Raw genomic sequence first — 112987 nt, forward strand, 5'->3', positions numbered from 1 at the left:
GCGAGGCCGGCATGCCCGACCTGCACGTGCACGACCTGCGCCACACCGTGGGCATGCGCTTGCGGGAAGCGGGGGTGCCGGAGAGCACGGTGGCCGACATCCTCTGGCACAGCAACGCGTCGATGACGCGCCACTACAGCGTGGCGCAGATCGTCGAGTTGCACGCGGCGCTGGAGAAGATCAAGGAAGACACAGGCCGCTGGAACAAGAGCCTGGCGACTTTGCGGCGCGAGCATGAAGAGGCGAAGCGGGTGGCGTTGGAGGGCGAAAGTCACCCAAAGTCACCCAAAAGTCACCCAGCAAAGAAAAACGGGTTAGCCCTTGCGGAGCTAACCCGTTGATCTAGAACGATGTTCTGGTGCGGCTGGCAGGATTCGAACCCACGACCCCTTGGTTCGTAGCCAAGTACTCTATCCAACTGAGCTACAGCCGCGCGAGCCGCTCAGTATAGCAGCCTTCCGAAGCCGCTCCGTCAGTCCAGCGCGGCAGCGGATTCGTAGCAGCGCGCCGCCCGTTCGGTGTCACCTTCCTCGAGCGCGATGCGTGCCAGGCTGCGCCAGGCTCGCCGGCGGGCCGCGGCGGCGAGCGCGGCGTCGGCCGCGGCGTCCTCAAGCAGGCGGCGGGCCTTGCCCCACAGCTGGCGCTCGGCCAGGGCCATGCCGACGGCGTAGCTCAGCGCGGCCTCGCGCGGATAGGCCTGCGCCGCCGCCTCCAGGCGCGGCAGCCACTCCGGCCCGACGCCCGGCAGCACGCCGGCCAGCGCCAGCGCCACGGCAGCCCTTTCGTCCGCCGTGAGTTCGTCCAGCCGCTCCCAGAACGGGCGCAGCCAGCCGCGCGCCTCGTCGCCGGCGCCCAGCGCACCGGCCTGCGCGGCGGCCCGTGCCGCCACGAACGGGTCGCGCCGGTCCAGCGGGTCGAGCGCCTGCCAGACGCGGCGCAGCTGCTCGGCGTCACGCGCCCCGTCGAGCGATTCGAAGGCCAGCGAGCGCAGCAGGCCCTGCGCGGCGCCCTTCGAGAAACCCTGGTGCTTGGCCAGCAGGCGCGCGGTGCGCAACGCGTCCTGCGGCTGCCGGCCCAGGCGCGCGGCCTGCAGCTTCAGGCGCAGGGCATGCGTGCGCCGCGCCACGCCGGTGGGCAGTTCGCCGAGCAGCTCGAGCGCGCGCGGCGCATCGCGGTCGTCCAGCGCCCATTCGGCCGCCAGCAGGCGCGCGCCCTCGTCGGCCGGGCGCGTGCCGGTGCCGCGCCGGGCCAGCTCGAGTGCCCGCTCGAGCGCCTTGTCGCGCCCGCTGCGATCCTGCAGCCGGTGTGCGCTGCCGGCCGCGAGCAGGTGGCCAAGCACGGTGAACTCGTTGTCCTGCGACAGCTCGGGGGTGTCGGCCTGGATCGCCAGGGCCCGCTGCGCCGCCTTCTGCGCCCGGCTGTAGCGGCCTCCGAAGTACTGTGCCAGCGCCTCGCGCAGCGCGGCCTGCGCGGTACGGTCGCGCCGTGCCACGCGCCACTCGCGCGCGCGCCGCGGCAGGCCGACCAGCGCATGCAGGCCGTTGAACACCGTCACCAGCACCACGCAGGCGAGCGCCATCAGCAGCAGGAACAGGTTGAGCGACAGGTCGATGCGCCGGCCCGACCAGTAGAGGCTCACCAGGCCGTCGTTGCCGCCCAGCGTCGTGGCGGCCACCACCGCGACGGCGAAGAGCAGCACGAACCAGACGATGGAGCGCATGTCGGCGGTCAGCGGTCAGCGTCCGGCGGCGGCGGTGGTCAGCGCGGCGAGGGTGTCGTCCGGCCGCGGCAGCGTCACCTGGCGCGCCTGATGGCTCACCTGGCGCAGCAGCTCGCCGATGGAGGCGCTGCGGCGGGCGCTGCGGTCGAAGTAGCGGTCCACCATGGTCTGGGCCACGGCGAGGTCGGCCTGCACCGTGGCGTACTGGCGCGACAGCAGTGCGAGCCGTGCGTTGAGCAGGCGCAGCTTGAGGTTCTCGCGCAGGAAGAAGGCCTGCTCGGGAGCCAGCAGCACGGCATCCGGATGGTCGATGCGGGTCACGCGCACCAGCGAGCGCACCTCGTCCCAGAAGCGCTCGGCGAACCCGCTCCACGCCTCGGCCCAGCCCGGCGGCAGCGGCCAGGCCGGTGTCGCCGCCGAGGCCGCGGCACTGGCCGCCTTGGCCGCCGCCGGCGCCATGCGCGCGTCGCGGCGCTGCTCGGCATTGGCCAGCAGCGGCAGCTCGTCGACCAGGCGGATCGCCTCGTCGAGACGGATCGTCAGGGTCGAGATGTCGGTCGTGCCGACCGCCTTGACGCGGTCCAGGTCGCGCGCGATGGCGCGGCGCACGCCGTCCAGGCGCGGCTGGTTGTAGCGCGCCAGGCGTTCGTCGCTCTGGCGCAGCACCAGCACCAGCGGTTCGGCGCTGCCGGTGATCGCGCCCTGCTGCAGGGCCATGCGGATCGCCGCCTCGATGTCGACCAGCAGGTTCTCGTCGCGCGAGCGCGAGAGCGACTGGATCAGGTCTTCCAGCTGGGTGCGCTGCACGGCCACCTCGGCCACCCGGGCCTCGAGCAGCGCCACCTTGGCGGTGCTCGCGGCCACCGACTCCTGCGCTTGCCGCGCGAGCGTGCGCGCCTCGGTGGCCTGCGTGGCGCTGTCCTGCTGGCGCCGCACCAGTTCCTGCTCGAGGCTGGCCACGCGCTGCTCGGCGCGCCAGGCCATCACCGCGGCCGTGCCGGCTGCCAGCACGGCGATGCTGGCCAGCAGCGCCGGCCAGCGCGGCGCGCCGGAAGGCGCCGCCGGTGGTGCGGGGCGCGGCTGGTCGCGGGCGTCGGGGGCTGGCAGTTCGGCGGTCACGGCGGAAGCGAGGACGAACGTCGCTCGGAGGGGTCGATCGATTGTATGCAGGCCACCACCGCGTCCTGCTCGGGGCGGCAGGCGTGCACCGCGCCGAAGCCGCCCGCGCGCGCCCGCTCGGCGATGCGCGGGTGCGTGGCCACCGCGCAGGCGGTCGCGGCGCCGGCGCCGGGCGCGAGCGCCAGCAGCCGGTCGATGGCCTCGGAGCTGCTGAACAGCCACACATGGCGGGGCGGGTCGTGCAGCGCCGCGTCCAGGCGGGCGCGCTGTGCCGCATCGAGCAGGGGTGCAGCGCGCCGGTAGGCGGTGACGAAGCCGACCACCGCCCCGTGGGCCCGCAAGGTGTCGGCCAACCAGTCGCGCCCGCTTTCGCCGCGCACGATCAGCACCGCGGCGTCGCGCCAAGGGTGCTGCGCGAGCCGGGCCCAGAGCGCCTCGGAGTCGAACTGCGCCGCGTCACCGGCCGGCTCGACGATGGCCGCCGGCGGCACGCCCAGGCGCTTCAGCACCCGCGTCGTGCCCGGACCGGGCGAGCCGGCCAGCGTGCCGGCCGGCCAGGCCAGGCCCTCGGGGCGCAGCGCGAAGAACTGCTCCACCGCGTTCGGGCTGACGAACACCACCAGGCGCTGCGCGGCCAGCGCGCGCCACGCGGCGCGCACCGGCGCGGCATCCTCGGGGGGATCGATGCCGATCAGCGGCAGCGCCGCGGCGTCGATGCCGCGCGCACGCAGGGCCTGCACCCAGTCGTCCGCCTGGGCGGCCGGGCGGGTGACCAGCACGCGCATCGCGCCACTCAGGAAACGAGGTAGCCGGACACAGCCGGATCGGCCCGCAGCGCGGCGGCGGCCTCCGCGCCGAGGGCACGGGCGCTGTCGTCGTCGGCCACCGCGGCCTCGACGCGGCTGACGAGCAGCGGCGCGAGAGGCTGCTGCGGATGGCCCAGTCGGGCCTGCAGCACGAGCCGCTCGCCCTGCGGGCCGTCGTACCACTGCGCATGCACCGCCAGCGGCATGCTGCAGCTGCCGCCCAGTGCGCGCGAGACGGCGCGCTCGGCCTGCACGGCCAGCCAGGTCGGGCGGTGCGTCAGCGTGGCGAGCGCGGCGCGCAGCTCGTGCGCGTCGCTGCGCACCTCGATGCCGAGCGCACCCTGCCCGGCGCAGGGCAACATCGCCTCCGGTTCGAACAGGCTGCGGATGCGCTGCGCCAGGCCAAGCCGCTTCAGGCCCGCTGCCGCCAGCACGATGGCGTCGTACTGGCCTTCGTCGAGCTTGCGCAGCCGCGTGTCGAGGTTGCCGCGCAGCGGCTCGACCACCAGGTCGGGGCGGCGTGCACCGAGTTGCACCAGCCGCCGCAGGCTGGAGGTGCCCACCCTGGCGCCCTGCGGCAGCTGCTCGAGGCCCGCGTAGCGCGGCGAGACGAAGGCATCGCGCGGGTCCTCGCGCTCCAGCACGGTGGCCAGCTCGAAACCGGCCGGCAGGTCCATCGGCACGTCCTTGAGCGAATGCACCGCGAGGTGGGCGCGGCCGTCCTCCAACGCGGTCTCGAGCTCCTTGACGAACAGTCCCTTGCCGCCGACCTTGGAGAGCGCGCGGTCGAGGATCTGGTCGCCGCGGGTGGTCATGCCCAGCAGCTCGACACGCCAGCCGAAGCGCGCGGCCAGCAGGTCGCGCACATGCTCTGCCTGCCAGAGGGCGAGGCGGCTTTCGCGGGTGGCAATGATCACGGGCTGCTGCATCGCGCGATGCTAACAGGCGCATCTCTTGCAGAGCCTCGACAACGATTTGGGAACCGCTTCGTAACCACATGCCCGCGCAGCACCCCGATTTCACGAGGTGCCGCTGCTAGGATGCCGCTCCAGGTAACCGAGTTACATCGCCGAGGGACAACGATGCCAACCGTGTCGCGCCAGCGCGCCAACGACGCCGCCGAGAAGAACCGCCCGTTGATGGAGGACATCCGCCTGCTCGGGCGCATCCTCGGCGACACGATCCGCGAGCAGGAAGGCAAGGACGCCTACGAGCTGGTCGAGCGCGTGCGCAAGCTCTCGGTGGCCTACCGCCTGAAGAGCGACGCGCAGGCCGGCCGTGCGCTCGACCGGCTGCTCAAGAGCCTGTCGTCGGACCAGATGGTCAGCGTGATCCGCGCCTTCAGCTACTTCTCGCACCTGGCCAACATCGCGGAGGACCGCCACCACGTGCGCCGCCGCGAGGTGCACGAGAGCCGCGGCGACCTGCAGGAAGGCTCGCTCGGGATGGCCTTCGAGCGCCTCGCGCAGGCCGACATCCGCGCCAGCGAGATCGCACGCATGCTGCAGCACGCCTACATCAGCCCGGTGCTGACGGCCCACCCGACCGAGGTGCAGCGCAAGAGCATCCTGGACGCCGAGCGCGCGATCGCCGAGCTGGTGGAGCAGCGCGACGACCTGCGCACCGAGCGCGACCGCGCCGAGAACGAGGCGCTGATCCGCGCCCGTGTCACGCAGCTGTGGCAGACGCGCATGCTGCGCACCGCCAAGCTGACGGTGGCCGACGAGATCGAGAACGCGCTCTCCTACTACCAGAGCACCTTCCTGCGCCAGATCCCGAAGCTCTACCGCGAGGTCGAGCAGCTGCTGCACGGCCACGAGGTGGGCAACTTCTTCCGCATGGGCAACTGGATCGGCGGCGACCGCGACGGCAACCCCTTCGTCACCGAGGCCACGCTGCAGATGGCGCTGCGCCGCCAGGCCGAGACCGTGCTGCGCTTCTACCTGACCGAGGTGCACCTGCTGGGCAGCGAGCTGTCGATGTCGGCGCTGCTGGCGCCGGTCACGCCGGCCATGCAGGCGCTGGCCGAACGTTCGCCCGACACCAACGAGCACCGCCTCGACGAACCCTACCGGCGCGCGCTGACCGGCATCTATGCGCGCCTGGCCGCCACGCTGCACGACCTGACCGGCACCGAGGCGCTGCGCCACGCCGTCGCGCCGCAGGACCCGTACCTGGCCCCGGCCGAGTTCCTGGCCGACCTGCGCGTGATCGAGGCCTCGCTGCGCTCGCACCACGCGCACGCGCTGATCGGCCCGCGCCTGGCGCCGCTGATCCGTGCGGTGCAGGTGTTCGGCTTCCACCTCGCGACCGTCGACCTGCGCCAGAGCTCGGACAAGCACGAGGCCGTGGTGGCCGAACTGCTGAAGGTGGCCAAGATCGAGAAGGACTACGCCGCGCTGGCCGAGGACGACAAGCGCGCGCTGCTGGTGCGGCTGCTCAACGACGCGCGGCCGCTGCGCGTGCGCGCGGCGCAGTACAGCGAGCATGCGCAGGGCGAGCTGGCCATCTTCGAGACCGCGGGCCGCATGCTGCAGCGCTTCGGCCGCGATGCACTGCGCCACTACATCATCTCGCACACCGAGGACGTGTCGGACCTGCTCGAGGTGCTGGTGCTGATGAAGGAGACCGGGCTGGTGCGCGGCGAGCTGCATGAACATGCCGTGACCGACCTGATCGTCGTGCCGCTGTTCGAGACCATCGGCGACCTGCGCAATGCGGCGCCGATCATGCGCGCCTACTACGCGCTGCCCGGTGTCGCCGCGATGATGAAGGCCTCGGGCGCAGAGCAGGACATCATGCTCGGCTACAGCGACAGCAACAAGGACGGCGGCAGCTTCACGAGCAACTGGGAGCTCTACCGCGCGGAGATCGCGCTGGTCGAGCTGTTCGGCGAGCTCGGCCGCGAGCACGGCCTGACGCTGCGCCTGTTCCACGGCCGCGGCGGCACGGTGGGCCGCGGCGGCGGCCCCAGCTACCAGGCCATCCTGGCGCAGCCGCCGGGCACGGTGAACGGCCAGATCCGCCTGACCGAGCAGGGCGAGGTGATCGCCTCGAAGTACGCCCACCCCGAGATCGGCCGGCGCAACCTCGAGACGCTGGTGGCCGCCACGCTCGAGGCCACGCTGCTGCACCCGACCAAGAGCGCCCCGAAGGCCTTCATCGAGGCGGCCGACGCGATCAGCGAGGCCAGCTTCGCCGCCTACCGCAAGCTCGTGTACGAGACCCCGGGCTTCACCGACTTCTTCTTCAGCGCCACGCCGATCCGCGAGATCGCCGAGCTGAACATCGGCTCACGCCCGGCCTCGCGCAAGGCCACGCGCGCGATCGAGGACCTGCGAGCCATCCCCTGGAGCTTCAGCTGGGGCCAGTGCCGTGTCGCGCTGCCGGGCTGGTGCGGCTTCGGCTCGGCGATCGAGGCCTTCCTCGGCAAGGAGGCGAAGCAGCGCAAGGAGCGCCTCGCCCTGCTGCAGAAGATGCACAGGCAGTGGCCGTTCTTCCGCACGCTGCTGTCCAACCTCGACATGGTGCTGGCCAAGAGCGACCTGGGCATCGCCTCGCGCTACCTCGAGCTGGTCGAGGACAGGAAGCTGGGCCAGCGCATCTTCAAGCTGATCCAGGCCGAATGGCAGCGCGCCTACGACGCGGTGTCGCTTATCACCGGCGAGAAGACGCGCCTGGCATCGAATCCGACGCTGGCGCGCTCGATCGAGCACCGCTTCCCCTACCTCGACCCGCTGAACCACCTGCAGGTCGAGCTGATGCGCCGCTACCGTGCGAGCCGTGACGGCGACCCGGGCGTGGAGCGCGTCAAGCGCGGCATCCACATCTCGATCAACGGGGTGGCGGCGGGGTTGCGCAACACGGGTTGAGGCCGCCTCAGCGCAGCGGCGCGAACAGCACCACCACCGAGCGTGCCTCGACTCGGTGGTGCAGGCCGATCGCGCCTTCGGCCTGCGCCATGTCGACCAGGTCGTCGGGCGCCGGACGGGCGCTGTCGATGATGCGCAGCCAGCCGCTGCGGGCACGCGGCGGCAGGGTCGGCAGCTCGAAGTCCAGCGGCTCCCACCAGGCGTTCAGCGCGAAGTGCATCAGCAGGTCGCCCGACAGGCTGGAGGCGGTGACCGCCAGGCTGTGCGAATCGTGGCTGGTGTCCGGCGCGCCCAGCGTCACGCCGTGCAGCTGCACGTTGACACGCGCCACCAGCTCCGAGAGCGTCAGCCGATGGTCGTGCCGTACCGACTCGCGCAGGTTGCGGATGCGGATCAGCCCGCGCACGAATCGGTGCAGCTCGGCATGCCGCTCGAGCAGCGACCAGTCCAGCCACGACAGCTCGTTGTCCTGGCAGTAGGCGTTGTTGTTGCCCCGCTGCGAGCGCCCCATCTCGTCGCCCATCAGCAGCATCGGCGTGCCCAGCGAGAGCAGCGCGATGGCCAGCAGGTTCTTGGTCTGACGCCGCCGCAGCGCGTTCACGGCCGGGTCGTCGGTCGGGCCCTCGGTGCCGCAGTTCCAGCTGCGGTTGTCGTCGCTGCCGTCGCGGTTGCCCTCCCGGTTGGCCTCGTTGTGCTTGGTGTCGTAGCTCACCAGGTCGGCCAGCGTGAAGCCGTCGTGGCTGGTCACGAAGTTGATGCTCTGCGCCGGCTCGCGCGGGCGCGCGCCGTACAGGTCGGGGCTGCCGAGCAGGCGGTCGGCCAGCGCCGTCACGGTACCGGCGTCGCCGCGCACGAACGAACGCACGTCGTCGCGGAAACGCCCGTTCCACTCCTTCCAGCGCTCGCCGAAGAAGCGGCCCACCTGGTACAGCCCGGCGGCGTCCCAGGCCTCGGCGATCAGCTTGGTGCCGGCCAGCACCGGGTCGCTCTCGATGTCCCACAGCACCGGCGGGTTGGCCACCGGCTGGCCGTGCTCGTCGCGCGAGAGGATGGCCGCGAGGTCGAAGCGGAAGCCGTCGACGTGCATCACCTGCACCCAGTAGCGCAGGCTGTCCAGGATCAGCCGGCGCACCACCGCGTGGTTGCCGTTCAGCGTGTTGCCGCAACCGGAGTGGTTGGCATAGCGGCCGGCGCCTTCGAGCAGGTAGTAGCTGGCGTTGTCCAGGCCGCGCAGGCCGAAGGTCGGGCCGTGCTCGTCGCCCTCGGCGGTGTGGTTGAACACCACGTCGAGGATCACCTCCAGCCCGGCGCGGTGCAGTGCCTTGACCATGGCGCGGAACTCGTCGCGCGCCGCCTGCGCGCCCGGCTGCGAGGCGTAGCCCGCGTGCGGCGCGAAGAACGAGATCGGCGCGTAGCCCCAGTAGTTGCTGAGGCCCGGGGGCGCATCCTGCGGGTCGAACTGGAACACCGGCATCAGCTCGACCGCGGTGACGCCGAGGTCGCGCAGGTAGGGGATCTTGTCGATCAGGCCGGCATAGGTCCCGCGCCGCGACTCGGGCACGCCGGAGCTCGGGTGGCGCGTGAAGCCGCGCAGGTGCGTCTCGTAGATCACGGTCTGCGCGAACGGGCGGCGCAGCGGCAGGTCGCCCTCCCAGTCGAAGTCGTGGTCGTCGCAGACCACGCTCTTGCAGGCCTGCGCGTCGTTGCGCCCCGGCACGCAGGCGGCGGCGCGGCGCCAGTCGGCCGGCGTCGCCACGCCGCGCCCGTAGGGATCGAGCAGCACCTTGCCGGCGTCGAAGCGCAGCCCGCGCGCCGGGTCGAAGTCGCCATGCGCGCGGTAGGCGTAGAGCTGGCCGGGGCCGACGCCGCGCACGTAGGCATGCCAGTAGTCGCCGGTGCGGTGGCGCGGCGGCTCGAGGTCGATCACGCGCGCCGGCCGCGCCGCGTCGACGTCGTCGTACAGCAGCAGCTCGATGCGGCGTGCGGCACGCGAGTAGACGCTGAACTGCGTGCCCCCGGCATACGGGCGCGCGCCCAGCGGATGCGGGCGGCCGGGCAGCAGGTCGGCGCGGTGCAGCATGGGCCGATTGTCGGCCGCCTGCCGGCGCCCGGCCAGTACCCGGCAGGGTTCAGCGCGCCGAGCGCTGCATCGCCTGGCGCAGCGCGGCCAGCTGGCCGAGCCGGCCGACCTCGGCATAGAAGGCGTTCAGGCGCGCCAGCTCGCCGCAGTTGGCCAGCTCGGAGGCGTCGGCGCGGCGGCGCTCGAAGGCGAGCAGCGCGTCGGCCTCGTCGCGCAGCGCCTCCAGCCGATCCTCCGGCCAGCCAACGCGCTGGCCGATGTCGCGCGCCTGCAGCAGGTCCGGCACGGACTGGCCCTGGGTCGCCAGCATGTCGGCGATCGCATCGCACAGGCCGCTGCGCTCGGGGTCGGCCAGGGCGCTCGCGCTGCAGTGCAGGCGCAGCGGTTCGGTGACCAGCCAGTCGCCGCGCAGCGCCGCCACCAGGCGCGCCATCGCGAGCCGGTCCAGCTCGCCGGTGCCGGCCGGCGCCGCCGCCTGCACCAGGCCCTGCAGCGCCGCGCCGTGGGTCTCGAAGCGGCGCGCACGCGCCGCCTGGCGCAGCGCATCGAGCTGCACGGCCGGCTCCAGCCGCGTGTCACCCGACAGCGCCAGCCAGGCCGCGCCGTTGTCAGCCTCGATCTGCACCCAGGCCTGCGGCGTCAGCGACTGGCAGGCGCTGCTGGCCGGGCCCGCGCCGCGGCAGGCGCGCAGCGCATAGGCCTGCACCTGCGCATCGCGCGAGCTGGTGGCGAGCGTGGCGAGGCGGTCGCGCTGGGCGGCGGCATCGCCCCCCTGCGCGAGCAACCAGCCGGCGGCGCGCGTGCGCTCGTCACCGCTGGCCTGCATCGCGGCCAGCCAGCGCGCGCCGCTGTCGCGGCTGCGGCGCTGCAGCGCGGTCTCGCTGACGTCCTCGGGCGTGATGTCCTCGTCGGGCGCGGCCCGGGCGGCACACACCTCGGCACGCGCTGGCGCCACCGGGCGGGCCGGCGCCGGCAGCGCGGAGGCGGCCGGCGCGACATAGGCCACGCGGCGCGGCGCCGAGGCGGGCGTGGCCGAGGCCGCCAGGCGCGGCGCCACCGCCACCACCACCTCCTGGGCCGACCACAGCTCGCGCTGCCAGCTGATCAGCAGCGCGACCAGCACCGTGGCGACGGCGACCACCCCCAGCACCAGGCGCCACTGCACGCCCGGCGTGTCGAACCAGATGCGCCCCGGCCGCACGCGCTCAGGCCCCCGCGGCGACGAGCGCCTCGCGCACCGCGCTGACCTGGCGGCGCGAGACGGCGAGCCATTCGTCGACCGGCGCCACGCGCACGGCCCAGACCTCGCCGCCCTCCTCCTCGCCCTCGCCGGCCATCGCGCGGCGCTCGAGCGCACGCACCGCGCCGCGGGCCACCAGCGCGTTGCGGTGCACACGCAGGAACCGATCGCCCAGGCGGCCTTCGAGCTCGGCGAGCGATTCGTCGAGCACATGGTGGTGTTGCGCGGTGCGCAGCGTCACGTACTTCAGCTCGGCCTTCAGGTACAGCACCTCGGCCACCGGGATGCGCAGCACGCGCCCGCGGTCGCTGACCACCAGCACCGGCCCCTCGTCGGCCGGCGCCGGCGGCGGCCGCAGGGTGCGCCGCTGGGCGACCTTCTGCAGCGCGATCTGCAGCCGGTCGCGCTTGACCGGCTTGGTGAGGTAGTCGACCGCATCGAGGTCGAAGGCGCGCAGCGCATGCTCGGCGTGCGCGGTGACGAACACCACCGCGGGCGCCTCGGGCTGGCGGCGCAGCCGCGCGGCCAGCTGCATGCCGTCCAGCCCCGGCATGTGGATGTCCAGCAGCAGCAGGTCGCAGGGCTGGCGGGCCAGGAACTCGAGCGTCCGCTCGGCGTTGTCGGCCTCGCCGACCACCTGCGCCTTCGGGTCGGCGCAGTCGTTCACGAGGCCGCGCAGACGCAGCCGGGCGAGTTCCTCGTCGTCGACGATCAGGACCTGCAGCGTCATAGCGGGACGACGAGCTGGACGCGGAACACGCCGTCCTCCTGGCGCGTCTCGAGCTGGCCGGCCACGTCGTGCATCAGGCGCAGCCGCTCGCGCACGTTCTTCAGCGCCAGGCCACTGCCCGGGCGCGAGGGCGCCGGGCCGACGCTGTTGGCGATGGTCACCAGCACGCGGCCGAGCTTGACGCGTGTGCGCACACGGATCGTGCCGCCGCGGTCGCTCGGCTCCACGCCGTGGCGCACCGCGTTCTCCACCAGCGGCTGCAGGATCAGCGGCGGCACGCGTGCCGCGCCCGCCTCGGGGTCGAGCTCCCAGCTCACCTGCAGGCGCGTGCCGAAGCGGATCTGCTCGATCGCGAGGTAACGCTGTGCGAGCGCGACCTCCTCGTCGAGCGTGACCGCCTCGCCGATGTCGGTCAGCGCCACGCGGAACAGCTCGGCCAGGTCCTCCAGCACCTCCTCGGCACGCGCCGGGTCGACCCGCACCAGCGCCAGCGCGGTGTTCAGCGTGTTGAACAGGAAATGCGGACGGATGCGCGACTGCAGCTCCGCCAGCCGCGCCGCGGTGTCGGCCGGCAGCGCAGCGCGGGCACGCAGGTGCAGCCAGGCGTGCATGGCGCAGGCCAGCGCGGCGCCGGCCAGCGCCGGGGCGAGCAGCGGATTGGGGCCGAGCAGGTCGAGCCCGAGCGGCAGCACGAGCGCCGCCGGTGCCAGCGCCGCAGCGGCCCCGAGCGCGCCGGTGGCGATCCATTGCCAGGCCGGCGCGAGCCCGGCCAGCTGGCGCTTGAGCAGGCAGGTGGCGGCCAGCCACAGCAGCACACCGGGCAGCGCCACCGCCGAGACGGCCGCGGCCCGCGCCAGCCAGGCGAGCGGGTCGGCCGCGCTGAACAGCAGCACCAGGCCGCAGGTGCCCTCGACGAACAGCAGCGCCCGCAGCACCACGCCGACATGGCACACGTCGAAGGCCGACGGAGGCGGCGCCGGCGCCCCGGCGGCGGCCATGCCGTCCAGCAAGGTCGTGCCGAAGCCGGTGCTGCGCGGCTCGGGCAGGGCGCCGGGGGAGACGGTCATGACGGGGGTCGGTCGATAGAATGGCCGGTTACGCCGCGCATTCTCCCTTCTTCCGCACGCCCATGTCCTCGAACCAACTCGACAAGAAGTCACAGGCCTGGTCGGCGCTCTTCTCCGAGCCGATGAGCGAGCTGGTGCAGCGCTACACCGCGAGCGTCGGCTTCGACCGCCGCCTGTGGCGCGCGGACATCGCCGGCAGCCTGGCGCACGCCGAGATGCTGGCCGCCCAGGGCATCATCTCCGCGGCCGACCACGCGGACATCCGGCGCGGCATGGCGCAGATCACGCAGGAGATCGAGTCCGGCGCCTTCGAGTGGAAGCTCGCGCTGGAAGACGTGCACCTGAACATCGAGGCGCGCCTGACGCAGCTGGTGGGCGACGCCGGCAAGCGCCTGCACACCGGCCGTTCTCGCAACGACCAGGTGGCCACCGACGTGCGGCTGTGGCTGCGCGACGAGATCGACGGCCTGGCCGCGCTGCTCGGCGAACTGCAGCGTGCGCTGGTGGACCTGGCCGAGAAGAACGCCGAGGTCATCCTGCCCGGCTTCACGCACCTGCAGGTGGCGCAGCCGGTGAGCTTCGGCCACCACCTGCTGGCCTACGTGGAGATGTTCGCGCGCGACGCCGAGCGCCTGGCCGACGTGCGCCGGCGCACCAACCGCCTGCCGCTGGGCGCCGCCGCGCTGGCCGGCACCAGCTACCCGCTGGACCGCGAGCGCGTCGCGAAGACACTCGGGATGGAGGGCGTCTGTCAGAACAGCCTCGATGCGGTGAGCGACCGCGACTTCGCGATCGAGTTCACCGCCGCCGCGTCGCTGTGCATGGTGCACGTGAGCCGCTTCAGCGAGGAGCTGGTACTGTGGATGAGCCAGAACTTCGGCTTCGTCGACCTGGCCGACCGCTTCTGCACCGGCTCGTCGATCATGCCGCAGAAGAAGAACCCGGACGTGCCGGAGCTGGCGCGCGGCAAGACCGGCCGCGTGGTCGGCCACCTGATGGGGCTGCTGACGCTGATGAAGGGCCAGCCGCTGGCCTACAACAAGGACAACCAGGAAGACAAGGAACCGCTGTTCGACACGGTCGACACGCTGCGCGACACGCTGCGCATCTTCGCCGAGCTGGTGGGCGGCATCGTCGTCAAGCCCGAGGCGATGGAACGCGCCGCGCGGCGCGGCTACGCCACCGCCACCGACCTGGCGGACTACCTGGTCAAGAAGGGCCTGCCGTTCCGCGATGCGCACGAGGTGGTGGCGCACGCGGTCAAGTCGGCGCTGGCGCGCGGCGTCGACCTGGCGGAGCTGAGCCTGGCCGAGCTGCAGGGCTTCCATGCCTCGATCGAGGCCGACGTGGCGCAGGCGCTCACGCTGCGCGGCTCGCTGAACGCGCGCAGCGGGGTGGGCGGCACCGCGCCGGCCCAGGTGCGCGCGCAGGTCGCGCGGCACCGGGCGCGGCTCGGCGCCTGAGCGCCGCCGCGACCTAGCGGATCCGGATCCGCGTCGCCAGCAGCCGCGTGCCGTCGGCCGACAGCACGCCGCGCGCCTCGACCTCGCGGCCGACGCTCAGGTCGGCGGCGCTGCCGTCCTGGAACTCGGTGTTGACACCGTAGGTCACGCGCACGCCGCGCAACACGAAGGTCTGCAGCGCCGGGAAGCTGGCTTCGATCGTGCCGCGCAGCTCGCCGACCTCGGCCCCGCCGTCGTCGACCTTGACGCGCGTCGCGCGCAGCACGCCGCCGCTGGCCGCGCCTTCGGCCTCGACGCGCGCGCCCAGGGCGATGCCGGACTCGTTCTCCAGCGTCGCCGTGCTCGCATCGACCGGCTGGCCGTTGATGCTGAAGCTGCGCGTCGTGGCGAACGCGGTGATCGTGCCGCGCAGCCGCGCATCGCCGCGGTCGGGCAGGCGGCGCACGCCGTCCTCGAAGGTCAGCACCTTCCAGCGCCCGCCCACCGCCGTGGTGGCGATGGTCACGCGCACGATCAGCCCGTCGCGCAGGCCGGTGGGTGGCACGACGCCGTCGTAGTCGAGCGTCAGCGCGCCGAGCCGGAAGGTGCGCGCGCCGAGGTCCAGCCCGCTCACCGCGCCGCGCAGCTTGAACGCGGCCAGCGTGCCGCCGCGCGGCTCGATGCGCGTGGCGATCAGCCGGCCGTTGAGCCCGTAGAAGCCGTAGACCTCGACGTTGCCGCCCAGCGCCACGCTGGCCAGGCCCTCCGTGTAGCTGGCGTCGAAGGCGGTGCGGCCGCTGGCGACCAGCACCGTCTGGCCCAGCACCGTCAGGCTGGAGCCGGCCAGATCCACCGACTGGACCGGCCCGACCAGCTCGCTGGCGAAGCGGATGCGCGTGGCGGTCGCGGTGGGCGCGCTGCTGGTGCCGCCGATCGGCCCGCTCTCCACCTCGACCAGCATGCCCAGGCGCAGCGCGTCGCGCGAACGGCTGGCGCCGCTTTCGTCCTCGACCTGCGCATTGCGGTCCTCGAACTCGATGCCGTTGACGAAGATCGAGCCGAAGCCGGTGACGGGACCGGACGCATAGGCGCCGGTGCCGCCGACGCCCACGCCGCCGCCGCAGCCGGCCACCACGGCCGCCCAGGCCGCGACGCTGGCGGCCGCCCAGCGGCACAGGCGCGCGCGCCACGAAAGTTGCAGGGTGTCGGGACTCATGTCTTTCCTCCGTCGCGGCGCCGCCGCGGGGCGGCTGCCGGCTGCTGGTCCTGGGTCGGCGCGGTGGCCGGGGCGGCGTCCACCGGCGCCTGGTAGCTGAACAGGCCGATGCGCACACGCTGCTCCTGCGCGACGCCGGCCTTCGCGTCCGTGTCGATCAGGCGCTCGAGCATCGGCACCAGCACATCGGTCAACGCACGCCACTGCTCGGCGATGACAGGGCGCAGCGCCTGCAAGGACTGTTCCGACAAGCCGTCGGCGAACAGCGCCTGCTCGAAATGCTGGCGCCCGTCGCCCAGCACGTTGGCCACCGCGGCGCTGAGGTGGTCGCCGACGTTGGCGCCGAGGAACTGGTCCATGCGCGCCCGGTCGCCGCGCGGCACGGCCGACTCGATCTGCAGCGCCACGTGGTCGTCGTCCTCGTCGTGGTGGGCGTAGCCCAGGCGGCGCATCTCCTCGAGCAGCGAGCGCGGGTGCATGTCGCGGGTCACCGCCTGCGCCAGCGACTCGAAGCTCGGCGCCGGCCCGAGCCGCGGCAGGCGCAGCGGGCGGCCCTGCCCGTCGCGGTACAGCGGGTCGCTGATCCAGTGCGCGAACACCTCGCTCGGGTAGGAGCGCACCCGCGGCGTGGCACGCTGCTGTGCGGCCACCAGGCGCGTGACCTCGCGCCGGTTGATGCCGGTGGCCGCGCTGACGCGGCTGACGCGGCGGTGCTCCGGCAGCGTCGGGTGCGCCGCATGGGCCGCCGCGACGAAGGCCGCGCGCACCATCTCGTCCACCGCCGCGTAGCTCAAGCCGCGCGCCACCGCCAGCTGCGCCAGCGGCACCAGCAGCGCGCGCACCGCCTCCAGCAGCGCGGGCTGCTCGCCGGGGCTCGCAGGGATGTCGCCAGGCTCGGTCACGATGGGGGGCGATGGTAGCGGGCGCTGCATGCACGAAGGGCGGAGCGCCTCGCGGCGCCCCGCCCCGTCACGCACCGGTTGTGCTCAGTCCTCGAACTCGATCAGCACCGCGGTCAGCGTGCTGCGGTCGGTCGACAGCCGGCCCTTGACCTCGACCTGCACGCCGTCGGCCAGGTCGGCCTCGGCGCCGTCCTTGAAGATCAGCGTGCCGGAGTAGTCGACCGTCACGCCGCGCAGCACGAAGGTCTTCGCCTCGGTGTTCAGGTCGCCGACCGTGCCGTGCAGCTCGATGCCGCGGATCGCGTCGTCGTCCTCGTCGAGCACCTTCACGCGGGTGGCGATCACGGTGCCGTCCTTGGCGGTGCCACGCACCTCGACCCGCGCGCCGGCCGTCACCGGGCCGTCGTCGATGCGCGCCGCGCTGGCGTTCACCGGCACGCCGTTGACCTCGAAGTGCGTCTCGTCGGTCAGGTCGGTCACCGTGCCGCGCAGGCGGGCCACGTCGTGGTCCTCGACCTTGCGCACGCCGCTGCGGATGCTCACCGCGACCCACTTGCCCTCGACCTGCGTGGTCTGCAGGCGCACGCGCACCCGCAGGCCGTCGTCGAACAGCGCCGGCAGATCGGTCACGCCGGCGTAGGAGATCAGCGCGTCGCCGATCTTGAAGGTCTGGGCCGTGGTGTCGAGTTCGGCGACCACGCCGCGCAACTTGAACAGCAGCGCGTTGTCCTTGTCCTCGATGCGGGTGGCCACGTAATGGCCGGTGCTCGCGTCCATCAGCGCATGCACCTCGACCACCAGGCCGGCCCAGGCCTGCGGATCGGCGGGCAGCGAATCGTCGACCACCGTCTCGGGCCGCAGCTCCACGGTCTGGCCCAGCACGACGAGGCTGGTGCTGTCGCTGGCGACGCTGGCCACCGGGCCGACGATCTCGCTGCCGAAGCGGATGCGCAGCGCCTTGGCGCGGCCGGTGCTGTCGTCGATCGCCCCGCCCTCGATCTCGACCATGGTGCCGAGTTGCAGGTCGTCGCTGCCACCGCGCTCGCCGTCCTCGTTCTCGATCTCGGCGCCGCTGTCGTCGAAGCGCACGCCGTCGACGATGATCGATCCGAAGCCGCTGATCGGCCCGGAGGCGAAGGTGGTCGCGGTGGTGCCGTCGCTGCTGCTGCTCCCGCCACCGCCGCAGGCCGCCATCAGCGCGGCAGCCAGCACCGCCACCACGCCGCCCAGGCCCCAGCGACGGGCCTTGATCCAGGGTTGATTCATCGCTACTCCTTGTCCGGTTGATGCATCCCGGCGCCGGCGGCGCCATGGCATGGGTCGGACTATAAATGTGCGTTACGCACATTTCAACACCCGAACGCACGAAGGCGTAACCGGCCGTGTGGCCGGGTCGTCATCGGTGGGAGGGGTTCAGCGCGCCGCGACCGGGCCGCTGCGCCAGGGCGCCAGGCTCACGCTGCAGTCGGGGCTGCGGTAGCAGATGGTCGCGCGGGCGAGTTGCTCGACGAAGGCCGTCTCGCTCGGCGGGCTTCCGAGTTCCACCACCCAGCGGCGCCGCGGATCGAGCGGGAAGGCGGTGCCGTGCACCACGGCGCGCACCGCCGGCGCCGGCGCCGGCGCCGGCTCGGCCGCGGCGGTCGGCCCGGCTTCGGCCAGGCACACCAGGCGCAGCGCGTCCTCCGACAGGCCGCACAGCCAGTGGGTCTCGGCCTGGGCAGCCGGCGCGGACAGGGCGGCCGCAGCGGCGGCCAGGGCGGCAACGAGGTGGCGATGCATGGCGTCTCCCGACGCCTTTGTTTCGGCCGCGCCGGGCAACGCTTGAGCCCGGCGCGCGTGAGCCCCGCCACACCGGGCAGGCGCCCGCGTTCAGACGATGCGCAGATCCCGCTGCACCGCCTCGTCGACGAAGGTCAGCCGCTGCGCCAGCCGGCCGTGCGCCCGGGCCCGCCCGTCGGCGCCGACCACCAGCACCTGGTCGAGCCCGAGCCGGGCGGCCAGCGCCTGCCAGCGCGCCGGCCCGGCCACGAGCAGCGCGGTGGCGGCGGCGTCGGCCCAGGCAGCCGAGGCATGGACCACGGTGACGCTGGCCAGCGCCTGGGCCGGCTGCGCCGCCGCCGGATCGAGCACATGGGTGGCGAGCCGGCCGTCGGGCAGGCGGCGCCAGCGCTCGTAGGTGCCCGAGGTCACCACCGCCTCGCGGCCGTGGGTCTGCAGCGTGGCCAGCAGGCCGGCGCCGAAGGGGTTGCGCAGGCCGATGCGCCAGGGCCCGTCCGCGCCCTGACCGAACGCGGCCAGGTTGCCGCCCAGGTCGAGCAGCGCGTCGCGCACGCCCTGGCGCTGCAGCGTGTCGAGCGCCTCGTCGAGCGCCCAGCCCTTGGCGATGCCGCCCAGGTCGAGCTGCAGCGCGGGGTGTGTGCTGCGCACCCGGCCGGCGCGCCACTCGAGCAGCGCGAGCGACGGCGGCGCCGCGCGCCAGCGCTGCAGCCAGGCGGCCGCCGGCGCGGGCCGTTCGTCGAGCCGGTCGGCGTGGAAGCCCCAGGCCCCGACCAGCGCCCCGAGCCCGGCGTTGAACAGCCCGGCACTGTCGCGCTCGGCCCGTTGCGCCAGGCGCAGCAGCGCCGCCAGATCGGCCGGCGGTTCGGCCCAGCGGCCGGCGCGCAGGGCATCGTTGACACGCCCCAGCGTGCCGGGCTTCCAGGCGTTCCACTGCGCGTTCAGTTCGCCCAGGCGCGCCCAGCAGGACAGCGCGCCGGCGACCGGCCGCGGTGCGAGCAGCTGGCACGGCGAGCCGAACAGCTCGCGTGTCTCGCGCACCAGGCCTTCGGCCTGCACCCGCCAGGGCGCGGCCAGCGCGGCAGCGAGCAGGCTCCGGCGCGAGGGGCCGCCCATCGTGTGCTCAGCTGCGCGGGCGCAGCGCCAGCAAGGCCGCCTGCACCCGCTCGCGCTCGCGCCCGATCTGGCCGACCAGCGCCGGCACACCGTCCAGCCGCCCCTGCCGCGCCAGGCCCTCGACCTCGACGCACAGCGCCGAGAGCCGGCGCGCGCCGATGTTCTCGCTGACCGACAGGTAGCGGTGCGCCAGCGCCCGCACCCGCGCCGCATCGGCGGCGTCGATCGCCTGCGCGAGCGCGGCCTGGTGACCGGGCGAATCGGCCACGAACAGGTCGATCAGCTCGCGCACCAGGCTCGGCTGTGCGTCGTCCTGCATCGCGCGCAACTGCTCGAGGCGGGCCGGGTCGACCACCAGGTCGGCATCGGCGGCCGCACTCGGCGCCGGTGCGGCGATCTGCAGCAGCGCCGCGGCGAGTTCGTGAAGCTCGATCGGCTTGGCCACGTAGCCGTCCATGCCGGCCGCGAGGTAGGCCTCGCGGTCGCCCGGCATCGCGTTGGCGGTCATCGCGATCAGGCGCGGCCGGCCGTCGGCTCCGCGCCGCGGCGCGATCCAGCGCGCCGCCTGCAGGCCGTCCATCTCGGGCATCTGGATGTCCATCAGCACCACGTCGTAGGCCTGGCGCTCGACCGCCTCGATCACCTCCAGCCCGTTGGCGGCCAGGTCGGCACGGTAGCCGAGCCGCTGCAGCAGGCGCAGCGCGACCCGCTGGTTGATGACATGGTCCTCGGCCACCAGCACGCGCAGCGGCAGCCGGCGCGCCAGCGCACCGGGCAGCACCGACGGCGCGGCGGCCGGCGCGGCCGGCGCGCCGGACACACGACGCGGCCCCTGCAGCACCGCGACGAGCGTGGCGAACAGCTGCCCGGCCTTGATCGGCTTGGCCAGCACGCCGGACAGCTGCGCCGCCTCGTGCGGCGGCAGCGCGGCGCGCTGGCCGAGCGAGGTCAGCAGCACGATCGGCAGCTCCTCGGCGCTGCGCCGGCGCCGGATGTCGATCGCCAGCGACAGACCGTCGGTGGCAGGCATGCTCATGTCCAGCAGCGCCAGGTCGTAGGGCTCGCCGTGGCGGATGCGGTCCAGTGCCTCGAGCGCCGAGGGCAGCGTCGAGGGCAGCATGCCCCAGCGCAGCGCCAGGCGCGTCAGGATGCGCCGGTTGGTCAGGTTGTCGTCGACGATCAGCACGCGCCGGCCGGCCAGCGCCGGCACGTCGCGCTGCAGGTACTCGGGCGGCACCGCCGCGGGCGCGACCCCGGCCACCACGCTGGCGCGGAACACCGAGCCCACGCCCGGCTCGCTCTGCACGCTGACCGTGCCGCCCATCAGCTCGGCCAGGCGCCGGCTGATCGCCAGGCCCAGCCCGGTGCCGCCGAACTTGCGCGTGGTCGACGCGTCGACCTGGCTGAAGGACTGGAACAGGCGCGGCAGGTGCTCGGCGGCGATGCCGATGCCCGAGTCCTTCACCGCCAGGTGGATGCGCACCCGGCCGTCGCCGACCGGCTCGCTGTCCACCGCCACGAACACCTCGCCCTGGTGCGTGAACTTGACCGCGTTGGACAGCAGGTTCACGAGCACCTGGCGCAGCCGCGTCGCGTCGCCCACCAGCGCCTCGGGCGTGCCGTCCTCGATCAGGTAGGCCAGGTTGAGCTGCTTCTCCTGCGCACGCGGGGTGACCAGGTCGAGCGCCTCCTCGACGCAGCGGCGCAGGTCGAAGGCGTGCTGCTCGATCTCGAGCTTGCCGACGTCGGCCTTCGAGTAGTCGAGGATGTCGTTGATGATCTCCAGCAGCGATTCGCCGCTGGTGCGGATGGTCTGCGTGAAGTCGCGCTGGTCCTCCGACATCGGCGTGTCCAGCAGCAGCGTGGTCATGCCGATCACCGCGTTCAGCGGCGTGCGGATCTCGTGGCTCATGTTGGCCAGGAACAGGCTCTTGGCGCGCGCCGCCGCCTCCGCCTCGGCACGTGCCTGCTCGAGCGCACGCGCCTGGCGCTGGATGTCGCTGATGTCGCGCAGGATCGCGGTGAAGTACACCTCGCCCTCGAGCTCGACATGCGCGATCGAGGCCTCGGCGTCGAACAGGCTGCCGTCGGCGCGCAGGCCGTGCACCTGGCCGCGCTCGCCCATGCGTCGCGCCGGGCGCGCCGAGTCGGCGAAGCGGCGCAGGTGCTCGGCGTGGCGGGCACGCGCGGCCTCGGGCAGCAGCCGGTCGAGCGGCTGGCCGAGCACCTCGGCCGCGCGGTGGCCGAAGATGCGCTCCGCGCCCTCGTTGAACAGCACGATGCGCTGGGCGCGGTCGGCCACGATCACCGCGTCGTCGGCGATCGCCAGCAGGCGCGCCAGCAGCGCGCCGAGGTCCTTCGGTTCGAGGTCGCGCAGCAGCGAGGAGGTGCCCATGTCGACGCGGGTGCGGCACTCACGACGGCCGCAGCCGCGCCACGCCGCCGAAGCTGCCGACCCAGCGCGTGCCGTCGCGCGCGGTGGCCAGCGAGAACACCGCGTTGTCGAACAGCCCGTCGTGCGTGGTCAGCACCTCGAAGCGGCCGCCGGTGAGCCTGGCCAGGCCGTTGTTGGTGCCGATCCAGAGCTGGCCCTGCGGGTCGACGTGCAGCGCGAACACATGGTTGCCGGGCAGCCCTTCGGCCACCGTGTACTGGGTCCAGGTCGTGCCGTCGAAACGCGACAGCCCGCCGCCCCAGGTGCCGGCCCACACCACGCCCTCCCGGTCCACCGCCAGCGAGACGATGTAGTTCGGGTTGTAGGCCACGTCCACCTCGGACAGCCCCATCTCCTGCTTCTGCTTCGCGTGGTGCTCGCTGACCTTGGCCGGGTCGTTCCTGAACGCGATCTGGTCCTTCACCTTGGCGTAGGGCGCCCCCAGGCCGTCGGCGTGTTTCCAGTGCTGCCAGCGGCCCTCGAAGAAGCGCGCCAGGCCGCCCTCGGTGGCCAGCCAGACCTCGCCGCGCGGGCCTTCGGCCAGGCCGTAGACCCAGTCGTTGGGCAGCCCGCCGCGCGTGCTGTCGACGGTGTGCAGCTCCCACTTCGAGCGCTCGTCGAGCGCACCGCCCCTGACGCGGTTCACGCCCGACCAGGTGGCGATCCAGACATCGCCGTCGCGGGTCTTCAGCAGGTCGTAGACGAAGGCGTCACCCAGGCCGTCGGGGATGTTGTAGGTGCGCAGCTTCTGCGTGGCCGGGTCGAGCAGCGCGAGGCCGCCGCCGTAGGTGCCCAGCGCGATGCGATCGCCCAGCCGGCCGACGTAGAACACGCCGTTGGACAGCAGCCCGGCGCCGGTGTCGTAGAGCTTGTACTCGTCGCTGCGGGTGTCGTAGCGCACCGCGCCGCCGGAGGTGCCGACCCAGACCACGTCGCCGTCGACGAAGATGCGCTTGACGTTCTTGTTGCCGACGCGGAAGTGGGTGAACTTCTGCGCCGTGTCGGCCCCGACCTTGCCTTCGCGCTGCGGGCCGGCGGGCGCGCTGGCGGCGACCTGCGGCGCGGGCACCGGCGCGGCACTGCCGCCCTGCTGCCGGCCGAGCTGGTAGGCGCCGGCCAGCGCCGCGCCGAGTGCGATCAGCGCGAGGCCGGCGAGCTTGAACGGGAAGGCCATGGACAGTCCTCGCATGGGGTCAACGAGCGATGCGCACCACGCCGCGGCGTGTGCCCACCCAGACGCTGCCGCCGGGCGCGACGGCGAGCGCGTAGACGTTGCGGTCGAGCAGGCCCTCCTTCGGGCCGAAGCTCTGCCAGGTCTTGCCGTCCCAGCGCGAGACGCCCTGGTTGGTGCCGAACCAGAGCGCGCCCTCGTCGTCCTGCGCCAGGCTGTAGACGATGTTGCCGGCCAGGCCGTCGGCCGCGGTGAGGTTGCTCCAGCCCTTGCCGTCCCAGCGCGAGGCGCCGCCGCCCCAGGTGCCGGCCCAGATGCCGCCGTCGCGCGCGGCCAGCATCGCGAACACGTAGTTCGGGTTGTAGCTGCCGGGTCCGTCGGCGCCGACCGTGAGGTCGTGGCGCGACCGGGTGCCGAGGCCGGTGTTGGTGGAGATCGGCAGCTTGTCGCCGTTGGGCGCGCCGAGGCCGTCCTGGTGGGTCCACGAGGTCCAGCGCCGGCCGTCGAACATCGTCACGCCGCCTTCGGTGCCGAACCAGACCCGGTCGCGCGCATCCACCGCGATGCCGTAGACCCACTCGTTGACCAGTTCCTTCACGTAGGTGCGGAACTTGCCCGTGCGGGCCTCGACCTTGTTGACGCCGGCCCAGGTGCCGATCCAGAAGTCGCCGTTCCTCTGCTGCGCGAAGGCGTAGATCCAGTAGTCGGCCAGGCCGTGCATCGGGAAGAAGGTCTTCCACTGGCCGTCCTTGTAGCGCGAGGCGCCGCCGGCGTTGGTGCCGAACCACTTGTTTCCCCGCCGGTCCAGCCCGATCGCGAACACGTACTCGTTGGCCAGGCCCTCCTTGCGCGTGAAGGTCTGGCGCAGCTTGCCGTCGGCCAGCGCCACCTCGTGCACGCCGGCCGAGGTGCCGACCCACAGCGCGCCACGTGCCGGCTCGACCGTCAGCGCCCGCACGTACACGGCCGGGCCGACCTCGAAGCTCTCTTGCACGCGCCAGGCGCGCTGGGCCTGGGCGAGCGGGGCCGCGAGCAGCAGCATCAGCGCGAACAGGAGGCGGCTCATCGCATCGTCCTCAGGTGCGAGACGATGTCGAGGATCTCGCGGTCGCGCAGCACGCCCTGGTAGGCCGGCATGGCGCCGCGGCCGCTGCGGATGGCCTCGAGCAGCACCGGGTCGGGCTTGAACAGCACGCCGGGCCGTGCGAAGTCCGGCGCGGTGGGCATCACCGGTCGGCCGCTGCCGCCATGGCAGTTCGCGCAATGGCGCTGGTAGAGGTCGGCGCCGCGCAGCACGTCGGCAGCCTGGGCGCTGCCGAGCCCGGCCAGCAGCGCGGCGGCCAGCACGAACCTCACGGCCGGGCCCCCGAGGCAGCCGGCCCGAGCTGCCGCAGCGCCTGCGCCGCGCCGGCATGGCCGAGCGCCGCCGCTTTCGAGAAATGCTCGCGCGCGGCCTTCTCATCTTTGGCAATGCCCCGGCCGGTCTGCAGCAGGTTTGCCAGCCCGGCGTGGCCTTCGGCGTCGCCCTGCTCGGCGGCCTGGCGGTACAGCCGCGCGGCCTCCTCTGGGAAATCGCCGCGGTCGAGGATGAAGGCGAGCAGCACCTGCGAGGGCGCATGGCCGGCCTGCGCCGCCGGGCGCAGCGCGGCCATCGCCGCGACCACGTCGCCGCGCCGGTAGGCGGCCACGCCACGCTCGTGGTCATCGGCCGGCGCCGCGGCGGCCCAGGCCGCCGCGCACCACATCGCCGCGCTCAACCAGGTCGCTCCGACTGCCCTGCGCATCCGCCCTCCTTCGCTGTGTACGCGGGGGCCGTACTGCCAATTCCGTGCCACGCGACACGCTTCTCTCGCGCCGTCTCAGCCCCCCGGCGCGGCCGGCGGCGGCAGTTCGCCGGGGTACTCCTCGAGCTTGCGGTACAGGCTGGACAGCCCGATGCCCAGGCGCTGCGCGGCGCTGCGCCGGTCGCCGCCGGCGTCCTCGATCGCACGCAGGATCAGCGAGAGCTCGAAGCGCCGCACCCGCTCGCGCAGGCTCGGCTCGCCGCCGCCGGCCTCGCCCGCGGGCAGCGGCAGCGGCGCGGCACGCGTCACCTCGGGCGGCAGGTCGACCGCGCGGATCACGCCGCCGTCGGCCAGGATGGCGGCGCGGTGCAGCACGTTCTCGAGCTGCCGCACGTTGCCCGGCCAGGCGTAGGAAACCAGCATGTCCTCGGCCTCCGGGTCGAGCGCCAGGCTGCGCCCGCCCGAGGGCTGCACGCGCTGCGCGATCAGGTGGCGCAGCAGCGCCGGGATGTCGGCGCGGCGCTCGCGCAGCGGCGGCATCGGGATGTGGAACACGCTCAGGCGGAAGTACAGGTCCTCGCGGAAGCGGCCCTGCGCCACCATCGCCGGCAGGTCGCGGTTGGTGGCCGCGACGATGCGCACGTCGATGCGCCGGGCCTGCTCCGAGCCGAGCGGCCGCACCTCGCGCGCCTCCAGCACGTGCAGCAGCTTGGTCTGCAGCGGCAGCGGCAGCTCGCCGATCTCGTCGAGGAAGATGGTGCCGTGGTCGGCCTGCGCGAACAGGCCCTTGCGTGCCCGGTCGGCGCCGGTGAAGGCGCCCTTGGTGTGGCCGAACAGCTCGCTCTCGATCAGGTTCTCGGGGATGGCGCCGCAGTTCACCGGCACGAACGGGCCGTCGCGGCGCGCCGAGAGCTCGTGCAGGCGCCGCGCGGTGACGCCTTTGCCGGTGCCGCTCTCGCCGCTGATCAGCACCGTGCTGTCGGTCGGCGCGACGCGGCTGACCAGGCGCTCGACCGCCTGCATCGCCGGCGAACCGAAGGCGAACGGCGCCGCCGCCGGGCCCATCACCAGCTTGCGCAGCGCGCGGTTCTCCTCGCGCAGGCCGCGCAGCGCGTCGATCTGCTCGAGCCGGTGCAGGATCTCCTCGTGGCGGACCGGCTTGGTGATGTAGTCCCAGGCGCCGGCCTTGATCGCCTCGATGGCCGAGTCGACCGACGCGAACGCCGTCACCATGATGAAGGTAGCCGCATGGCCGCGCGCACGTGCCTGCTTGAGCAGCTCGATGCCGTCGGTGACCGGCATGAACACGTCGGACAGCACCACGTCGACGTTGCCGGCGTCGAGCCTGGCCAGCGCCTCGGCGGCCGAGGCGGCGCTGTCGACGGCGTAGCCGGCCTTGCCGATGGCCGCGCTCAGCACCTGCCGGATGGCCGGCTCGTCGTCGACGACCAGCACGTTCAGGTCCGGCATCGGGTTCAATCCTTCCGACCGGTTCCGTCGATCGGCAAGGTCAATTGGATGCGCAGCACCGGCCCGGCGTCTTGAGCAAGCACAAGCCGGCCGCCGAGCGGCGCCAGAAGCGCACGGGTGAGCTGCGCGTCGCGCTGGTGGGCGCTGTCCCAGGGCTCGCCGGCCACCGGGAACAGCATCAGCACCTCGGCCATCCGGCCCGCGCCGCGCGTGCGCACCTGCGCCGCGGCGCGCCGGCCCTCGCGCTGCAGGGCGTCGCAGCCGCTGGCCAGCCAGAGCATCAGCACCTGCTGCAGCGCGTCGGCCGAGCTGTGCACGGCCGGCAGCGCCGCATCGGGCTCGAACTCGACGCGCACGCCGCGCCAGCGCTTGTCGTAGCCGTTGAGCTGCACCACGCGCTGCACCAGCGCGTTCAGGTCGAGCCAGTCGCTGGCCGCCGGGTTCGGCGCCGCGGCCTCGGCCAGCGCCCGCGCGGCCTGCCCGGCACGCTGCGCCTGCTCGAGGATGATCTCGGCACCGGCCTCGATCTCCACCGGGTCGGTCTGGCTGCGCAGCACCTGCGCCGTGCCGCTGATCACCGCCAGCGGGTTGTTGACCTCGTGCGCCACGCCGGCGGCCAGCGCGGCCACGGAGCGCATCTTCTCGGCATGCGAGCGGCGCTCGCCGTCCAGCTCGATCTGGCGCTCGCGTTCGTCCAGGTCCTCGGCCATGCGGTTGACGGCGTGCATCAGCCGGCCGAGCTCGTCGGCACGGCCCACCGGCAGCGCCACGCCGCGTTCGCCGCGCACGATGCGCCGCGCATGCGCCTCGAGCGCGCGGATGTCGCGCGCCAGGCGGCCGAAGGTCCAGGCCGCGAGCGAGCCGAACAGCAGGAAGCCGACCACCGCCAGCACCCAGGATTCGAGCGTGACACGTTCGTACTGGCGCTGGTAGCCGCGCGTCAGCGCGTCGATCTGCAGCGCCAGGCTGCCGCGCCGGCCCTCCAGCGCCTCGGCCGTACGGTGCAGCGTCTCGCGCATGTCGATCCAGTTTGCGCGCACCGGCGCCGCGCGCAGGCCCTCGTAGCTGCGCACCACCGCCTTCTGCAGCAGCGCGTAGGCCGGGTCGAAGGCGTCCAGCGCGGCGAACAGCCTGTTGCAGTTCTCCATGTACAGCACGATCTCCTGCGGCAGCGGCGGATCCTCGCCGGCGGCGGCGCTGCTGATCTCGGCCACGTCGATCACCGCGGCGCCGACCGCCGCCTCGGCCAGCGCGAGCGCCTTGTCGTGGCGCTGCAGCTGCTCGAGCGCGGCCACGCTGTCGAGCACGCGCGTGCGCTCGTGCGACAGGTAGGCCGCCGAGCCGAGCAGGTAGGCCAGCAGTGCGACGGCGGCGAGCCAGCCGCGCGCCTTCAGCGAGCGCCAGACGGGAACGGGGCTTGCATCGGAGGCCGCTGCCTCCGGGAGATCGTCCATGCGCCGTCGTCGCCTCATGCCGCTCATGCTGGGTTCGTTGCTGTGGCCCGTATTCTCGGCGCAGGCGGACCCCTTGCAGGACGGCATCGCTGCCGTGCAGCGCAAGGACTACCCGGAGGCGGTGCGCCTGCTCGAACCGCTCGCGCGCGCCGGCAACGCCTCGGCCCAGCTGCGCCTCGGACTGCTCTACTACCACGGCCACGGCGTGCGCGAGAGCGACGCGCAGGCGCTGCAGTGGTTCGAGCGCGCCGCGCGCCAGGGGCTGGCCGACGCGCAGTTCCACCTAGGCAACATGTATGCCTACGGCCTGGTGGCGCTGACCGGCGAATCCGACCCGGCGCGCGTGGCGGCGCAGTGGTACTTCGAGGCCGCGCGCCAGGGCCATGCGGACGCGCAGTACAGCCTGGGCATCCTGTTCCTGACCGGCAGCGGCGTGCTGCGCGACGAGGCCGAGGCACGCCGCTGGATCGAGCGCGCCGCGGCTCAGGGGCATGCCGACGCGGCGGCCTACCTGAAGGGCAAAGGCTGACTACAGCGGCTTCTTGAACGTCACCGCGCCACGCACACGGCCGAGCGCCAGGCCGGTGGCCTTGTCGTGCGGGTAGTCGTGCGCCAGCTGCTGGCGGATCGGCTCGCTGATCTGCTCGACCGGGCCGTGGCAGTGCATGCAGGGTGACTGCATCGGCAGCGCCTTCATGTAGCGCAGGTAGCGGCCGGCCGGCTCGACCACGACCTCGGCATGCTCCAGCGCCTCGGCCTTCTCGCCGCGCGCGACACGCTCGTCGAAGTCCATCAGCACCTTCTGCTCCCAGGCGTCGCCCCAGCCCAGCGAAGGATTGCGCGGCGTCAGGCTGACCCGGGTGACGCGCGCGCCGTACTTGCGCGACAGCGCCGAGGCGATCTCGGGCACGGTGTACTTGCACACCACGATCGCGCGCAGCGGGCCGCTCGCGTCGATCGCCTTCAGCAGCTCGCTGCGCACGCCGGTCACGAGTTCGGACGAGGCCTTGCGGGCCTCCTCGAGCGCGGCCTCGGGCACCTTCTCGGCCGCGGCCAGCGGGCCGGCGGCGCAGGCCGACAGCAGCAGCGTGCGGGCGAGACGCGGGGTCATGGCCGTGCATTCTGCGCGTTCTCGAGCTGCTGCAGTTCCTGCAGGCTCCCCGCGACCGAGCGGGCCAGCGGCGCGCCTGGCGGCAGCGCCTCGAGCGCGCGCTGCCAGTAGCCGCGGGCGCTGGCCAGCTCGCGTGCCTCGAATGCGGCGCTGCCGGCCAGCGCCAGCGCCTTCGGGTGGCGCGGATCGAGCTCGAGCGCGCGCTGCACCAGGCGCAGCGGCGCACCGGCCAGGCGCCGGCCCTGCGCCGCGGCCCACACGTCGGCCTGGTCGGCCAGCACGCCGGCGTTGCCCGGCAGCAGCTCGGCCGCGCGGCCGTAGGCCGTGGCCGCGTCGCGGTAGCGCCCGAGCGCGGTGTAGGAACGCGCCAGCATCAGCCAGCCCGGCGCATCGTGCGGCTCGCGCTGCAGCCGCTCCACCAGGCCCTGCGCGAGCCGCGCCACGCGCTCGGGCGTCACGCCGCCGCGCATCATCTCGGCGGCGTCCGGGCGCAGCGGCGGCCCGAGCAGCTCCGGATGGCCGAGCCTCGCCCAGCCGGCCGCGGCCAGCGCCGGCAGGCCGAGCGCGATGACCAGGCTCAGGCGCCAGGGCCGCGGGCCGTCCGGCGCGGCGGCCTGCCACAGCGGCGGCAGCAGCAGCAGCAGTGCGCCGCCGAGCACCAGCAGCGCCACCGCGGCGAACACCAGCAGGTCCGGGTTCACCGCCGCGCCTCCCGATCGCGGGAATCGGTTCCCGACTCCGGGAACGTGCGCGCACGGCTGTCCCACTCCCACAGCGCGGCACGGGCGCGGCGCAGGTGGGCCGGGTCGCCGTCCTTGGCGCGGTGCAGGTAGGTGCGCATCGCGCCGATGGCCTGCGGCAGGTCGCCGCGCTGCTCGTGCGCCAGCGCCAGGCCGTGGTAGGCGTTGGCCTGCTCGGGGCGCAGCGCGGTCGCGGCTTCGAAGAAGTCGCGCGCTGCCTCGGCCCGGCCGAGCCCGAGCAGTGCGTAGCCCATGTTGACATGCGCCTCGGGCAGGCGCGGCGCGAGTTCCAGCACGCGGTGCAGCGCGGTGACCGCATGCTCGTACTGCTTCGCGTGCAGCATCAGCACGGCCTGGTCGAAGCGCTCGCGCACCTCGTCGCGTGGCGGCGCCCGTGGCGCCTCGTGCACCGGCGCGCCGGCCTGGATCCACGCACCGCCGGCCAGCACCAGCGCGAGCGTGAGCAGCGCGCCGAGGCGGCGATGGTCGCGCCGCACGGTCTTCACAGGGCCCCCTGGTGCGGCGCAGTCGAGACGAACGGCACGCCGAAGAAGGTCAGGAAGGCGAGCGCGAAGCAGCCGGCCAGCGCCAGCGCCTGCCCGCGCGGCGCGGGCCGCAGCATGGCGCGTGCGTGCAGCGTGGCGGCCAGCGCGAGCCAGCTGACGAAGGCCCAGCTCTCGAGCGGATCCCAGGCCCAGAAGCGGCCCCAGGCGTCCTGCGCCCAGACCGCGCCGACGATCAGCATCAGCGAATCGGCGACGAAGGCGAACGCGGCGAAGCGGTGCGCCAGTTCGTCGCAGCGCGCCGCATCGGCCTGCCGCCACGCGTGCAGTGCCAGCGCCACGGCCACCAGCAGCAGCCCGAGGTAGAGCTTGCCGACCAGCGCGTGCAGGTAGAGCAGCGGCGTCGCATAGGTGGCCGGCAGGTGGCCGGGCGCGGCATCGGCGAGCAGCAGCCAGGCCGCCAGCAGGCCCAGCACCGGCAGCGCGGCCGGCAGCGCGGCACGCACCTCGCGCGAGACGGCCGCGGCGCACGCGGCCACCAGCGCGAGGCTCCACAGGCTGCTCGACAGGATCTCGTGCATGGTGGTGAACGGCCCGTGGCCGAGCACGGCCCAGCGCCAGCCGAGCGCGCCGGTGTGCAGCAGCAGGCCGAGCGCGACCAGCGGCAGCGTGGCCACCGCGAGGCGACGCCACGCCGCCAGCCCGGCCGAACCGTAGGCCGCGAGCGCGAGCCCGAGCAGTGCCGCCTCAGGCATGGCCGGGCCTCGCGAGCGCCGCGGCCGCCACGGGCCGGCGCGGCGCGAACTTCAGCGTGTAGTGCAGCCCGAGCGCGAGCGCGGCCAGCAGCGCGGCCGCGAGCAGCCAGGGCAGCGTCGGGTCGTGGTGCACGCGGTAGCCCATCCAGCTGTGCAGGCCTTCGTAGACCAGCGTGCCGCCGGGCAGCGCCAGCGCGTCGCCCGGACGCAGCTCGGCACGCACGGCATCCACGCGCAGCACCAGGTGGTGGCGCTGCGGCAGGCGCCAGTGCGCCGGCCCGGCCGGGTCGATCAGCGCTTCGTCGATCTCCAGCTGCACCCAGGCCGTGCGGCCGTCGGGCAGCGGCCACTCGCGGTGCTGGCGCAGCTCGTGGGCCGGGTAGCTCGGCAGGTGCACGGTGCCGCGCTGCGGCTCGCCGCGTTCGGGCACCCAGCGCAGCAGCGGCGCGAAGCCCTTGTTCGGGCTGGTGTAGACGCGGTAGCCGGCGATGCGCAGCGGCCGGTGGTCACCGATCACCGCGCGCTGCAGCCGACCCTGCGCGTCGACCCAGGCCACCGGGTTGCGCGTCGCCCCGCGCTTGCGGCCGGCCGCGTAGTCGATCTCGAAGCCGTCGTGGCGGAAGCGCAGCGCCTGCAAGGCATCGTGGTGCCAGGCACCGCGGCGCGCGTCGAGCAGCGTGCCGTCGAACTCGACGCCGTCGCTGAGCTCGAAACGGCCGTCCAGCGACACCAGGCGCGACAGCCCGGCCAGCGCCACCAGCGCGAGCAGCGCGAGGTGCGCCACCAGCAGCGGCAGCTGGCGCCGCAGCGCCGGGTGCACGGCGAGTGCGGCCAGCAGGTTGAGCGCCAGCGCGGCGAGCACCGCACCGAGCGCATAGGCCCAGCCCGCCTGGACCACGCGGCCGGCCAGCACCACCAGCGCGAGCAGCGCCAGCCACGCCAGCGTCGCGCGCAGCGATCCGAGGTGGGCGAGCAGGCGGCGCGGCGTCATGGCGGGTTGCTGCAGACGTCGCGCATCCAGTCGCGGCCGGTCTGCGTGCTGTTGCCGTTGGTGCCGAAGGTGGTGCCGCTGCCGGCCGAGCCGCAGTTGGTGTCGACCCAGTTGCCGCTGGTGGCGAAGCTGCGTACCTTCAGCTTGGCGTTCAGGTAGTAGGGCTCCTGGTTGAAGGCCTGGGCCGAGGCGTTCATGCGCCACTCCTCGTTGCCGGCGCGCCCGGCCTCGGGACCGACGTCGTTCAGGTTCACCAGCAGCGCCTTGTTCTTCCAGCCGTGCGGCACCGCCACGTGGCACCAGTTGCAGCGGATGCGCTCGATCTTGTCGGTGTGGAAGGCGTGCAGGTTGCCGCGGTCGGTGTTGAAGAAGCCGGTCTGGCCGGAGCCGTTGCGATTGGCGTAGGTGGCCGGGTTGTGGCACTTGAAGCACAGGCCGTTCGGGTTCGGGCCGTTGTCGCCGCGGTTGTCGGCGCCGACACCGGTGTTCCACAGCCCCTTGAGCAGGAAGTTGTTCTGCGAGCCGTGCGGGCCCCAGGGCGCACCGTTCTCGCCGCCGGCCGGCACCACGCTGTTGTCGGCGGTGTTGGAGCCGTGGCAGTCGCTGCAGTACATGGTCTGCGTACCGACCGCGTTGCCCCAGGGTGCGCGGAACGCGCTCGCGCCGGCGCCGTTGCGGCCGGTCGGCCCCATCACCGGGTGCCAGCCGCGGTGGTTGTTGGTGAGGAAGTTCGAGCCCGCGCCGGAGTTCGGCCTCGTGCCCTCGCCCTGGTGCGTGGCCGGCGCCTGGAACTCCCTGGCCTGGTTGGTGTAGACGGTCAGGTTGTTGGTGCCGGGCGGCGTGCCGCCGAGCCGGCCGAGGGCGGGCCGGTTGCCGGCCGGGTAGAGGTTGTTGTCGGCGTAGCCGTAGTCGGAGTGGCACTTCAGGCAGACCTGGTACTCGCGCGTCACATAGGGCGCGGCCACCGAGGTGTCGGCGCTCGCGCCGGGGTCGCCGCGCTTGACGGTGTAGCCGCCCGGCAGGCTGTGGAACGAGGTCGAGCCGTAGACCGGCTCCACGCCCCAGGCACCGCGCAGCACGCCCGAGGCGAGGTTGGTGTGGGTGTAGCCCGTGGTCTCGTCGTGGCGGTGCGTGCCGGCCGCATCGGGCGCGCCGGCGAGCCCGCCCGCGCCGCCGGCGAAGCTGCGGAACTTCACCACGCGGTGCGGGTTGTGGCAGTCGGTGCATTCGGCGTGGCGCTGCGCCAGCGTGGCGCGCGGCTCGAGGCCGTCGGCGCCGCAGCGGTTGCTCGGGCCGCTGCAGTCCAGCCCCGGGTCGCTGAAGCTCGACGACGGGTCGTGCACCTCCTCGGTCGTGCCGCCCTGCTCGGCCGTCGTGATCGGCATGCGGATCGCGAGGTTGAAGTCGGTCTCGATGTTGGGCACCTGCGCGGTGGCGGCGAGCACGGACTGGGCCAGCGTGGTGTGGCACTGGTAGCAGGTCTTCTCCAGCGCCGGGTTGCCGCCTTGCTTGGCGGCCAGCGGGTTGCCGGGCGGCAGCGGCGCGTCGGTGCCCTCGCGCGTGAGCCGGCGCGCGCCCTGCACGGTGTGGGTGTCGTGGCAGTTCAGGCAGGCGGCGCGCCACACCGGCAGCGCGGCGGGAAACTCGCGCAGCGACGCCGCGCCGGCGAGGTAGGTCTCGTCGGCCACCTCGGGCCGTGCATGGGCCGAATAGGCCCACACGCCGAAGCCGCCGTTCTTGTCGTGGCAGGCCACGCAGACGATGTCGGTCTGAGGGTTGTGCACGGCCGTCGGCGCGGCCTGCTGGAAACGCGGCGCGCGCAGGAACTTGGCGTTGCCCTGGCTCGCGTCGAGTTCGCGCAGGTGCGGGTCGTGGCAGGTGGCGCACTGCACCTGGCCGGCCCCGTTGGCGCCCGTGGGCTCGAGCGGCAGCAGCGGCTTGACGCCGGGTGCGCGCAGCCCGATCACGCTGCCGCTGCCGGCCGGGTGGCGCTGCGCGCCGTCGAGCGTGCGCAGCTCGCCGTCGCGCGTGGCGAGCGCGCTGTCGTAGGTGAGCGAGATCGGGTGGTCGTTGCGCAGGTCGGTGCCGAGGTAGCGCGTGAAGCCGCTCGTCGTGCCCTCGCCCGCCGGCATGGTGCCGCCCGGGCCGGTGCCGGCCATCGGGATGCTCACGTTCTGCCGGCCGTTCAGCACGTTGACATTGCCGATCGCCAGCGTGCCGTCGTGGCACGACAGGCACAGTTTCGAGCTGCCGCCGGGCTGCGCGTTCAGGGCGTCGGTGATGCTCTGCGCGTCCAGCGTGCTCGAGGTGTAGGGCGTGTAGGTGGCCCCGGCCGGGATGCGCCGGTTCCACAGCGGCGCGCGCAGCGACGCGCCGCCCTGGTCCTGCGCGCTCGCGCCGTGCGGCGTGTGGCAGAACACGCAGACCTCGCTGGTGCCGCCCGCCGCGGCCTTCACCGTGCCGGGCCCGTCGATCGACAGGTTGTGCTTCGTGCCGCGCACGTCGGACACCCGCTGCGCCCCGGCGACACGCACGACCAGCGTGCCGGCGAGCACGGCGACCAGCGCCAGCAGCAATGCAAAGCCGCGCATCAGCTGCCCCCCAGGAACTGGAACAGCACGATGCGGCCGTTGAACATGTCGGCCACGTGCACGCGGTTGGCCGCATCGACCCACACGCCCGCGGGCAGGTAGAAGCGGCCGGTGGCGGTGCCGGTGCCGCCGATCGGCATCAGGAACTCGCCCTGCGGCGAGAACACCAGCAGGCTGTCGTAGTAGGACTCGACCACGTAGACATGGCCCTCGGCGTCGAGCGCCACGCCCTTGGGCCGCACCAGGTCGCCCACGAACAGGCCGCGCCGGCCGATCACCTGCCAGGCGCCGTCGGCCCCGCGCAGCTGCACACGCTGGTTCAGCGTGTCGGCCACCACCAGCCGGCCGGCGGCGAACGCGAGGTGGGTCGGGAAGTTGAACTCGCCCGGCGCCTCGCCGCGCCGGCCCAGCGTCTCGATCAGCGTGCCGGCCTCGTCGAACACCTTGATGTCGTGCGCCGCGGTGTCGGCCACGTAGAGCCGGCCGGCGGCCGCGTCGCGCGCCAGGCCGGTGGGTCGCCGCAGCGCGCCGCGGCCGATCACCGCGCGCGCCTGCCCGGTGGCGTCGAGCCGCGCGACGAAGCCCAGCTCCGCGTCGGCCACGTACACGCCGCCACCCGGCGCGCTCGCGAGGCCGCCGGGGGCGACGAAACGCAGCACGCCGTCGGCCTGCTCCCAGACCTGCAGCTCGCCGCGCGCCGCATCGAACACGAACACCGCCTGGCGGCTGGTGTCGCTGACGTACAGCCGGCCCTGCTCGTCGCCCGTCACCGCCGCGGGCCGCTGCAGCACCACCGGCGCCCGGCCGCGGCCGTCGAGCCCGACCAGCCAGCGGCCGAAGGCCTCGAGCCGGCCGGTCGTGGGCTCGTCGGGCCGGAAGTTGGGCTCGCCGGTCAGCGTGCCGGTGTAGGCGAAACGCGGCACCTCGGGCGGTTGCGGCCAGAGCAGCCGCTCGCCCTCGGGCGCGTCGGCCAGGCCGTAGTGCAGGCGCCCGCGCACGATGCCGTCGCTGGCGCAGCCGGCCAGCGCCAGGGCCAGCGACACGAGCCGCAGCGCGGCCTTCATCGCGCCGCCTCCGCCCGCAGCGTGAACAGCTGCACCTGGCCGAGCAGGCGATCGGCCAGCGCCAGCGTGCGCTCGTCCACCGCCAGTGCGCCGATCTGCTGCACACGCAACGCCTCGGCCGCGACGCTTTCCGGCCGTGCGGTGTTCAGCACGTGCAGGGCCGGGCCCTGCGCGTCGGCGACGAACACACGTTCGGCACGATCCACCGCCAGCGCCACCGGCTGCTGCAGCACACCCTCGCCCAGGCTCGCCAGCACGCGGCCGTCGCGCGCCACGCGGTGCACGCGCCCCGCCGCGCGGTCCAGCAGGTAGACCGACTCTCGCCCGGCGGCGATCGCGTCGCTGCCGGTGATGCGGCGCTCGCCGGCGCGCGGCAGCACGGTGGTCGCGAGCGCGCCCACCGGACGCAGCTCGCTCCATTGCGCCAGCCCGGCGTCGGCCACCAGCAGGCTCGCGCCGCCGTCGGCGAGCGCGAAGCCGGACGGGCTGGCCGGCCCGGTGCGCAGCGTCTGCAGCAGCCGGCCGTCGCGTGCGAAGCGCAGCAGCTGGCGCGCCGGCACGTCGAGCACCCAGGCCGACAGGTCGGGCCCGAGCGCGAGTGCCGTGCCGGGGCCGACCGGCGCACCGGCGATCGCGCTGATCGTCTGTGCGCCGAGGTCGGCGCGCCAGAGCCGGCCGCTGGCCAGGTCGGCCACCAGCAGGTCCATGCCGCGCAGCGCGATCGCGCCGGGTGCGATCCACTTGACGAACGCGCCGCTGCCGGGCTTCGCGGGCAGCCCGAAGGCCGGCGCGGGCGGGGCGAGGAAGCCGCCGATCACGTTGCGCCAGGGCGTGAGCAGCGGCTCGTCGCCGCGCGGTGCGGCCGGGCGCAGCGGCTCGTCGGCGCAGCCCGCCGCGGCCAGCCCGAGGCCGGCGAGCAGGCGGCGGCGCACGTGGCTCACCATCGGCCCGGCCCCGAGGTCTGCGCCCCGCCGACGATGCCCGAGGGCCGGCCCGGCAGCCCGGTGTGGCACAACTCGCAGCGGTCCGGGCCCCAGGCGATCTGGCCGTTGTGGCACATGCCGCAGAAGCGGCCGTCGAGGATGTCGCTCATCAGCACGTCGTTGGCGCCGGCGCGCATCCTGAAGCCGAGCTCGGCGTGGCAGACCTTGCAGCGGTAGCGGATGCGATGGAACCAGTGCGGGAACACCACCGGCCGCACGCCATGGGCCTCGGAGCGCTTGTTCAGCACCACGTCGCCGTACTCGGCCAGCGGCGCGGCGACCGGCAGCAGCGCGAGCAGCAGTGCGACGCCAAGCTGCTTCACTTCGCCGCCTCGCGCTTGAGCGCCTCGTTCGAGACGCTGTGGCAGCGGTTGCACTCGGTCAGCGGGAAGGCCACCGCGCCGTGGCACAGCCCGCACTGCTCGCCGTTCAGGATGGCGACCATGCTGAGCTTGTTCGCGCCGGCCTTGTCCGCGAAGGGGAACGGGTGGCAGTTGCTGCAGTCCAGCCAATGCGTGTGCTGGCGGTGCGGGAACTTCACCGCCGGCATGGAGCGGAACCGGGAGACGATGATGTCCTGGTCGAGCACACGCACCGGCGTGTGGCCGAGCAGCGTGCTGCGCGGCGCGATCGCGCCCGACTCGAGCGCCTGCACCCAGCGCACCAGGTTGCCGGCGCTGTCGCGCGGCAGCGGCGCGAGCGCCTCGGCCGGCTGCTGCAGGAACGCGAGGCCGGGGGCGGCCGGGTCGTGCACGCCGTCGGCCGCCAGCGGCAGCCAGGGCAGCGGCGCGGCGCTCGCCGCGGCGGCCAGCATGGCGACGTACACGGCGGGGCGGCGCAGCCATCGCACGCCACTCAACCTGGAATGTAGAGCCCGCCGGCGCGGATCGCCCGCACCAGCTCGCGGGTCGAGTCCTCGAGCAGCCGGATCGCCGCGGCATGGTCGCCGCGCCGCGCCTGCGCCTCGGCGTCGGCACGCAGTGCGGCGGCCTGGTCGACCGCGGCCTGCATCGGCGCCGGCATCGTCGCCTCCTTGCGCTCGGCCATCAGCACCCGGATCAGCATGCGGTGCGTGTCGTTGCGGTCGATCTCGTAGTCGTATTCCTCGCGCGGGCTGGCGAAGCTCAGCGAGCGCACCAGCGTGTCGCCGCGGCGCATCGACTCGATCGAGACCCGCGCGGTCAGGTAGGCCCGGTCGAGCACCGGGCGCGCGTCGTCGAGCCGGTCCTGGGCGGCCAGCGCCTGCGCCTGGGCGATCTGCTGCTCGATCGCGCGCGTGGCCTGCTGCGCCTCGCGACCGGCGGACTTCTCCTGCGTGATGCGCTGCTGCGCGGCCAGCAGCGCGCGGGCGCTGTCCAGGCGCGCGGCGAAATCGCGCTTCGCCTTCTCGGCGGCCACCTGCTCGGGCTTGGCCAGGCGCACGCCGGCCATCATCTCGCGCGCCGCCGCATCGAGCAGCTGGTTCGCAGCGGCCGCATCGCCGCGCGCCAGCGCCGCGCCGGCCTCGCGGTGGATCAGCCGCGCCGCATCGCGCCGCTCGCGTGCGGCGGCCTCGCCGCTGCTGTCGATCTGCCTGGCGGCCGAGGACGATTCGATCAGCGTGCCGACCGACTGCAGGCGCCGCTCGACCTGGTCCGGCGCGGGCGCGGCCATGCCGGCGAGCGCGACGAGGAGGGACGCGCCGGCGGCGAGCCGGGCGAGGCGCAGTGTCATGGCGGATTCCCGTTGGGCGGCGGCACGACCAGGCCGGCCGCCTGCAGCGCACGCTGCAGGTACAGCGTCGCGCTGCGGATGTGGACCAGCGCCTCCTCGGTGGCGCCCTGTTCGAAGCGCTGCAGCGCCTGGCTGCGCAGCGTCTGGCTGGTCTCGCTGTAGCGCTCGACCAGCGTCACCGCCTCGGGGCGCGGCCTCAGGTCGCGCAGCGCCAGCGGCAGCAGCTCGGCGAAGCCGCGCTGGCGCGCCAGCTCCTGCCGGAACTCCTCGGCCGGCGTGGACGGCCGCAGCGTGTAGTCGAGCGTGGTCGAGCCGAGCGTGCGCGACAGGCCCTCGAGCAGCAGCCGCTCGGCCTGCGCGAGGCGTTGCTGGGCTTCGTCCCAGCGCTGCTCCTGCGCCGCGGCACGCGCCTGGCCGAGCAGGCCGGCGAGGTCGGTGAGCGACTGGCCGTCGCCGCCGCGCGCGCGCCAGGCGTCGACCAGGCGCTCGACGCTGGCGAGCTGCTGCTCGTGGCGGGCGCGCGCGGCCGCGAGCCTGAGCGTGCCGTCGGGCACCAGGCGGCGCGCCATGCCGAGGTTGCGCAGCGCCTCGTCGGCCGCCTGGCGCGCGCCGGCGTAGTCGCCGCGCGCCAGCAGGTCCTCGGCGTGCGACTGGTGCACCCGGCCTTCGTCCAGGTGCGCCAGCGCCTGCACGTGGCCGCTGGCGGCGATGCGCTGCGCGGTGGCCCGGTCGCCCACGAGAGTCGCCGACAGGCGGATCTTCTGCTCGACCTGCGTGCGCAGGCCCTCGTCGTGCCCCTGGGCCGCGCCGGCGAGCAGTGCCGCCAGCAGCGCCCCGGCGGCCGGCACCGCGCTCCTAAGGCAACCTCCGCGCTCATTGCGCTCCGGTGTGAGCGCTTTGGAGCGGCCATGCGCGCTCATAAGGCAACCTCCGCGCTCATCGCGCTCCGGTGTGAGCGCTTTGGAGCGGCCATGCGCGCTCACGGCTTCGCCTCCGTCGCGGCGGTGGCGAGCGACTTCTTCTTCGAGTGGCACAAGCGGCACTCCGACACCGGGAAGGCCACCTTGCCGTGGCACACGCCGCACTTCTGGCCGAGCAGGATGGAGGCCATGCTGATCTGGTTGGCACCCTTCTGCGGCACGAAGATCGCCGGGTGGCAGTTCGAGCAGTCCAGCCACTCGGTGTGCTGCTTGTGCGGGTAGACCACGTCGGGCATCGAGCCCTTCACCTCGCGCACGATGTTCAGGTCCATCACCACGGCGGCGGCGGCCGGGTCGTTGCGGTCCCAGCGCGGCGCGATCGCCTTGCCGTCCAGCGCCTTGACCCAGTCGACATGGTTGCCGGCGTTGCTGCGCGGCAGCGCGGCAAACGCCGTGGCCGGCGGCTGCAGTTGCAAGGTCATGTCGTTGGCCGGGTCGTGGATGCCCGACTCGACGGCCGGCCGGTTGACCCGGCCGAGCGGCTTGAGCAGGCGGTTGAAGGCGTTCACCTCGGCGCTCGGCGCCGGTGTCGGCGCGGCGCGGGCCGGCGTCATCACCGGCGGCGGTGTCGGCGCGGCAGCAACGGCGGTCGCGGCGGGTGCCGAGGCCGCGGCCGGCGCGGGCTTGGCGGCGGCGACCGCCGGCCTGGCCGGGGCCGCGGCGGCGGGCGCGGGGGCCGGCCCGGCCGCGGCGAGCATGTACTGCACGGCGGCGCGGATCTGCGCGTCGCTCAGGTCGGCGCGGCCGCCCTTGGGCGGCATGCCCTTGGCGGTGCCGGCGATCGCGTTCTTCACCAGCGCGTCCAGACCGGCCTTGGCACGCGGCGCCCATTGCGCCGCGTCGCCGAACTTCGGCGCGCCGGCGATGCCGGTGCCGTGGCAGCCCACGCAGGTGGCCTCGTAGACCGCCTTGCCGGCAGCCGGGTTCTGGGCGAAGGCGTCGGCCGCTGCCCACCACAAGGCGGCGGCGGTGGCGGCGGCAAGCAACAGGCGTCGCATCGTCGGACTCCTACTTCTTCGCCGTGGCCGGGGCCGAGGCGCCCGCTGCGGGCGGCGGCGGCGCGAGCTTCTGCAGCGTGCTCTCGTGCACCTGCGTCGTCGTGCCCGGCAGCGCCGAGTGGCACAGGTTGCAGTTCTCGGCCGACCAGGCGATCTCGCCGTTGTGGCAGGCGCCGCAGAACTGGCCGTCGATGATCTTCAGCATGTTGATCTGGTTGCCGCCGGCCTTGAACTGGAAGCCCAGGTCGGCATGGCAGACCTTGCAGCGGAAGCGCACGCGGTGGAACCAGTGCGGGAACACCACCGGCCGCATGCCGGCGGCGTCGGAGTAGTTGTTGATGACGACGTCGCCGTACTCGGCCTGCGCCGGGCCCGGCCACAGGCCGGCGCCGGCCAGCGCCACGAGCAGCGCGACGATCAATCGGGTCAGGGACTTCACGGGGTTCTCCAGGGGGATTCAGAAGCGCCGCTGCACGCGCAGGAACAGCGCCGCGACGCCACGGCCCTCGACCCGCGCGACGCGTGCCGACAGCCGCGCGTCGAGGCGGCCGATCGTGTAGTCGAGCCGGTTCTCGAGCGACTCGGTGACACGCTCGCGCGGCGCGTCGATGTCGCCCAGCGCGCGGCGCTCGAACTGCACGCTGTTGACCGCCAGCAGCGCCGAGAAGCGCAGCCGCGGCACGCCGAAGGCGCGCTGGTGCTCGTAGCTCAGCGTGCCGCTGCCGTAGTGCTGCCAGCTCGACTCGGGCGTGCCGCGCAGGCCGGTCAGCGCGTCGACCTGCTCGCTGTCGCTGCAGGTGGCCTGCAGCGTCAGGTCGCCCGACCAGCTGGCGTGCCGGTCGATCTGCGTGCGCCGGCTGAACTGCAGGTTGACGAGGCGGAAGCGCCCGTCGGCGTCGGCCCGCGTGCGCGATTCGCTCAGCGTCAGGCCGGCGTAGCTCTGGGTGCTGCCGCCGGCGGCCGACTGCCAGTACAGGCTCGCCGAATGCGCCAGCGTGCGCGAGGCCGCGGGCGTCTGCGAATCGCTCAGCACGCCGAGCGCCTGCGTGACGTTCAGCGCCAGGCTCTCGCCCTCGCCCAGCAGCACGGCGCGCACCACGCCGTGGCTGGCCTGCGCGGCCACGGTCTCGCGCAGCGGCGTGCCGGTGGCACGCGTGGCGCCGACGGTGAGCGCGGCATTGCGCTGCCAGCTCCAGGCGCCGATCGGCAGCGCGTCGCCGCTCCACTGCGCGCCGAGGTTGCCGGTGAGCGCGGCCGTGCGCGGCGCGCTGCCGTTCTCGACCACGGTGCCCGAGCCGGCCGCGAACACGCGCCACTGGCGCGACAGCTCCTGCGTCAGCCCGAGTGCGCCGTTCATCGTGCGGGCGCGCTGCGTGCCCTCGCCGGTGTCGACGCCCGCGTCCATCCAGCGCGCGCTGGCGGTCACGTACAGCGGGCGCCCGGCACGGTAGAGCGCGTCGCCCTCGCGCGGCCGCCAGGTGGCGAAGCTCGAGAGCTGGCGGATGTCGGTCGAGAACGCCGGGAAGCCGGCGCCGCGCAGCTGCACGTCGTTCCAGCTCGCCAGCGTGTCGACCTGCAGCGCGGCCGCGTCCTGGAAGCTGTGGCGCAGGTTCAGGCTGTCGATGCGGCTCTCGTCGCCGGTGTCGCTGCGGGTGTTGCGCGTCAGGGCGAGCCCACCGTCGACGCTGTGTGCGCCGCGCTGCCACAGCGCGGTGGCGCGCAGCGCGTCGACGGTGTCGTCGGCACCGTCGGCGGTGGTGAGCCGGCTGCGTTCGGCGACGAACTGCAGCTGCGTGTTGCCGGTCTCCGGCCGCCAGGACTGCGTCAGGCTCAGGCGCTGCGCGCGGTAGTCGCCGCCGAGCGACTCGCCCTGCGCGCGGCTGTCGGTCACGTCGGCGCGCAGCTCGAACGGGAAGCGGCTCTGCGGGAACACCGAGACCGCCAGCCGGCCGGTGGCGGCGCCGCTGGTCGAGCGGTCGGCCTGGCTGCCGGCGCCCTCGCTGCGGTCGCTCGCGACCAGGCCGCCGATGCCGGCACGCACCTGCACGAACCAGGGCTGCCACAGCCAGCTGGCGAAGTCGACCTCGGTCACCAGGGCGACGTGGCGGGTTCGCAGGCCGTCCTCCAGGCGCAGCCAGCGGCCGTCCAGCGCGACCAGGCCGCCGATCTGCCAGGGGGCGAACTCGAAGCGGAAGCCCTCACCGTGCTTGAGCGGCTCGGCCGCCGCGGCGCTGGTGGTGTCGCCGGTGGGCGGGTCGGGCTCGGCCGGGCCGGGCAGGAAGGCCGCGGCCTGCACGCCGCCGGCGCGCGCCAGCAGCAGCGCGGCGGCGACCGGCGCGATCACCGGCACGAGGTGGCGCGCGCGGCGGCGCCAGGAGGACGTCGGGCCGCGCACGCCGCGAACTCCGGGGGTCTGCGCCGGCCGCCGGGGCGGCTCAGCCGGCGCGCGCCTTCTCGGCCGGGGCGCGCAGCGGCGCATAGTGGCTTTCGTCGATGCGGATGGTCGTGCCGCGGCGCAGCGTCGCGATCAGCGCCTTCCAGCGCGCCTCGCCCTCGTCGCGCTGCCACAGGTCGGCGGCGCGCTGGCGCACCTCGTCGAAGCGGCGCTGCTGCGCCGGCTTGCGGCCGTCCAGGCGCAGGATCGCGATGCCTTCGAGCAGCTGCACCGGCGCGGCCAGCTGGCCCGGCTGCAGCGCATCGACCACGCCATGCACCGCCTCCGGCAGCATGCCGCGGTGCGTGTAGTCCATCGCGCCGCCGCTGGCGGCCGAGCGGTCGCCCGAGTGCAGCTTCGCGAGGCCCGCGAAATCGGCCCCGGCCACGAGACGGCCGTGCAGCACGCGCGCCTCGGCCCAGGCCGCATCCCACTTCGCCTGCGGCGAGCTCGGGTCCACCTTTAGCAGGATTACGCCGAGCTTGACCTGCTCGGGCTCAACGAACAGGTCGCGGTGCTGCTCGTAGTAGGCACGCGCCTGCGCCTCGGCGGGCTCGGGCACGGCCTTCACCTGCTGCTGCAGCCGCTCGAGCAGGCTCTGCGCCTCGAGCTGCGGCACGACGTTGGCGAGCATCTTCTCGCGGCTCGCGGCCCAGGTGGCGCTGCCGCCGTACTGCCGGTCGTAGCCGGCCACCGCGGCGTCGATCTGCGCGCGGTCGGGCTGCAGGCCGCGGCGCTTCGCCTCGGCCAGCAGCAGCACGCGGTTGACGAGTTCGTCGCCGACCTCGCGCTGGAACTGCGCCAGCTCGCCCTCGGGCGGCTTGGCGTGGTAGTACTTCTTGCGCATCGCGACCGCCAGCGCACGCTGGTAGTCGACGGCGGCGATCACCGTGTCGCCGACGGTCGCGAAGGGCTTCGCGGGCGCAGGCGCCGGCTCGGCCGCCACGCCGACGCGCAGCGCCGCCGCGGCGAACAGAACGAACAGCGCCACCCGCTTCATCGTGCGCCTCCGGCTACTTCACGTGGCAGGCGGTGCACACCGCGCTGGACGCATTCGAGATGCGCAGGAAGGTCTCGCCCGCGACGCGCCCGGTGCCCGTGGGCCCGGCCTGGCCGGTGGACACGTGCGGGTCGTGGCAGCTCGCGCACTCGACCATCGGCCCGAGCCCGCCGGTGGCGCGCACGTACAGCGGCAGGTCGGTGCGCTGCTTGCCGGCGCCGCCGGTGTCGACCCAGAACACCTGGTTGCTGTTGATGGTCTGGGTCAGCGGCTGCACGAAGTCGCCGTCGTTGCAGGTGCCCGAGACCACCGCGCCGGAGCCGGTGAGGCCGCCGCCGCAGTACTGGATGCCGATCGGGTGGTCGTTCGACAGGTCGGTGCCGATCAGCGCCGCGCCGCCGGATATGCGCCCGGCGGCGTTGACCGTGCTGCCGGTCCAGGTGAAGGCGCGGCCGTCGTTGCCGCCGCCGTCGGCGACGACGCCGCCGGAGCCCGGCGCGTTGATGATGTTGTCCATCGCCTGCGTGCCGTCGTGGCACGAGAGGCAGGCCATCGAGATCGAGCCGACCGCGGCCACCGTGCCGTCCAGCGAGGGCGTCTGCAGCGTGTCGTAGGTGGTGTAGCTGCCGCCGCCGGGTGGCGCGCCCGCGGCGCCCAGGCGCTTGTTCCACAGCGGTGCCGGCGCGTTCACGTCGCCGCCGTGCGGCGTGTGGCAGAACACGCAGATCTCCGCCGTGTCGCTGGTCTGGTTGCGCCCCGCCGGGCCGGGCCCGGAACCGAGGTTGTGCTTGGTGTCGGCGATCCCCGCCGACGCGCCGCCGCAGACGGCCAGCAGCAGCGCCGCGATCCATGCGGACCACGTCGTGCCGCGCCGCAGCGGGCGACCGTGCCATGTGAGTTGCATCTCGTCCCTCTCTTCCTTCGCTTGGTTGAACAGCCGAACGCTCGTCAGGCCCGGCACTCCCCAATGCCCCGCATGACGAACCCTGTTCTGCACCTTCTGTGCCATTGGCCACGGACGGCCATGGCCTTGATTTGCCGTGCGCACACGGCGCGGCGCTCCTGCTTCCGGGAAGCGCGATTCCCGGCTTCGGGAAATCAGCGCGGCGCCGCGCGGCGCGCGAAGTGGCCGGCGCCCGCGGCCAGCGCCGCGGGGCGGTAGACGTCGATGCGGCGGTACCACTGGTCGACGACGTAGACGCGGCCGTCCTCGTCGACCGCGATGCCCGAGGGCAGCATGTACTTGGCCGGGCCGTCGCGCTCGGAGCGGTCGCCGACGAACAGCAGCAGCTCGCCGTCGGGGCTGAAGATCTGGAAGTTGCCGAACGCGCTGTCGACCACGTAGACGTTGCCCTCGCGGTCGACCGCGATCTCCTTGGGCCGCGCGAACTGGCCGTACTGCTTGCCCACGCTGCCGAAGCTGTGCAGGTAGCGGCCGTCGCGGTCGAACACGACGACGCGGAAGTTGCCGCCGTCGACCACGTAGAGCCGGCCGTCGCGGCCGATCGCCAGGTCGCGCGGCAGGTTGAACTCGCCCGGGCCGCTGCCGCGCTTGCCGATGTCCATCAGGTGCGCGCCGCTGACGGCATCGAACACGCGCACCTGGTGGCTCTCGGAGCTCACACCGCCGATGTCGACGGCGTACAGGCGCTGCCCGGCCGGATCGACCGTCACGCTCGACAGGCGCGAGAACCACTGCTCGCCGCCGATGCGGCGCAGGAAGCTCCGGTCCGGCCCGTAGACGAACACCGCCTTGGCACCGATGTCGGCCACGTAGAGCCGGCCGGCGGCATCGACGTCCAGGCCGATCGGCTTGATCAGCTGGCCCGGGCCTTCGTCCTCGCCGATGCGGTACTGGCGCCCGGCCGGCACGTCGAACACGCGCACGAAGCGCGCCACGGTGTCGGAGACGAACAGGCGCCCCTGCCACACCGCCACCGCATAGGGCTTGGACAGCAGCTCGCCGCTGGCCTGCTCCCCGGTGACGAGGCGGCGCAGCTCGCTGGCCGCCTCGGCAGGCAGGATGTCGGCGCTGCCGCGGATGCTGCGCTCGAACACGAAGCGCGGCTCGTCCGGCGGCGCGGGGAAGACCAGCGGCCGCGCCGGGCCCTCGGGCGCTGACGGCGACTGCGCGCAGGCGGCCAGCAGGGCGGCGAGCAGCGCCCCGCACAGCGCGGCCACGGCGGCGCGCAGCGGCATGGTCCTCACCCCGGCATCACTTGGCGGCCGCCGTCATGTAGTCGATCGCCGCCTTCAGGTCGTCGTCCTTCAGGTCGGCGGCGCCGGCCTTGGGCGGCATCGCGCCCTTGCCGTTGAGCACCGACTTCAGCAGCGCGTCCTTGCCGGTGGCGATGCGCGGCGCCCAGGCGGCCTTGTCGCCGAACTTCGGCGCGTTGGCCACCCCGCTGGCATGGCAGACCGAGCAGGTCTTGTCGTAGACGGCCTTGCCGTCGGCCGCGAACACGGCGGGCGCGGCGGCGATGCCGAAAGCGAGAACGAGCGTTCCCGGAATGGCGAACGGTTTCATGCGGAGATCCTCTCGGAGGCGGCGGCGCCCGGCCCCGTGCCGCGCGCATCGACGGGCTCCGGCTGCAATCCATGTGCCATCGCGATGGCAGAGAACTTGCAGCACGGCGCAGCACGATGAACATGCTGCTGCGATGCCTTGCTGGCCTGGCCTGGGCGCTGCTCGCCGCCTTCGCCACGCTGGCGCAGGCCGCCGAGGACCGCGGCGCGGTGCTCTATCACAACTACTGTTCGGTCTGCCACGGCGACCGCGGCGACGGGCGCAGCCGCGCCTCCGGCTCGTTGTCGACACCGCCGCGCGACTTCACCTCCGAGGCGAGCCGGCGCGAGCTGACGCGCGAGCGCATCGTGCTGGCCATCACCCACGGCCGGCCCGGCACGGCGATGGTGGGCTGGCAGTCGCAGCTCGGCACGGCCGACATCGCCGTGCTGGCCGACCATGTGCTCGAGCGCTTCGTGCGCGGCAGCGCCGCGCCGGCCGATCCGCACCGCGCGGCGCTGCCGGCGCCGGGCATCTCCGGCACGCGCGCCCATGGCGGCCGCGCGGCCGACGCCGCTTCCACTCCCGCCACCGTCGACATGACGGCCGGCCTCCCCAACGGCCTGACGGGAGACGCGCAGCGCGGGGGTGTCTTTTACAAGGCCAACTGCAGCGCCTGCCACGGCCTTGCGGGCGACGGCAACGGGCCGCGCGCCTACTTCATCCGCCCGCGCCCGCGCGACTTCACCGCCACGGCGAGCCGCGCGCGCTTCAACCGGCTCGCGCTCTATGCCGCGGTCTCGGAAGGGCGGCTCGGCACCGAGATGCCGGCCTGGCGCCAGGTGGCCACGCCGCAGCAGATGGCCGACGTCAGCGAGTACGTGTTCCAGGCCTTCATCCGGCGATGAAGCGCGTTGCCGCGCTGCTGCTGGCCGCCGCCGCGTCGCTCGCGCACGCGGGCGACGCGCACGAGCTCGGCCGGCGCGTCTACAACGCTCGCTGCTACTTCTGCCACGGCTACTCGGGCGACGCGAAGACGGTGGCCGCGGCCATGCTGAACCCGGCGCCCCGCGACTTCACCGCGGCGCGCGGGCTGGACGAGGCGCGCATCGTGGCCGCGCTGCGCAGCGGCCGGCCCGGCAGCGCGATGGCCTCGTTCGAAGGGCTGCTGAGCGAGGCCGAGATGCACGCGGTGGCCGGCTTCGTGCGGCGCGAGTTCGTGCTCGCGCGGCGGCCGAACACGGCCTACCACACGCCCGAGAACGGCTGGCCCGGCCATGCGCGCCACGCCGCCGCGTTCCCGTTCGCCCGCGGCGAGATCGCGCTGGACGTGCCGGCCGAGACGTTGTCCCCGGCCCAGCAGCGCGGCCGGCGCCTGTTCCTCACGGCCTGCATCAGCTGCCACGACCGCAGCCGCGCCACCGACCCCGGCCCGGCCTGGGCGGCGCGGCCGGTGTCGTACCCGCGCCTGGGCTTCGTGCCCGGCCAGGCGAGCGCGCCGCCCGTGGACGCGGTGTCGAGCGCGAGCGTGTACGCGATGCACGAGGTCGCGCCCCGCTTCGCCGGCCTGACGCGCCAGCAGCGCCGCGGCGAGGCGCTGTTCCAGGCCAACTGCGCCTTCTGCCATGCGGCCGACGGCAGCGGGCGCAACTGGATCGGCCAGTTCATGGAGCCGAAGGCGCGCGACCTGACGCAGTACAGCGCCGCGACGATGCCGCGCGCGCGGCTCGTGCAGACCATCCTCGACGGCCTGCCCGGCACCTCGATGCCGGCCTGGCGCGCGGTGCTGACGCGCGCCGAGGCGGAGGCGGTGGCGGCCTATGCGGAGCGGGCGTTCTTCCGGCACTGAGGGTGCGGCGCGCGCCACGTGCACGGCGGCGCGGCACTCCCGCCCGCGCCTGCACTATGCTGCGGGCTCGCCTGGGAGGGCCCGAGAATGGGTGGGTTGGGAAGCGTCTGCGAGTGGCGCCGGATCGTGCTCGTGCTGGTCACGGGCCTGATGACGGCCTGCGGTGGTGGTGGCGGTGGTGGCGGCGGGCAGGACGACACGACCCCGGTGTCGATGACCTTCGAGCCGCAGACGCTGTCGGTCACCTCGATCGAGGGCTTCGAGGCGGAGGCCAGGTTCGTCGCCAGCTTCGATCCGGGCGGCCGGTCGTCGCTCTTCCTCGGGGTGGCGGAGCCGGAACGGCTGGTGGTCGACGGCGAGGTCAGCGTCGGCGGCAATTCGCTGTATGCCACCTTGCGCCTGTCGTCCGATCTCAAGCCGGGCGTGCACACCAGCGATGTGTACGTGATGGCCTGCGCCGACGTGCAGTGCACGAGCGAGCTGCCCGGCAGCCCGTTCCTGCTGCCGCTGCGCTACGAGGTGCTCGAGCAGATCAAGGTGCAGCCGCCGCAGCCGATGCACCGGGTCGGACGCGACCCGGCGCCGGTGCAGTCGCTGGCGGCGGTCCTGCCGGCCCGGGCCGGCACCGTCAGCGTCGACGTGCAAGGCCATCGGGACGCGTTCGCGGTCGAGATCCAGGGCGACCGGCTCGTCGTGCAGACGCGCCAGTTGCCCGCGGGCGTCTACACCGCGCGGGTGGAACTGGCCGGCAGCGCCGACGAGCGGTACCGGGCCGGCGTCGACCTGCACTACGAGGTGGCGCCGCCGCCCGGGGGCGAACAGCCGCTGCAGGTGGTGCCGAGCCAGTTCGACCTGCGCCTGGCGCAGGGCACGCAGGCGACCTACCGGTTCAAGGTCGAACGCCCCACCTGGACCGACGCGCTGGATCCGGTGCAGCTCGTCAGAGCCGACGCTGGCGTGGTGCGCGACCTGCGCAGCCTCGGCAACGACGAATACGAGTTCACGGTGGACACCGCCAACCTCGCGCCGGGTGCGCCGCCGAACTCGGGGCAAAGCGGCTACTTCGCCGGCTACCTCGTGAGCGCGGGCGACCACGGCGGCGCGGCCGGCGTGTCGATCAGCGTGTACGTCGATGCGCCGCTGAGGCTGGGCAGCCCCGACCTGAGCCTGCTCGTCAGCGCCACCACCACCGCGGCCGGTCTCGAGCGCAGCACGATGGTCGACGCCATCGACGGCACGGCGGTGCGCTGGACCGCGCGTTCCGACCAGCCCTGGCTGCAGGTGCTGCGCGACGCCGGCACCACCGGCATCGACGCCCTGAGCTACCGCATCGATGCGTCGGTGCTGGCGCGCGAGGGCGTCGATCACGAAGCGCGGCTGACACTCGCGCTGGAGCGCCCGGGCACCCTGCCGGTCGAGGTGCCGGTCGTGGTCCGCAACTTCGTCCCGCGCTTCGACATGGCCTCGCCGGGTGTGCTCGTCGGCGGCCGCGCCAAGGTCTACCTGCACGGCCAGGTGCGCCGCGAGAGCGAGCTGCTTCGTGCCGGCGTGCTCTCCGTCAGCGGGGCAACGCTGCAGTCGGCGGCGATCGAGGAGGATTCGCGCTTCATCGGATCGGTGCCGCTGCTGGCCGTGACGCTGGGCGACATCGTTCCCGGCCAGGCGGTCACGATCGGCACCGCGTCGACGCTGCGGCCCACCTCCGTCACGCTGCCCTCGGTGGGCGCGCTGCGCGTGCCCCTCGGCCATGCGGTGCTTCCGCTCGGGACGTATCGCCCCCCGAGCTTCGCGCCGAACGGCCGCGCGCTGGTGTTCGCCGGAAACGACGCCGTGTGGCGCTGGCCGCTCGGCAATGGCGCCTGGGGCGCACCGGAGCGGCAGGACGTTGCCGGGGTGATCGATGCCGCCTTTGCGCCGGACGAGTCCGGCGTGTTCGCCACCGTCCCGGGTGCGGTGCTCGCCCTCGACCCGGTGACGCTGGCCACGCGGCGGCGCGGTCCCTTGCCGGCCGACTCGATCGAGGCGTTCGACACGACCGCGTCGCCGTTCGCAGGCGCCTTCGCCTACGCGGCGGACGGACGGGCCCTGGCCAGCGTGGTGCCGGCCCGCAACTTCACGGGGCACGGCGTCGCCTGGCTGGCCGGATGCCCCGGGACCGGCGAGTTCGCCGCCGATGTGAGCCGCGGGCCGTGTTTCGGCGACCCCGGTTCGCCGTACCTGCAGGACAGCTCGGTCGCGCCGAACGGCGCCTCGATCGCGCGCAGCGAGAGCGGCGCGACGCTGGCCCTGTCGCACCCCGGTGGGTTGACGCTGGCCTATCGCGGCATCGTGGCGCAGCGTCAGGAACTCGCCCGGCTGCCTGCCGGCCGCTCTATCGTCGGCCTGGACAACAGCGGCAAGGTGCTGGTGCGCGACGACGGCCTGCTGCTGCGCTCCGGCACGTCGGTGGCGCGTCTCCCGACGCTGCTGCCGCCGGGCCTGGTGGCCGGCGGCTATGCGGTCACCGGCGGCGGCGAGAGGGTCGCCGTGTACGCCTACCGCATCGCCGACGAGGCGACGGGGCCGCGCGCCCGCGACGCACAGGTGCTGCTGTTCAGCGTGCCCGCCGCCTTGAACGCCCGCCCTGCGCTGCTGGCGACGATCGCGCTGCCCGACGCGGTGGGCTGCACGGCGCCCCTGGCCGCCTCCGAGACCTGCGAGCACCCTGCGGCCCTGCGCGTTGCGGCCGGCAACGCCAGCCTGTTCGTCGTCGGACCGCGCGGCGTCGCGGCGGTCCCCCTGCCCGCGCCCGGCGCCGCGCAGGCGCCGGCGCCGGTGCCGTCCACCTTCCGGCAGGTCGTGCCCGCGGCGGGGCCGGTCGAACGATGAGCGCGCCTGCGAGAACGGGGCCGGTCTGAGGCCTATGCGGGCAGTCTGCGCAGCAGCGCCTCCACCAGCGGCGTGATGCACGAAGGCGGGAACGGCGACACGCTGCTCACGTTGATCTCGCACAGCACGTGGCGCTCGGGCCCGGCGCCGCTCGGCTCGCCGGGCATGAAGTCGCAGTCCCACAGCAGCGGCAGGTGCTGCTCGGCCAGCCCGACCCGTTCGCGCAGCTGCGTGATCCAGCCCGATTCCAGCTGCTCGCGCAGGCCCTGGAAGGCCGCCAGAGCGGGGCCGTGGTAGAGGCGCGGGCCGGGTTGAGGCTCGGCGGGATGCAGGGCATTGACGGCCTGGTGGCCGAAGCCGGCGACGCGGTCGCCGACCAGGTAGGCCCGGACCATGCCCTCGGCCAGCCGCGGCTGCCAGGCCTGATCGATCATGTGCCCGCCGGCCTCGGCGGCGAAGTACGGCGCCAGCGTGGCCCGCAGTTCGGGCCAGCCCATGGTCTGTTCGACGCTGCCGCGCTGCGCATGCCGGACGCGCAGCCTGTCGCTGCCGGAGGCCTCGATGCGCCACACGCCGATGCCGCTGTGGCCCCGGTACTGCTTCAGCACCCGCGCACCGGAGCGCAGGCGCCGAGGCAGTTCCGCCTCGAGCTGGCCGAGGCTCTCGACGCGGTGCACGTCGCTGCCGAACGGCAGATCGCGCGTCTCGAAGAGCACGTCCTTGGTACCCAGCCGCAGCACCGCCTCCGGGTGCGCGCTGACGCAGAGGCCCTGCGCGGCGAGCATGCGCAGCACCGCGTCGAGCCGATCGCGCCGGCGTCCGTCCTCGATCGGGTTGCACCACACCAGCACGGCCTGCACCCGTTGCAGCTGGGCCGCCACCTCGTCGGCGAAGTCGTCGTGCCAGACGGCGGGCTCGGCCGCCACCCCGGCCGCTTCCAAGGCGTCGAACAGCGCGGCAAACCGGCTCGCGGCCCGATCGGCGCGATCGCGTGCCGATCGGTCGCCGGGGTAGACCAGTGCCACGCGCCGCGTCGCCGCCATGGCGCATTGAAGCAGGTCCCGCGCCGCTTGGCGAGCGCCGGCGGCGCGCGGAAGGTCAGCGGCCCATCCGCAGCGGCGCCAGCGTGGCCCGCAGCTTCGCGCGCGCATCGGCCGATTCGGCGGCCGAGTGGTCGAGCGCGTCCTCGACGTTGCCGATGTGGTCGAGCATCAGCGCGGCGGCGTGCTCCAGCTGGCCGCGTTCGATCGCCTCGACGATGCGCTCGTGGTCGGCGCAGGAGGCGCGCGCGTCGTGGGTCGACTGGTACAGCGTGGCGACCAGCGTGGTGCGCGCGGTCAGGTCGCGCAGCATGTCCGACAGCAGCTTGTGGCCGAGGCACTCGGCCAGGCAGACGTGGAAGTCGGCCAGCAGGAAGGCACGCGTGGCCGCATCGGCACCGTCGATCGCGGCCTGTTCCTCCTGGATGTGCTGGCGCAGCCGGCGTACCACCGCCTGCAGCGGCTTGCCCTCCAGCTCGCCGCCGGCCTGGCGCAGCAGGCCGGACTCCACCGCGCGGCGGGCCGCGAAGGCGTCGCGCGCCTCCTCGACCGAGGGCTCGACCACGTACCAGCCCTTGCGCGTGCGCACCTCGACGAAGCCACGTGCCTGCAGCTGCATCAGCGCCTCGCGCACCAGCGTGCGGCTCACGCCGAACAGGTCGGCCAGCTCCTGCTCGCCCAGCCGCTCGCCCGGCGCGAGCTTCTGCGCCAGGATGGATTCGACGACACGCTGGGCGATCTCGGTCTGGGTGGCCATGGCGCGCGACTGTAGCGCCCGCTCAGGCCCGGGCCGGCACGGCGATCGGCGCCTCGGCCACGTCGGCGTCGTCCTCGGTGGGCGGCACCGGCTCGCCGTTGAGCACCGCATGGGCGCGCTGGCGGTCGATGTCGCCTTCCCAGGCCGCCACCGCGACGGTGGCCACGCAGTTGCCGATCAGGTTGCCGAGCGCGCGGGCGATGCCCATGAACCAGTCGACCGACAGCACCAGCACCAGGCCGATCGCGGGGATCGCGGGGATGGCCTGCAGCGTGGCGGCCAGCACCACGATTGCCGAGCCCGGCACGCCGTGCGCACCCTTGCTCGTGACCAGCGAGATCGCCAGGATGGTGAGCAGGTCGGTCATCGTGATCGGCGTGTTGGTCGCCTGCGCGATGAACACGGCCGCCAGCGTGATGTAGATCGAGAACGCGTCGAGGTTGAACGAGTAGCCGGTCGGGATGACGAGGCCGACGGTGCTGTCGCGGATGCCCATGCGCTTGAGCTTGGACATGATCTGCGGCAGCACGCTGTCGCTCGAGGTGGTGGCGAACACGACCGTCAGTTCCTCGCGCAGGTACTTCAGCAGCTTGAGGATCGAGAAGCCCGACAGCCGCATGATCGCGCCGAGCACCACGAACACGAACACGATCACCGAGGCGTAGAACAGCACCACGAGCATGCCGAGTTGCTTGAGCGAGCCGATGCCGTACTTGCCGACCGTGAAGGCGATCGCCCCGAGCACGCCCAGCGGGGCGAACTTGATGATGATGCCCATGGTCTTGAACAGCACGTGCGAGAGGGTGTCGATGAAGCTCGCCACCGGCGCGCCGCGCTCGCCCAGCATCGCCAGCGCGATGCCGAACAGGATGGCGAACAGCAGCACCTGCAGCACGTCGCCGGTGGCGAAGGCGTTGACCACCGTGCTCGGGATCAGCTTCATCAGGAACTCGACCGTGCCGCCGCCGGTGAGCTTGCTGGCGTTCTCCGCGTAGGCGCTCATCGCCTTGGCGTCCAGCGCCTTCGGGTCGACGTTCATGCCCACGCCAGGCTGGAACACGAAGGCCAGCACCAGGCCGAGCGCCAGCGCGATCGTCGTCACCACCTCGAAGTAGATCAGCGCCTTGACGCCGACCCGGCCGACGCGCTTCAGGTCGCCCGCGCCGGCGATGCCGTGCACGACGACGCAGAACACGAGCACCGGGATGATCATCTTGATCAGCTTGATGAAGGCGTCGCCGAGCGGCTTGAGCTTGACGGCGAACTCGGGCGCGGCCAGGCCGACGGCAACGCCGACGATCAGGGCCAGCACGACCTGGCCGAACAGGGAGCGCAGGAACTTGGGCATGGGGTTCTCCAGCGGGGTGGTGCCGGCCTGTGTTGCTCACAAGCTTGCATACAAGCAATGTAGGCAAATATCCGTCAATCGCGCCTGGGGAAAACCCGTGGCGGATACGCGACTTGGGGCGTGCCTCGTCGTCGTCGCCGATCAGCGTCCCGCGCTTGCGGGTGTTCCTGCAAACGCGGGAGTGCCGGCCGCGCCCGACGGGCGTTCATTGGCGACATGGACCTGCGCCTCGTTCTCACGCGCATCCCGGCCGCCGCGGACCGGGTGCAGTCGCGCGCCGAGGAATGGGCCAACACGCTCAGCCACGGCCTGGGCATCGGGCTCGCGCTGCTGGCCTGGCCGATGCTGGCCGAGGCGGCCCAGCGCCAGTCGGGCACACCCGGCATGATCGGCGTGGCGCTGTTCTGCGCCACGATGCTGCTGCAGTACCTGGCCTCGACGGTCTACCACGCGCTGCCGCCCGGCCGCGCCAAGCAGTGGGCGCGTGCGGTGGACCATGCGGCGATCTTCGTCTTCATCGCCGGCAGCAGTTCGCCGTTCACGCTCGGGCTGCTGCAGGGCCCGGCGGGCGTGGCCACCTGCGCGCTGGTGTGGAGCCTGGCGCTGGCCGGGGTCTGGCTCAAGCTGCACCGGCGCTTGACCAACCGCCGCCTGTCCACCGGCGTCTACATCCTGCTCGGCTGGTTGGCGCTGCTGGCGGCCCTGCCCGGCCTGCGCACGCTGGACCCGTCCGCGCTCGCCTGGTTGCTCGGCGGCGGGCTGGCCTACCTGCTGGGCAGCGCGTTCTTCATGTTCGACGCCTCGCTGCGCTTCGGCCACTTCGTCTGGCACCTGTTCGTGCTGGCCGGCAGCGGCTGCCATGTCTGCGCGGCGCTCTGGCCCGCGCTGGGCTGATCAGGTCGAAGGCTTGGGCGGCTGGCCCTTGTCGGACCAGAGCACACCGCCGGTGGACCAGTCCTGGCGCTTGATGTCGAAGAACAGGATGTCGACGCCGTCGGCGCTGCCGCCCAGCACCTTCACGCAGGCAGCGGTGATCTCCTGCGCCAGCGCGCGCTTCTGCTCGGCCGTGCGGCCCTCGAAAAGTTCGATCCGGATGGTGGGCACTGCGTCGCTCCTTCAATCCTTGTAGCCGGGAGAGGTCCGGTCCAGGCCGCGCAGCAGCGCGGGCCATTCGAGATCGCCGTCGATCTCGCTGCCGTCGCCGACCCACTGGCGGTACGTCAGCGCGGCGATCTCCTCGGGCACCACGCGCAGACCCGGGCCGGCGGCCATCGCGGCCAGCTGCGCCTGCGCGGCGCGTTCGAGCAGGTACATCAGCATCCAGGCCTCGGCCACGGTGCGGCCGACGGTCAGCGTGCCGTGGTTGTCGAGGATCAGGCCGTCGAGCGCACCCAGGTTGGCCACCAGGCGGCGCTGTTCGGCCTCGCCGAGCGCCAGGCCCTCGTAGGCGTGCCGGCCGAGCCGGCCGTGCAGCCGCATCGCGAACTGCGAGGTCGGCAGCAGGCCCTCGGGGCGCATCGACAGCGCCACGCCCCAGGGCGTATGCAGGTGGATCACGCAGGCCGCGTCCGGGCGCGCCGCGTGCACCGCGCCGTGGATGGTGAAGCCGGTCGGGTTGACGCCGCGGCCCGAGCCGTCGACCACCTCGCCGCGCCGGTTCACCTTCACCAGGCCGGAGGCGGTGATCTCGTCGAAGCGCGCGCCGAACGGGTTGATCAGGTAGCAGCCCGGCTCGCCCGGCACGCTGGCCGAAAGGTGGGTGTAGATGGTGTCGTCCCAGCCGCGCTGCGCGGCGAGGCGGTAGGCCGCGGCGAGGTCGATGCGCACCTGCGCTTCGGTCGGGACGGGACGGGCCATGCGATTTCTCGAGTCGTCACCCTAGATCGGCCCCCCAGATCGAAGCCGCCGGGTCCCCATTCTGGACGAAGCCGCGGCCGACCCCGAAACCTATCCTGAATCGACCCCCACACGATCCACCGAGTGCCGGAGAACCCATGCGCCTGCGCCGCCTGCTGCACGCCGCCGCGACCCTGGTCGCGCTGCTGCCCGCGCTCGCCGGCGCGGCGCCGCTCGGGGTGGTGACCATCGTCGACGGCGGCGCGCTCGCGCTGCTGCGCGGCAGCCAGCGCCTGGCCGCCGGCGAGGGCGTGGCGCTGCAGGCCGACGACATCGTGCGCAGCGGCTCCGGCACGCGGCTGGCCCGGCTCGAGCTGGCCGACGACACGACGCTGGACCTCGGCCCCGAGACCGAACTGCTGCTGCGCCCGCAGGCACTGCCCGGCCCGCGCGCGGCGCTGCTGTACCTGCTGCGCGGCTGGCTCAAGGTCGGCGCCGCGGAGGCCACCGGCATCGCCACGCCGCAGGGTGACCTCGCGCGCGTGGCCGGCCACGCCGTCGTGCGCGTGACGGGGCGCTCGATGCTCGTGTTCGCCGAGGCCGGCCGGGTCGAACTCGAACGCGACACGCTGCGCGACGGCGATGCCTGGGTGCGCCGCGACGGCGGCACCGGCAGTGTGTACAAGCGCCCGCCGGCCGACCTGCTCGAGGGCCTGCCGCGCGGCTTCACCGACCCGCTGCCACGCCGCAGCGCTCGCTTCGCGGCCTCGCCCGCGGCGCCGGGCCCGGCCGAGGAGCCGGCCTATGCCGAGCTCGCGGCCTGGCTGAACGGCGAGCCGCCGCTGCGCGCCGCGTTCGTGCCGCGCTTCGCGGCACGCGCCCGCGACCCGGCCTTCCGCCGCGCGCTGGTGGCGGAGCTGCGCTCGCATCCCGAATGGGACCGCACGCTGTTCCCGGAGAAGTACCGGCCCCGGCCGGTCGTGGCAGCGGTGTCGGTGTCAACGGTGGCCGTGGCGGTCGCGCGGCGCGCCGAGCCAGCCGCCTCGCAGCCGGCGGCAGATCTGAAGGAGTGACGATGAAGCTGCTGGTCAAGTTCAACCTGGTGTTCGTGCTGGTGTTCCTGCTCGGCCTGGGCGTTGCCGGCGTGATGACGCGCCAGATGCTCGAGCGCCATGCGCAGGAGGAGGTGCTGCAGCACGCGCGCTTCCTGCTCGAGAAGGCGCTGGCGGTGCGCAGCTACACCTCCAAGCAGATCGCACCGCTGCTGGAGACGCAGATGAAGTACGCCTTCCTGCCGCAATCCGTGCCGGCCTTCTCGGCCACCGAGGTGATCGCCACGCTGCAGAAGAACCACCCCGAGTACAGCTACAAGGAGGCGACACTGAACCCGACCAACCCGCGTGACCGGGCGGTCGAGTGGGAAGCCGACGTGATCGCCGAGTTCCGCAAGGCGCCGGAGACCGCCGAGTTCGTCGGCCAGCGCGACACCCCCAGCGGCCGCTCGCTCTACATCGCCCGGCCGATCAAGATCGCCGACGCCGCCTGCCTGCGCTGCCACAGCACCGTGGAGGCGGCGCCGCGCACGCTGGTGGAGAAGTACGGCCCGGCCAACGGCTTCGGCTGGCAGCACGGCGAGATCGTCGGCGCACAGATGGTCTCGGTGCCGATGGCGGTGCCGCTGGCGCGTGCGCATGCGGCCTGGGCGCTGTTCATGGGCATGCTCGCGGCCGTGTTCGTGGCCATCGCGGCAGCGCTGAACGCGATGCTGTGGTGGCTGGTGATCCGCCCGGTCACGCAGCTGTCGCGCCTGGCCGACCGCGTGAGCCTGGGCGAGATGAACGCCCCGCCCTTCGGCACGCTGGCGCGCGACGAGATCGGCCGCCTGGCCCTGTCGTTCAGCCGCATGCGCAAGAGCCTGGTGCAGGCGATGCGGATGCTCGAAGGTGCGCCTTCATGACGGCCCCGCGCTCACTGCGTTCGCGGCCCCCCGAGGGGGCGACCGACCTCCTTGGGACGACCCGGCGGAGATCGGCATGAGCGCACGGCCGATCGACTTCGCGCCCGAGTCGCCGCAGGCGCAGGCCCCGGCGCCGCGCCAGCTCGGCAAGTACGTGCTGTCGCATGTGCTCGGCGAGGGCGCGATGGGCATCGTCTACAAGGCGGTCGATCCGCTCATCCACCGGCCGGTGGCGGTCAAGGCGATCCGCGCGCCGCTGCTCGCGCCCGGCGCACACGACCTGGCCGCGGCAATGCGCTTTCGCATCGAGGCCCAGGCTGCCGGGCGGCTGTGCCATCCGAACATCGTCTCGGTCTACGAGTACGGCGAGACGGCGCACGAACGCTACATCGCGATGGAGTTCGTCGACGGCGTGTCGCTGCTGGAGCTGTCGCGCCACACGCCGCGCCTGCCGCTGGACGACGCGCTGAGCCTGATGCTGCAGCTGCTCGACGCGCTCGACTGCGCCCACGCGCAGGGCGTGTGGCACCGCGACATCAAGCCGGCCAACCTGCTGATCACGCCCGACGGCCGGCTGAAGGTGAGCGATTTCGGCATCGCCCGCATCGACTCGGCCGACCGCACGCACCACACCACCGTGCTCGGCTCGCCGGGCTACATGGCGCCGGAGCGCTACACCGACGAGGCCCCCGACCAGCGCGTGGACCTGTTCTCCTGCGGCGTGCTGATGTACGAGCTGCTGACCGGCGCGCCGCCGTTTCGCGGCAGCAGCAGCGCGGTGATGTACCAGGTGCTGCACCAGCATCCGCCGCTGCCGTCGACGCTGGGCTTGCAGCCCGCGGTGCCGGCGCGCTTCGATGCGGTCGTGCAGCGCGCCCTGGCCAAGCGGCCGGCCGACCGCTACGCCAGCGCCGCGCTGATGCGCGAGGCGCTGCTGGCCGCGGCCGACCGGCCGATCCGCCCGACGCTCTCGGTCGACACGCTGCTGACGCTGCGCCGCACGCGCCCGCAGCCGGCCACCCAGGTGCTGCCGCGCCCGACCGTGCCGAGCGCACCCTCGCTGCCCTCGCTGCCGGGCATCGACCGGGCCGCGCTCGACACGCTCGAGGCCCTGCTGCTGCCGCTGCTCGGCCCGGTGGCGCGCCTGGTGCTGCGCGACGCGGCGCGCAGCTGCCACGACCTGCCGGCACTGATCGCCCACGTGGCGCGCCAGGCCCTCGACGAGGACGAGCGCCCCGGTTTCCTCGCCCGCGCCGCGCAGCGCTTCCCGGCCGCGCCGGCAGCACCGCGCAGCGTGCCATCGCGCCCGCTGCCGGTGCTCGGCAGCACGCCGATGGCACCGGAGGTCGTGGCGCAGGCCCGCACGCTGCTGGCCGAGGAGATCGGCCCGCTCGCCGGCCTGATCGTCAAGCGCGCCGCGGCGGTGGCGGGCACGCGCGAGCAGTTCTACGCCGCGCTGATGGACCTGGCCGGCGACGAGGTCGACCGCAAGACGCTGCTGGCGCGGCTCTGGAAGGGCTGCTAGGACGCTATACGGCCGCGGCGACGCGGTAGAGCCACACCGGCTTGCCCGGCACGGCCTCCAGCCGTGCCTGCGCGGCGACGCCGGGCACCGCGAACTCGAGGCTGGCGAGCCAGGCACCGGCGCGCAGCTCGCGCTGCGCCTTGTCGAAGGCACGCGCCATGCTCTCGGGGCGCTGGAACAGGAACACCAGGTCGGCACCGGACCAGTCGGCGGCCCACATGTCGGCGCGGCGCACGCGGGCGAAGCGGCAGCGCAGCGCACAGGCCAGGCGCAGCGGCCAGCTCCACTCGAGGCCGAGCAGCCGGGCCTGCGGGTAGACGCGGCGCAGCTCGAGCAGCCCGTCGCCGAGGCCGCAGCCGGCGTCGATCACGCAGGCGCCGTCGCGCAGCGGCACGCGCTCGGCCAGGCCGGCCAGCGCGCCGCGCGGCGTCGGGAACAGCGGTGCATCACGCCACGCGCCCCGCGGGTAGAGCGCCAGCAGCAGCGCGAGCGGCAGCAGCCAGGCCCAGGCCGGCAGCGCGGCCGCGCCGGAGGCCACCAGCGAGAGCGGGAAACCGGCCGCGACGAACAGCCGGCGCCAGCGCGTGCCGGCGCGCCACGCGAGCACCGCGCCGAGCAGCGTGGCGGTCGCGAGCGCACCCGCGGCCGCGAGCCCGGCGCGCTGCAGCAGCACGAAGGCCGCCCAGCAGGCCGCCCAGGCGGCCAGCGCGGGCAGCGGCCAGCGCAGCATCAGAAGTGGAACGCGAGCCGCAGCCCGCCCCAGTGCCGGCCCGCCACCACGATCGGCGCGGCGGCCTCCTTCATCACCACGAACTTGCCGCCGCCCATGTCGCGCCGGTAGGTCTGCAGCAGGAAGGGGTGCGTGTTGCGCGCCGACGCGAGCCCGGTGCGGTCGTTGAAGATGCGGCGCCAGCGGCTGTTGGCGGTGTTCCAGGTCGCGTCGCCCGGGCGCTGCGGCTGGCAGTACTTGCGGTTGTGGGTGGCGACGTAGCCGTTGCGGTCCACCGCGATGCAGAACACCACCTTGGGCGAGAACTCCAGCATGCGCTCCTGCACCGCCGGGAACAGCCGGTCGGCCAGCGCGACGAATCGGGTCTCGTGCTGCGCCGGGTTGCTGCCCGGCAGGCTGCGGTACTGCTCGTCGAACAGCTGGTCGAGCGTCGCCTCGCGTCGCGCGAGCGCCCCCTCGAGCAGCGCGGCGATCTCGCCGGCCGCCTGCTGCACGGCGCGGATGAAGGGCGTGTCCTCGGTCTCGACGCCGCACTCGGCGACCGTCTCGATCATCTGCTCGGAGATCGTCAGGAACGCCTCGCTGCGCTTCATCGCCGCGTCCAGCGCGCTGCCGGTGGCGTGCATCTCGCTCTCGATGCCGCCCATGCGCTGGTTCAGTTCGGCGCAGATGCCGCGGCTCGCGCCGGCGGCCTCGCCGATGCGTGCGACGCCGCCCTCGACATCGGCCAGCGCACGGTGGAAGGCGCCCTGCGACGCATCGGCGGCATCGGCCCGGATCTCGCCGGCCAGCGCCTCGATACGCGTGTTCAGCTCCGCCACCGTGGCCATGATGCGCTTGGACGAGTCCTCCACCTGCGCGGCCAGGTCCTTGACGGCGTCGGCGACGACGCCGAAGCCGCGCCCGGCTTCGCCTGCGCGCTTGGCCTCCACCGAGGCGTTGAACGCGACCAGGCGTGTCTGCAACGCGATCTGCGTGATGCCGCCGGCGGCCTGCGCCACCTCCCGCAGCGTGCCGACGATCGCCGTGACCTCGCGGCCCACGCCCTCGACCGCGTCGCGCGCACGCGCGACCGCGGCGTGGCTGCCCTGCGTCATCGAGACGATGCCCTGCTGCGACTGGGTGATCTGCTCGACCTGGCGCGCCAGCGCCGAGACGGCCTCGGCGCTGCGGTGCGCCGCCTTCGTGGTGTCCTCGATCACGCCGCGCACCTCGGCGGCCTCGCGGCCCATCGAGCTGGCGTGGCCGGCAATCGCCTGGATCGCCTGCTGCAGCCGCCCCTGGTCGGCTTCCTGCCGTGTCGACGACTCCGCGTCCACCGGGGTGGCGGCCGCGGGACGACGCAAGACTGCGAACATCGTGCCCCTCCTGTGGGTGATTGAGTAAACGCGGCCGGTCCGGCCGCACCGATCTCAGTACTCGCGCAGCTTCACGCGCAGGCGCGCGATCGACTGGCTGTGCAACTGGCAGACACGCGACTCGGTGACCTTCAGCACCGCCGCGATCTCCTTCAGGTTCATGTCGTGCTCGTAGTACATCGACATCACGTACTGCTCGCGCTCGGGCAGCTGCTTGATGGCCTCCACCAGCGCGGCGCGCATGCGGTGGTCCTGCAGCTGGGCGAGCGGGTTGGCCTGTTCGTCGGCGACATGGCGGTCGAGGTAGTCGTTGTCGCCGTCGTCGCCCGACATGTCCTCCAGGTAGACGAGCTGGGTGCCGCGCACCTTGCCGAGCAGCTCCTGGTACTCGGCCAGCGAGAGGCCCATCTCGCGCGCGATCTCGCTCTCGGCGGGCGCCCGGCCGAGCTTCTGCTCGAGCTTGTGCACGGCCGATTCGATGGAGCGCTGCTGCTTGCGCGTGCCGCGCGACAGGTGGTCGTTGCCGCGCAGCTCGTCGAGCATCGCGCCGCGGATGCGCTGCGTCGCGAAGGTCTCGAACTGCACGCCCTGCGCCTCGTCGAAGCGCGACAGCGCGTCCGCCAGGCCAATCATGCCGACCTGGATCAGGTCGTCGATCTCCACGTTGGCCGGCAACTTGGCGATCATCTGGTGCGCCAGGCGGCGCACCAGCGGGCTGTACTGCTCCAGCATCGAGTTCAGGTCCAGCCGTCCCTTGGCGGTGTACATCGCGTGCTCCCTGGATTCTTCTCAGTTCATCGCGGCGTGGCGGTCCGCGCGCAGCGGCGGGCGGTCCACGTAGCAGGGCAACTCGGCGGCCTGGGCGCCCAGGCGCTCGCGCACCAGGCGGCGCAGCGCCTCGCTGGCCGGCTCGGTGGCGTGCGTGGCCGGGTCGAGCTGCACCCAGTCGCGCAGCACCGCGCCGAGGAAGTCGTCGGCGCAGGTGGCCAGCTGCATCGCGATGCGTTCGGCGCGCGGCGAGTTCGGCGCCGCGCCGAGCAGCAGCTCGTGCACCACCAGGCCGGCGCGCTGCGTCAGCAGCTTCATCGCCGCGTAGGCGTGGGTCACGCTCGCCGGCCGGTCGTCGGCCAGCAGCAGCGGCCGCGGCGCGGCCGCGTCGTCGCCGCCGGCGCGCGCCAGCGCGGCGCTGCGCGCGAACAGGCGGCACAGGTCGCCGGCCGGCGCATGCACCAGCACCACCTCGGCGCGCGGCGCGGCCTCGCCGAGCGCGCGCAGGAAGGGGGCGGTCGAGCCGGTCGCGTCGACGTAGCGGATCGGCAGCCCGCGCGCGGCGAGGTAGCTCACCTGCGCGGACAGCGGCTCGATCGCGTCGGCCAGGTCCACCAGCGCACGCTCCGAGGCGGCGTTCGCCCGCTCGGAGGCATCCACCACCAGCACGTGCAGGCCGTGCTCGCCAAAGGCGGCGCACAGCCGCTCCAGCATGATCCCGCCGAAGCCCACGTGCGGGTTGGAGACCACCGGCACGGTGGTCACGCGCTGGCGGGCGAACAGGCGGCGCAGGCCGTGGGCCTGGTCCAGCGGCATCGGTGACGAGGCGAAGTCGCGCATCGAGAGCTTGTTCCGGGGTCTTGGAAGGGGTTCAGAGAGCGGCGGCGTGCAGCGCGCCGGCGCGCGGCGAGGTGAAGACGAGGTTGACGTCGCCGGCATCGAACTTGTAGGCCGTGCTGCCGCCGCCGCGCAGCGCGCGGTGCACCAGCGCGTTGGCCGACAGGCGGTGCCAGTCCTCCGGCACGCGCTGGCCGTTGGCCACGCCGACGACCTTCAGCTTGTGGCGGATCAGCGCGTCGAGCGCGGGGCCGAGCTTGACCGCCTCGTCGAGCTTGGACAGCACCACGCCGGCGCAGCTGGCGGCACGGTAGGCGATCAGCACGTCCTCGATGGTCTCGCCCTGCGAGGCGGCGTTGACGACCAGCAGCTTCTGGATCGCGCGGTGCTGCAGCATGTCCAGCAGCTCGCGGGTGCGGCTGTCGCGCTGCGCCATGCCGGCGGTGTCGATCAGCACCATCTTCTTGGCCGAGAGCAGCTCGAGCAGGTCTTCCAGCGAGGCACGGTCGTGTGCGGTGTGCACCGGCACGCCGAGGATGCGGCCGTAGGCACGCAGCTGCTCGTGCGCGCCGAGGCGGTAGGCGTCGAGCGTGATCAGGCCCAGGTTGCCGGCGCCGAACCGGGTGGCGAAGGCAGCGGCGATCTTGGCGGTGGTGGTGGTCTTGCCGACCCCGGTGGCGCCGACCAGCGCGAACACGCCGCCCTGGTCCTCCAGCGCACCGTCGGCCTCGCCGGTGACGATGTTGCGCTCCAGCACACCGGCGGCCCAGATGGTCTCGTCGGCGATTTCCGGCGGCATCGCGTCGGCCAGCTTGCGCACCAGCGCGGGCGAGAAGCCGCACTCGAGCATCTTCTGCGTCAGGCGCGCCTGGCCGGGCTGGCGGTTCAGCTTCTCGATGTAGGCGAGCGCGCCGAAACGCTCCTCGACCAGGCCCTTGAGCTGGCGCAGCTCCTTGATCATCTCTTCCTGGTCGCGGCGTGCGGCGGCGAGTGCGGCCGAGTCAGCCGCAGCGGGCGCCGCCACCGGGGCCGCCGGCGGCACGGCAGGGGCAACCGGCAGCGCGGCCGGCGTGTCGTGCAGCTGCGGCACCGGAGCGCCGGCGCGGGTCGGCTGGCGCACCGCCGGCCTGGCCGCGGGCGCGGCGCGCGGCGGCTCGGGCGGCTGCTCGTGGTGCGTGCCCAGCACCGGCGCGGCCAGCGCGTCGTCCGGGAAGCGCGATACCTCGGCCATCGCCTCCTGGCGGCGCTTGAGCATGCGCTCGCGCACGAAGTCCTGGAACGACAGCGTGCTCATCGAGAGCTTGCGCACGTCCTCTTCCACCGGCGCGGGCTTCAGTTCGGGCTCGATGCGCTCGGCCAGCGGGCCGCGGCGCGGCGGCTGCTTGGGCGCCGGGCGTGCCGGCTCGGGCTGCGGCTGCGGCGCGGCGACGACCTTGGACGAGTCATGGAACGGCGCCGAGATCCTCGGCGCCGTGGCCGACAGCTGCTCGATGTGGGCCATGCCCTCGGGCGCCATCGCCAGCACCTCCACGCCTTCGGCGCAGGGCTTGGTGGACAGCACGACGGCGTCCTCGCCGAAGGCCTGGCGCACCAGGGTCAGCGCCTCGCGCGAGTTGCGCGCGGTGAAGCGTTTGCAGTTCATGCCGTGCTCCCGATGACGGAACCGATGCGGATCGAATGGGTTTCAGGAATCTCGCTGTGCCCGAGCACGCGCAGGCGCGGCGCGGCGCGCTTGAGCAGGCGCGCCATCGGCGCGCGGATCGGGTCGGGCACCAGCAGGCAGGCCGGCACGCCGAGGTCCTCCTGGCGCTTGGCCGAGTCGGCGGCGCGCCGCGTCAGCGTCTCGGCCACGCCCGGGTCGAGCGCGGCGCCGTGCGGCGAGTTCAGCGCCTGGCTCACCAGGCGCTCGAGTTCGGGTTCGAGCGCGATCACGTCGAGCTCCCGGGCCGGCCCGTAGATCTGCTGCACGATCGCCGGCGCGAGGTGGATGCGGATGCGCCGCGCCAGCTCGGACGGGTCGGTCACGGTGGCGGCATGTTCGGCCAGGCACTCGACGATCGAGCGCATGTCGCGGATGTGCACGCCCTCCTCCAGCAGCAGCTGGAGCGTCTTCTGCAGCGTGGCGATTCCGACCATCTTGGGCACGACGTCCTCGATCAGCTTCGGGGCCAGCTTGGTCACGTGTTCGACCAGCTGTTGCGTCTCGACACGGCCGAGCAACTTGGCCGCATGGAGTTGCATCAAGTGTGAGAGATGGGTCGCGACGACGGTCGAGCAATCAACGACGGTAAATCCGGCCATCTGCGCCGCCTCGCGCTGGCGGTCCTCGATCCACACCGCGGGCAGGCCGAAGGCCGGGTCGATGGTGCGCGTGCCGGGCAGCTGCAGCGTCGCGCCGCCCGGGTTGATGGCCAGCAGCATGCCCGGGTAGGCCTCGCCCTCGCCCACCACCGCGCCGCGCAGCGTGATGCGGTAGGCGCTCGGCTTGAGCTCGAGGTTGTCGCGGATGTGCACCGGCGGCGGCAGGAAGCCGACGTCCTGCGCGAACTTCTTGCGCACGCCCTTGATGCGCGCCAGCAGGTCGCCCTGGCGCGCCTTGTCGACCAGCGCGATCAGCCGGTAGCCGACCTCCAGGCCGAGCGTGTCCACCGGCTGCAGGTCGTCCCAGGTCGCCTCCGGGTTGGCCTGCGCCGCCTCGGCCGGCCGCACCGGCTCCTTCTCCTTGGCCTTGCGGTCGCGTTCCTTCATCCACCACGCGGCATAACCGAGCGCCGAGGCGATGGTGATGAAGACGAGGTTGGGCATGCCCGGGATCAGGCCGAGCGCGCCGATCACCCCGGCCGTGATGGCCAGCGAGCGCGGCGAGTTGAACACCTGCTTGGCGATCTGGCTGCCGACGTCCTGCTCCTTGCCGACACGCGAGACCACCATCGCCGCGGCCACCGAGATCAGCAGCGCCGGGATCTGCGCGACGAGCGCGTCGCCGATGGCCAGCAGGATGTAGCTGTTGGCCGCCTCGCCGGCCGACAGGCCGTGCTGCGCGACGCCGATCACGAAGCCGCCGACGATGTTGATGGCCAGGATCAGCAGCCCGGCGATGGCGTCGCCGCGCACGAACTTGCTGGCACCGTCCATCGAGCCGAAGAACTCCGCCTCGTCGCCCACTTCCTGGCGCCGCCGCTTGGCCTCCTTCTCGTCGATCAGGCCGGCGTTGAGATCCGCGTCGATCGCCATCTGCTTGCCGGGCATCGCGTCCAGGGTGAAGCGCGCGCCGACCTCGGCGATGCGCTCGGCGCCCTTGGTGACGACGATGAAGTTGATCACCACCAGCACCGCGAAGACGATCAGGCCGACTGCGAAGTTGCCGCCGATCAGGAAGTGGCCGAAGCTCTCGATCACCTTGCCCGCCGCGCCCGGGCCGGCATGGCCCTCGAGCAGCACCACGCGCGTCGAGGCCACGTTCAGCGACAGGCGCAGCAGCGTCGTGAACAGGATCACCGACGGGAAGGCGGCGAAGTCCAGCGGCTTGACCATGTAGGACGCCACCATCATCACCATCAGCGCGATGGCGATGTTGAAGGTGAACAGCAGGTCCAGCGCGAAGGCCGGCAGCGGCAGCACCATCATCGCCAGGATCAGCACGATGGCCAGCGGCGCCATCAGCGCCTTCAGCACGCGGCCGTCGGCGCCGGTCAGCTTCTGCAGCTGTTGCAGCACGGGGTTCATTCGTAGTGCTCCATGTCAGGCACGCTCTGGTGGTGCGGGTCGAGCTCGGCGGGCACCGGCAGCTCGGGCAGGTCGCCCGGGTTCGGGCCGCGGCCGGCCAGTGCGGCGCGCAGGCGGTAGACGTAGGCCAGCACCTGCGCCACCGCGGCGAACAGCGCCTGCGGGATCTCCTGGTCGAGCTTGGTGTGGGCGTAGAGGGCGCGCGCCAGCACCGGCGCCTGCAGCACCGGCACCTGCGCGCCCTTGGCGACGTCGCGGATGCGCATCGCCAGCAGGTCTGCGCCCTTGGCCACGACCCGCGGCGCGGCCATCCTGCCGTCCTCGTACTTGAGCGCGACGGCGTAGTGGGTCGGGTTCATCACCACCAGGTCGGCCTTGGGCACGGCGGCCAGCATGCGGCGCTTGGTCATCTCGCGCATGCGTGCCTTCTGCTTGCCCTTGACCTCCTGGTTGCCCTCCAGCTCCTTGTGCTCCTGCTTGACCTCCTGGTGGCTCATCTTCAGCTTCTGCGCCAGCAGGTGGCGCTGCAGCGGCAGGTCCACCGCGGCGAAGCCGGCCAGCGCCAGCACCAGCAGCACCAGGCCGCCGAGGATGGTCTGCGCGCCGGCGCCCACCGCGGCCGGCAGCGGCACGGCCAGCAGCGCGGCGAAGTCGCCCGCATGGGCGCGCAGGTAGAGCGCGCCGATCGTCATCAGCACGGCGGCCAGCAGGCAGGCCTTCAGGGCATCGATCAGCTGGGCCTTGGAGAACAGCCGCCCGAGCCCGCCGACGGGATCGAGGAAGGCGAACTTCGGCGCCAGCGGCTTGAGCGTCCAGTTCCAGCCGCCGCCGGCCATCGCCACCGCCACCGCCACGCCGGTCATCAGCAGCCCGGGCGGCAGCACCATCCACAACAGCAGCGTGGCGAGCTCGGCGAGGCGCTCGAGCATCAGCTCCGGGTGGGCCAGCACGCGGCCGTCGAAGCGCAGCGCCCGGTCCAGCCCCTGCTGCAGCCAGCGTGCCGCCCAGGGCGCGGCCGCGACCAGCACGGCACCGCCGGCCGCCAGCGCGGCGAAATGCCCGAGGTCGCGCGAGCGCGCGACCTGGCCTTCCTCGCGCGCCTTCTGGAGGCGGCGTGCGGTGGCGGGTAACTGGCGGTCCTGGGCGTCCTGATCGGCCATGGCAACAAAGCCCGTGGGTTACGGGTCGTTGCCATTGTTCCGGCGCCGCGCCGGAACTTGAGCCGGATCAGCGGGGGAAAGGGTCCGCTTATCGGGCCGGCAGCCGCAGCACCACCGTGAGCCCGGGCTTCAGGTCGGCCGGCTCGAGGTAGCCGATCGCGCCCGGCGTGCTGCGGACATGGTTCACGACCTCCGCCGGCGTGGCCAGCTCGCGCGGCGGCGCGCCCTTGCCGACGTAGCGCCGCACGGTCCAGTAGGCGAGGTAGTCGTCGTCGTCCTGCTGCATCACGAGCGCCAGGAAGCGCTTGCGCGCCGGGTGGCCGGGGGGCAGGTTGACCGGGCGCAGCGCCTGGTTCTCCAGCTCGATCATGCGGCCGGTGTAGATGCGCCGGAGCGCCTCGGCATCCAGCCCGCGCAGCGGCGTGTTGGCGACGACGACCAGGGCGTCTTCGGCGTGGGCCGGCACGGCGAGCCCGAGCAGGGTGCCGGCCAGCAGGGCGATGAAGGTGTGGCGTTTCATCGGCGCGCCTTCAGAACACCACGTCCACGCTGGCCGACCAGACGTTCAGCCCGCGTCGCTTGTCGATCGGCTCGCCGGCCGGCAGGTCGAACATCGACGAGCGCCGCGCCCACACATGCTGCCACTCGAGCTTGAGCTTGCTGTTCGTGTTCAGCGCGTAGGAACTGCCCAGCGCCAGCGAGCTCTGGTCGTAGATCGGCACGGTGTCGGCCGACACGCGCATGCTCGCGTTCAGCAGGTCGGCCCCCGGCACGACGCCCGGCACCGTGGTGCCCTCGAGCTCGCGCGACCAGCGCTGGCTGGCGCCCAGCGTGTGGATCGCGGCCACGCTCGCATAGGGCGTGAAGCGGCCGATGCTGCGGTACAGGCTCAGGTAGCCGCCCGCGGCGTCCAGCCCCATCTCGGTGTGTCGCTGCCACACCCGACCGAGTTCCGAGGCCACGCGCCAGCCGCTGCCCAGGTGCAGCTCGCCGCCGACCATCAGCAGCAGGTTGGAGATGTGGTCGAGGTTCTCCACCCCCGGACCGGGCAGCTGGCTGCTGGTCTGCCAGTAGCCGACCCCGGGGCCCAGCGGGGCCCAGGTCGGGCGCACCAGGAACTGGCGCGAGCCGTCCGACTGCTCGGTGCGTGCGTGGTGGATGCCCACCCGCGCGGTGGCGCGCGGCGCCCGCCAGGTGGCCACCAGCCCCTGCACGGTGGTCTCGACCTCGCGGTACAGCGGCCCCGGCGGCAGCTGCGGCGGCACTCCGGCGCGCAGCCAGAAGCGCTTGGTGAGGCGGTTGCGCCCGAAGTAGGCCTCCAGCGTGAGCTCGCCGTTGTCCAGTCCCCAGCTGCGCGCCAGGTTGGCGCCGGTGAAGTCGTTGGTGGGCGCCAGCGTGTACAGCTCGGCCGGCAGCCGCACCTCGTCGTAGGTCTGGCCCACGTCCAGGTTCTCCGAGCGCAGGTACAGCGGCACGCGCACCTTGCCCAGCCGCAGCAGCCAGTCGTTGTCGGGACGCCAGGCGACGAAGGCCCAGCTCGCGCGCAGGTCCCAGGCGGACTCGTGGTGCGGCGAGGGCGCCAGCCGCGCCTGCACGGTGGCCGACCAGCGCGGCGAGAACTGCAGGTCGAGCTGGGCGCCGAACACGCTGTCGCGCCGCACGGTGCCGCCGTCGGCGATGCCCTGGTACGGGATCTCGTTGTCGCTCTGCGCCCAGCCCAGCGTGGCGAAGGCCGAGGCCGACATGCGCAGGCCGTCCTGGGCGGCCGCCGGCAGCGCGGCGAGCACCAGCAGCGCGGCGGCGAGCACGCGCAGCGGGCGGAAAGCGGAGGGGGTCGTCAGTCGTGCCATTGGCGAGCGATCTCGATGAAGGCCTGTTCGCAGGCATGCGCGGCGGCGACGACCTGCGGATCGAAGTGGGCGCCGGCGCCGTCGTCGAGGCGGCGCATCGCCTCGCCGTGCGACATCGGCTCCTTGTAGGGGCGGCGGCTGATGAGGGCGTCGTACACGTCGGCCACCGCCATCAGGCGCGCCGACACGGGAATGGCCTCGCCGGCCAGGCCGTCGGGGTAGCCGCGGCCGTCCCAGCGCTCGTGGTGGTGGCGCGCGATCTCCATCGCGTAGCCGAGGAAGCCGGAGTCGCCGCCCATGCACTCGGCGGCGCGGCGCAGGATCTCGAAGCCGTGCATCGCGTGTGTCTTCATCGTCGCGAAGGCGGCCGCGTCCAGCGGGCCGGGCTTGAGCAGGATGTGGTCGGGAATGGCGACCTTGCCGATGTCGTGCAGCGGCGCGGACTTGGCCAGCAGCTCGATCTTCTCGTCGTCGGCCCCCGCCAGCGCGGGGTGTCCGGTGGAGCGCAGGTGCTCGGCCAGAACGCGCACGTACTCCTGCGTGCGGCGCACGTGGTTGCCGGTGTCGCTGTCGCGGAACTCGGCCAGCGAGACCATCGCGTACAGCGTGGCGTCGCGCAGCCGCTCGAGCTGGCCGAGCCGCTCGCCGAGCTGCGCCTCCAGGCCCGCGTTGCGGCGGTGCAGCGAGTCCTGCCAGGCCTTGACCTGCAGGTGCGTGCGCACGCGCGCGCGCAGCACCGGCGGGCTGATCGGCTTGTGGATGTAGTCGGCCGCGCCGGCCTCGAAGCCGCGCGTCTCCTCGTCGACCTCGCTCATCGCGCTGACGAAGATCACCGGCACGTCGCGCGTGCGCGGGTCGCGCTTGAGCTCGCGGCAGACGGCGTAGCCGTCCATGTCGGGCATCACGACGTCCAGCAGCACCAGGTCGGGCGGCTCGCGCCGGGCCAGCTCGAGCGCGCGCTGCCCGCCCGGCGCCAGGCGCACGCGGTGCTCGGTGTTGAGCAGCCCGGCCAGCAGGTTCAGGTTGGCCGGCTCGTCGTCGACCACCAGCAGGGAGCTGCGCACCGCCGTCATGTCGCCGCCTCGGTGTCCTGCGGCAGTGCATCGAGCGCGGCCTCGAAGTCGCAGCGCAGCATCGCCTCGTCGAGTGCGCCGGCGCGCTGCGCGCCGAGCGCGGCCATCAGGGTGGCCCGGTCGCGCTGCCAGTGCACCAGCGCCTCGCTGTCGGCCTCGGCCAGCAGGCGGCGCAGCGTCGCCCAGGGCACGGGGGCGGCCGGGTCGTCGTTGCGCGGCAGCTCGAGCGAGTCGTCCTTCGCCAGCACGGCGACGATGCGCTCGACCGCGCGCCCCAGCGCGCCGGCACAGGCCGCCACGGCCTCGGGCAGCGGCGGGTCGGCCGCGAGCGCGGCCTCCAGCGTGATCGCGGCGCCGGCCACCTCGGCCATGCCGAGCTGCGCGCCCAGGCCCTTGAGGGTGTGCGCTTCGCGGCCGAGCGCGGTGCGGTCGGCCGAGCGCAGCAGCGTGTCGAGCCGGGCCGCGTGGCCGCGGTAGTGCACCGCGAAACGCCGCAGCGAGCTGCGCAGCAGCGCCTCGCCGCCGCAGCGCCGCAGCGCCTCGGCCAGGTCGATGCCCGGCCAGGCCGGCGCCGGCGCGCCCGCCTCGGGCGCCGTGCCGCCGGCCTCGTCGCGCGCCGGGGCGCCGCCGGGCAGCCAGACGGCCAGGTCGCGGATCAGCGTGCGCGGGTCGAGCGGCTTGGCGATGTGCCCGCGCATGCCCAGCGCGCGGCAGCGCTCGCGCTCCTCGACCATCGCATGCGCCGTCATCGCGACGATGGGCAGCGCGCTCCACTGCGGTCGGGCGCGGATCGCGCGGGTGGCGTCGTAGCCGTCCATCACCGGCATCTGCAGGTCCATCAGCACCAGGTCGAAGGCCTGGGCGCCGCGCCGCTCGAGCCGCTCGATCGCCTCGCGGCCGTTCACCGCGGTGTCGATGGTGGCGCCGGCGCGCTCGAGCAGCTCGCAGGCGAGCTGGCGGTTGACCACGTTGTCCTCCACCAGCAGCACGCGCAGGCCGAGCAGCTCGCGCCCGGCGCGCTCGGGCGCCCCGGCCCGCGGCGCGGCCGGGGCGGCCTGGGGCAGCAGCGCGCGGCGCAGCGCCTCGGGCAGCACCGGCTTGTCGAGGAAGGCCTGGGCACCCGCGGCGAGCGCGTCGCGGCGCAGCTTGTCCCAGTGGTAGGCCGACATCACGATCACGCGTTGCGGCAGCGCGCCGCGCTGGCGCAGGCCGAGCAGCGTGTCGCCGCCATCCATGTCGGCCAGCACCCAGTCCAGCAGCAGCAGGTCGACCGGCTGGCCGACGCGCTGCGCGGCGCAGCAGCGTTCCACGGCATCGTGGCCGCTGGCCACCGCCTCGAGCATGCCGCCCGGCCCGGTGCCCACGCGCAGCGCGCGCAGCTGGCCGAGCAGCGACTGGCGCGTCTCGCGCTGGTCGTCGACCACCAGCACGCGCAGGCCGGCCACCTCGGGCAGCACGGCCGGCGCGGGCGCCGCCGCGTACAGCGCGACCGGCAGCGTGACCACGAAGCGCGAGCCCTTGCCCGGCGTGCTGTGGGCCTCGATCGTGCCGCCCATCAGCTGCACCAGGCGGCGCGAGATGCTCAGGCCCAGCCCGGTGCCGCCGTAGCGGCGCGTGGTCGATCCGTCGGCCTGGGTGAACTCCTGGAACAGCCGGGCCAGCTGCTCGGAGGCCATGCCGACGCCGGTGTCGCTGACCGTGAAGCGCAGCGTGGCGCGCTCGCCGTCGAGCGCGGCCAGCCCGACGCCCAGGTGCACATGGCCCTGCTCGGTGAACTTGACCGCATTGGACAGCAGGTTGACGAGCACCTGGCCCAGGCGCAGCGGGTCGCCGCGGAAGCTGCCGGCGACATCCAGCAGCTCGGGCTGCTCGTAGTCGCACACCAGCTCCAGGTTCCGGGCCTGGGCGCGCTCGCGCAGCAGCATCAGCGCGCCGCCCACCACCTCCTCGAGCCGGCACGGCACCGACTCGAGCGTCAGCTTGCCGGCCTCGATCTTGGAGAAGTCGAGGATGTCGTTGAGCACGCCCAGCAGCAGCGTGGCCGCGCCGTGCGCCTTCTCGAGGTAGTCGCGCTGCTGCGCGTCCAGCGAGGTGCCCAGCGCCAGGTGCGTCATGCCGATGATGGCGTTCATCGGCGTGCGGATCTCGTGGCTCATGTTGGCCAGGAACATCGACTTGGCCTGCGTCGCCGCCTCGGCCTGCGCCCAGGCCGACTCCAGCTCGCGCTGCGCGCGGTCGCGTCCGGCCAGGTCGTCCTGGATCGAGTCGGCCATCTGCTCGAGCGTCTCGCCGAGCTGGTCGAGCTCGTGCGTGCCGGCCGGCGCGCGGCGCTGCCCGGTGCGGTAGTCGCCGGCGGCGAAGCGTTCGGCCAGCCGCGCCAGCGCGGCGATCGGCTGCAGCAGGCGGCGGTGCACGCCCCACAGCGCCAGCAGCAGCAGCACGCCGACGGCGACGTTGCCGATCACCGCGCCCTGGATCAGGCGACGCAGCCGGTCGCTGGCCAGCTGCACCTCGCCGGCGGTGCGGGCGTCGGCGCGCCGGCCGAGCTGCGCCACGGCGTCGGCCAGCGCCGCGCCCTGGCGCTCGTAGTCCTGGCCGAAGATCACGCGGCGGGCATGCTCCGGGTCGGGCTTGCCGTCGGAGACGAAGGCGCCCGCGCGCGCGTCATACAACCCCTGGGTGGCGGCGAAGGCCACCTGCTCGGTCTCGCCCAGGCGCTCGGTGGCCGCGACGATCTCGCGCATCGCCTGCTGCTCGGACGGGTCGAAGTCGAGCCGGCGCATGCGCTCGGCCAGCGAGACGCCGGCGCGCCCGGCCGGCAGCGCGTGCGGACGCCGGCCGGCGATGACATGCTCCCAGTACAGGCCGAAGTCCTCGGCCTCGGGGGCCGGCTTGGCGCCCTGGCGGATCGCCAGGATGTCGTAGTAGTAGATGAGGTAGCGCGCGTTGGCCGTCGTGACGTAGGCACGCACCAGGCGCGCCAGGCGGTCGGTCTCGGCGCTCAGCTCGTGCACCAGGTTCAGCGCCTGGGTGCGCCGCGTGTCGGCCTGGCGCGAGGCGTCGTAGGCCCGCCCGATCGCCAGCAGGGCGCCGATGTTGGCCAGCAGCGCGAGCACCAGCAATGCAAAGAAGCCGCGCGAGACGGTACGCAGCTTCATCGCGGGAGGGGAACGGGCGGGGGTACTTCGGGGCGCATCGCTCGCCTGCGTCGTGACGGCGCTGTCCGATGCACCGCTGCTCATTTATCGCACGCGCGTGCGGCGGCTTGAGTGCCGCGGCAAGGCCGCTTCGTGGCGGAATCGACGCGCCGGGTCAGAACCCGAGGCTGGCCAGCAGATCGTCCACCTCGGCCTGGTTGGTGACGACGTCGGTGCGCCCTTCCGGGTTGACCACCGGCCCGTTCAGCACGGCCGCCTCGACCTTCTGCGCCTGCTCGGGCGGCGCGGCCTGCACCAGCAGCTTGACCAGGCTGTCCTCCAGCTCGGAGGCGAGCGACACGACCTTGGCGACCACCTGGCCGGTCAGGTCGTGGAAGTCCTGCGCCAGCATGATGTCGGTCAGGTGCTGGTCGATGCGCGCGGTGGCGGCCTCGACGTCGCCGACGAAGTTCATCACCGAGCCCGAGGCGACGGCCTTGACCGGGTCCTTCACGATGGCCTGCGCGATGCGGCGCGTCTCGGCCGAGATGTGCGCATGGTCGGCCTTCGCCTGGTCGACCGAGTTCAGCACCTTGTTGGCCGCGTCGCTGGTCTTGCTGGCGATGTAGTTCAGGCGGCTGCGCGCGTCGGGCAGGCCGTCGGCGGCGATCTGCAGCTTGGGCATCACGCCGAGCTGCGTCAAGGTGTCATGCAGCTGGCGCGTGATCAGCCCGAGCTGGTGGAACACCTCGGGAGAGGCGCCGGCGGCCATCTGCGGGGCCAGCGTGGAAAGATCGTCCATCTTCATGTTGTTTGCCCCTGGATGAGCGCGCTCAGGCCGTGGCCGCGAGCTTCTGCATGATCTTCTGCACCTTCTCCTCGAGGGTGGCCTTGGTGAAGGGCTTGACGATGTAGCCGGCGGCCCCGTCCTGCGCGGCGCGCACGATGTCCTCCTTGCGCGCCTCGGCGGTGACCATCAGCACCGGCAGGTGCTTGAGCGCCTCGTCCTTCTTGATCGCCGACAGCAGCTCGAAGCCGTTCATGTTCGGCATGTTGATGTCGCTGACCACGAAGTCGAACTTGGCGTTCTTCAGCATGTTCAGCGCGACGGCACCGTCCTCCGCCTCCTCGGCGTTGTTGCAGCCCATCTCCTTGAGCAGGCCGCGCACGATGCGCCGCATCGTGGAGAAGTCGTCGACGATCAGGAATTTCAGGTCGGTGGGGTTGCTCATGGCAGGCCTCGGTGCGGGACTGTGTCGGTTATCGGGTCGGCGGCAGCGGAATTGAGGGCTTCTCGATCAGCGGCGGCGTGCCGGCCTCCACGTCCTTCGCCTCGAGCTCCGGCTCGGGCGGGACGTTGCGCAGCACCCGGTCCTCCGCCTCGCGGTTCATCACGATGATGCTGATGCGGCGGTTGGCCGGGCTGTCGGGCCGCTCGGGCTCGAACAGGTTGCTCGAGGCCAGGCCCTGCACGCGCAGCACGCGGTCGTCGGGCAGCCCGCCGGCCACCAGTTCGCGGCGCGAGGCGTTGGCGCGGTCGCTGGAGAGTTCCCAGTTGCTGTAGCCGCGGTCGCCGGCGGCAAACGGCTGGGCGTCGGTGTGGCCTTCCAGCGTCAGCCGGTTCGGCACCTCGGCGAGCACCGAGCCGATCTCGCGCAGCAGCTCGCGCATGTGCGACTGCACGACCGCGCTGCCGCTGTCGAACATCGGCCGGTTCTGCTCGTCCACGATCTGGATGCGCAGGCCGTCGGGGGTCATGTCGAGGCGGATCTGCGACTTCAGCGCCGCCAGGCGCGGGTTGTTCGCCAGCACCTCCTCGACCTTCTCCTTCAGCGCCTGCAGCCGCGCCGCCTCGGCGCGCCGCTGCTCGGCCTTGAGCGCCTGCAGGTTGATGGTGCGCCGGGCCGCCTCGACCTCGCCGTTCTTGACCTGGCCGCTGGCGCGCGAAAGGTCCTGGCCGCCACCCCTGATGACGGACGAGGAATCGCCCGAGCCGCTGCCGCCGCCCATCAGCGAGAGCTTGAGCGGCGAGTTGAAGTAGTCGGCGATGCCCTTCTTGTCGCCTTCGGTGGTCGAGCCGAGCAGCCACATCAGCAGGAAGAAGGCCATCATCGCGGTGACGAAGTCGGCGTAGGCGATCTTCCAGGCGCCGCCGTGTGCTCCGTGGCCGCCCTTCTTGATCTTCTTGATGATGATCGGTTGGAGCTTCTTGCTGTCGCCGGCCATGGCTTACTTCTTTCCCTTCACGTGGCCTTCCAGCTCCGCGAAGGTGGGACGGTCACCCGAGTAGAGGACCTTGCGGCCGAACTCCACCGCCACCTGCGGCGCGTAGCCCTGCATCGAGGCCAGCAGCGTGGTCTTGATGCACTGCAGCTCCTTGCCGTTCTCGTCGATCTTCTGCTCGAGCAGGCCGCCGAGCGGCTCGACGACGCCGTAGGCCATCAGGATGCCGAGGAAGGTGCCGACCAGCGCCGAGCCGATCATGCCGCCCAGCACCGCCGGCGGCTGGCCGACCGAGCCCATGGTGTTCACCACGCCCAGCACCGCGGCGACGATGCCGAAGGCCGGCAGCGCGCCGGCCAGGCGCGCGATCGCCGCCACCGGCGCATGCGCCTCGTGGTGGTGGGTCTCGATCTCGGAGTCCATCAGGCTCTCGATCTCGTGGGCGTTCAGGTTACCCGAGACCATCATGCGCAGGTAGTCCGTGATGAACTCCACGACATGGTGGTCGCTGCCGACCGTCGCGTACTTCTGGAACAGCGGCGAGTTGTGCGGGTCCTCGACGTCCTTCTCGATCGACATCAGGCCCTCCTTGCGGGCCTTCTGCAGGATGTCGTAGAGCAGCGCCATCAGCTCCATGTAGCGCGCCTTGGAGTACTTCGAGCCCTTCAGCAGGCCGGGCAGTGCGCCCAGCGTGGCCTTCAGCACCTTGGGCTGGTTGTTGACGATGAATGCGCCGAGCGCGCCGCCCAGGATGGCCATCAGCTCGGTGGGCAGGGCGTGGATGATCACGCTCATGTTGCCGCCGTGGATGATGTAGGCGCCGAAGATGCAGCCGAGTGCGACGCCGTAGCCGATGAGGACGAACATGGTTCCTGTTCCGCGACCGGTGTTCCGGAGGTGTTGCGGTCCTTATCGGCGCGCGCCGCGCCGGTCTTGAGCGACAACTTGTCGCCGCTCCAAAGAAAAGAGCGGGCCCCGAGGGACCCGCTGCAAAGGCACGAGGGACGTGCCAGGAGGAGACAAGCAAGAAAGAAACCGTTCGCCCTGGGTATCGGCGGGCCGCCGCGGAAACTTGAGGAGACTTACGCAGCCTCAGTGCATCTGGATGCCGCCGGCCGCCTTGCCCTTGCCGGCGCGTGCCGGCGGGTTGCACAGCCCGCAGACATAGTGTTTGGCAATCTCGTGCGGATGGGTGACGAAATGGCCCCCGCATTTCGAGCATTTCGTCATGGTCAGCATGCCGTTGTCGACGAACTTGACCAGGCGCCAGGCGCGCGTCACCGACAGCAGCGCCTCGAGTCCCTGCGCGGTGGTCTGCTCCTGGTAGAGCTGGTAGGCCTTGATGACGACGTCGATCTCGTCCATCTCGGCGACCTTGTTCAGGTACTCGTGGATGTTCAGGAACAGGCTGGCATGGATGTTGGGCTGCCAGGTCATGAACCAGTCGGTCGAGAACGGCAGCTGGCCCTTGCTCGGCGACTTGCCCGAGACCTCCTTGTACAGGCGCAGCAGGCGCTCGTACGAGAGATCGGTCTCGGACTCCAGCACCTGCAGCCGCGCGCCCAGGTTGATCAGCGTCACCGCGCGCTCGATCTGCTTGGCTTCGGTCAGGATGCTCTTGGTGCGGGCCATGTGAAAAACTCCCCGAGCTGGTGTCTTGTTCGTGTACTTGAGTGATCAGGCGGCCTCTTGATGGCGGCCGGCCATCAGGATCGACGCGTGCAGGCGGGTCGTGGTGTCGTTGGCCGCCTTGCCGTGGTTGGTGAGCAGGCCCCACACCAGGTCGTCGTCCATGCGGAAGCGGCACAGCAGCGTGTTGCCGGCGGCGATCTTCATCATCTGCGCCGGGGTCAGCAGGCCGATCAGCGTGGCCGTCTCCTCGCTGATGCCCAGGCGGTACAGCGCCTGCTCGCGGTCGGTGCGGATCAGGCTCTGCGCCAGCATCAGGTAGGACAGGTTGGCTTCGCGGATTTCGGTCAGGATCTGTTCGGCGTTCATCTCGTGGCTCCTTGCTTTCTTGCCTGGGGTGGTGATGCGTGACAGCGTGGAACGAATTGTGATGAGCCGAGTTGGACTGCAACATCAGCCCACCTCTGCGGCTTGAGTCCCTCTTCATCCACGCGGCGTGTCAGGCAAGTTCCTACACGGCGCGTCGGCCCGGCGTTGCAGCGTGAAACATCTCACGTGTGGCCGGCCGCGGTTTGGGCCGGGATTGCCCGGCTGACGCTTCGATCGCCGCGCCGCCGTGCCGCCTAGACTGCCCCGCGACGCTTCCCGAGGGCCCCACACATGGACTGGCGCGACATCCCGGTCTTCATCGTCAACCGCAACCGCCTCGAGGCCCTGCAGCGCCTCGTGCACTGGCTGCGCGCGGCCGGCACGCGCCGCATCGTGATCCTGGACAACGCGTCCGACTATGCGCCGCTGCGCGCCTGGTACCAGGCGCTGCCGGCCGGCGTGAACGCGATGCTGCTGCCCGAGAACCACGGCCCCTACGTGCTGTGGCAGCAGGGCGTGCACCGCGTGCTGGACACCCCTTACGTGCTGACCGACTCCGACGTGGTGCCGGCCGCGCATTGCCCGGCCGACCTGATCGGGCGGCTGCACGAGACCCTGCAGCGCTGGCCCGACGCGAAGAAGGTCGGCCCGGCCCTGCGCATCGACGACCTGCCCGATCACTACGGCCAGGCCGACACCGTGCGCAAGTGGGAGTCGCAGTTCTGGGAGCACCCGGTGGCGCCGGGGGTGTTCGCCGCGCCGATCGACACCACCTTCGCGCTCTACCCGGCCGGGGCGGAGTTCAGCAACGAACCCTGCAACCTGCGCCTGGGCCACCCGTACATCGTCGAGCACACCCCCTGGTATGCGGACGAAGGCGCGCTCACGGACGAGGAGCGTCACTACCGCACCCACACCAGCCCGGTGTTCTCGAACTGGAGCGTGGTGAAGAAGGACTCCTGGGTGGAGAAGAGCGCACGCGTCGCGGCCTTCGAGTCGCGTGCACGCGTGCTGCACCTGGACGGCGGGCGCGAGCGCATCCCGGGCTGGATCAACCTCGACTGGGACCCTGCCGCCGCGCGAGCCCGGCCGCTGCCGCTGCCCGACGGACAGCTCGACGGCATCCACCTGAGCCATGTGCTCGAAGGGGTGCGCGACGCGCAGGCGCTGTTCGACGAACTCTGGCGCGCGGCCCGGCCGGGCGCGCGGCTGGTGCTGCGGGTGGCCCACGGCGCACGACCCGGCGCCTGGTCCGATCCGGCCCAGCAGCGCGCCTGGTACGAGGGCTCGTTCGCGCACCTGGCGGCCACGGCCGCCGGACACGTGGGCCGCAGCGACTGGCAGCCCGAGGCGGTGCAGCTGATCGAGGACGAGCAGGGCCGCCCGCTCGAGCTGGTGGCCACGCTCGTGGCCGTCAAGCCGGCGCGGGCCGGCCAGGCGCTGCACCCGGCGCCGCAGGCCCCGCTGCAGCACCGGCGCGACGCCCGTGTCGACCCGGCCTTCGCGACGGCCGGGCGCCACTGACATGCCCCCCGTGCGATTCGGCCTCCCCTGGTGGATGCCGCATTACCGGCCGCTGAACGGGGCGCACCCGCTGGCACTCGGTTTCCTGGACGGCAATCCGGCGATCGAGCCGGTGCGCCTGGGCGAGCTTTCGGCGTTGCCGCCGCAGCGGCTGGACGGCCTGCTGGGCCGCATCGCGCGCCAGGCCCGCCACCTGGACGAGGCCCAGGCCGGCAAGCTGATCGAGTGGCTCAACTTCCACGACCAGCTGGCGATGGAGTCGTCCGCCGGCCGCTGCGATCTGCTGATGCTGCACACCACGCCGCTGTACGCCGGCTCGCAGCCCTGGATCTTCCACTTCGAGAGCCTGCCGACGCTGTTCGTGCCCTTCCTGTTCCACGGCGAGTGCCGCGGGGTGGACCTGCGGGCGCAGCCCTGGTTCGCTCTGGTGCGCGAGGCGCTCGAGTCGCCGAACTGCCTGGCCGTCATCAGCCACCTGAAGGACAGCCTGCGCATCCTGAACGAGGTGTTCCGCAGCCCGGTCATCGCCGCCAAGTGCCACCGGGTGCCGCTCGGGCTGCCGCCCCCCTCGGGCGGCGACCCGCTGGCCAAGTTCGCCGGCGGGCCGTTGCGCATCCTGTTCACGAATTCGCTGCACCACCATCCGCGCTCGTTCTACCTGCGCGGCGGCCATCACCTGCTGGAGGCGTTTGCGCGGCTGCGCCGCGAGCACCCGGACGCGCAGCTGACCGTGCTGTCCTCGGTGCCCGACGACCTGGGCCGGCGCTTCGGCCCGGCGCACCTGCAGGGCGTGACCTGGCTGCGCGAGCGCGTCGACGACGCCACGCTCGAGCAGCTGTTCCTGTCGCACCATGTGTTCGCGCTGCCGGCCGCCGGCCTGCACACCGGCAGCCTGCTGCGTGCCCTGTCACACGGCTGCGTGCCGCTGGTGCCCGACGCGCCCGGCTACGACGAGTACACCGCCCCGATCGCCGACAGCGTGCTGACGCTGCGCGGCGTGCGTGCACTGGTCTACCGCGACGAGCCGGGCGGCTGGATCAGCGACCGCTACGACGAGTACGAGCAGCCGCGCGAGGACTTCGCCGCCGGCGTGCATGCCCTGCTGCGCGCCCATGCGGCACTGCCGCGCCTGGCCGAGATGGCCGCGCGCAACCTGGCGCACAGCCGCGAGCACCTGACGCTCAACCACGTGCACCGGGGCCTGAACCGGGTGCTGGCGCACGTGCGGCCCGGCGCCGAAATGGGGCCGAATGCCCCTGCTCTTCCGGCGCTCCCGGCGGTGGCGAATGCCGATGATGGCCCCCGCAGCGCTCCCTCCGCGAGTTCGGAAAGGCAGGACATGCGCATCTGCATCTACACCGGCAACCACGGCAATTCGATCGGCATCACCGACCTGGTGGGCCTGCTGCGCAACGGCCTGCGCGACTGCGGCCTCGACCCGGTGGTCTCGCACGAGCTGATGCCGGGCCACTGCAACATCCTGATCGAGCACTTCGTCGAGGAGGCGCACCTGCGCCACGTGCTCGAGAGCAAGACCCCCGGCACGCGCTACATCCTGGTCGCGACGGAGCTGCTGACCGGCGGCACCTTCAACCACGGCCTGGTGCAGCAGCACTGGCACTACGGCAACCACGACTACTGGAAGCTGCGCTACGACGGCTTCATGGTCGCGGCGCGCCTGTCCGAGGCGATCTGGGTGCTGGGCGAGACGGCCATCGCGCCCTACCAGGCGGCGCTGCCGGACAAGCCGGTGCGCTTCCTGCCGCACGGCTGGGTCTCGGGCAGCGACCTGGTGCAGCACCGCCCCGAGGCCGAGAAGGACATCGACTTCTACTTCTCCGGCACGATGACCGAGTACCGCCGCGGCATCCTGGCCGAGCTGGGGCGGCAGCACAAGGTGATCTACAGCGCCCAGAGCACGCCGGACTACCTGCGCCTGGACCAGCTCGCGCGCACCAAGGTCTGCCTGTCGATCCCGCTGTCGCCCGAGAACACGCTGCCGTCGATCTCGCGCATGCACTTCCACCTGCAGAACCGCAACTTCCTGGTGCACCAGGCGCATGCCGACCGCTGCCGGCTCGACCCGTACGTGATGCATGCCCCGGCGGAGGAATTCGTCGAGTGGGCCCGTGCCGCACTGGACGTGCCGAACCGGCGCGAGATCGCCGACGGCGTGCTGCGCCGCTTCCGCACCGAGCTGCCGCTCGCGCCCTGGATGCAGCCGCTGCTGGAGGAGGTGCTCGGCCCCGCCGCGCGAGCCCACGCCGAACCCCTGCGCCAGGTGGCCTGAGCCGCCGCCGCCCCGAACCACCCCGAGGAACCACCATGACCGCCACCGCCCCCAAGATGATGACCTTCGGCCCCGCCGGCGAGACCGACCGGCGCAGCCAGCTGGCGCGTCTGATGCGCAACTCGCCGATCCCCGACCGCGAGCTGATGCTCAACGCCGGCCTGTACCTGACGCCGCAGACGCTCTCACGCGTGCTGTTCATGGACTTCCTGTACCGCCAGATCCTCGAGGTGCAGGGCGTGGTGCTCGAGTTCGGCTGCCGCTGGGGGCAGAACATGTCGCTCTACACCTCGCTGCGCGGCATCTACGAGCCCTTCAACCGGCTGCGCCGCGTGATCGGCTTCGACACCTTCTCCGGCTTCGTCTCGGTGGCCACCGAGGACGGCAAGTGCGTCGAGGCGGGCGACTACGCCACCGCCCCCGGCTACGAGCAGCACCTCGAGCAGGTGCTGGCGATGCAGGAGGAGGAGAGCCCGCTGCCGCACCTGCGCAAGTTCGAGATCGTCAAGGGCGATGCCACGAAGACCTTCCCCGCGTTCCTGGCGCGCAACCCGCAGACCATCGTCGCACTGGCCTACTTCGACTTCGACCTGTTCGAGCCCACGCGCGACTGCCTGAAGGAGCTGCTGCCCTACCTGACCAAGGGCAGCGTGATCGGCTTCGACGAGATCAACGACGACACCACGCCGGGCGAGACCGTCGCGCTGCGCGAGGTGATCGGCCTGGGCCGCTACGCCATCAAGCACTACCGCCACAGCGCGCGCACCTCGTACCTGGTGGTCGAATGAGCCGCACGACACGACAGAGGGAGACCGCCATGATGAGCGCCGACGTCCTGACCCCGCCGCGCCTGACCGACAGCCAGAAGCACCGGCTGGACACGCACGGCTACGTGATCATCGACGACTTCCTGCCGCCCGAGCTGTACCAGCGCCTGCTGGCCGACCTGAAGGGCGGCGAGGCGAAGATCCAGTACCAGCTGCGCCCGGCCCACTACAGCCATGTGTTCGCCTCGGAGATCGGCACCCTGCCGCGCCCGGACGAGCCCTACATCGCCAAGTTCTCGCTGATCCGCGAGCAGGAGCGCCTGGCCAGCCTGCAGGAGGTGTTCCACGCGCACCTCGCGCCGGTGCTCAAGGAGGCCAGCGCCGGCGCGGCGCGCTGGGCCCTGTTCCCCGGCGCGGTGCGGGTGCGCGGCGGCGACGTCTACCGCGCCCACCAGGACGGCTACGCGGGCATCGTCGGCTACAGCCTGTTCATCAACGAAGGCTGGTGCTGGGACTACGGCGGCATCCTCACCTACGTGCGCGACGACGACACGGCCGAGCCGATCTTCCCGCGCAGCAACCGGCTGCTGCTGCGCAACGAGAAGTTCCGCCACTTCCACTTCCTGAACACCGTCGAACAGCATTGCCCCAGGGAGCAGTACATCGTGCTCGGGTGGGCCGACGCGGTGGCGGGCGAGACCTCTGCGGTGCGCGGCGCGTACCACGAGTTCTGAGCATGAGCACCGCCGCCCTGGCCCGCGACGCGGCGCCTGCCCTGCCCCTGCCCGCGCTCGACGAAGCGGCGCTGGCCGCGCGCTACGAGCAGCAGGGTTATCTGCACCTGCCGGGCATCGTGTCGGCCAGCACGGTGCGCCGCCTCGGCGCGCTGCTGTACGGCGAGTTCGCTCGCCTGGCCGAGGACTTCCGGCAGCACACCGGCGCGCGGCTGGACGATGCGGCCGAGCTGGCCGACTTCCTCGCGCGCCAGGGCGACCTGGACGCCTGGTTCCTGGCCCAGCCGCGCGACATGCAGCACCTGATGCGCGGCGAGTTCCCGCTCGAGGTGCGCCAGCGCGACGAGCTGCGCCTGCTGGCCGGCGAGGCCGCGCTCACCGGCACGCTGCGCCGCCTGATCGGCAGCCCCACCCTGCGGCTGCACTTCCCGCCGATGCTGCGCTTCAAGGTGCCGGGCGTGAACCGCTCCGAGGTGCCGCTGCACCAGGACGGCCCCTACTTCCCGCACATCCACGAGTTCGCCACCGTGTGGCTGCCGTTCTGCACCATCGACGAGGCCTGCGGCGGCGTCAACGTGCTGGAGGGCTCGCACCGGCTCGGGCCGCTGCGCCACGGCCAGGCCACGCTGTGGGGCAACTACGTCGATGCCGAAGCCGGCCACGCGCGCTTCACCGACCGCCACATCGAGATGGAGCCGGGCGACGCGCTGATCTTCGGCCCGCACCTGCTGCACTACAGCCACCCCAACACCTCGACGCGCGTGCGCTGCAGCATCGACAGCCGCTGGTTCGGCGCGAGCACGAGCAGTTCGCGCCAGTACTACGACGTGGAGCGCGGCGAACTCGTGCGCGCGTTCTGACTTCCCGGAGGACGACCCCATGACGACCGAGACCCTGGAACGCGACCAGACCCGCGAGAAGACCCAGCGCCAGTACGACGGCCGCGCCAACTTCCGCGCCGACGACGACATCGAGGCCCTGCTCGAGGAGCACTTCGAGCGCCACGGCGTCACCAAGCGCGAGATCTGCCGCAACTTCCAGATCTACTCGCGGCGTGTGTTCCAGAAGCGCTACCTGGCGCACTACGAACTCTTCCGCCGCACCATCGAGCTGCCGGGCGACATCGTCGAGCTGGGCGTCTACCGCGGCGCCTCGCTGATGAACTGGGCCAACTTCCTCGAGGTGCGCTGCATGGGCGACCGCGCCAAGCAGGTGATCGGCTTCGACAACTGGCAGGGCTTCACCGAGTTCGCCCCGGAGGACGGCGGCGAGGACCTGCGCGTCAACAAGGTGATCGGCGGCTACAACGGCGGCGAGTTCAAGGCCATCCTCGAGGAGGCGATCGCCATCTACGACCGCGACCGCTTCATCCCCTACAAGCCGCGCATCGTGCTGGTGGACGGCCAGATCGAGCAGAGCGTGCCGCGTTTCGTGCGCGAGCAGCCCGGCCTGCGCATCAGCCTGCTGCACGTGGACTGCGACCTGTACCGTCCGACGCGCGTGGCGCTGGAGGAACTCTGGCCGCGCATCGTCACCGGCGGCGTGCTGGTGCTGGACGACTACGGCGTGCGCCCCTGGGAGGGCGAGAGCCGCGCGGCCGACGAGTTCTTCATGGACAAGGGCATCGTGCTCAAGCGCTTCGACTGGGCCCACTGCCCCGGCGCCTACGCCGTCAAGGGCGAGCGCTGATACAACGTCGCCGATGATCGACCAGGACAGCCTCGTCTACGTGGCCGGCCACCGCGGCATGGTCGGCTCGGCGCTGGTGCGTGCGCTGCGCGCGCGCGGCTACCACCGTGTGCTGACGCGCACACGCGACGAGCTCGACCTGCTCGACCAGCGCGCGGTGTTCGACTTCCTCGCCGCGCACCGGCCGCAGTATGTGTTCGTCGCCGCGGCCAGGGTCGGCGGCATCGAGGCCAACCGCACGCAACCGGCCGAGTTCCTGTTCCAGAACCTGCAGATCGCGGCCAACCTGATCGAAGGGGCGCACCGCGCCGGCATCGCGTCGCTGATGTACTTCGCCTCGAACTGCATCTACCCGCGCGACTGCGTGCAGCCGATGCCCGAGAGCGCGCTGCTGACCGGCGCGCTCGAGCCCACCAACGAGGCCTATGCGGTCGCCAAGATCGCCGGGCTCAAGCTCGCCGAGGCGCACCGCCTGCAGCATGGCCGCGCCTACGTGAGCGTGATGCCGGCCAGCCTGTACGGCCCGAACGACAACTACACGCCCGGCCAGAGCCACGTGCTGCCGGCGCTGCTGCGCCGCGCCCACGAGGCGCGCGAGCGCGGCGCTGCCGAGCTGCTGGTGTGGGGCAGCGGCACCCCGCGGCGCGAGTTCCTCTACGTCGACGACCTGGCGCAGGCCTGCGTGATGCTGGCCGAGACGGGTTATGCGGATGCGCCGCTGAACATCGGCTGCGGTTCGGACCTCTCGATCCGCGAGCTGGCGCAGGCCGTCGTCGCGACGGTCGGCTTCGAGGGCGCCCTGGTGTTCGATGCCAGCAAGCCCGACGGCATGCCGCGCAAGCTGCTCGACTCCAGCCGCATCAACGCGCTCGGCTGGCGCCCGACGGTGGGCCTGCGCGAGGGCCTGGCGCGCGCCTACGCCTGCGCCCCCTGGCGCAGCACGACCACCGCCTGAGCGCGCGAGCGCAGCTGCCCGCAGCCCGCCTCCACGTCCTGCCCGGCGGACTGGCGCATGCGCGTGAGCACGCCGCGCTGGTTCAGCCGCCGGAAGATCGCGGTGACACGCTCCTCGCTCGGGCGCCGGTACGGCAGCGGCTCGACGCGGTTCCAGGGGATCATGTTCAGGATCGCGTAGCGTCGCGCGAGCCGCGCCTCGAGCGCCTGCAGTTCGTCCTCGCCGTCGTTCACGCCTTCGAGCAGCGTCCACTGCACCTGCAGCGGGTAGCCGGTGGCGCGCGCGTAGGCCAGGCCCTGCTCGAGCAGCTCGGCCGGCTCGAAGGCCGGCGCCTTGGGCAGCAGCTCGGCGCGCCGGCGCGCGTCCAGCGAGTGCAGCGAGAGCGCCAGCGCCGGCTTGACGCGGCCCTGCGGCAGGCGCTCGAACACCCGCCGGTCGCCGACGGTGGAGAACACCAGGTCCTTGTGGCCGATGCCCCCGAGCGTGCCCATCGCATCGATCGCCTCGAGCACGTTGTCGAGGTTGTGGGCCGGCTCGCCCATGCCCATGAAGACGACCTTCTTCACCGGCCGCAGCGTGCGCGCCAGGGCCAGCTGGGCGGCGATCTCCGCGCTGCCGAGTTGGCGCGTCAGGCCCTCCCGCCCGGTCATGCAGAAGCCGCAGGCCACCGCGCAGCCCACCTGCGTGGAGACGCACAGCCCGCCGCGCGGCAACAGCACGCTCTCCACCGTGCGGCCATCGTGCAGCGCGACGAGCAGCCGCTCGGAGCCGTCGGCGGCCGGGTGGCGCGAGTGCAGGCACGCCAGCGTCGCGAGTTCGTCGGCGAGCGCCGGCAGCGCCTCGCGCAGCGCGAGCGGCAGGAAGTGCTCCGGCCGGCGCCGGCCCGACGCCAGCGCGCGCGCCTGCAGCCAGCGGCGCAGCACCTGCTCCTCGTGCGGCGGCTTGGCGTCGAGCGCGCGCAACCGGTCACGCAATTCGTCGATGTGCTGGGCGCGAACCCGGTACGCGGTCTGGGTCATGGCATTTATGATCGCCGAAACAGAGGGTTGGGGGCTCGACAGTGGGCATGAGGCTCCTGCGTGGCATGGTCGGAATCGTGGGCCTGCTGTTGCTGGCAACGGGATGGGCGACCACCTCCGCCACCGAGAGTACACCGCTGCCCCTGAACGACGAGCAGCGCGCCTGGGTTGCGGCGCATCCGGTGCTCACGGCCAGCTTCGTGCGCATCCCGATCCCGCCGCTGCAGTCCTGGACGCCCGATGGCCGGCTCGAGGGCATCGCCGCCGACTACCTCGCGCTGGTGGGGCGCCGCACCGGGCTGACGATCCGCCCGGTGATCGGCAAGACGCTGGCCGAACGCGACGCCCATTTCGTCGAGCGGCGTGCCGAGCTGCTGCCGCTGCTGCTGGACGGCGACCCGGTGGGCCGCCACGCGCTGGCCACGCGGCACTTCTTCCGCGCCCCGGCGGTGTGGGTCACGCGGCGCGACGACACCGAGTTCTCGGCGCGCGGCAACCTGGGAGGCCAACGGGTGGTGACGACCGGCGGCTCGGCCTTCGAGGCCTGGATCCGCCAGCGCTACCCGGATGCGCGCATCCAGACCGTCGCCTCCCCGCTCGAGGAACTGCATGCGGTGGCCGAAGGCCGCGCCGACCTGCGCATGGGCCAGCTGCCGTCGACCACCTACGCGATCGAGACCCATCTGCTGGCCAACCTCAGCGTGCGCGCCATCGCCGACGGCGCGCCGTCGGCCTACGCGCTGGGCGTGCACCCGGAGCAGCGTGTGCTGCACTCGATCCTGGAGCTGGCGCTGGCCAGCATCACCCCGCAGGAGCACCAGGCCATCCTCGCCAAGTGGGTGCCGGCACGCCACCTGCTCGACATCGACGCGGCGGCCGTGCTGCTGAACGACGCCGAGCGGCGCTGGGCGCGCGCCCATCCCGGCGTGCGCGCCGCCTACGACCGCAGCTTCGCCCCCTTCACGCTGGAGAGCGGCCGGCAGATGCAGGGCCTGGGCGCAGACCTGCTGCGCAGCGCGCTGCGGCACGTGGGCATGGCGGTGACGCAGGAGCTGCCGGGCACCGGGGCCGAGGCCGAGGCGGCGCTGGTGGCCGGCCAGGCCGACCTCGTCGTCGCCACCCCGCGCAGCGACGAACGGCGCGACGACCTGATCTACGTCGGCCCCTGGTCGAGCAGCCCGACGGCCATCGTGACACGCAGCGATGCCGGCGGGCCGTTCCAGCTCGGCGACCTGGCGGGTCGCAGCGTGGCCGTCTCGGCGCGCTACGCGCTCGTGCCGACGCTCAAGCGGCGCCATCCCGGCATCGGCGTCGTGGAGCACGGCTCCCTGGAGGCGGCGCTGGCCAGCGTGCGTGCCGGCCGTGCGGCGGCGGCTCTGGGCGACTTCCAGGTCATGTCCCAGCTCGTGCAGCGCGACCACCCCGGCGTGCTCACCATCAGCGGCACCGTCGCCGACGGCGACAGCGAGCTGTTCTTCGCGGTGCGTCGCGACCAGCCCGAGCTCGCGCGGGTGCTGGGCAAGGCGCTCGAGTCGCTGTCCGAGAGCGAACGGGCGCCGCTGCGCCAGCGCTGGATGACGGCCCAGTACCGGCCCGGCTGGCGGCTCGACGAGGTGCTGCGCGTCGCGCTGCCGGTGCTGGCGGTGATGCTGCTGGCCGGCGCGCTGATCCAGCGCAGCAACCGGCGCCTGCGCCACGAGGTCGCGCAGCGGCGCGTCGCCGAGCAGGGCCTGGCCGACGCGCTGGCGCGCGAACGCGCGGCCTCGGAGGCCAAGAGCCGGTTCATCGCCTCGCTCAGCCACGAGGTGCGCAACCCGCTGGGCGCGATCGTCAGCGCGGCGGGGCTGCTCGGCCAGCGCGCCGGCGATGCCGAGCAGCGTCGCCTGCTCGGCTCGATCCGCAGTGCCGGCGACGGGCTGCTGGAGCTGCTGTCGCGCACGCTGGACTTCAGCAAGGCCGAGGTCGGCGCACTGACGCTCAAGCCCGAGTGGCTGGATCCGCTGCCCTGGTGCCGGCGCGTCTGCGCCGCCTTCGAGCCGCTGGCGCAGGCGCGCGGGCTGGCCCTGCAGCTGCAGATCGACTGGCCGGCCGGCCGCGAGGCGCTGTTCGACGGCGTGCGCCTCGGCCAGGTGCTGAGCAACCTGCTGTCCAACGCGCTCAAGTTCACCGAGCGCGGCCACGTGGCCGTCCGCCTGGCGCTGGACGAACCGAACGCGCGCCTGCGTCTGGTGGTGCAGGACAGCGGCCCCGGCTTCGGCGCCGACGAGCAGGCCCTGCTGTTCCAGCCCTACTCGCAGCTGCCCTCCACGCGCGCGCGGCATGCCGGCGGCACCGGGCTCGGGCTGGCCCTGTGCAAGCAGATCGTCGCGCGCATGGACGGCCGCATCGCGGCGCACGGCGAGCCCGGCGTGGGCAGCCGCTTCGAGGTCGAGGTGCCGGTGCAGACCCGCGCCGCCGCCGCGGACCCCGCCGCGACGCCGGCCCCGCCGGGCTGGCCCAAGGGCGTGTGCGACGAGCCGGTGGTGCTGGTCGACGACGACCCGGTCGGCCTGATGGTGGCCAGCGAGCAGTTGCGCGCCGCCGGCTGCGCGGTGCAGGCCTTCGAGCATGCCGAGGAGGCGCTCGCGCAATGGCAGCGCCGGCCCGCCCGGCTGCTGATCACCGACTTCCACATGCCCGGGCTGGACGGCCAGGAACTGTGCCGGCAGATCCGCCAGCGCCCCGCCCCGCCCGGCGCGCGCCCGTGGATCATCGCGCTGACCGGCAGCGACGACCCGGACGTGCACGCACGTTGCCTGTCCAGCGGTGCCGACGAGGTGATGCTCAAGCCGCTGCAGATCGAGCGCCTGGTGGCGCGCCTGCAGCCGGCGCCCGGCTGAACCGGGATCAGGGTTCCGGCCGCGTCGCGCGCAGCACGCCGCGCCCCTCGGCATCCCGCAGTTCGAGGATGCCGTCGGGCCGCACGCGCGCGGTGGCGGCGAGTTCGAGGGCGGTCAGCACCCGGTCCTCCTGCTCGCGCTGCAGTTCGGGACAGAGCCGCCGCGTGGTGGCCACCGGGCCGATCTTCAGCCGGTCGCCCTCGAGCGTGTAGGCGGCGTTCAGCGTGTTGCAGCCGGTGTGGCCGGACAGCCGGCCGCCCGCCTCGAACACCAGCCGCGCGAAGCGCTTGTCGACCAGCGGTTCGGAGCGCGCCTGCGCGATCACCCATTCGCCGTCGACCGGGCGCCCGGGCGCCGGCGGCGCCGCGCAGGCAGCCTGCAGCAACGACACGACGACGACGGCCCAGCGACGATCCATGCGCGACTCCCGGCGCGCCGGCGGCGCGCGCCGCGCAGTCTACCGGGCCACGCTCAGGACGACGGCAGCCGGAAACGCGCCACCTCGGCCGCCAGGCCGCGCGCCTGGTCCTGCATCGTCGTCGCGGCGCCGGCGGTCTGCTCCACCAGGCTGGCGTTCTGCTGCGTCATGCGGTCGAGCTCGGCGACGGCCTGGCCCACCTGGGCGATGCCCGAGCTCTGCTCGCGCGAACCGGTGGCGATGTCGGCCAGCAGCGCGTTGACACGCTGCGAGGCGGCCACGATGTCGTCCATGGTCGTGCCGGCCTGGCCGACCACGGTGGCGCCGGCGCGCACCTGCTCGACGCTGCCGCCGATCAGGGACTTGATCTCGCGTGCCGCCTCGGCCGAGCGCTGCGCCAGCATGCGCACCTCGCCGGCCACCACGGCGAAGCCGCGCCCGTGCTCGCCGGCACGTGCCGCCTCGACGGCCGCGTTCAGCGCCAGGATGTTGGTCTGGAAGGCGATGCCGTCGATCGTGCCGATGATCTCGCCGATCCGTGCCGACGAGGCGCGGATCGCCTCCATCGTCTGCACCACCTCGCGCATCACCGCGCCGCCGCCGGCGGCGACCTCGGCGTTGTGCCCGGCCACGCGCGCCGCCTCGGCGGTGTGGTCGCTGGTCTGGCGCACCGTCGCACCGATCTGTTCCATCGACGCGGCCGACTGCTCCAGGTTGGCCGCCGCCTGCTCGGTGCGCGAGGACAGGTCCATCGCGCCCTGCGCGATCTCGCTGCTCGACTGCACGATGGTGTCGCTCGCGCCGCGCACCCGCTGGACCATGCCACGCAGCGCCTCCTGCATCGCACGCAGCTCGAGCATCAGCTGGGCCGCCTCGTCGCGCCCCCAGGGCGAGGGCGAGGTGGTCAGGTCGCCCGAGGTCATCGCGCGCAGGTGCCGCCGTGTCTCCTTCAGTCCGCCGTCCATCACGCGGTAGAAGCTCAGGAACAGGTAGCCCGCCAGCAGCAGCGAAGCGCCGATGATCGCCGCATCCACTGCCAGGCGGCGCAGCGCCGCGCTGCGCAGGTCGTCGACGTAGATGCCCGAGCCGATCACCCAGCCCCAGGGCTCGAAACCCTTCACGTAGGACACCTTGTCGACCGGCTTCTCGCTGCCCGGCCGCGGCCACTGGTAGGTGACGAAGCCCTGGCCGTCGCGCCGGACGGTCTCGACGAACGCGACGAACAGGGCCTTGCCGTTCGGATCCTTGATGCCGGCGGCGTCCTGTCCGTCGAGCTGCGGCTTGATCGGGTGCATCACGACACGCGGCTGCATGTCGTTGATCCAGAAGTACTCGTTGCCCTCGTAGCGCAGCCCGGCGATGGCCTGCTTCGCGCTGGCCTGGGCCTGCTCGCGGCTCAGCTTGCCGGCGCTCTCCTGCGCATGGGCCCAGACCAGCAGGCCGTGGGCCACCTCCACGTGCTGGCGTGTCGCATCCTCGCGCGCCTGCAGCGCGGTGGCCTCCTGCACCTTGAGCTGCCACCCAAGCAACCCGACCATCGGCAGCGCGAAGGCCAGCGAGATGATCAGCGCCTTGGCCGTGAAGCCGAGGTTGCGGAACAGCCGCACGCCGGGCGCCCAGAGGCCGTGGAAGGCGAAGAAGCTGGAATCGACCGGACGGTTCGTGGACGTGCTTGGCGAGGCTGGCACCGGATCACCCTGAGAACTGCCGACTCGTGACGCGGCGATGGCACCATTTCGGCACATCCGGTCAGGAATTGAGCCAGGGCAAGACCGGCCACGCGCGGTGGCCGCGCGGGCTCAGAGGTATTCCTTCTTCACCGCGGCATGCGACTTCACGTGCCCGTCGGCCACCAGCCAGTGGTCGTCGCGCATGTAGTGGTGCGGCGTGGTCGCGTTGCCGCGCCGCGGCTTGGCATGCATCGGCGAGCCGCTCGGGTCGGAGAACTTCGCCGTCGGGTGGTAGTGCACGACGAAGGTGTCGACCACGGTGCCGTTGTGCCGCACCGAGCAGATCGACTCGACGGTGGTGTTGCCGGGCAGCCAGAAGGTCGTGGTGCCGCCGGTGAGCGTGCACACCGGCGTCGGGCCCTGCAGCAGGCGGCCGAGCTGCACGACCCACTTGTCGATGTGGCTCTTGCCGATCGCCGCCAGGCTGCTCGGCGCGAGCGCCGTCTCGGCCGCGAGCTTGGCGGCCTGGGCGTTGGCGGCGGCCTGCGCCTTGGCCTGCTGCTGCGCCGCCTGCTCGGCCGCGTCCTGCGCCTTCTGGGCCAGCTTGGCCAGCACCGCCTTGGCCTTGGCTTCCAGCCCGACCAGCGCCGCGGCCGCCTCGCCGAGCATCTGCACGGCGGACTCGAAGTTCCTGTGGCCCGCCTTCTCGCCCGCGTTCAGCGCGGCCGACTTCATCCAGCCGCCGACCTTGTGATCGCACTCGAGCCGGAAGCCCTTGTGCACGGCGAGGAAGTCCTTGACGTCCTGCTCGAGCTGGGCGAGCAGCGCCGGATAGGTCTGGGCATGGCTGGCGTTCTCGTCGGCCCACTCCTCCGCATCGGCGAGCGCGGCGTCGGCGCTGCCGAGCAGCGCGTTGGCGTCGACGATGCGGCCGGTGTGCGCGGCATGCGCCGCCTTCTTGCGCGCCGCCGCGACCTCGTCGAGCTTCGCCTGGCTGCGGTACTCGTTGGCCATCAGCGCCGCGACGCGCTGCTCGAGCTCGGCCTGCAGCACCTCGTAGGCGTCGGCCTCCTTCTCGCAGTCGGCCAGCTGCGGCGTGATCTCGCGCTCGAGCACCTTCAGCGCCTCGACCAGCTGCCCGGCCTTGACCTGCTCGGCCGTCGCGGCGAGCTTCAGGCCGATCGCCTTCAGGTCCTGGTTGCCGTCGAAGGGCTTGCGCTTGAGCGCGTCCAGGCGCTTCAGGCGGTCCGCCTGCATGGCGGCGGCCTCGGTGGCCGCCACCGTGGCGAGCAGCAGGTCGTCGGCCACCTTGAGCTGCTTGGCCAGGCCCTCGAAGTCGTCAGCCAGGTAGAGCGGCTCGAGCAGCTTGAACTGTGCGTCGAGCGCGTCCGACTTCCCTGCGGCGGCCAGCCGGCGCTTGTAGACCTTGATCGTCTGGCTGTACTCGCCACGCTTCTCGGCGCGTGCGATCTCCTCCTTCTCCTCGCGTGCGGTCTTCTCCTGCGCCTTGGCGGTCTCGATCGCCTGCGCCTCGGACGCCACCTTCGCCTTGGCCTTCTCGTGCTCCTGCTGCGCGGTCTGATGCTCGCCGGTGAGCTTCCTGACCTTCTCGGCGTCGGGCTTGCGAGCCTTCTCCGCCAGGCCGAGCTTGTTCTTCGCGTTGTGCTCGGCGATGCGTGCCTCCTCGGCCTCCTTCTCGGCCGCGGCCTTGGCGAGCTGGGCCTGCTTCGCGGCCTGGGCCGCGGCGGCCTCCTCGGCTTCCTTCTGCTTGAACGCGGCCTTGAAAGCGGCCTTCCATTCGTCACCCATGGTGCCTCCGGGGTCAGGCGGCCGCCGCGGCGGCGCGCGCGAGTTCGCGCAGTGCCGGGCCGAGCGTGGCGCGGATGCTGACCGGCGTCAGCGGGTTGGTGTCGCACACCGCGACGGTGGGCGCGCTCTCGAGGTGCTTGACGAAGCCGGCCGCGATCTCGGCCGCCTTGCGCGCATGCGCCGCCAGGTCGGCGCCGCTGGCCGCGTCGATGTCGCGCAGCACGGCCAGCAGCGGCACCTTGAAGTTGCCGGTCACGCCGTTCAGGCCCTTGTCGGCGATCTGCGCCAGCTCCGCGTCGCCCGACTGGCGAAGCTTGACCTGCAGCCTGCCGATCTGCTGGTCCACCGTGTCGCTGGCGCTGCGGTAGCCGGCCACCGCGGCGCGCCAGCGGCGCCGGAACTCGTCGTCGCCGGCCCCTGCCTTGGCACCCGCACCGGTGCCTGCACCGGCGGCGCCCAGCCTGGCCTCGATCTCGTCGAGCAGCCGGCCGGCTTTGGCATGCTCGCCGGCATTGGCCAGACCGGCGGCCTCGCCGAGCTTGAGCTTGAGGTCGCCGGCGCGCGCCGGGGCGGACGCCATCGCCGCCTTGGCACGCGTCACCACCTCGGCAAAGCGGCGCTGGAACGCCGCGCCCGCATCGCCGCCCTTTGCGCCCTCGCCCGCTCCGGCCGGCCCGGCGCCGCCTTCTTCTTCCTGCTCGCCCGCCACCTCCTCGACCTCGCCGCTGGACTTGCGGATGCGCACCGCGAAGCGCTGCTGCGTCAGCTCGAACAGGCCGGCCTGCAGGCGCTTGCCGAAGCCGCCGGTGGGGATGTCGTCGCCGACGAAGGTGTAGGCCTTGGCCTCGAACACACATTCGCCGCGGTAGTACTTGATGCCCGACTCGCCGGCCAGCAGCTCGCCCATCAGCGTCTTGTGCGAGGCGCCGACCGACAGGCCGAGGTAGGCCAGGCAGCGCTTGGGCCCCGCCGCCACCATGAACTGCATCGGCTTGGCGCCGGGCTGCGCCGCCTTCACCGTGCGCAGCGCGCCGAGCACACGCTCGCGCACGGTCTTCAGGTCCTTGGCGTCGACGCTGTCGGCGGGTGCCGCCGCCTTCGCAGCCTCGGCCTCGGCCTTGGCCAGGCGCGCCGGCAGCGCCTTGCGCACCGCCTGGAAGGCCTCGAGCAGATCGTCGCCGAAGCCCGCCGCCGCCTTGGCCACCTCGGCGGCGGCGGCCGAGGCCTCCTTGCCGAGCTGCGGCAGCTTCTTGTACTCGCCCTCCCACTTCTTCGCCAGTGCGGCGACGCTGCGCGCCTGGTCGCACGCGGCCTTGAGGCGGCCGGCGATCTCGGCGTCGAGCTGCGCGAGGCGCTGCTTCAGCGCGGCCGCGCCCTCGAGCTTGTCGACCTCGAGCAGGCTGCGGTCGACCGCCGCGCTGGCGCGCTGCAGGTTCTTCAGCGCATCGCCGATGCCGCTGGGCTTGAACTGCACCCCTTTCTGCTTCTCCCATTGCTGGGGCGTGAGCACCGGAGGCAGGTGGGTCTGCGCCATGCGAAGCTCCTGTCGGAGCGCGGGGCCACCCCCGCGAGGGCGCGTATCCTCGCCGAAGATCAGGCGCCGGGCAACCGGCGTCTACGGCCGAATGCAGCAGATCTTCATCAGCTACTCCTCCCGGCAGCGCGAGCGGACCCGGCAGCTCGCCGCGGCGCTGGAGGCGCAGTACGGTGTGGGTTCGGTGTGGTGGGACGAAGCGCTCGAGGCCCGCTGCCCCTACACCGGGCAGATCGACGCCGCGCTCGCCGCGGCGCGCGTCGTGGTGGTGGTGTGGACCGCCGAAGCCGCCTGCTCGACCTGGGTGCGCGCCGAGGCCAGCGCAGCCGATGCCGCCGGCAAGCTGGTCAACGTGCGCCCGCCCGACCTGCCGCCGGACACGCTGCCCGCGCCGTTCAACATTCACCAGGTCGAGGAGATCGGCGCCACCGAGCGCATCCTGCGCGCGATCGACAACGTGATGGCAGGCCGGCCGCTGCCCACCGTCGTCCCCCTGCATGAGCTGTACGAACGCCAGCACCGGCAGCGTCTCGTCGAGCCGAAGCAGTCCGCGCTGCCCGCCGACATGTTCGACATCAGCCCGAGCCAGCTACTGCAGGCACGCTACGAGCAGGTGGCTTATCTCGATGCGACCGGCCAGCGCGACGCGCTGCTGCGCTGGGTGCTCGGCCACCCGCGCCGCGCCGCCGGGCGGCTGCTGCACGGCCCGGGCGGCGTCGGCAAGACACGCTTGCTGATCGACCTGGCCGCGCAGCTGCGGCGCGAACACGGCTGGATGGCCGGCTTCCTCGAACGCGTGCCGCCGCAGGCCGATGACGCGCAGCGCCGCCAGCGGCGCCAGGCACTGCGGCAGCTGGTGGAACTCGGCACCGAGCCCGGTCTGCTGCTGGTGCTGGACTACGCCGAGGGACGGCGCGAGGAGCTGGCCGAGCTGGCCGAGTGGATCGAGAACCGCGCCGAGCCCGCGCGCCGCCCGCTGCGGCTGGTGCTGCTGGCGCGCGGCTCGGGCGAGTGGTGGCAGCGCCTGCTCGAGGAACGCCACGAGGTGCAGGCCCTGTTCGGCGAACGGCCCGGCTGGCCGGTGACGGGCGCGCTGCCGCCGATCGATTCGGCGGACCAGCGGCTCGCACTGTTCGACGCGGCCTGCGCGGCCTACCGGCCGGTGCTGCTGCAGCAGGGCCTGGCCAGCCCGGCGGCTGAGGTGCCCGAGGAACTGCGAGCACGCATCGCGCACGGCGACAGGCGACGCCGGCCGCTCTCGATCCAGATGGAGGCGCTGGTCTGGCTGGCCGCCGGCGCCGCGAACGGCGGCGCCGGCGGCGTGGCCGGGCTGCTCGACCAGGTGCTCGGCCTGGAGCGGCGCCACTGGGCCCAGGTCTGCGGCGCACTGGACGAGGCGGCGCTGACCGAACTCGAACGCGGCCTGGCCCAGCTGACGCTGGTGCAGGGTGTGCCGGGGCGGGACGCGGCGGATGCACTGCTCGAACGCGACGCGTATTTCGGCAGCCGCCGGCGCGAACCGGTGGACCGGGCGCCGGTGCTTTCGCGGCTCTCGCGGCTGTATGGCGACACTGGCGGCGGCCTGCTGCCGCTCGAACCCGATCTGCTGGGCGAACGGCTCGTCGCCCGGGTCGCCGACGAGCGGCTGCTCGATGCCTGTGTCGGCTGGGTCGATGCCGGCGAGGACGCGGCCCCCGACGACGCCGCGCTGCGATCGGAGGCCACCGGGCGGCGCGAGCGGCTCGTGACCGTGCTGCAGCGGGCCACGGCGCCGGAGCATGGGGCGCACACACAGGAACAGGTCGCCCGGGTAGCCGACCGGCTGCTGTCCGCACATCTGGTGCGCTGGGCCCCGGCCGTGGTCGCCACGCTGGTCGAGACGCCCGGCGCCCTGTTGGAGCGGCTCGCCGGGCGCCTGTCCGGCCTGGCCCCCGCCTCGCTGGCGGCTCTGGATGCAGCGTTGCCGATGCAGACCCTGACGCTGGACCGGATCGCGCTCGAGCTGGCGCAGCGCCGGTTGGATCTCGAACGCGGAGCCGCCACCGATTCGGACCCGGACCGCGACGCCAGCCTGGCCGCGCGGCTCGTCACCCTGGGCCTGCGGCTGACCGCGACGGGCCGGTTCGAGGAGGCGCTGGCTGCCACCGACGAAGCGGTGCAGATGTGCCGCCGTGTCGCCCAGGCTCGGTCCGACGACTTCCTGCCCGATCTGGCGGGGAGCCTGAACAACCTGGGCAACTGGCTTTCTGCCCTTGGCCGCCGCGAGGAGGCGCTGGCTGCCACCGAAGAGGCCCTGCAGATCCGCCGCCACCTGGCCCGGACACGGCCCGACACCTTCCTGCCCGATCTGGCGATGGGCCTGAACAACCTGGGCCGCGATCTCGCCGACCTCGGCCGCCGCGAAGACGCGCTGGCCGCCACCGGCGAGGCCGTCCAGGTCTGGCGTGGCCTGGCCCAGGCCCGGCCCGACGCCTTCCTGCCCGATCTGGCGAAGAGCCTGGGCAACCTGGGCATCGGGCTGTCGGGGCTCGGCCGCCTCGAAGACGCGCTCGCCGCCACCGACGAGGCCTTGCAGATCCACCGCCGCCTCGCCCAGACCCGGTCCGACACCTACCTCCCCGATCTGGCGAAGAGCCTGAACTACCTCGGCAACAGGCTTTTTGAACTCGGCCGCCGCGAGGACGCACTCGCCGCCACCGACGAGGCCTTGCAGATCTATCGCCGCCTCGCACAGGCCCGGCCCGACGCCTTCCTGTCCGATCTGGCGGGGAGCCTGAACAACCTGGGCATCAGGCTTTCCGAACTCGGACGCCGCGAGGACGCACTGGCCGCCATCGACGAGGCCGTGCAGATCTATCGCCGCCTCGCCCAGACACGGACCGACACCTACCTGCCCGACCTGGCGATGAGCCTGAACAACCTGGGCAACGGGCTTTCCGATCTGGGACGCCGCGAGGAAGCGCTGGCCGCCCTCGAGGAGGCCGTGCAGATCCGCCGCCGCCTCGCCCTGGCCCGTCCCGACGCCTTCGGGCCCGATCTCGCCACGAGCCTGGGCGCCCATTCGATGGCGCTGGCCGGGGCCGGCCGGAACGCCGCGGCGGCAGCAAGCGCCGAGGAGGGACTGGGCTTGTTGCTGCCCTTGCTCGAGCGCTACCCCACGGCCTTCGGCAAGCTGGCCGATGCGCTGGCCAGCGACCATCGGCTGCATGCCGAGGCGGCGGCGCAGGCGCCCAACACCGAGCTTCTGGCCAGGGTCGAGGCGCTGCGGGGGCGCGACCAGGAAGGCGACGCGTCGGCGTCCGCCGGATCCTGAGTCTTCAATCCCCGAGCAACTTCCTCTTCAACCGGATCTTCGTCATGTCCTCGACGTTCCTGCGCTGCGGCACGCCGAAGGTCGTCTCGACCAGATCGAGGTAGGCGGGGTTGGTGAAGTAGGTCTGGAACGCGTTGTCCCTGAAGCGCAGCACGTCCGCCGCACTCACGTGCTTGGTCGCCAGCGGCTCGCACTCGTAGGAGAGGAAGGCATACCCCGCGTAGCTCTCCGGCAGCTTCCAGCCGTTGCGGATGGCCTGGCGGTAGATCGGGCTGCCGGGCAACGCCTGGCAGGGGTACATGTTGGCCATCTCGGTGTTCAGCTCGAGCGCGAGATCGAGCGTCTGCTGCATGGTCGCCAACGTGTCGTCCGGGAAGCCGAAGATGTAGTTGCTGATCACGTGGATGCCGGCATCGCGCACGGTCTTGCAGACCTCGCGGATGTTGACTTCCTGGAAGCTGCCCTTGCTCACTTCCTTGCGCACCGTCTGGCTGCCGGCCTCGATGCCGAGCGCGAGCCAGTTGACCCCGGCGTTCTTGAACAGCTCGAGCGCGGCCGGCCGCACCGTGTCCACACGCGAGTAGGTCCACATGTTGAGACCCAGCTGGCGGGCCGTCACGTCTTGCAGCAGCGGCTCGTAGTAGCGCCGGTTCAGGAAGAACATCTCGTCGCTGATGCGCAGGGTCTGCACGCCCAGATTCGCGAGCTTCTCCATCTCGGCGGCAATGAAGCCCGGGCTCCAGAAGCGCATGCCGCGTGAATGGGCCGCATGCACGTCCTCGCCGTTGTCTTGGCGGTTGACGATGTTGATCATGCAGAAGTCGCAGCCGAAGTTGCAGCCGAGCGAGGTGTAGATCGCGGCGAACGGGGTGCGTTTCGCATGGTCGAAGCCGGCGTGCCAGAAGTGCGCGCGGTACAGGTCGAGCGGGCGCTCCCTGTACGGCAGCAGGTCCCAGGCGTAGCCCGGCAGGTCCTGGTCCATCAGCTCCTGCGGCACCACCGCCTGCGGCGGGTTCAGCCACAGCATGGCCTTGCCGGCGGCATCGCGCTTCTTGTAGCCGATGCCGGCCACCTTGGCGAGGTCGCCCTTCAGGTTGCCGCGCAGCAGGTTGTGCAGCGCGTACACACCCTCGTTGAGCAGCACGATGTCCACATACGGCAGCGCCAGCACCTCGCGCGGCAGCGCGCTGGTGTGCGAGCCGACGAAGCCGATGGGCAGCCCTGGCGCATCCTGCTTGATCGCCTCGGCGAGCCGCGTCGCGCCGATCATGCTGGTGGTGCCGGAGTTCGGGTTCTGGCCGTAGACGACGAACAGCACCAGGCGCGGCTTCAGGTCGCGGGCGCGCTGCACCGCGGCTTCCAGGCTCAGCTTCTCCGCATCGCAATCCATGATCGCCGCGCCGAAGCCCTTGGCCCGGCAGCTCTGCGCCAGCAGCAGCGCCCAGGTCGGCGGTTCGATCGCCGAGTAGGTGGTCGCCAGGCCCTGGTAGGCCTGGGCCGACGAGTCCGGGTGGATCAGCAGGACGTCGAGGGCGCGATCGGTCATGGTCAATCCCAGTACTTCGGTGTGATGCCCGTCTGGATCCAGGCCAGGACCTGCGCGACGCGGTGTTCCGTCGTGTGGTGCTTTCGCGCATTGGCCAGGGCCTGCTCGCCCAGGCGCTGCGCGAGGCCGCTCTCGCGCTTCAGGCGCTCGAGCGCGGCGGCGAGCCGATCGGGATCGTCGCCGTCGAACAGCAGGATCTGCTCGCCGTCGCGGAACAGGCGCTCGGTCTGCGGGCGGCCCGGCACGCGCCAGGAGACCACGGGCTGGCCGATCACCATGCTCTCGCACACGCGGCCGGCGTAGGTCTTGACGAAGCTCGGCAGGTTGATCGTCGCGAGCGCATTCGACAGCCCGTCGAGGAACAGGTCGAACAGCTTGGCGCGCACCTGCTGGGCGGTGTCGACGAAGTTGGTCCAGTCGGCCTGGCGGTACTCGCCGGCCAGCAGTTCCCGCCGCACCGGGTTGTTGAGCTGGTCGAACACGCCGGGCAGCGGCGTGGCATGTTCGCCCGAGGCACGGAACTCGAGCAGCCCCGCCAGGCGCGGGTTCTGCAGGTATTTGGCGCGGCGCGCGTAACCGCTGCCGATGAACACGGCCGGGCGGTCGACATTCGGCCGGCTCGCGCGGAAGAAGCGCTGCGGCACGTGGCAGGGGGTCCACACCGCCTGCGCGCCCCAGTTCTCGACGTGGCGCACGTCCATCTCGTCGACCACGCAGAAGTGCGTCACGTGCGGCAGCACCGCCCGCTGCATCAGCGGCACGCGCCGGCCGAGCTCGGGCACCTCGGCGTAATCGGCCGGGTCGTAGTGCAGGGTCTCCATCACGATGCCGAGGCGCACCGGCGCGAGCGTCGCGAGCCAGGCGAAGTCGGATTCGGTCAGCGAGGGCGGTGCCTCCCAGGCCGGGCGCTGGCCCAGGCTGTGGGTGACGTCGTTGATCCAGACCTGGTCGAAGCGCTGGTCGCCGACGATCTTGCGTGCCCAGGCCCAGCACGAGGTGAACAGCACCAGCACCTCGTGGCCCGCGGCGCGCAGGCCCTCGACGTAGGCGAGGTGCGTGGTGTACGACCACTGGCGGGCCGAGGCCCAGACCAGCATGTCGTGCTGGACGTAGAGGATCTTCACGCCGCGCCCTCGCCTGCCGAGCTCAGACGTTGCCGTGCACGGTGTTCTTGATCATCGTGAAGCCCTTGATCAGCTCGGCGATGCCGGCGTCCAGCGTCACGGCCGGCTTGAAGCCGGTGGCCTCGAGCTTGGCGTTGGAGACGATGTAGTTGCGCTGGTCCGGGTCCTTGCCCACCGGCGCGTCGACGAACACGAATTCCGGCAGCTGCTTCGCGATGTGCTGGCACAGCTCGCGCTTGGAGACGTTGGCTTCCGTCAGGCCGACGTTGTAGATCTGCCCGCGCATGTGCTCGAAGTTCGCGAGGCCGTGCAGGAACACCCGCGCCACGTCGCGCACGTGGATGTAGTTGCGCTTGAAGTCGCCCTCGAACAGCACGACGAAGCGGTCGTGCACGGCGCGGTAGGTGAAGTCATTCACGAGCAGGTCGATGCGCATGCGCGGCGACATGCCGAACACCGTCGCCAGGCGGAAGCTGATCGCGTTCTCGCGCTGCATCAGCTCGCCCTCGATGGCCACCTTCTCGCGTGCGTACAGCGAGATCGGACGCAGCGGCGACTCCTCGGTACAGAAGTTGTTCTCGTCGCCGGTGCCGTAGGCGCTGTTCGTCGTCGGCATCAGGATGCGCTGCTGGCGCGACATCAGGCGCAGCATCATCAGGATGGCGTCGTGGTTCACCGTCTTGGCGCCCACCGGGTCCTGGTTGCACATCGGCGCACCGACGAGGGCGGCCAGCGGGATCACGATGTCGGCCTTCTTCAGCAGCGGCGCCATGGTCGATTCGACCCGGATGTCGCCCTTCACCACCGAGAAGTTCGGGTCGTGGCAGACATGGTTCAGGCTGGTCTGCTTGAACAGGAAGTTGTCGACCACGGTGACCCGGTGGCCGGCCGAAAGCAGCGCGGGCACGAGCGTGGAGCCGAGGTAGCCGGCACCGCCGGTGACGAGGATGTCGTAGGCCATGGGGATTTCGTTCCTTCTCAGGCGGTGGTGAACAGGGCGGCCTCGACGCTTTCGCACAGCGTGTGCGCCAGCACGATGTGCAGTTCCTGGATCGTGCTGGTCGCCGTGCCCGGCACCACCAGGCAGTGGTCGGCCAGTGCACGCGCGGCGCCGCCGCTGCGGCCGGTGAAGACGATGCTCGGAATGTCCATGCGACGGCACTGCTCGAGGGCTCGCAGGATGTTCGGCGATTCGCCCGAGGTGGTAATGCCGAGAAAGACGTCCTTTCCGGTCGCTTTCCCGGCCAGCTGGCGGGCGAACACCTGGTCGAAACCGTAGTCGTTGCCGATCGCCGTGAGGATGGAGGTGTCGGTGGTCAGCGATTCGGCCGGCAGCGGGCCGCGGTCGCGCGCCAGCTTGCTGACGAACTCGGCCGCGAGGTGCTGCGCGTCGGCCGCCGAGCCGCCGTTGCCGGCGATGTAGAGGCGGCCGCCGGCGCGGTAGCGCGCCACGACCATCTCGACCGCGCGTGCGAAGGCGGCGAGTGTCGCGTCGTCGCCCAGCAGCTGCTGCTTGGCGCTGATCGACGCGTCGAGGTTGCGGCGAATGCGTTCAACCGGCGAGGACATGGGTTTCAACTCCCGGGGCGAGCACGGACGCGGCACGGTGGTAGTCGGCCGGCACGCCGATGTCGATGAAGGCGCCGCCGCAGACCAGGCCGGCGAAGCGCTGGCCGAGCGACAGCAGGCGCGGAAAGACGTCGTTCTCCAGCGAGAGCGGCGCGGTGGTGTCGAAGGCGACGCGGCGCAGCGCCTGCGGACGGAACCAGTAGACGCCGCCGTTGGCTTGCGGCGCGGTGGGCGACTTCAGGGCCGAGATGCGGCCCTCTCGGCCGAGCGCCACGCCCATGTAGCGCGCCGGGTCGTCGTGGCGGAAGAGCGCGAAGCACCAGTCGGCGTCGTGGCGGCGGGCGCGGGCGGCGAGGTCCTCGAGGCGCACGTCGAACCAGGTGTCGCCGTTGAGCAGCAGCGCGGGAGCGTCATCGGGCAGTTGCGCGGCGGCGAGCAACAGGGCACCGCCGGTGCCCTTCGGGGTGTGTTCGACGGCGTAGTCGATCGTCGCGCCGTGGAAGCGGGTACCGAAGTGGCTGCTGATCGCTTCGTGCTTGTAGCCGACGGAGAGGATGAAGTGGCGCACGCCCTGGCCGATCCAGAAGTCGATCTGGTGCTCGAGGAAGGGCTTGCCGGCCACCGGGGCCATGGGCTTGGGCAGATCCGGCACGGCCGAGCGCAGACGCGTCCCGAGTCCGCCCGCGAGAACGATCGCCGTGGTCATGTCACACCGAGTTCAGGATCCGACAGATCGAATCGATCTCGTCATCCCGCAGGTCTGGAAAGTTCCCGATGTAGAAGCCGTAGAAATGGATGTGCTCCGTCTGCGGGAACTGCAGGTGGTGGTCGGGCGGAACGACTCCCCGCAGGTACGGCTGCCGCAGCTGGTTGCCGCCTCCCGCGCTGCCGCGCCGGAACTCGATCCCCGTCTCGCGCATCGTCGCCATCAGGCGCTGCACGAACTCCGGGTCGGCCTGCTGCACCACCAGGTTGAACGCGTAGTTGCTGCTGCCCTCGAGCTTGAAGTCGGTGCGGTAGCGCCTGACGTCGATCTTCTCGAGGAAGCGATGCAGGTTCTGCGTGCGCCGCAGCACGTTGGCGTCGAGCCGCTTGAGCTGGCTGCGCCCGAGGATCGCGCCGATCTCGTTGTTGCGCACGTTGTAGGCCGGGAAGGCGAAGATGAAGTCCGGGTTCAGCTCCGGGTGCGATCGCTTCCAGCCTTCGCGCACCTCGGCGTCGTTCGATTCGCGCACCATGCCGTGCGAGCGCAGCATGCGGATCTGCTGGTAGACCTCGGGGTCGTCGGTGCAGACCATGCCGCCCTCGATGGTGGACATGTGGTGCGCGTAGTAGAAGCTGAAATTCGACATCCAGCCGTAGCTGCCCAGCCGGCGCCCGCCGTGCGTGGCGCCATGCGATTCGCACACGTCCTCGATCAGCGGGATCTTGCGGCGGTGCAGTTCGGACAGCAGCTGGTCGGTGAGCCCGTCGAAGCCCTGCACGTGCGTGAGGAACACGGCGCGAGTCTTGTCGGTGATCTTCGCGAGGATCTGCGCCGGCGCCATCGCGAGGCTGCGCGGGTCGATGTCGGCGAACACCGGCGTGAAGCCGTTCTGCAGCACCGAGGCGACGTCGGAGATCCAGGTCAGCGGCGGCACGATCACCTCGCCGCCCTCGGGGTGGCGCAGCTTCAGCAGCGCCATCGAGAGCAGGTTGGCCGAGGCGCCCGAGTTGACGAACACGCTGTACTTGACGCCCAGCCACTTCGACCATTCCTGCTCGAAGGCCACGCACTGCGGGCCGTTGGTGAGGATCGGGTCGTCCTGCTTCAGGTGCTCGATGACGGCATCGAGGTCCTCGCGCAGGATGTTGTTGCGCATCAGCGGGTACTTGGCCGCCATCTCACTTCTCTCCGTAGTAGTCGCCCCACTCGACGACGATCGTCGAGCGGCCGTCGTCGCGCAGCAGCGCGCGCTGATAGGCCGGGAACACCTGCTCGGGCTCGTCGACGCGGATCACCTCGATGGTCGAGCACATGCTGCGGATCGCCGCGGTGAAGTCGCCGACGTGCTGGTGCTGCGGGTGCAGCGGGCGCTCCGAGCCGATGCCGGTGCGCACGATGGCCTTGGCCTTGAAGCCGCCGTTGCTCATCACGGCGATCTTGTCGAGGTGGTTCACCAGCTGGCTGATGCCGCACAGCAGGAAGTTCCAGCGCGGGAAGAGCGACACCGGCACCATGCCCGCCAGCGCCATGCCGGTGGTCATGCCCATCTGCATCTCCTCGGCCACCGGCAGCTCGATCAGGCGCGCCGGGTCCACGTCCTTCAAGGTGTTGCTCATCGCGGTGCCGGGCACGGCCACCGCCTGGCCCATGAACACCGTGCGCGGGTCGGCCGCGAGAAACTCCATCGAGCGCTTCAGCTCATCGAAGTACTTCATCGCCCTGCCCCCTCAGAACTGCACCCGCACGCCCGCGCCGGCATGCGGCCAGCGCGTCTCGTAGCGGTAGTGGTGGATGTACTCGTCACGCTGGCCGTCGAAGCTGAGCTTCTCGCTGCCCCAGGCCGAGCGCGTGTCGGTGCAGACCGACTTGCCGTTGTCCTCGACGATGAAGCGGATCGGCAGCTTGTGGTTGCGCGCGTACTTGATCGACTCGTGCGCGATGCCGGTCTCGGCCGTCATCTCGCCCATGAAGCAGTGCACCCGCGCATCCTCGCCGCTGCGCGCGATCGCCATCGCGGTGCCCACGGCGATCGGCAGCACGCCGCCGACGATGGCCGAGGAGTAGACCCGGTGCTCCGGGAAACACAGCGAGATCGAGCGCCCGGCCATGATCTCGTCCATCACCTGCTCGCGCGGCACGCCCTTGAGCAGGCACTGGTAGTGCGAGCGCCAGGAGCAGAACACCCAGTCGTGTCTGCCGATGCCCTTGAACACCTCGAGCATCTGCGCCTCGTTGCCCGAGTACAGGTGCACCGGGGCGCGGATCTTGCCGGCGTTGAAGCGCGCGGCCACCTCCTCCTCGAAGGCGATCAGGTCTGCGGCGGTCATCATCGGTCGGCTCCTCAGCTCAGGCCGTTGGGCTGGTACATGACGACCCGGCTGCCGGACTCGTCGAAGTTGAAGGGCACGTGCACCAGGTGCTTGAGCGCCTCCTTCACGCGCGGCTGGTCGGCCGGGCGCGCGAACAGCAGCAGGAAGCCGCCACCGCCGGCGCCGAGGATCTTTCCGCCGATCGCGCCGTTGGAGCGTGCGGTCTCGTAGATCTGGTCGATCTCGGAGGTGCTCACCTTGTCCGAGAGCGCCTTCTTCGCGCGCCAGGCCTCGTGCAGCAGGTCGCCGAACTCCTCGATCGGGCGGTTGCAGCTGTGCAGGATGCGCATCGCCTCGTCGACCATCTCGCGCATGCGCTTGAGCTCGCTCTCGCGCTGCTTCAGGTTGGCGATCTTGTCCTTGGCCACCTCGGCCGCGATGCGGCTGAAGCCGGTGAAGCACAGCATCAGGTGCTTCTGCAGGTCCTTCTGGCGCGACTTCTTCAGGATCACCGGCGAGACCTGGAAGTTGCCGCTGCGCAGGAACTCGATGCGGTTGAAGCCGCCGTAGGCCGCGGCAATCTGGTCCTGGCTGCCCACGCTCTCGCCGATCACGTTCTGCTCGATGTGGATCGCGTCGCGCGCCAGCTGGTCCTTGGTGACGTACGAGCCCTTCAGCGCCGCGATCGCGTGCACCAGGCCGACCGTGAACGAGGAGCTCGAGCCCAGGCCCGAGCGCGCCGGCAGGTCGCCGTCGTGGTGGATCTCCAGGCCCTTGTTGCAGTTGGCCCAGCCCAGCACGCCGCGCACCGCGGGGTGCCGGATCTCGTCCCAGTGGCGCACGTTCTCGATCGCCGAGTAGACGATGCGGTGCTTGTAGTCGAAGAACGGCGGCAGGTGCCGGCAGCTGATGTAGCAGTACTTGTCGATCGTGGTCGACAGCACCTCCCCGCCATGCTGGTGGTACCAGGTCGGGTAGTCGGTGCCGCCACCGAAGAACGAGATGCGGAACGGGGTGCGGGTGATGATCATTCGTCTCGCTCCGCTCAGGCCGCCAGCGCCACGGAGGGGCGGTAGACGAAGCGCTCGTCCACCTCGTCTTCCGGCAGCCGGATGCCGGCCTGCAGCGTGCGCGCGGCGGTGCGCTCGGCCAGCGTGGTCTCCTGCTTCACGAGCACCAGGCGCATGAAGGCGGCCTGCTCGCGGCCGCAGTCCTTGAGCGACATGTCCAGGTAGGTCGAGGCCTGCACCACGAAGCGGTGCTCGAACCAGCCGAGGTACCAGAACCATTCGGTGTAGTAGAGCCAGGAGTTCTCGTTCATCGCCCGCACGTGCGTCGGGTCCTGCCAGGCGGTGGCGGCGTGTTCGTAGGGCACCTCGATGTGGAACTCGCCGCCCTCCTTCAGCAGGGCCAGGCAGTTGGTCATCAGGGTCGGCAGGTCGCCCACGTGCTCGAGCACGTTGTTGGCGTTGATCACGTCCACGCTGCCGGCCTCGAGCCGCACCGGGCCCTGGGTCGGCGAGTCGAGTTCGAGCGGGAAACGCTGCGGCTGCGCCAGGTCGAGCACCAGGTCGGGCTCGGCGCGCTCGAGCAGGTCGATGTTCAGCCAGCCGGCCTGGTAGTCCTTGCCCGAGCCGAGGTTGATGCGCTCGGGCGTCCACGCGCCGGCCGGGCGGCGCTCGTGGTGCGCGCCGACGAAGCCGCCGGCAAAGGCCAGCAGGTCGGCGTAGGCCTCGATCGGGTCGGCCGCCTCGAAGCGCTGCAGCGCGGCGTAGCTGGCCTCGTAGAAGGCGGGCGTGCCGAAGTCCTCGCCGAAGAACTGCTCCAGCTCCTCGCCCTGCAGCCACAGCACGCTGTCCTCGAAGGCCTCGGGCGGGTTCGTCAGCGCGGTGCGCTCGGCGATCACCGGCGTTCCGAGCGAGAGGCAATGTGCCGCGCGCGCCTGCTCGAAGCGGCTGCTCTCGTAGAAGTGGCAGTTCAGCACCGCCTTGGCCTGGAGGATGAACTGGTCGCGCTCCTGCCCGTACAGCGCCGAGTCGAACACCGAGACGGTGAGGCCGAGCGCCTCGATGCGGTCCAGCCAGGCGCGGCGGCGTTCGTTCATGCTGCCGATGAACAGCAGGTCGATCGGGCGCAGCTCCAGCGGCACCGAGATCTCCGGCTTCAGGTAGGGCGCGTGCAGCAGCGGCACCACCGGCACGTCCAGCGGGTCGGCGGCGTAGGCGGGGATGTTGGCGGCGTCGTAGTCGACCACCGCCGCGTTGGCGAGCAGCTTCAGGTAGGCCGGCGAGACCGACGCGCCGCCTTCGCCGAGCTGCTCGAGGTTGACGAAGATGCAGGCGTGGCGCCGCGTCTGCGCGGCGTCGAAGCCCAGGTGCGCGCCGAACACGAAGTTCACCGCGTCGTGGCGCAGCCGGTTCTTGGCCATCGTCACCGTGGCGCCCTGGCGGCGGAACTGCCAGCGGAAATAGCGTGCCTGGTCGAGCAACCCGAGCGAGTGCACGTAGCCGGGCGGCTGGACGACGCACAGGTGGACGGCGGGGGTGGAGCTCATGCAGGCGGCCTTTCCGGACAACGGCCGGGCACCAGTGCACCCGGTGTCGTCAGGTTAGGCGCGGTGCCGGCGCACTAAAGCCCGATGAACGCCGGCAAACCGGGCCAGATCGGCACGCAGCAAGAGGCCACGAGGCTTGCGCAAAGTCACGCTTGGCCGCCGCTGCGAGGGAAAGTCCGCGCGGTTTCGGCCGATAGTGACCGAGGCGGGCCCACCGGGCCCCGAGGCAAGCAATGGAAGCGACGGTTCCCGGCATGGTCTGGCTCGTTGCCGTGCAGTTCGGGCTGTACGCGGCGGGCTGGCTGCTGTGCGCGCGCCTGATGGCGCGCGAACGTGCCGCGGCGCTGCACTGGGCTGCCTTCATGCTGCTGCTGGGGCTGGGCTTCTGGCTCGCCAGCGAGCGTGACGAATCCCGCAGCTTCTGGGCCTACAGCGGCGCCGGGTTCGCCTTCCTGGCCAGCTACCTGGCGCTGCACCGCGGGCTCGAGTGCTTCGTCCACCGGCCGCCCGACGACCGCGGCCACCTGCTGCTGCTCGCGCTGGCCGGCGTCACCCTGGCCATCCTCGGTCCGGGGGCGGAGCAGGCGCCGGCGCGGGTGGTGATCAGCTACGGCGGCGGCGCGCTGCTGATGCTGCGCCTCGTGCTCGCGCTGCGCCGGCCGCTGCAGGCGGAGTACGGGCGACGCGTCGCCCACCTGATCGCCGCGCCGGGCTACCTGCTGATCGTCGCCGTCTCGCTGCGCGCGCTGCGCCAGGCGCTGGACTGGGAGCACGCCTACGAGCTGCACCGGGCCGACCACCTGAGCCAGGCGCTGCTGTTCGGCTACCTGGTGGGTGCGGCGCTGTTCAACTTCAGCTTCATCGCGCTGGTCACGCTGCGCGTGCTGCAGCGCCTGCACCACCTGTCGCGCCACGACGAGCTGACCGGGCTGGCCAACCGCCGCGTGCTGGACGAGGCGATCGAACGCGAGTGGCAGCGCCTGCAGCGCACCGGTGCGGGCTTCGCCGTGGTCATGCTGGACCTGGACCACTTCAAGCAGATCAACGACACACACGGTCACGCCGCCGGCGACGGCGTGCTGGCCGTCACCGCCGAGCGGCTGCGCGAGGCCGCACGCCGCACCGACCTGGTGGCGCGCCTGGGCGGCGAGGAATTCCTGGTGCTGATGCCGGCCACCGAGCTGCCGGCGGCGCTGGCCGCGGCCGAGCGCCTGCTCGAACGCCTGCGCGAGCGGCCCTGCGAGGCCGGCGGCCTGAGCCTGGGCGTCACCGCCAGCGCCGGCGTGGCGGTGGCACGGGCCCAGGATCCGGACGCCCAGGCCGCGCTGCGCCGCGCCGACCTGGCGCTCTACCGCGCCAAGTCGCAGGGGCGCGACCGTGTCGAGGCGGGCGACAACCCGTAAACGAACCCGACGCTCAGCCGTGCCGCGCGCGCGAATCCGCCGGCGCCTGGTCGCGCTCGTGCAGGCCGTAGTCGCGCAGCACCCCGGCCACGCGCAGCCGGTAGTCGGCGAACAGGCGGGCGCGGCCTTCGCACTGCATCGCGCGGTGCGGCTCGCTCTCGCGCCAGCGGCGCACGCTGTCCTCGTCACGCCAGGTCGACAGCGAGAGCAGCCGGCCCGGGCGCGACAGGCTCTCGAAGCGCTCCACCGAGACGAAGCCGTCGATGCGCTCGAGCAGCGGGCGCAGCGCCGCCGCGGCGTCGAGGTAGGCCTGGCGCTCGCCCGCGTGCGGCTCGAGCTCGAAGATCACGACGATCATGCGGCGCTCCCCAGCGTGCCCGCCACGCCCTCGGTGAAACTGCGCTCCTCGCGCAGGATGAAGCGCTCGCGCCGGGCACGCTCGAAGTTGGCGCGGCCCTCGGGATCGTCCTTCAGGCGCGCGCGGTAGGCCTCGTAGTCGGCCAGGCTGTCGAAGCCGATCAGGCCCCAGGCGATGTCGTTGGTGCCCTCGTGCGGCAGGAAGTAGCCCAGCAGCCGCCCGCCGCAGCGCGGGATGATGCGGCCCCAGGCCTGCGCGTAGGCACGGAAGGCCTCGCGCTGGAACGGATCGATCTGGTAGCGGATGAAGCAGGTCAGTGTCATGGCAGGGCTCCAGGACGGCGCCGGGCGCCGGGGCCACCATGGTCGCCGCCGCCGTGCCCGCGACGCTTGCGCCGCGGGCGAAGTGTCCGCCCGGCCGCCCTGCCATGATCGCGGCATGGATCCGAACGCCCTCGCCCGCGTCGCCGGCCTGATCGGCGAGCCGGCCCGCAGCGCGATGCTGCTCGCGCTGCTCGACGGGCGCGCGCTGGCCGCCGGCGAGCTGGCGCGCTGTGCCGGCATCGCCGCGCCGACCGCCAGCCGGCACCTGGCCCGGCTGGTCGAGGCCGGCCTGCTGGTGCCGCAGGTGCAGGGCCGGCACCACTACCACCGGCTCGCCTCGCCGCAGGTGGCACGGGCGCTCGAGGCGCTGCTGCAGGCGGCCGCGCCGGCGCGCGCGCCGCGCACCGGCCCACGCGACGACGCACTGCGCCTGGCCCGCAGCTGCTACGACCACCTGGCCGGGCGGCTTGCCGTCGCGATGGCCGCGCACCTGGTGGAAGCCGGCGCCCTCGCGCTCGACGAGGACGGTGCACAGCCGCTGGCGGCGCTGCCGGGCCGCCTGGCCGCGCTCGGGCTGGACCCGGCCGCCCTCGACGCGCCGGGCCGGCGCGTGCTGTGCCGGCCCTGCCTGGACTGGAGCGAGCGCCGCATGCACCTGGCCGGCCGGCTGGGCGGCCTGCTGTGCCAGCATTGCCTGGCGCAGGGCTGGCTGCGCCGCCGCGGCGACTCGCGCGCGCTGCAGGTCACGCCGCGCGGCGCCGCCGCACTGCGCGACTGGCTCGGCCTGCAGGCCTGGACACAGGTCGTGAATCCTCCCGACTGAGGCGCCCGACGCCTCACAATCGGTCCTGCGACACCACTCCCCGGCCCGACCGTGAGCGCCAGCGTCCCCCACGATGACATCTACTACATGCGGCGGCTGGTCGATCACGTGCCGTCCATGCTCGCCTACTGGGACCACGAGACCCGCTGCCGCTTCGCCAACCGCGCCTACCTGCGCTGGTTCGGCGTCGCGCCCGAGCAGCTGCTCGGCCGACCGATCCGCGAGCTGCTCGGCCCGCAGCTGTATGCGCTGAACGAGCCGCACATCCTCGGCGCGCTGCGCGGCGAGGAGCAGCTGTTCGAGCGGGTCGTGCCCGGGCCGGACGGCGTGCTGCGCCACAGCCTGGCGCACTACCTCCCCGATCGTGTCGGCGACCGCGTGGCCGGCTTCCTCGTGCAGGTCACGGAGGTGACCCAGATCAAGCAGATGCAGGCCCAGCTGTTGCACGAGCAGTCGCTGCGCCAGCACCTGGAGCACCACGCCCGCGAGCTCGGCGCGCTGCTGACCGAGCGCGGCGAGATGCTCGACGTGCTGGCCCACGAGGTGCGCCAGCCGCTGAACAACGCCTCGGCCGCCCTGCAGGGGCTGGACAGCGCGCTGGCGGCCGGCGACCCGCGGGCCATCGCCGCGCCGGTCGAGCGCGCCCGTGCCGTGCTGCGCCAGGTGACCGAAAGCCTCGACAACACGCTCGCCGTGGCCTCGCTGCTGGCACGGCTGGACCCGATCGAGCGCGAGGACACCGACATCGACACGCTGATCGCGGTGGCCTGCGCCGACCTGGCCGCCGGCGACCGCGGCCGGGTGCTGGTCGAGCGCGCCACCACGACCCGCACCGCCTCGATGGACATGAGCCTGATGCGCTTGGCCCTGCGCAACCTGTTGTCCAACGCATTGAAGTTCAGCCCGCCGGGCTCGCCGGTGCGCCTGCGCATTGCCGATTCCGACGAACCGCTCGCCTTGGTGCTGGAGGTGAGCGACGCCGGCCCGGGCGTGGAGCCGGGGCTGGTGCCGCGCCTGTTCCAGCGCGGCCGGCGCAGCCGCGCGAGCGGCGCCCCGCAGGGCCAGGGGCTGGGGCTCGGGCTGTTCATCGTGCGCCGCGTGATGGAACTGCACGGCGGGCACGCCGAACTGCTGCGCACCGGGCCGGCAGGCACGACCTTCCGCCTGCTGGTCGTGCAGCCGGAGGGTTGATCGCGCCGCGTCGGTCGGGCGGCGCGTCCGTGGCCCGAGGGAACGGGCGTGCAGATGGCCACGCAGGACTCAGCGCGACCCCGGCTTCGTCGCCGCCTTGTGCTCGTACATGGCCTGATCGCTGCGGTCGACGAGTCGCTTCAGCGTATCGCCGGGCTGCGATTCGGCGACGCCGACGCTGATGGTCAAGGTGAGCGTCGACTCGATGCCGCTCCAATCGTGTCCGGCGACCGCGACGCGCAGGCGACTGCAGATGTCGCGGGCCTGGGACAGCTCGGTCCTGCGAAAGAGGATGACGAACTCGTCCCCGGCCCAGCGGGCGGCGAGGTCGTCCGCACGAACATGTTCGACCAGAAGTGCGGCGACGACCTGCAGCACCTTGTCGCCGACGAGGTGCCCGTGTCGGTCGTTGACCTGCTTGAAGCAGTCCACGTCGATGAGCGCCACGCACAGGGGCCGGCCGGCCGACTGGCTCTCGCGCAGGCTCTGCTGCGCCGACTGTTCGAAGCAGCGCCGGTTGGCAATGCCGGTCAGCGGGTCTTCCAGGGTCAGCCTCTCGAGCTGGGCTGCAGAGGCCTGCAGTTCGCGCCTGGAGTCCTCGCTGCGGCGCATCTCCAGTTGCCAGGCCACGACGGCACCACGGCTGGCGAGCGTCGAGGCGCGGATCCGGCG

At 72.6% G+C, this 112987-nt stretch carries 102 protein-coding genes and 1 tRNA gene (1 of these 103 cut by a window edge); 23 read left to right on the top strand and 80 right to left on the bottom strand.

What is annotated here, in order from left to right:
• On the top strand, nt 1–341 hold a 341-nt coding region (locus D9C15_RS25320; protein ID WP_205854901.1), incomplete at its 5' end, for a tyrosine-type recombinase/integrase.
• Nucleotides 342–356: 15 nt separating this feature from the next.
• Here D9C15_RS25320 and D9C15_RS25325 read toward each other — a convergent pair.
• The 5 genes from D9C15_RS25325 to hemC all read right to left on the bottom strand — a co-directional run bounded on the left by D9C15_RS25325 (nt 357) and on the right by hemC (nt 4574).
• Nucleotides 357–433 (bottom strand) — tRNA-Arg (locus D9C15_RS25325).
• Nucleotides 434–472: 39 nt separating this feature from the next.
• On the bottom strand, nt 473–1720 hold the full coding sequence (locus D9C15_RS25330) for a heme biosynthesis HemY N-terminal domain-containing protein (RefSeq protein ID WP_128001360.1): 1248 nt from the start codon (nt 1718–1720) through the stop codon (nt 473–475).
• 15 nt (nt 1721–1735) lie between these two features.
• Nucleotides 1736–2839 (bottom strand): uroporphyrinogen-III C-methyltransferase, encoded by a 1104-nt coding sequence (locus tag D9C15_RS25335; protein ID WP_240668599.1) that lies wholly within the window; start codon nt 2837–2839, stop codon nt 1736–1738.
• Nucleotides 2836–3624 (bottom strand): uroporphyrinogen-III synthase, encoded by a 789-nt coding sequence (locus tag D9C15_RS25340; RefSeq protein WP_128001362.1) that lies wholly within the window; start codon nt 3622–3624, stop codon nt 2836–2838. Before D9C15_RS25340 ends, D9C15_RS25335 begins: the two co-directional genes overlap by 4 nt.
• Before the next feature lie 8 nt (nt 3625–3632).
• Entirely contained in the window at nt 3633–4574 is a 942-nt protein-coding gene (gene hemC, locus D9C15_RS25345; RefSeq protein WP_128001364.1) for a hydroxymethylbilane synthase, read from the bottom strand.
• A 153-nt stretch (nt 4575–4727) separates the two neighbouring features.
• On the opposite strand from hemC, the gene ppc reads away from it, so the two are divergent.
• Nucleotides 4728–7517, top strand: a complete 2790-nt coding sequence (gene ppc, locus D9C15_RS25350; RefSeq protein WP_128001366.1) for a phosphoenolpyruvate carboxylase — start codon at nt 4728–4730, stop codon at nt 7515–7517.
• A 7-nt stretch (nt 7518–7524) separates the two neighbouring features.
• On the opposite strand, the gene glgX is transcribed toward ppc, so the two are convergent.
• The 4 genes from glgX to D9C15_RS25370 are packed head-to-tail and all read right to left on the bottom strand — an operon-like array spanning nt 7525 to nt 12634.
• Nucleotides 7525–9597, bottom strand: coding sequence for a glycogen debranching protein GlgX (gene glgX, locus D9C15_RS25355; protein WP_128001368.1), 2073 nt, complete (start codon nt 9595–9597; stop codon nt 7525–7527).
• Between the two features lie 49 nt (nt 9598–9646).
• A complete protein-coding gene (locus D9C15_RS25360; protein WP_128001370.1) occupies nt 9647–10798 on the bottom strand; it encodes a hypothetical protein in 1152 nt (383 codons plus the stop codon).
• A gap of 4 nt (nt 10799–10802) precedes the next feature.
• Entirely contained in the window at nt 10803–11567 is a 765-nt protein-coding gene (locus D9C15_RS25365) for a LytR/AlgR family response regulator transcription factor (protein WP_128001372.1), read from the bottom strand.
• Entirely contained in the window at nt 11564–12634 is a 1071-nt protein-coding gene (locus D9C15_RS25370; RefSeq protein WP_128001374.1) for a sensor histidine kinase, read from the bottom strand. The genes D9C15_RS25365 and D9C15_RS25370 overlap by 4 nt, the downstream gene beginning before the upstream one ends.
• A gap of 62 nt (nt 12635–12696) precedes the next feature.
• Between D9C15_RS25370 and argH the strand changes: the two genes are divergently transcribed.
• A complete protein-coding gene (argH, locus tag D9C15_RS25375) occupies nt 12697–14097 on the top strand; it encodes an argininosuccinate lyase (RefSeq protein WP_128001376.1) in 1401 nt (466 codons plus the stop codon).
• Between the two features lie 13 nt (nt 14098–14110).
• Here argH and D9C15_RS25380 read toward each other — a convergent pair whose 3' ends face one another.
• The 12 genes from D9C15_RS25380 to D9C15_RS25435 all read right to left on the bottom strand — a co-directional run bounded on the left by D9C15_RS25380 (nt 14111) and on the right by D9C15_RS25435 (nt 27399).
• Nucleotides 14111–15292, bottom strand: coding sequence for a DUF5666 domain-containing protein (locus tag D9C15_RS25380; protein ID WP_128001377.1), 1182 nt, complete (start codon nt 15290–15292; stop codon nt 14111–14113).
• The gene (locus tag D9C15_RS25385) at nt 15289–16194 is read right to left on the bottom strand and encodes a DUF6502 family protein (protein WP_205854903.1); all 906 of its coding nucleotides are present in this window, start codon (nt 16192–16194) and stop codon (nt 15289–15291) included. The genes D9C15_RS25380 and D9C15_RS25385 overlap by 4 nt, the downstream gene beginning before the upstream one ends.
• Before the next feature lie 84 nt (nt 16195–16278).
• Nucleotides 16279–17460, bottom strand: coding sequence for a DUF5666 domain-containing protein (locus tag D9C15_RS25390; RefSeq protein WP_128001379.1), 1182 nt, complete (start codon nt 17458–17460; stop codon nt 16279–16281).
• A gap of 147 nt (nt 17461–17607) precedes the next feature.
• Nucleotides 17608–17973: a hypothetical protein gene (locus D9C15_RS25395; protein ID WP_128001381.1), complete on the bottom strand. Its 366-nt coding sequence runs from the start codon at nt 17971–17973 to the stop codon at nt 17608–17610.
• A gap of 90 nt (nt 17974–18063) precedes the next feature.
• Nucleotides 18064–19086 (bottom strand): FAD:protein FMN transferase, encoded by a 1023-nt coding sequence (locus D9C15_RS25400; RefSeq protein WP_128001383.1) that lies wholly within the window; start codon nt 19084–19086, stop codon nt 18064–18066.
• A gap of 7 nt (nt 19087–19093) precedes the next feature.
• Nucleotides 19094–21481, bottom strand: coding sequence for a response regulator (locus D9C15_RS25405; protein WP_128001385.1), 2388 nt, complete (start codon nt 21479–21481; stop codon nt 19094–19096).
• Nucleotides 21482–21500: 19 nt separating this feature from the next.
• The gene (locus D9C15_RS25410) at nt 21501–22694 is read right to left on the bottom strand and encodes a ligand-binding sensor domain-containing protein (RefSeq protein WP_128001387.1); all 1194 of its coding nucleotides are present in this window, start codon (nt 22692–22694) and stop codon (nt 21501–21503) included.
• 19 nt (nt 22695–22713) lie between these two features.
• On the bottom strand, nt 22714–23757 hold the full coding sequence (locus D9C15_RS25415; RefSeq protein WP_128001389.1) for a ligand-binding sensor domain-containing protein: 1044 nt from the start codon (nt 23755–23757) through the stop codon (nt 22714–22716).
• Nucleotides 23754–24047 carry a c-type cytochrome gene (locus D9C15_RS25420; RefSeq protein ID WP_128001391.1) on the bottom strand — a complete coding sequence of 98 codons (294 nt, stop codon included), beginning with the start codon at nt 24045–24047 and terminating at the stop codon, nt 23754–23756. The genes D9C15_RS25415 and D9C15_RS25420 overlap by 4 nt, the downstream gene beginning before the upstream one ends.
• Nucleotides 24044–24475, bottom strand: a complete 432-nt coding sequence (locus D9C15_RS25425; RefSeq protein WP_128001392.1) for an SEL1-like repeat protein — start codon at nt 24473–24475, stop codon at nt 24044–24046. Before D9C15_RS25425 ends, D9C15_RS25420 begins: the two co-directional genes overlap by 4 nt.
• 75 nt (nt 24476–24550) lie before the next feature.
• Nucleotides 24551–25945 (bottom strand): sigma-54-dependent transcriptional regulator, encoded by a 1395-nt coding sequence (locus D9C15_RS25430; protein ID WP_128001394.1) that lies wholly within the window; start codon nt 25943–25945, stop codon nt 24551–24553.
• A gap of 5 nt (nt 25946–25950) precedes the next feature.
• Entirely contained in the window at nt 25951–27399 is a 1449-nt protein-coding gene (locus D9C15_RS25435; RefSeq protein ID WP_164886850.1) for a HAMP domain-containing protein, read from the bottom strand.
• Here D9C15_RS25435 and D9C15_RS25440 point away from each other — a divergent pair.
• Nucleotides 27398–27928: a tetratricopeptide repeat protein gene (locus D9C15_RS25440; RefSeq protein ID WP_128001398.1), complete on the top strand. Its 531-nt coding sequence runs from the start codon at nt 27398–27400 to the stop codon at nt 27926–27928. The two genes, D9C15_RS25435 and D9C15_RS25440, sit on opposite strands and share 2 nt — an antisense overlap.
• Here D9C15_RS25440 and D9C15_RS25445 read toward each other — a convergent pair whose 3' ends face one another.
• The 19 genes from D9C15_RS25445 to D9C15_RS25535 all read right to left on the bottom strand — a co-directional run bounded on the left by D9C15_RS25445 (nt 27929) and on the right by D9C15_RS25535 (nt 45789).
• Nucleotides 27929–28510, bottom strand: coding sequence for a Tll0287-like domain-containing protein (locus D9C15_RS25445; RefSeq protein ID WP_128001400.1), 582 nt, complete (start codon nt 28508–28510; stop codon nt 27929–27931). It abuts the gene before it with no gap.
• Nucleotides 28507–29211: a tetratricopeptide repeat protein gene (locus tag D9C15_RS25450; protein ID WP_128001402.1), complete on the bottom strand. Its 705-nt coding sequence runs from the start codon at nt 29209–29211 to the stop codon at nt 28507–28509. Before D9C15_RS25450 ends, D9C15_RS25445 begins: the two co-directional genes overlap by 4 nt.
• On the bottom strand, nt 29208–29756 hold the full coding sequence (locus D9C15_RS25455; RefSeq protein WP_128001404.1) for a tetratricopeptide repeat protein: 549 nt from the start codon (nt 29754–29756) through the stop codon (nt 29208–29210). The genes D9C15_RS25450 and D9C15_RS25455 overlap by 4 nt, the downstream gene beginning before the upstream one ends.
• Nucleotides 29753–30508 carry a cytochrome c biogenesis protein CcsA gene (ccsA, locus tag D9C15_RS25460; RefSeq protein ID WP_128001406.1) on the bottom strand — a complete coding sequence of 252 codons (756 nt, stop codon included), beginning with the start codon at nt 30506–30508 and terminating at the stop codon, nt 29753–29755. Before ccsA ends, D9C15_RS25455 begins: the two co-directional genes overlap by 4 nt.
• Nucleotides 30501–31499 (bottom strand): cytochrome c biogenesis ResB family protein, encoded by a 999-nt coding sequence (locus D9C15_RS25465; RefSeq protein WP_128001408.1) that lies wholly within the window; start codon nt 31497–31499, stop codon nt 30501–30503. Before D9C15_RS25465 ends, ccsA begins: the two co-directional genes overlap by 8 nt.
• Entirely contained in the window at nt 31496–34090 is a 2595-nt protein-coding gene (locus D9C15_RS25470) for a cytochrome c3 family protein (RefSeq protein WP_128001410.1), read from the bottom strand. Before D9C15_RS25470 ends, D9C15_RS25465 begins: the two co-directional genes overlap by 4 nt.
• Complete coding sequence (locus D9C15_RS25475; protein WP_128001412.1) at nt 34090–35154, bottom strand: 6-bladed beta-propeller; 1065 nt, start codon at nt 35152–35154, stop codon at nt 34090–34092. The genes D9C15_RS25470 and D9C15_RS25475 overlap by 1 nt, the downstream gene beginning before the upstream one ends.
• The gene (locus tag D9C15_RS25480) at nt 35151–36086 is read right to left on the bottom strand and encodes an NHL repeat-containing protein (protein ID WP_128001414.1); all 936 of its coding nucleotides are present in this window, start codon (nt 36084–36086) and stop codon (nt 35151–35153) included. The genes D9C15_RS25475 and D9C15_RS25480 overlap by 4 nt, the downstream gene beginning before the upstream one ends.
• Nucleotides 36087–36091: 5 nt before the next feature.
• The gene (locus tag D9C15_RS25485) at nt 36092–36460 is read right to left on the bottom strand and encodes a c(7)-type cytochrome triheme domain-containing protein (RefSeq protein ID WP_128001416.1); all 369 of its coding nucleotides are present in this window, start codon (nt 36458–36460) and stop codon (nt 36092–36094) included.
• The gene (locus D9C15_RS25490) at nt 36457–36987 is read right to left on the bottom strand and encodes a c(7)-type cytochrome triheme domain-containing protein (protein ID WP_240668600.1); all 531 of its coding nucleotides are present in this window, start codon (nt 36985–36987) and stop codon (nt 36457–36459) included. Before D9C15_RS25490 ends, D9C15_RS25485 begins: the two co-directional genes overlap by 4 nt.
• A gap of 5 nt (nt 36988–36992) precedes the next feature.
• Entirely contained in the window at nt 36993–37850 is an 858-nt protein-coding gene (locus tag D9C15_RS25495; protein ID WP_205854904.1) for a hypothetical protein, read from the bottom strand.
• Entirely contained in the window at nt 37847–38698 is an 852-nt protein-coding gene (locus D9C15_RS25500) for a hypothetical protein (RefSeq protein ID WP_128001418.1), read from the bottom strand. The genes D9C15_RS25495 and D9C15_RS25500 overlap by 4 nt, the downstream gene beginning before the upstream one ends.
• Nucleotides 38699–38829: 131 nt before the next feature.
• The gene (locus D9C15_RS25505) at nt 38830–39828 is read right to left on the bottom strand and encodes a c(7)-type cytochrome triheme domain-containing protein (RefSeq protein WP_128001420.1); all 999 of its coding nucleotides are present in this window, start codon (nt 39826–39828) and stop codon (nt 38830–38832) included.
• 10 nt (nt 39829–39838) lie between these two features.
• The gene (locus D9C15_RS25510) at nt 39839–40267 is read right to left on the bottom strand and encodes a c(7)-type cytochrome triheme domain-containing protein (RefSeq protein ID WP_240668601.1); all 429 of its coding nucleotides are present in this window, start codon (nt 40265–40267) and stop codon (nt 39839–39841) included.
• Between the two features lie 18 nt (nt 40268–40285).
• Nucleotides 40286–42223, bottom strand: a complete 1938-nt coding sequence (locus D9C15_RS25515; protein WP_128001421.1) for a hypothetical protein — start codon at nt 42221–42223, stop codon at nt 40286–40288.
• Nucleotides 42224–42263: 40 nt separating this feature from the next.
• Nucleotides 42264–43262 (bottom strand): peptidylprolyl isomerase, encoded by a 999-nt coding sequence (locus D9C15_RS25520; RefSeq protein WP_128001423.1) that lies wholly within the window; start codon nt 43260–43262, stop codon nt 42264–42266.
• Between the two features lie 13 nt (nt 43263–43275).
• Complete coding sequence (locus D9C15_RS25525; RefSeq protein ID WP_205854905.1) at nt 43276–44166, bottom strand: hypothetical protein; 891 nt, start codon at nt 44164–44166, stop codon at nt 43276–43278.
• A gap of 194 nt (nt 44167–44360) precedes the next feature.
• Entirely contained in the window at nt 44361–45461 is a 1101-nt protein-coding gene (locus tag D9C15_RS25530; RefSeq protein WP_128001425.1) for a 6-bladed beta-propeller, read from the bottom strand.
• Nucleotides 45462–45477: 16 nt separating this feature from the next.
• Nucleotides 45478–45789 (bottom strand): c-type cytochrome, encoded by a 312-nt coding sequence (locus D9C15_RS25535; RefSeq protein ID WP_128001427.1) that lies wholly within the window; start codon nt 45787–45789, stop codon nt 45478–45480.
• A gap of 116 nt (nt 45790–45905) precedes the next feature.
• Between D9C15_RS25535 and D9C15_RS25540 the strand changes: the two genes are divergently transcribed.
• The 3 genes from D9C15_RS25540 (at nt 45906) to D9C15_RS25550 (ending at nt 50485) form a co-directional block, all read left to right on the top strand.
• Nucleotides 45906–46676, top strand: coding sequence for a c-type cytochrome (locus tag D9C15_RS25540; RefSeq protein ID WP_164886851.1), 771 nt, complete (start codon nt 45906–45908; stop codon nt 46674–46676).
• Entirely contained in the window at nt 46673–47617 is a 945-nt protein-coding gene (locus D9C15_RS25545) for a c-type cytochrome (RefSeq protein ID WP_128001431.1), read from the top strand. Before D9C15_RS25540 ends, D9C15_RS25545 begins: the two co-directional genes overlap by 4 nt.
• A gap of 96 nt (nt 47618–47713) precedes the next feature.
• Nucleotides 47714–50485 carry a hypothetical protein gene (locus D9C15_RS25550; RefSeq protein WP_128001433.1) on the top strand — a complete coding sequence of 924 codons (2772 nt, stop codon included), beginning with the start codon at nt 47714–47716 and terminating at the stop codon, nt 50483–50485.
• A gap of 32 nt (nt 50486–50517) precedes the next feature.
• Here D9C15_RS25550 and D9C15_RS25555 read toward each other — a convergent pair whose 3' ends face one another.
• The 3 genes from D9C15_RS25555 to D9C15_RS25565 are packed head-to-tail and all read right to left on the bottom strand — an operon-like array spanning nt 50518 to nt 53630.
• A complete protein-coding gene (locus D9C15_RS25555) occupies nt 50518–51528 on the bottom strand; it encodes a Cj0069 family protein (RefSeq protein WP_128001435.1) in 1011 nt (336 codons plus the stop codon).
• A 55-nt stretch (nt 51529–51583) separates the two neighbouring features.
• Entirely contained in the window at nt 51584–52282 is a 699-nt protein-coding gene (locus tag D9C15_RS25560; RefSeq protein WP_128001437.1) for a GntR family transcriptional regulator, read from the bottom strand.
• A gap of 22 nt (nt 52283–52304) precedes the next feature.
• Nucleotides 52305–53630, bottom strand: a complete 1326-nt coding sequence (locus D9C15_RS25565; RefSeq protein ID WP_128001439.1) for a C4-dicarboxylate transporter DctA — start codon at nt 53628–53630, stop codon at nt 52305–52307.
• A gap of 216 nt (nt 53631–53846) precedes the next feature.
• Here D9C15_RS25565 and trhA point away from each other — a divergent pair, with 216 nt between their 5' ends.
• Nucleotides 53847–54524, top strand: coding sequence for a PAQR family membrane homeostasis protein TrhA (gene trhA / locus D9C15_RS25570; protein ID WP_128001441.1), 678 nt, complete (start codon nt 53847–53849; stop codon nt 54522–54524).
• Here the strand turns inward: trhA and D9C15_RS25575 are convergent, their stop codons facing one another.
• Entirely contained in the window at nt 54525–54734 is a 210-nt protein-coding gene (locus D9C15_RS25575; RefSeq protein WP_128001443.1) for a 4-oxalocrotonate tautomerase, read from the bottom strand.
• 12 nt (nt 54735–54746) lie between these two features.
• The gene (locus tag D9C15_RS25580; protein WP_128001445.1) at nt 54747–55487 is read right to left on the bottom strand and encodes a class II aldolase/adducin family protein; all 741 of its coding nucleotides are present in this window, start codon (nt 55485–55487) and stop codon (nt 54747–54749) included.
• A gap of 137 nt (nt 55488–55624) precedes the next feature.
• Between D9C15_RS25580 and D9C15_RS25585 the strand changes: the two genes are divergently transcribed.
• From D9C15_RS25585 to D9C15_RS25595, 3 genes are all read left to right on the top strand, one after another.
• Nucleotides 55625–56539: a FecR family protein gene (locus D9C15_RS25585; protein WP_128001447.1), complete on the top strand. Its 915-nt coding sequence runs from the start codon at nt 55625–55627 to the stop codon at nt 56537–56539.
• 2 nt (nt 56540–56541) lie between these two features.
• Entirely contained in the window at nt 56542–57423 is an 882-nt protein-coding gene (locus tag D9C15_RS25590) for a c-type heme family protein (protein ID WP_128001449.1), read from the top strand.
• A gap of 76 nt (nt 57424–57499) precedes the next feature.
• Nucleotides 57500–58948: a serine/threonine-protein kinase gene (locus tag D9C15_RS25595; RefSeq protein ID WP_128001451.1), complete on the top strand. Its 1449-nt coding sequence runs from the start codon at nt 57500–57502 to the stop codon at nt 58946–58948.
• Nucleotides 58949–58952: 4 nt separating this feature from the next.
• Here the strand turns inward: D9C15_RS25595 and D9C15_RS25600 are convergent, their stop codons facing one another.
• The 17 genes from D9C15_RS25600 to flhD all read right to left on the bottom strand — a co-directional run bounded on the left by D9C15_RS25600 (nt 58953) and on the right by flhD (nt 77808).
• Nucleotides 58953–59678: a class I SAM-dependent methyltransferase gene (locus tag D9C15_RS25600; RefSeq protein WP_128001453.1), complete on the bottom strand. Its 726-nt coding sequence runs from the start codon at nt 59676–59678 to the stop codon at nt 58953–58955.
• Nucleotides 59678–61036, bottom strand: coding sequence for a methyl-accepting chemotaxis protein (locus D9C15_RS25605; RefSeq protein WP_128001455.1), 1359 nt, complete (start codon nt 61034–61036; stop codon nt 59678–59680). The genes D9C15_RS25600 and D9C15_RS25605 overlap by 1 nt, the downstream gene beginning before the upstream one ends.
• Nucleotides 61037–61090: 54 nt before the next feature.
• Complete coding sequence (locus tag D9C15_RS25610; protein WP_128001457.1) at nt 61091–61804, bottom strand: RNA polymerase sigma factor FliA; 714 nt, start codon at nt 61802–61804, stop codon at nt 61091–61093.
• Nucleotides 61805–61825: 21 nt separating this feature from the next.
• Entirely contained in the window at nt 61826–62644 is an 819-nt protein-coding gene (locus D9C15_RS25615; protein ID WP_128001459.1) for a MinD/ParA family ATP-binding protein, read from the bottom strand.
• Nucleotides 62645–62675: 31 nt separating this feature from the next.
• The gene (gene flhF, locus D9C15_RS25620) at nt 62676–64283 is read right to left on the bottom strand and encodes a flagellar biosynthesis GTPase FlhF (RefSeq protein WP_128001461.1); all 1608 of its coding nucleotides are present in this window, start codon (nt 64281–64283) and stop codon (nt 62676–62678) included.
• Entirely contained in the window at nt 64280–66367 is a 2088-nt protein-coding gene (flhA, locus tag D9C15_RS25625) for a flagellar biosynthesis protein FlhA (RefSeq protein WP_128001464.1), read from the bottom strand. Before flhA ends, flhF begins: the two co-directional genes overlap by 4 nt.
• A complete protein-coding gene (locus tag D9C15_RS25630; protein WP_128001466.1) occupies nt 66364–67527 on the bottom strand; it encodes an EscU/YscU/HrcU family type III secretion system export apparatus switch protein in 1164 nt (387 codons plus the stop codon). Before D9C15_RS25630 ends, flhA begins: the two co-directional genes overlap by 4 nt.
• 88 nt (nt 67528–67615) lie before the next feature.
• Nucleotides 67616–68047 (bottom strand): hypothetical protein, encoded by a 432-nt coding sequence (locus D9C15_RS25635; RefSeq protein WP_128001468.1) that lies wholly within the window; start codon nt 68045–68047, stop codon nt 67616–67618.
• Nucleotides 68048–68057: 10 nt separating this feature from the next.
• Nucleotides 68058–69377: a hypothetical protein gene (locus D9C15_RS25640; protein WP_128001470.1), complete on the bottom strand. Its 1320-nt coding sequence runs from the start codon at nt 69375–69377 to the stop codon at nt 68058–68060.
• Nucleotides 69365–70450, bottom strand: a complete 1086-nt coding sequence (locus D9C15_RS25645; protein ID WP_128001472.1) for an HD-GYP domain-containing protein — start codon at nt 70448–70450, stop codon at nt 69365–69367. The genes D9C15_RS25640 and D9C15_RS25645 overlap by 13 nt, the downstream gene beginning before the upstream one ends.
• The gene (locus D9C15_RS25650) at nt 70447–73608 is read right to left on the bottom strand and encodes a response regulator (RefSeq protein ID WP_128001474.1); all 3162 of its coding nucleotides are present in this window, start codon (nt 73606–73608) and stop codon (nt 70447–70449) included. The genes D9C15_RS25645 and D9C15_RS25650 overlap by 4 nt, the downstream gene beginning before the upstream one ends.
• A gap of 154 nt (nt 73609–73762) precedes the next feature.
• Nucleotides 73763–74395, bottom strand: a complete 633-nt coding sequence (locus D9C15_RS25655; RefSeq protein ID WP_128001476.1) for a protein phosphatase CheZ — start codon at nt 74393–74395, stop codon at nt 73763–73765.
• Between the two features lie 25 nt (nt 74396–74420).
• Nucleotides 74421–74819, bottom strand: a complete 399-nt coding sequence (gene cheY, locus D9C15_RS25660; protein WP_128001478.1) for a chemotaxis response regulator CheY — start codon at nt 74817–74819, stop codon at nt 74421–74423.
• 28 nt (nt 74820–74847) lie between these two features.
• Nucleotides 74848–75813 carry a flagellar motor protein MotB gene (gene motB, locus D9C15_RS25665; protein ID WP_128001480.1) on the bottom strand — a complete coding sequence of 322 codons (966 nt, stop codon included), beginning with the start codon at nt 75811–75813 and terminating at the stop codon, nt 74848–74850.
• Between the two features lie 3 nt (nt 75814–75816).
• On the bottom strand, nt 75817–76677 hold the full coding sequence (motA, locus tag D9C15_RS25670) for a flagellar motor stator protein MotA (RefSeq protein ID WP_128001482.1): 861 nt from the start codon (nt 76675–76677) through the stop codon (nt 75817–75819).
• A gap of 225 nt (nt 76678–76902) precedes the next feature.
• Nucleotides 76903–77442, bottom strand: coding sequence for a flagellar transcriptional regulator FlhC (flhC, locus tag D9C15_RS25675; RefSeq protein ID WP_112186070.1), 540 nt, complete (start codon nt 77440–77442; stop codon nt 76903–76905).
• Between the two features lie 45 nt (nt 77443–77487).
• On the bottom strand, nt 77488–77808 hold the full coding sequence (flhD, locus tag D9C15_RS25680; RefSeq protein WP_128001484.1) for a flagellar transcriptional regulator FlhD: 321 nt from the start codon (nt 77806–77808) through the stop codon (nt 77488–77490).
• Between the two features lie 291 nt (nt 77809–78099).
• Between flhD and D9C15_RS25685 the strand changes: the two genes are divergently transcribed.
• Genes D9C15_RS25685 through D9C15_RS25715 form a run of 7 tightly spaced genes read left to right on the top strand, consistent with a single transcriptional unit; the run spans nt 78100 to nt 85767 of the window.
• Entirely contained in the window at nt 78100–79332 is a 1233-nt protein-coding gene (locus tag D9C15_RS25685; RefSeq protein WP_128001486.1) for a methyltransferase domain-containing protein, read from the top strand.
• 1 nt (nt 79333) lies between these two features.
• A complete protein-coding gene (locus tag D9C15_RS25690) occupies nt 79334–81622 on the top strand; it encodes a glycosyltransferase family protein (protein ID WP_128001487.1) in 2289 nt (762 codons plus the stop codon).
• A gap of 35 nt (nt 81623–81657) precedes the next feature.
• Nucleotides 81658–82410, top strand: coding sequence for a class I SAM-dependent methyltransferase (locus D9C15_RS25695; RefSeq protein WP_205854906.1), 753 nt, complete (start codon nt 81658–81660; stop codon nt 82408–82410).
• Nucleotides 82411–82442: 32 nt separating this feature from the next.
• Complete coding sequence (locus D9C15_RS25700) at nt 82443–83123, top strand: 2OG-Fe(II) oxygenase (protein WP_164886852.1); 681 nt, start codon at nt 82443–82445, stop codon at nt 83121–83123.
• 2 nt (nt 83124–83125) lie between these two features.
• Complete coding sequence (locus D9C15_RS25705) at nt 83126–83983, top strand: phytanoyl-CoA dioxygenase family protein (protein ID WP_128001491.1); 858 nt, start codon at nt 83126–83128, stop codon at nt 83981–83983.
• Between the two features lie 19 nt (nt 83984–84002).
• Nucleotides 84003–84812, top strand: coding sequence for a TylF/MycF/NovP-related O-methyltransferase (locus D9C15_RS25710; protein ID WP_128001493.1), 810 nt, complete (start codon nt 84003–84005; stop codon nt 84810–84812).
• 13 nt (nt 84813–84825) lie between these two features.
• Nucleotides 84826–85767 carry a GDP-L-fucose synthase family protein gene (locus D9C15_RS25715; RefSeq protein WP_205854907.1) on the top strand — a complete coding sequence of 314 codons (942 nt, stop codon included), beginning with the start codon at nt 84826–84828 and terminating at the stop codon, nt 85765–85767.
• Here the strand turns inward: D9C15_RS25715 and D9C15_RS25720 are convergent.
• Nucleotides 85728–86786, bottom strand: coding sequence for an RNA methyltransferase (locus D9C15_RS25720; RefSeq protein WP_128001495.1), 1059 nt, complete (start codon nt 86784–86786; stop codon nt 85728–85730). The two genes, D9C15_RS25715 and D9C15_RS25720, sit on opposite strands and share 40 nt — an antisense overlap.
• A gap of 47 nt (nt 86787–86833) precedes the next feature.
• Between D9C15_RS25720 and D9C15_RS25725 the strand changes: the two genes are divergently transcribed.
• Nucleotides 86834–89665, top strand: a complete 2832-nt coding sequence (locus tag D9C15_RS25725; protein ID WP_128001497.1) for a hybrid sensor histidine kinase/response regulator — start codon at nt 86834–86836, stop codon at nt 89663–89665.
• A 7-nt stretch (nt 89666–89672) separates the two neighbouring features.
• On the opposite strand, the gene D9C15_RS25730 is transcribed toward D9C15_RS25725, so the two are convergent.
• The 4 genes from D9C15_RS25730 to D9C15_RS25745 all read right to left on the bottom strand — a co-directional run bounded on the left by D9C15_RS25730 (nt 89673) and on the right by D9C15_RS25745 (nt 95096).
• Nucleotides 89673–90083 (bottom strand): META domain-containing protein, encoded by a 411-nt coding sequence (locus D9C15_RS25730; protein ID WP_128001499.1) that lies wholly within the window; start codon nt 90081–90083, stop codon nt 89673–89675.
• A 53-nt stretch (nt 90084–90136) separates the two neighbouring features.
• The gene (locus D9C15_RS25735) at nt 90137–91771 is read right to left on the bottom strand and encodes a methyl-accepting chemotaxis protein (protein ID WP_240668602.1); all 1635 of its coding nucleotides are present in this window, start codon (nt 91769–91771) and stop codon (nt 90137–90139) included.
• A gap of 111 nt (nt 91772–91882) precedes the next feature.
• Nucleotides 91883–93562, bottom strand: a complete 1680-nt coding sequence (locus D9C15_RS33525; protein WP_164886853.1) for a coiled-coil domain-containing protein — start codon at nt 93560–93562, stop codon at nt 91883–91885.
• A 13-nt stretch (nt 93563–93575) separates the two neighbouring features.
• Nucleotides 93576–95096 carry a hypothetical protein gene (locus tag D9C15_RS25745; RefSeq protein ID WP_128001503.1) on the bottom strand — a complete coding sequence of 507 codons (1521 nt, stop codon included), beginning with the start codon at nt 95094–95096 and terminating at the stop codon, nt 93576–93578.
• A gap of 91 nt (nt 95097–95187) precedes the next feature.
• Between D9C15_RS25745 and D9C15_RS25750 the strand changes: the two genes are divergently transcribed.
• Nucleotides 95188–98409: a tetratricopeptide repeat protein gene (locus D9C15_RS25750; RefSeq protein WP_164886854.1), complete on the top strand. Its 3222-nt coding sequence runs from the start codon at nt 95188–95190 to the stop codon at nt 98407–98409.
• A 4-nt stretch (nt 98410–98413) separates the two neighbouring features.
• Here D9C15_RS25750 and D9C15_RS25755 read toward each other — a convergent pair whose 3' ends face one another.
• The 10 genes from D9C15_RS25755 to D9C15_RS25800 are packed head-to-tail and all read right to left on the bottom strand — an operon-like array spanning nt 98414 to nt 108217.
• Nucleotides 98414–99955, bottom strand: coding sequence for a B12-binding domain-containing radical SAM protein (locus D9C15_RS25755; RefSeq protein ID WP_128001507.1), 1542 nt, complete (start codon nt 99953–99955; stop codon nt 98414–98416).
• A 2-nt stretch (nt 99956–99957) separates the two neighbouring features.
• Complete coding sequence (locus D9C15_RS25760) at nt 99958–101079, bottom strand: glycosyltransferase family protein (RefSeq protein WP_128001509.1); 1122 nt, start codon at nt 101077–101079, stop codon at nt 99958–99960.
• 22 nt (nt 101080–101101) lie between these two features.
• Entirely contained in the window at nt 101102–102040 is a 939-nt protein-coding gene (locus D9C15_RS25765) for an NAD-dependent epimerase/dehydratase family protein (RefSeq protein WP_128001511.1), read from the bottom strand.
• Between the two features lie 17 nt (nt 102041–102057).
• Nucleotides 102058–102648 (bottom strand): D-sedoheptulose-7-phosphate isomerase, encoded by a 591-nt coding sequence (locus tag D9C15_RS25770; RefSeq protein WP_128001513.1) that lies wholly within the window; start codon nt 102646–102648, stop codon nt 102058–102060.
• The gene (locus D9C15_RS25775; protein ID WP_128001515.1) at nt 102632–103354 is read right to left on the bottom strand and encodes a sugar phosphate nucleotidyltransferase; all 723 of its coding nucleotides are present in this window, start codon (nt 103352–103354) and stop codon (nt 102632–102634) included. Before D9C15_RS25775 ends, D9C15_RS25770 begins: the two co-directional genes overlap by 17 nt.
• Before the next feature lies 1 nt (nt 103355).
• A complete protein-coding gene (locus tag D9C15_RS25780; RefSeq protein ID WP_128001517.1) occupies nt 103356–104531 on the bottom strand; it encodes a DegT/DnrJ/EryC1/StrS family aminotransferase in 1176 nt (391 codons plus the stop codon).
• A 1-nt stretch (nt 104532) separates the two neighbouring features.
• Nucleotides 104533–105069, bottom strand: a complete 537-nt coding sequence (locus tag D9C15_RS25785; RefSeq protein ID WP_128001519.1) for a hypothetical protein — start codon at nt 105067–105069, stop codon at nt 104533–104535.
• Nucleotides 105070–105081: 12 nt separating this feature from the next.
• Entirely contained in the window at nt 105082–105684 is a 603-nt protein-coding gene (locus tag D9C15_RS25790) for a thiamine pyrophosphate-dependent enzyme (protein ID WP_128001521.1), read from the bottom strand.
• A gap of 11 nt (nt 105685–105695) precedes the next feature.
• Nucleotides 105696–106694, bottom strand: coding sequence for a GHMP family kinase ATP-binding protein (locus D9C15_RS25795; protein ID WP_112186029.1), 999 nt, complete (start codon nt 106692–106694; stop codon nt 105696–105698).
• A 14-nt stretch (nt 106695–106708) separates the two neighbouring features.
• Complete coding sequence (locus D9C15_RS25800) at nt 106709–108217, bottom strand: methyltransferase domain-containing protein (protein ID WP_128001523.1); 1509 nt, start codon at nt 108215–108217, stop codon at nt 106709–106711.
• Nucleotides 108218–108471: 254 nt separating this feature from the next.
• On the opposite strand from D9C15_RS25800, the gene D9C15_RS25805 reads away from it, so the two are divergent.
• Nucleotides 108472–109620 carry a GGDEF domain-containing protein gene (locus tag D9C15_RS25805; RefSeq protein WP_164886855.1) on the top strand — a complete coding sequence of 383 codons (1149 nt, stop codon included), beginning with the start codon at nt 108472–108474 and terminating at the stop codon, nt 109618–109620.
• A gap of 13 nt (nt 109621–109633) precedes the next feature.
• Here the strand turns inward: D9C15_RS25805 and D9C15_RS25810 are convergent, their stop codons facing one another.
• Nucleotides 109634–109978, bottom strand: a complete 345-nt coding sequence (locus D9C15_RS25810) for an antibiotic biosynthesis monooxygenase family protein (protein ID WP_128001527.1) — start codon at nt 109976–109978, stop codon at nt 109634–109636.
• Nucleotides 109975–110301, bottom strand: coding sequence for an NIPSNAP family protein (locus D9C15_RS25815; RefSeq protein WP_128001529.1), 327 nt, complete (start codon nt 110299–110301; stop codon nt 109975–109977). The genes D9C15_RS25810 and D9C15_RS25815 overlap by 4 nt, the downstream gene beginning before the upstream one ends.
• 115 nt (nt 110302–110416) lie before the next feature.
• Here D9C15_RS25815 and D9C15_RS25820 point away from each other — a divergent pair, with 115 nt between their 5' ends.
• Both D9C15_RS25820 and D9C15_RS25825 read left to right on the top strand, forming a co-directional pair.
• A complete protein-coding gene (locus tag D9C15_RS25820) occupies nt 110417–111124 on the top strand; it encodes an ArsR/SmtB family transcription factor (protein ID WP_128001530.1) in 708 nt (235 codons plus the stop codon).
• A gap of 51 nt (nt 111125–111175) precedes the next feature.
• Complete coding sequence (locus D9C15_RS25825) at nt 111176–112315, top strand: sensor histidine kinase (protein WP_128001532.1); 1140 nt, start codon at nt 111176–111178, stop codon at nt 112313–112315.
• A gap of 69 nt (nt 112316–112384) precedes the next feature.
• On the opposite strand, the gene D9C15_RS25830 is transcribed toward D9C15_RS25825, so the two are convergent.
• Nucleotides 112385–112987: the 3' portion of a GGDEF domain-containing protein gene (locus D9C15_RS25830; RefSeq protein ID WP_164886856.1), read on the bottom strand. The gene runs 996 nt beyond the window's last position; only the last 603 of its 1599 coding nucleotides appear in the window; its start codon lies beyond the right edge, outside the window; the stop codon is at nt 112385–112387.

The sequence above is a fragment of the Piscinibacter defluvii genome (assembly GCF_004011805.1).
In the GTDB taxonomy this organism is placed as follows: Bacteria; Pseudomonadota; Gammaproteobacteria; order Burkholderiales; family Burkholderiaceae_C; genus Piscinibacter; species Piscinibacter defluvii.

Bases quoted from the DNA above. Each gene is read 5' to 3' on its own strand.
- D9C15_RS25330 (WP_128001360.1), bottom strand. From the start codon at position 1,720: ATGCGCTCCATCGTCTGGTTCGTGCTGCTCTTCGCCGTCGCGGTGGTG.
- D9C15_RS25340 (WP_128001362.1), bottom strand. From the start codon at position 3,624: ATGCGCGTGCTGGTCACCCGCCCGGCCGCCCAGGCGGACGACTGGGTG.
- hemC (WP_128001364.1), bottom strand. From the start codon at position 4,574: ATGCAGCAGCCCGTGATCATTGCCACCCGCGAAAGCCGCCTCGCCCTC.
- ppc (WP_128001366.1), top strand. From the start codon at position 4,728: ATGCCAACCGTGTCGCGCCAGCGCGCCAACGACGCCGCCGAGAAGAAC.
- glgX (WP_128001368.1), bottom strand. From the start codon at position 9,597: ATGCTGCACCGCGCCGACCTGCTGCCCGGCCGCCCGCATCCGCTGGGC.
- D9C15_RS25365 (WP_128001372.1), bottom strand. From the start codon at position 11,567: ATGACGCTGCAGGTCCTGATCGTCGACGACGAGGAACTCGCCCGGCTG.
- D9C15_RS25370 (WP_128001374.1), bottom strand. From the start codon at position 12,634: ATGACCGTCTCCCCCGGCGCCCTGCCCGAGCCGCGCAGCACCGGCTTC.
- argH (WP_128001376.1), top strand. From the start codon at position 12,697: ATGTCCTCGAACCAACTCGACAAGAAGTCACAGGCCTGGTCGGCGCTC.
- D9C15_RS25380 (WP_128001377.1), bottom strand. From the start codon at position 15,292: ATGAGTCCCGACACCCTGCAACTTTCGTGGCGCGCGCGCCTGTGCCGC.
- D9C15_RS25390 (WP_128001379.1), bottom strand. From the start codon at position 17,460: ATGAATCAACCCTGGATCAAGGCCCGTCGCTGGGGCCTGGGCGGCGTG.
- D9C15_RS25395 (WP_128001381.1), bottom strand. From the start codon at position 17,973: ATGCATCGCCACCTCGTTGCCGCCCTGGCCGCCGCTGCGGCCGCCCTG.
- D9C15_RS25400 (WP_128001383.1), bottom strand. From the start codon at position 19,086: ATGGGCGGCCCCTCGCGCCGGAGCCTGCTCGCTGCCGCGCTGGCCGCG.
- D9C15_RS25405 (WP_128001385.1), bottom strand. From the start codon at position 21,481: ATGGGCACCTCCTCGCTGCTGCGCGACCTCGAACCGAAGGACCTCGGC.
- D9C15_RS25410 (WP_128001387.1), bottom strand. From the start codon at position 22,694: ATGGCCTTCCCGTTCAAGCTCGCCGGCCTCGCGCTGATCGCACTCGGC.
- D9C15_RS25415 (WP_128001389.1), bottom strand. From the start codon at position 23,757: ATGAGCCGCCTCCTGTTCGCGCTGATGCTGCTGCTCGCGGCCCCGCTC.
- D9C15_RS25425 (WP_128001392.1), bottom strand. From the start codon at position 24,475: ATGCGCAGGGCAGTCGGAGCGACCTGGTTGAGCGCGGCGATGTGGTGC.
- D9C15_RS25430 (WP_128001394.1), bottom strand. From the start codon at position 25,945: ATGCCGGACCTGAACGTGCTGGTCGTCGACGACGAGCCGGCCATCCGG.
- D9C15_RS25440 (WP_128001398.1), top strand. From the start codon at position 27,398: ATGCGCCGTCGTCGCCTCATGCCGCTCATGCTGGGTTCGTTGCTGTGG.
- D9C15_RS25435 (WP_164886850.1), bottom strand. From the start codon at position 27,399: ATGGACGATCTCCCGGAGGCAGCGGCCTCCGATGCAAGCCCCGTTCCC.
- D9C15_RS25445 (WP_128001400.1), bottom strand. From the start codon at position 28,510: ATGACCCCGCGTCTCGCCCGCACGCTGCTGCTGTCGGCCTGCGCCGCC.
- ccsA (WP_128001406.1), bottom strand. From the start codon at position 30,508: ATGCCTGAGGCGGCACTGCTCGGGCTCGCGCTCGCGGCCTACGGTTCG.
- D9C15_RS25465 (WP_128001408.1), bottom strand. From the start codon at position 31,499: ATGACGCCGCGCCGCCTGCTCGCCCACCTCGGATCGCTGCGCGCGACG.
- D9C15_RS25470 (WP_128001410.1), bottom strand. From the start codon at position 34,090: ATGCGCGGCTTTGCATTGCTGCTGGCGCTGGTCGCCGTGCTCGCCGGC.
- D9C15_RS25475 (WP_128001412.1), bottom strand. From the start codon at position 35,154: ATGAAGGCCGCGCTGCGGCTCGTGTCGCTGGCCCTGGCGCTGGCCGGC.
- D9C15_RS25495 (WP_205854904.1), bottom strand. From the start codon at position 37,850: ATGACACTGCGCCTCGCCCGGCTCGCCGCCGGCGCGTCCCTCCTCGTC.
- D9C15_RS25505 (WP_128001420.1), bottom strand. From the start codon at position 39,828: ATGCGACGCCTGTTGCTTGCCGCCGCCACCGCCGCCGCCTTGTGGTGG.
- D9C15_RS25520 (WP_128001423.1), bottom strand. From the start codon at position 43,262: ATGAAGCGGGTGGCGCTGTTCGTTCTGTTCGCCGCGGCGGCGCTGCGC.
- D9C15_RS25525 (WP_205854905.1), bottom strand. From the start codon at position 44,166: ATGCAACTCACATGGCACGGTCGCCCGCTGCGGCGCGGCACGACGTGG.
- D9C15_RS25530 (WP_128001425.1), bottom strand. From the start codon at position 45,461: ATGCCGCTGCGCGCCGCCGTGGCCGCGCTGTGCGGGGCGCTGCTCGCC.
- D9C15_RS25535 (WP_128001427.1), bottom strand. From the start codon at position 45,789: ATGAAACCGTTCGCCATTCCGGGAACGCTCGTTCTCGCTTTCGGCATC.
- D9C15_RS25540 (WP_164886851.1), top strand. From the start codon at position 45,906: ATGAACATGCTGCTGCGATGCCTTGCTGGCCTGGCCTGGGCGCTGCTC.
- D9C15_RS25545 (WP_128001431.1), top strand. From the start codon at position 46,673: ATGAAGCGCGTTGCCGCGCTGCTGCTGGCCGCCGCCGCGTCGCTCGCG.
- D9C15_RS25555 (WP_128001435.1), bottom strand. From the start codon at position 51,528: ATGGCGGCGACGCGGCGCGTGGCACTGGTCTACCCCGGCGACCGATCG.
- D9C15_RS25560 (WP_128001437.1), bottom strand. From the start codon at position 52,282: ATGGCCACCCAGACCGAGATCGCCCAGCGTGTCGTCGAATCCATCCTG.
- D9C15_RS25565 (WP_128001439.1), bottom strand. From the start codon at position 53,630: ATGCCCAAGTTCCTGCGCTCCCTGTTCGGCCAGGTCGTGCTGGCCCTG.
- trhA (WP_128001441.1), top strand. From the start codon at position 53,847: ATGGACCTGCGCCTCGTTCTCACGCGCATCCCGGCCGCCGCGGACCGG.
- D9C15_RS25580 (WP_128001445.1), bottom strand. From the start codon at position 55,487: ATGGCCCGTCCCGTCCCGACCGAAGCGCAGGTGCGCATCGACCTCGCC.
- D9C15_RS25585 (WP_128001447.1), top strand. From the start codon at position 55,625: ATGCGCCTGCGCCGCCTGCTGCACGCCGCCGCGACCCTGGTCGCGCTG.
- D9C15_RS25590 (WP_128001449.1), top strand. From the start codon at position 56,542: ATGAAGCTGCTGGTCAAGTTCAACCTGGTGTTCGTGCTGGTGTTCCTG.
- D9C15_RS25595 (WP_128001451.1), top strand. From the start codon at position 57,500: ATGAGCGCACGGCCGATCGACTTCGCGCCCGAGTCGCCGCAGGCGCAG.
- D9C15_RS25600 (WP_128001453.1), bottom strand. From the start codon at position 59,678: ATGCTGCGCTGGCCGCTGCCCGCGCTGGCCGCCTGGGCGGCCTGCTGG.
- D9C15_RS25605 (WP_128001455.1), bottom strand. From the start codon at position 61,036: ATGTTCGCAGTCTTGCGTCGTCCCGCGGCCGCCACCCCGGTGGACGCG.
- D9C15_RS25610 (WP_128001457.1), bottom strand. From the start codon at position 61,804: ATGTACACCGCCAAGGGACGGCTGGACCTGAACTCGATGCTGGAGCAG.
- D9C15_RS25615 (WP_128001459.1), bottom strand. From the start codon at position 62,644: ATGCGCGACTTCGCCTCGTCACCGATGCCGCTGGACCAGGCCCACGGC.
- flhF (WP_128001461.1), bottom strand. From the start codon at position 64,283: ATGAACTGCAAACGCTTCACCGCGCGCAACTCGCGCGAGGCGCTGACC.
- flhA (WP_128001464.1), bottom strand. From the start codon at position 66,367: ATGAACCCCGTGCTGCAACAGCTGCAGAAGCTGACCGGCGCCGACGGC.
- D9C15_RS25630 (WP_128001466.1), bottom strand. From the start codon at position 67,527: ATGGCCGATCAGGACGCCCAGGACCGCCAGTTACCCGCCACCGCACGC.
- D9C15_RS25635 (WP_128001468.1), bottom strand. From the start codon at position 68,047: ATGAAACGCCACACCTTCATCGCCCTGCTGGCCGGCACCCTGCTCGGG.
- D9C15_RS25640 (WP_128001470.1), bottom strand. From the start codon at position 69,377: ATGGCACGACTGACGACCCCCTCCGCTTTCCGCCCGCTGCGCGTGCTC.
- D9C15_RS25645 (WP_128001472.1), bottom strand. From the start codon at position 70,450: ATGACGGCGGTGCGCAGCTCCCTGCTGGTGGTCGACGACGAGCCGGCC.
- D9C15_RS25650 (WP_128001474.1), bottom strand. From the start codon at position 73,608: ATGAAGCTGCGTACCGTCTCGCGCGGCTTCTTTGCATTGCTGGTGCTC.
- D9C15_RS25655 (WP_128001476.1), bottom strand. From the start codon at position 74,395: ATGAAGATGGACGATCTTTCCACGCTGGCCCCGCAGATGGCCGCCGGC.
- cheY (WP_128001478.1), bottom strand. From the start codon at position 74,819: ATGAGCAACCCCACCGACCTGAAATTCCTGATCGTCGACGACTTCTCC.
- motB (WP_128001480.1), bottom strand. From the start codon at position 75,813: ATGGCCGGCGACAGCAAGAAGCTCCAACCGATCATCATCAAGAAGATC.
- motA (WP_128001482.1), bottom strand. From the start codon at position 76,677: ATGTTCGTCCTCATCGGCTACGGCGTCGCACTCGGCTGCATCTTCGGC.
- flhC (WP_112186070.1), bottom strand. From the start codon at position 77,442: ATGGCCCGCACCAAGAGCATCCTGACCGAAGCCAAGCAGATCGAGCGC.
- flhD (WP_128001484.1), bottom strand. From the start codon at position 77,808: ATGAACGCCGAACAGATCCTGACCGAAATCCGCGAAGCCAACCTGTCC.
- D9C15_RS25685 (WP_128001486.1), top strand. From the start codon at position 78,100: ATGGACTGGCGCGACATCCCGGTCTTCATCGTCAACCGCAACCGCCTC.
- D9C15_RS25690 (WP_128001487.1), top strand. From the start codon at position 79,334: ATGCCCCCCGTGCGATTCGGCCTCCCCTGGTGGATGCCGCATTACCGG.
- D9C15_RS25695 (WP_205854906.1), top strand. From the start codon at position 81,658: ATGACCGCCACCGCCCCCAAGATGATGACCTTCGGCCCCGCCGGCGAG.
- D9C15_RS25700 (WP_164886852.1), top strand. From the start codon at position 82,443: ATGAGCGCCGACGTCCTGACCCCGCCGCGCCTGACCGACAGCCAGAAG.
- D9C15_RS25705 (WP_128001491.1), top strand. From the start codon at position 83,126: ATGAGCACCGCCGCCCTGGCCCGCGACGCGGCGCCTGCCCTGCCCCTG.
- D9C15_RS25710 (WP_128001493.1), top strand. From the start codon at position 84,003: ATGACGACCGAGACCCTGGAACGCGACCAGACCCGCGAGAAGACCCAG.
- D9C15_RS25715 (WP_205854907.1), top strand. From the start codon at position 84,826: ATGATCGACCAGGACAGCCTCGTCTACGTGGCCGGCCACCGCGGCATG.
- D9C15_RS25720 (WP_128001495.1), bottom strand. From the start codon at position 86,786: ATGACCCAGACCGCGTACCGGGTTCGCGCCCAGCACATCGACGAATTG.
- D9C15_RS25725 (WP_128001497.1), top strand. From the start codon at position 86,834: ATGAGGCTCCTGCGTGGCATGGTCGGAATCGTGGGCCTGCTGTTGCTG.
- D9C15_RS25730 (WP_128001499.1), bottom strand. From the start codon at position 90,083: ATGGATCGTCGCTGGGCCGTCGTCGTCGTGTCGTTGCTGCAGGCTGCC.
- D9C15_RS33525 (WP_164886853.1), bottom strand. From the start codon at position 93,562: ATGGGTGACGAATGGAAGGCCGCTTTCAAGGCCGCGTTCAAGCAGAAG.
- D9C15_RS25745 (WP_128001503.1), bottom strand. From the start codon at position 95,096: ATGGCGCAGACCCACCTGCCTCCGGTGCTCACGCCCCAGCAATGGGAG.
- D9C15_RS25750 (WP_164886854.1), top strand. From the start codon at position 95,188: ATGCAGCAGATCTTCATCAGCTACTCCTCCCGGCAGCGCGAGCGGACC.
- D9C15_RS25755 (WP_128001507.1), bottom strand. From the start codon at position 99,955: ATGACCGATCGCGCCCTCGACGTCCTGCTGATCCACCCGGACTCGTCG.
- D9C15_RS25765 (WP_128001511.1), bottom strand. From the start codon at position 102,040: ATGGCCTACGACATCCTCGTCACCGGCGGTGCCGGCTACCTCGGCTCC.
- D9C15_RS25770 (WP_128001513.1), bottom strand. From the start codon at position 102,648: ATGTCCTCGCCGGTTGAACGCATTCGCCGCAACCTCGACGCGTCGATC.
- D9C15_RS25775 (WP_128001515.1), bottom strand. From the start codon at position 103,354: ATGACCACGGCGATCGTTCTCGCGGGCGGACTCGGGACGCGTCTGCGC.
- D9C15_RS25780 (WP_128001517.1), bottom strand. From the start codon at position 104,531: ATGGCGGCCAAGTACCCGCTGATGCGCAACAACATCCTGCGCGAGGAC.
- D9C15_RS25785 (WP_128001519.1), bottom strand. From the start codon at position 105,069: ATGAAGTACTTCGATGAGCTGAAGCGCTCGATGGAGTTTCTCGCGGCC.
- D9C15_RS25790 (WP_128001521.1), bottom strand. From the start codon at position 105,684: ATGATGACCGCCGCAGACCTGATCGCCTTCGAGGAGGAGGTGGCCGCG.
- D9C15_RS25795 (WP_112186029.1), bottom strand. From the start codon at position 106,694: ATGATCATCACCCGCACCCCGTTCCGCATCTCGTTCTTCGGTGGCGGC.
- D9C15_RS25800 (WP_128001523.1), bottom strand. From the start codon at position 108,217: ATGAGCTCCACCCCCGCCGTCCACCTGTGCGTCGTCCAGCCGCCCGGC.
- D9C15_RS25805 (WP_164886855.1), top strand. From the start codon at position 108,472: ATGGTCTGGCTCGTTGCCGTGCAGTTCGGGCTGTACGCGGCGGGCTGG.
- D9C15_RS25810 (WP_128001527.1), bottom strand. From the start codon at position 109,978: ATGATCGTCGTGATCTTCGAGCTCGAGCCGCACGCGGGCGAGCGCCAG.
- D9C15_RS25815 (WP_128001529.1), bottom strand. From the start codon at position 110,301: ATGACACTGACCTGCTTCATCCGCTACCAGATCGATCCGTTCCAGCGC.
- D9C15_RS25820 (WP_128001530.1), top strand. From the start codon at position 110,417: ATGGATCCGAACGCCCTCGCCCGCGTCGCCGGCCTGATCGGCGAGCCG.